The 115,343-nt window shown below is 38.1% G+C and carries 112 protein-coding genes and 1 tRNA gene (2 of these 113 running past the window's edge); 51 read left to right on the forward strand and 62 right to left on the reverse strand.

Annotation, left to right across the window (positions count from 1 at the left end):
• The 11 genes from CVS93_RS04870 to CVS93_RS04920 all read right to left on the reverse strand — a co-directional run.
• A protein-coding gene (locus CVS93_RS04870) for a DUF4198 domain-containing protein (protein WP_107686788.1) crosses the window boundary here: on the reverse strand, positions 1 to 516 show its 5' portion. 264 nt of this gene lie to the left of the window's left edge; 516 of the gene's 780 nt are visible here — the first part of the coding sequence; it begins with the start codon at positions 514 to 516; its stop codon lies off the left edge, out of view.
• 155 nt (positions 517 to 671) lie between these two features.
• Positions 672 to 1,403, reverse strand: coding sequence for a peptidoglycan editing factor PgeF (gene pgeF, locus CVS93_RS04875; protein WP_107686789.1), 732 nt, complete (start codon positions 1,401 to 1,403; stop codon positions 672 to 674).
• A gap of 10 nt (positions 1,404 to 1,413) precedes the next feature.
• Complete coding sequence (locus CVS93_RS04880; RefSeq protein WP_107686790.1) at positions 1,414 to 2,028, reverse strand: riboflavin synthase; 615 nt, start codon at positions 2,026 to 2,028, stop codon at positions 1,414 to 1,416.
• Between the two features lie 214 nt (positions 2,029 to 2,242).
• Positions 2,243 to 3,115, reverse strand: coding sequence for a YwqG family protein (locus tag CVS93_RS04885; protein ID WP_234400098.1), 873 nt, complete (start codon positions 3,113 to 3,115; stop codon positions 2,243 to 2,245).
• Positions 3,105 to 3,959: a CbrC family protein gene (locus tag CVS93_RS04890; RefSeq protein WP_107686792.1), complete on the reverse strand. Its 855-nt coding sequence runs from the start codon at positions 3,957 to 3,959 to the stop codon at positions 3,105 to 3,107. The genes CVS93_RS04885 and CVS93_RS04890 overlap by 11 nt, the downstream gene beginning before the upstream one ends.
• 191 nt (positions 3,960 to 4,150) lie before the next feature.
• Positions 4,151 to 5,086: an acetyl-CoA carboxylase carboxyl transferase subunit alpha gene (gene accA, locus CVS93_RS04895; protein ID WP_107686793.1), complete on the reverse strand. Its 936-nt coding sequence runs from the start codon at positions 5,084 to 5,086 to the stop codon at positions 4,151 to 4,153.
• Position 5,087: 1 nt separating this feature from the next.
• Positions 5,088 to 6,299 carry a beta-ketoacyl-ACP synthase II gene (locus tag CVS93_RS04900; RefSeq protein WP_084041941.1) on the reverse strand — a complete coding sequence of 404 codons (1,212 nt, stop codon included), beginning with the start codon at positions 6,297 to 6,299 and terminating at the stop codon, positions 5,088 to 5,090.
• A gap of 34 nt (positions 6,300 to 6,333) precedes the next feature.
• Complete coding sequence (acpP, locus tag CVS93_RS04905; RefSeq protein WP_021091725.1) at positions 6,334 to 6,567, reverse strand: acyl carrier protein; 234 nt, start codon at positions 6,565 to 6,567, stop codon at positions 6,334 to 6,336.
• 86 nt (positions 6,568 to 6,653) lie between these two features.
• Positions 6,654 to 7,397 carry a 3-oxoacyl-ACP reductase FabG gene (gene fabG / locus CVS93_RS04910; protein WP_107686794.1) on the reverse strand — a complete coding sequence of 248 codons (744 nt, stop codon included), beginning with the start codon at positions 7,395 to 7,397 and terminating at the stop codon, positions 6,654 to 6,656.
• A gap of 58 nt (positions 7,398 to 7,455) precedes the next feature.
• A complete protein-coding gene (locus CVS93_RS04915) occupies positions 7,456 to 7,875 on the reverse strand; it encodes a pyridoxamine 5'-phosphate oxidase family protein (protein WP_107686795.1) in 420 nt (139 codons plus the stop codon).
• Complete coding sequence (locus CVS93_RS04920; RefSeq protein WP_234400091.1) at positions 7,876 to 8,244, reverse strand: L-arabinose ABC transporter; 369 nt, start codon at positions 8,242 to 8,244, stop codon at positions 7,876 to 7,878.
• An 84-nt stretch (positions 8,245 to 8,328) separates the two neighbouring features.
• On the opposite strand from CVS93_RS04920, the gene CVS93_RS04925 reads away from it, so the two are divergent.
• Positions 8,329 to 8,850, forward strand: a complete 522-nt coding sequence (locus CVS93_RS04925; RefSeq protein WP_107686796.1) for an ATP/GTP-binding protein — start codon at positions 8,329 to 8,331, stop codon at positions 8,848 to 8,850.
• 18 nt (positions 8,851 to 8,868) lie between these two features.
• Here CVS93_RS04925 and CVS93_RS04930 read toward each other — a convergent pair whose 3' ends face one another.
• On the reverse strand, positions 8,869 to 9,609 hold the full coding sequence (locus CVS93_RS04930) for an EI24 domain-containing protein (protein ID WP_107686797.1): 741 nt from the start codon (positions 9,607 to 9,609) through the stop codon (positions 8,869 to 8,871).
• Positions 9,606 to 10,301 carry a dUTP diphosphatase gene (locus CVS93_RS04935; protein WP_087586115.1) on the reverse strand — a complete coding sequence of 232 codons (696 nt, stop codon included), beginning with the start codon at positions 10,299 to 10,301 and terminating at the stop codon, positions 9,606 to 9,608. Before CVS93_RS04935 ends, CVS93_RS04930 begins: the two co-directional genes overlap by 4 nt.
• A 129-nt stretch (positions 10,302 to 10,430) precedes the next feature.
• On the opposite strand from CVS93_RS04935, the gene CVS93_RS04940 reads away from it, so the two are divergent.
• Complete coding sequence (locus CVS93_RS04940) at positions 10,431 to 10,619, forward strand: hypothetical protein (protein ID WP_021091806.1); 189 nt, start codon at positions 10,431 to 10,433, stop codon at positions 10,617 to 10,619.
• On the opposite strand, the gene CVS93_RS04945 is transcribed toward CVS93_RS04940, so the two are convergent.
• On the reverse strand, positions 10,616 to 12,688 hold the full coding sequence (locus CVS93_RS04945) for a GGDEF domain-containing protein (RefSeq protein ID WP_234400092.1): 2,073 nt from the start codon (positions 12,686 to 12,688) through the stop codon (positions 10,616 to 10,618). The genes CVS93_RS04940 and CVS93_RS04945 overlap by 4 nt on opposite strands.
• 373 nt (positions 12,689 to 13,061) lie before the next feature.
• Between CVS93_RS04945 and CVS93_RS04950 the strand changes: the two genes are divergently transcribed.
• Positions 13,062 to 13,601 (forward strand): hypothetical protein, encoded by a 540-nt coding sequence (locus CVS93_RS04950; RefSeq protein WP_107686799.1) that lies wholly within the window; start codon positions 13,062 to 13,064, stop codon positions 13,599 to 13,601.
• Here the strand turns inward: CVS93_RS04950 and CVS93_RS04955 are convergent.
• Both CVS93_RS04955 and ciaB read right to left on the reverse strand, forming a co-directional pair.
• The gene (locus CVS93_RS04955) at positions 13,594 to 15,396 is read right to left on the reverse strand and encodes a putative bifunctional diguanylate cyclase/phosphodiesterase (RefSeq protein ID WP_234400093.1); all 1,803 of its coding nucleotides are present in this window, start codon (positions 15,394 to 15,396) and stop codon (positions 13,594 to 13,596) included. The two genes, CVS93_RS04950 and CVS93_RS04955, sit on opposite strands and share 8 nt — an antisense overlap.
• Positions 15,397 to 15,930: 534 nt before the next feature.
• Entirely contained in the window at positions 15,931 to 17,772 is a 1,842-nt protein-coding gene (ciaB, locus tag CVS93_RS04960; RefSeq protein ID WP_107686801.1) for an invasion protein CiaB, read from the reverse strand.
• Positions 17,773 to 17,862: 90 nt separating this feature from the next.
• Here ciaB and CVS93_RS04965 point away from each other — a divergent pair, with 90 nt between their 5' ends.
• A complete protein-coding gene (locus CVS93_RS04965) occupies positions 17,863 to 18,276 on the forward strand; it encodes an acyl-CoA thioesterase (protein WP_021091795.1) in 414 nt (137 codons plus the stop codon).
• A gap of 148 nt (positions 18,277 to 18,424) precedes the next feature.
• Entirely contained in the window at positions 18,425 to 19,063 is a 639-nt protein-coding gene (locus tag CVS93_RS04970; RefSeq protein ID WP_107686802.1) for a Crp/Fnr family transcriptional regulator, read from the forward strand.
• A gap of 80 nt (positions 19,064 to 19,143) precedes the next feature.
• On the opposite strand, the gene CVS93_RS04975 is transcribed toward CVS93_RS04970, so the two are convergent.
• The 11 genes from CVS93_RS04975 to CVS93_RS05025 all read right to left on the reverse strand — a co-directional run bounded on the left by CVS93_RS04975 (position 19,144) and on the right by CVS93_RS05025 (position 29,650).
• Positions 19,144 to 20,010, reverse strand: coding sequence for a formate/nitrite transporter family protein (locus CVS93_RS04975; RefSeq protein WP_107686803.1), 867 nt, complete (start codon positions 20,008 to 20,010; stop codon positions 19,144 to 19,146).
• A 164-nt stretch (positions 20,011 to 20,174) separates the two neighbouring features.
• Positions 20,175 to 20,621 carry a hydrogenase 3 maturation endopeptidase HyCI gene (locus CVS93_RS04980; RefSeq protein ID WP_021091859.1) on the reverse strand — a complete coding sequence of 149 codons (447 nt, stop codon included), beginning with the start codon at positions 20,619 to 20,621 and terminating at the stop codon, positions 20,175 to 20,177.
• Positions 20,621 to 20,965, reverse strand: coding sequence for a formate hydrogenlyase maturation HycH family protein (locus CVS93_RS04985; RefSeq protein WP_107686804.1), 345 nt, complete (start codon positions 20,963 to 20,965; stop codon positions 20,621 to 20,623). Before CVS93_RS04985 ends, CVS93_RS04980 begins: the two co-directional genes overlap by 1 nt.
• Entirely contained in the window at positions 20,962 to 21,786 is an 825-nt protein-coding gene (locus CVS93_RS04990; RefSeq protein ID WP_021091627.1) for an NADH-quinone oxidoreductase subunit B family protein, read from the reverse strand. Before CVS93_RS04990 ends, CVS93_RS04985 begins: the two co-directional genes overlap by 4 nt.
• The gene (locus tag CVS93_RS04995) at positions 21,783 to 22,322 is read right to left on the reverse strand and encodes a formate hydrogenlyase complex iron-sulfur subunit (protein ID WP_107686805.1); all 540 of its coding nucleotides are present in this window, start codon (positions 22,320 to 22,322) and stop codon (positions 21,783 to 21,785) included. Before CVS93_RS04995 ends, CVS93_RS04990 begins: the two co-directional genes overlap by 4 nt.
• Positions 22,319 to 24,055 (reverse strand): NADH-quinone oxidoreductase subunit C, encoded by a 1,737-nt coding sequence (locus CVS93_RS05000; RefSeq protein ID WP_107686806.1) that lies wholly within the window; start codon positions 24,053 to 24,055, stop codon positions 22,319 to 22,321. The genes CVS93_RS04995 and CVS93_RS05000 overlap by 4 nt, the downstream gene beginning before the upstream one ends.
• Complete coding sequence (locus CVS93_RS05005; RefSeq protein ID WP_107686807.1) at positions 24,052 to 25,533, reverse strand: hydrogenase 4 subunit F; 1,482 nt, start codon at positions 25,531 to 25,533, stop codon at positions 24,052 to 24,054. Before CVS93_RS05005 ends, CVS93_RS05000 begins: the two co-directional genes overlap by 4 nt.
• 2 nt (positions 25,534 to 25,535) lie before the next feature.
• Positions 25,536 to 26,180: a hydrogenase 4 membrane subunit gene (gene hyfE / locus CVS93_RS05010; RefSeq protein WP_107686808.1), complete on the reverse strand. Its 645-nt coding sequence runs from the start codon at positions 26,178 to 26,180 to the stop codon at positions 25,536 to 25,538.
• Position 26,181: 1 nt separating this feature from the next.
• A complete protein-coding gene (locus tag CVS93_RS05015) occupies positions 26,182 to 27,102 on the reverse strand; it encodes a respiratory chain complex I subunit 1 family protein (protein ID WP_072594545.1) in 921 nt (306 codons plus the stop codon).
• Between the two features lie 9 nt (positions 27,103 to 27,111).
• Complete coding sequence (locus tag CVS93_RS05020; protein WP_107686809.1) at positions 27,112 to 29,079, reverse strand: proton-conducting transporter membrane subunit; 1,968 nt, start codon at positions 29,077 to 29,079, stop codon at positions 27,112 to 27,114.
• A 1-nt stretch (position 29,080) separates the two neighbouring features.
• Positions 29,081 to 29,650: a 4Fe-4S dicluster domain-containing protein gene (locus CVS93_RS05025; protein WP_107686810.1), complete on the reverse strand. Its 570-nt coding sequence runs from the start codon at positions 29,648 to 29,650 to the stop codon at positions 29,081 to 29,083.
• Positions 29,651 to 30,064: 414 nt separating this feature from the next.
• Between CVS93_RS05025 and CVS93_RS05030 the strand changes: the two genes are divergently transcribed.
• The 3 genes from CVS93_RS05030 to CVS93_RS10000 all read left to right on the forward strand — a co-directional run bounded on the left by CVS93_RS05030 (position 30,065) and on the right by CVS93_RS10000 (position 32,168).
• Entirely contained in the window at positions 30,065 to 31,150 is a 1,086-nt protein-coding gene (locus CVS93_RS05030; RefSeq protein ID WP_107686811.1) for an MBL fold metallo-hydrolase, read from the forward strand.
• A 44-nt stretch (positions 31,151 to 31,194) separates the two neighbouring features.
• A complete protein-coding gene (locus CVS93_RS05035) occupies positions 31,195 to 31,482 on the forward strand; it encodes a hypothetical protein (protein WP_107686812.1) in 288 nt (95 codons plus the stop codon).
• A 551-nt stretch (positions 31,483 to 32,033) separates the two neighbouring features.
• Entirely contained in the window at positions 32,034 to 32,168 is a 135-nt protein-coding gene (locus CVS93_RS10000; protein ID WP_258033377.1) for a hypothetical protein, read from the forward strand.
• Positions 32,169 to 32,190: 22 nt separating this feature from the next.
• On the opposite strand, the gene CVS93_RS05040 is transcribed toward CVS93_RS10000, so the two are convergent.
• The 4 genes from CVS93_RS05040 to mnmG all read right to left on the reverse strand — a co-directional run bounded on the left by CVS93_RS05040 (position 32,191) and on the right by mnmG (position 37,035).
• Entirely contained in the window at positions 32,191 to 33,234 is a 1,044-nt protein-coding gene (locus tag CVS93_RS05040; protein ID WP_107686813.1) for a c-type cytochrome, read from the reverse strand.
• Positions 33,235 to 33,236: 2 nt separating this feature from the next.
• On the reverse strand, positions 33,237 to 34,481 hold the full coding sequence (locus tag CVS93_RS05045; RefSeq protein WP_054197164.1) for a cytochrome b: 1,245 nt from the start codon (positions 34,479 to 34,481) through the stop codon (positions 33,237 to 33,239).
• A gap of 10 nt (positions 34,482 to 34,491) precedes the next feature.
• Positions 34,492 to 34,995, reverse strand: a complete 504-nt coding sequence (gene petA / locus CVS93_RS05050) for a ubiquinol-cytochrome c reductase iron-sulfur subunit (protein WP_021091707.1) — start codon at positions 34,993 to 34,995, stop codon at positions 34,492 to 34,494.
• 174 nt (positions 34,996 to 35,169) lie between these two features.
• Positions 35,170 to 37,035, reverse strand: a complete 1,866-nt coding sequence (gene mnmG, locus CVS93_RS05055; RefSeq protein ID WP_107686814.1) for a tRNA uridine-5-carboxymethylaminomethyl(34) synthesis enzyme MnmG — start codon at positions 37,033 to 37,035, stop codon at positions 35,170 to 35,172.
• A 168-nt stretch (positions 37,036 to 37,203) separates the two neighbouring features.
• On the opposite strand from mnmG, the gene CVS93_RS05060 reads away from it, so the two are divergent.
• From CVS93_RS05060 to CVS93_RS05085, 6 genes are all read left to right on the forward strand, one after another.
• Positions 37,204 to 40,656: an acyl-[ACP]--phospholipid O-acyltransferase gene (locus CVS93_RS05060; protein WP_107686815.1), complete on the forward strand. Its 3,453-nt coding sequence runs from the start codon at positions 37,204 to 37,206 to the stop codon at positions 40,654 to 40,656.
• Positions 40,657 to 40,871: 215 nt separating this feature from the next.
• Positions 40,872 to 41,003, forward strand: a complete 132-nt coding sequence (locus tag CVS93_RS10005) for a hypothetical protein (RefSeq protein ID WP_265094356.1) — start codon at positions 40,872 to 40,874, stop codon at positions 41,001 to 41,003.
• Between the two features lie 9 nt (positions 41,004 to 41,012).
• Positions 41,013 to 41,765 carry an amino acid ABC transporter substrate-binding protein gene (locus CVS93_RS05070; RefSeq protein WP_103576606.1) on the forward strand — a complete coding sequence of 251 codons (753 nt, stop codon included), beginning with the start codon at positions 41,013 to 41,015 and terminating at the stop codon, positions 41,763 to 41,765.
• 9 nt (positions 41,766 to 41,774) lie between these two features.
• Complete coding sequence (locus tag CVS93_RS05075) at positions 41,775 to 42,527, forward strand: amino acid ABC transporter substrate-binding protein (protein ID WP_107686816.1); 753 nt, start codon at positions 41,775 to 41,777, stop codon at positions 42,525 to 42,527.
• Positions 42,528 to 42,550: 23 nt separating this feature from the next.
• Complete coding sequence (locus CVS93_RS05080) at positions 42,551 to 43,219, forward strand: amino acid ABC transporter permease (protein ID WP_107686817.1); 669 nt, start codon at positions 42,551 to 42,553, stop codon at positions 43,217 to 43,219.
• Positions 43,219 to 43,956 carry an amino acid ABC transporter ATP-binding protein gene (locus CVS93_RS05085; RefSeq protein ID WP_107686818.1) on the forward strand — a complete coding sequence of 246 codons (738 nt, stop codon included), beginning with the start codon at positions 43,219 to 43,221 and terminating at the stop codon, positions 43,954 to 43,956. Before CVS93_RS05080 ends, CVS93_RS05085 begins: the two co-directional genes overlap by 1 nt.
• 35 nt (positions 43,957 to 43,991) lie before the next feature.
• Here the strand turns inward: CVS93_RS05085 and fldA are convergent, their stop codons facing one another.
• From fldA to CVS93_RS05105, 4 genes are all read right to left on the reverse strand, one after another.
• Positions 43,992 to 44,483, reverse strand: a complete 492-nt coding sequence (gene fldA / locus CVS93_RS05090; RefSeq protein WP_107686819.1) for a flavodoxin FldA — start codon at positions 44,481 to 44,483, stop codon at positions 43,992 to 43,994.
• Between the two features lie 11 nt (positions 44,484 to 44,494).
• Positions 44,495 to 45,208 carry a UDP-N-acetylmuramate--alanine ligase gene (locus tag CVS93_RS05095; protein ID WP_107686820.1) on the reverse strand — a complete coding sequence of 238 codons (714 nt, stop codon included), beginning with the start codon at positions 45,206 to 45,208 and terminating at the stop codon, positions 44,495 to 44,497.
• 3 nt (positions 45,209 to 45,211) lie between these two features.
• Complete coding sequence (locus tag CVS93_RS05100) at positions 45,212 to 45,523, reverse strand: DUF2325 domain-containing protein (RefSeq protein ID WP_002939277.1); 312 nt, start codon at positions 45,521 to 45,523, stop codon at positions 45,212 to 45,214.
• A gap of 132 nt (positions 45,524 to 45,655) precedes the next feature.
• Positions 45,656 to 46,819: a sugar transporter gene (locus CVS93_RS05105; protein ID WP_107686821.1), complete on the reverse strand. Its 1,164-nt coding sequence runs from the start codon at positions 46,817 to 46,819 to the stop codon at positions 45,656 to 45,658.
• A gap of 173 nt (positions 46,820 to 46,992) precedes the next feature.
• On the opposite strand from CVS93_RS05105, the gene nifJ reads away from it, so the two are divergent.
• Positions 46,993 to 50,595: a pyruvate:ferredoxin (flavodoxin) oxidoreductase gene (nifJ, locus tag CVS93_RS05110; RefSeq protein ID WP_107686822.1), complete on the forward strand. Its 3,603-nt coding sequence runs from the start codon at positions 46,993 to 46,995 to the stop codon at positions 50,593 to 50,595.
• Between the two features lie 134 nt (positions 50,596 to 50,729).
• The gene (locus CVS93_RS05115) at positions 50,730 to 51,236 is read left to right on the forward strand and encodes a DNA-deoxyinosine glycosylase (RefSeq protein ID WP_107686823.1); all 507 of its coding nucleotides are present in this window, start codon (positions 50,730 to 50,732) and stop codon (positions 51,234 to 51,236) included.
• A gap of 158 nt (positions 51,237 to 51,394) precedes the next feature.
• Here CVS93_RS05115 and CVS93_RS05120 read toward each other — a convergent pair whose 3' ends face one another.
• Positions 51,395 to 53,959, reverse strand: coding sequence for a pentapeptide repeat-containing protein (locus CVS93_RS05120; RefSeq protein WP_107686824.1), 2,565 nt, complete (start codon positions 53,957 to 53,959; stop codon positions 51,395 to 51,397).
• Positions 53,960 to 54,636: 677 nt separating this feature from the next.
• Between CVS93_RS05120 and CVS93_RS09930 the strand changes: the two genes are divergently transcribed.
• The 3 genes from CVS93_RS09930 to CVS93_RS05135 all read left to right on the forward strand — a co-directional run bounded on the left by CVS93_RS09930 (position 54,637) and on the right by CVS93_RS05135 (position 58,740).
• Complete coding sequence (locus CVS93_RS09930) at positions 54,637 to 55,284, forward strand: toxin-antitoxin system YwqK family antitoxin (protein ID WP_234400094.1); 648 nt, start codon at positions 54,637 to 54,639, stop codon at positions 55,282 to 55,284.
• A 324-nt stretch (positions 55,285 to 55,608) separates the two neighbouring features.
• Complete coding sequence (gene dcuC / locus CVS93_RS05130; protein ID WP_107686826.1) at positions 55,609 to 57,003, forward strand: C4-dicarboxylate transporter DcuC; 1,395 nt, start codon at positions 55,609 to 55,611, stop codon at positions 57,001 to 57,003.
• Positions 57,004 to 57,012: 9 nt separating this feature from the next.
• Positions 57,013 to 58,740, forward strand: coding sequence for a peptidase M3 (locus CVS93_RS05135; protein ID WP_107686827.1), 1,728 nt, complete (start codon positions 57,013 to 57,015; stop codon positions 58,738 to 58,740).
• A 9-nt stretch (positions 58,741 to 58,749) separates the two neighbouring features.
• Here the strand turns inward: CVS93_RS05135 and CVS93_RS05140 are convergent, their stop codons facing one another.
• The 9 genes from CVS93_RS05140 to CVS93_RS05180 form a co-directional block, all read right to left on the reverse strand.
• Entirely contained in the window at positions 58,750 to 59,172 is a 423-nt protein-coding gene (locus CVS93_RS05140) for a Sua5 YciO YrdC YwlC family protein (RefSeq protein ID WP_107686828.1), read from the reverse strand.
• Complete coding sequence (locus CVS93_RS05145) at positions 59,169 to 60,056, reverse strand: DMT family transporter (RefSeq protein WP_107686829.1); 888 nt, start codon at positions 60,054 to 60,056, stop codon at positions 59,169 to 59,171. Before CVS93_RS05145 ends, CVS93_RS05140 begins: the two co-directional genes overlap by 4 nt.
• A gap of 5 nt (positions 60,057 to 60,061) precedes the next feature.
• A complete protein-coding gene (locus CVS93_RS05150) occupies positions 60,062 to 60,739 on the reverse strand; it encodes a DUF799 domain-containing protein (protein WP_103599904.1) in 678 nt (225 codons plus the stop codon).
• Positions 60,729 to 61,133 (reverse strand): DUF4810 domain-containing protein, encoded by a 405-nt coding sequence (locus tag CVS93_RS05155; protein ID WP_107686830.1) that lies wholly within the window; start codon positions 61,131 to 61,133, stop codon positions 60,729 to 60,731. The genes CVS93_RS05150 and CVS93_RS05155 overlap by 11 nt, the downstream gene beginning before the upstream one ends.
• Complete coding sequence (locus CVS93_RS05160; protein ID WP_084041904.1) at positions 61,118 to 61,786, reverse strand: CsgG/HfaB family protein; 669 nt, start codon at positions 61,784 to 61,786, stop codon at positions 61,118 to 61,120. The genes CVS93_RS05155 and CVS93_RS05160 overlap by 16 nt, the downstream gene beginning before the upstream one ends.
• 47 nt (positions 61,787 to 61,833) lie before the next feature.
• The gene (locus CVS93_RS05165; protein ID WP_107686831.1) at positions 61,834 to 63,192 is read right to left on the reverse strand and encodes an MATE family efflux transporter; all 1,359 of its coding nucleotides are present in this window, start codon (positions 63,190 to 63,192) and stop codon (positions 61,834 to 61,836) included.
• Between the two features lie 77 nt (positions 63,193 to 63,269).
• A complete protein-coding gene (locus CVS93_RS05170; protein ID WP_107686832.1) occupies positions 63,270 to 64,601 on the reverse strand; it encodes an acetyl-CoA carboxylase biotin carboxylase subunit in 1,332 nt (443 codons plus the stop codon).
• Entirely contained in the window at positions 64,601 to 65,047 is a 447-nt protein-coding gene (accB, locus tag CVS93_RS05175) for an acetyl-CoA carboxylase biotin carboxyl carrier protein (protein ID WP_107686833.1), read from the reverse strand. Before accB ends, CVS93_RS05170 begins: the two co-directional genes overlap by 1 nt.
• A 109-nt stretch (positions 65,048 to 65,156) precedes the next feature.
• On the reverse strand, positions 65,157 to 66,002 hold the full coding sequence (locus CVS93_RS05180) for a DUF3737 family protein (protein ID WP_107686834.1): 846 nt from the start codon (positions 66,000 to 66,002) through the stop codon (positions 65,157 to 65,159).
• 118 nt (positions 66,003 to 66,120) lie between these two features.
• Between CVS93_RS05180 and dcd the strand changes: the two genes are divergently transcribed.
• From dcd to CVS93_RS05235, 11 genes are all read left to right on the forward strand, one after another.
• Positions 66,121 to 66,681 (forward strand): dCTP deaminase, encoded by a 561-nt coding sequence (dcd, locus tag CVS93_RS05185; RefSeq protein ID WP_107686835.1) that lies wholly within the window; start codon positions 66,121 to 66,123, stop codon positions 66,679 to 66,681.
• A 196-nt stretch (positions 66,682 to 66,877) separates the two neighbouring features.
• Positions 66,878 to 68,839, forward strand: a complete 1,962-nt coding sequence (locus CVS93_RS05190) for a 6-hydroxymethylpterin diphosphokinase MptE-like protein (RefSeq protein ID WP_107686836.1) — start codon at positions 66,878 to 66,880, stop codon at positions 68,837 to 68,839.
• A gap of 2 nt (positions 68,840 to 68,841) precedes the next feature.
• Positions 68,842 to 70,029, forward strand: a complete 1,188-nt coding sequence (locus CVS93_RS05195; RefSeq protein WP_107686837.1) for a UDP-N-acetylglucosamine 4,6-dehydratase — start codon at positions 68,842 to 68,844, stop codon at positions 70,027 to 70,029.
• Positions 70,016 to 71,167 (forward strand): LegC family aminotransferase, encoded by a 1,152-nt coding sequence (locus CVS93_RS05200; RefSeq protein ID WP_107686838.1) that lies wholly within the window; start codon positions 70,016 to 70,018, stop codon positions 71,165 to 71,167. The genes CVS93_RS05195 and CVS93_RS05200 overlap by 14 nt, the downstream gene beginning before the upstream one ends.
• 2 nt (positions 71,168 to 71,169) lie before the next feature.
• A complete protein-coding gene (locus CVS93_RS05205) occupies positions 71,170 to 71,781 on the forward strand; it encodes a NeuD/PglB/VioB family sugar acetyltransferase (RefSeq protein ID WP_107686839.1) in 612 nt (203 codons plus the stop codon).
• Positions 71,782 to 71,805: 24 nt separating this feature from the next.
• Entirely contained in the window at positions 71,806 to 72,807 is a 1,002-nt protein-coding gene (gene neuB, locus CVS93_RS05210) for an N-acetylneuraminate synthase (protein WP_107686840.1), read from the forward strand.
• Positions 72,804 to 73,964: a UDP-N-acetylglucosamine 2-epimerase gene (gene neuC, locus CVS93_RS05215; protein WP_107686841.1), complete on the forward strand. Its 1,161-nt coding sequence runs from the start codon at positions 72,804 to 72,806 to the stop codon at positions 73,962 to 73,964. Before neuB ends, neuC begins: the two co-directional genes overlap by 4 nt.
• Positions 73,961 to 75,007, forward strand: coding sequence for a nucleotidyltransferase family protein (locus CVS93_RS05220; RefSeq protein ID WP_107686842.1), 1,047 nt, complete (start codon positions 73,961 to 73,963; stop codon positions 75,005 to 75,007). Before neuC ends, CVS93_RS05220 begins: the two co-directional genes overlap by 4 nt.
• A gap of 13 nt (positions 75,008 to 75,020) precedes the next feature.
• Complete coding sequence (locus CVS93_RS05225) at positions 75,021 to 75,923, forward strand: Gfo/Idh/MocA family protein (RefSeq protein WP_107686843.1); 903 nt, start codon at positions 75,021 to 75,023, stop codon at positions 75,921 to 75,923.
• Positions 75,916 to 76,623 carry a cytidylyltransferase domain-containing protein gene (locus tag CVS93_RS05230; protein WP_107686844.1) on the forward strand — a complete coding sequence of 236 codons (708 nt, stop codon included), beginning with the start codon at positions 75,916 to 75,918 and terminating at the stop codon, positions 76,621 to 76,623. The genes CVS93_RS05225 and CVS93_RS05230 overlap by 8 nt, the downstream gene beginning before the upstream one ends.
• Entirely contained in the window at positions 76,610 to 77,380 is a 771-nt protein-coding gene (locus CVS93_RS05235; RefSeq protein WP_107686845.1) for an oxidoreductase, read from the forward strand. Before CVS93_RS05230 ends, CVS93_RS05235 begins: the two co-directional genes overlap by 14 nt.
• Before the next feature lie 213 nt (positions 77,381 to 77,593).
• On the opposite strand, the gene CVS93_RS05240 is transcribed toward CVS93_RS05235, so the two are convergent.
• Positions 77,594 to 79,102: a flagellin B gene (locus CVS93_RS05240; protein ID WP_103599887.1), complete on the reverse strand. Its 1,509-nt coding sequence runs from the start codon at positions 79,100 to 79,102 to the stop codon at positions 77,594 to 77,596.
• Positions 79,103 to 79,292: 190 nt separating this feature from the next.
• Between CVS93_RS05240 and topA the strand changes: the two genes are divergently transcribed.
• From topA to crcB, 3 genes are all read left to right on the forward strand, one after another.
• Complete coding sequence (gene topA, locus CVS93_RS05245) at positions 79,293 to 81,407, forward strand: type I DNA topoisomerase (protein WP_107686846.1); 2,115 nt, start codon at positions 79,293 to 79,295, stop codon at positions 81,405 to 81,407.
• A 660-nt stretch (positions 81,408 to 82,067) separates the two neighbouring features.
• The gene (locus tag CVS93_RS05250; RefSeq protein ID WP_107686847.1) at positions 82,068 to 82,907 is read left to right on the forward strand and encodes a biotin synthase; all 840 of its coding nucleotides are present in this window, start codon (positions 82,068 to 82,070) and stop codon (positions 82,905 to 82,907) included.
• Complete coding sequence (crcB, locus tag CVS93_RS05255) at positions 82,907 to 83,260, forward strand: fluoride efflux transporter CrcB (protein ID WP_107686848.1); 354 nt, start codon at positions 82,907 to 82,909, stop codon at positions 83,258 to 83,260. The genes CVS93_RS05250 and crcB overlap by 1 nt, the downstream gene beginning before the upstream one ends.
• A gap of 419 nt (positions 83,261 to 83,679) precedes the next feature.
• Here the strand turns inward: crcB and CVS93_RS05260 are convergent, their stop codons facing one another.
• The gene (locus tag CVS93_RS05260) at positions 83,680 to 84,162 is read right to left on the reverse strand and encodes a hypothetical protein (RefSeq protein WP_084041959.1); all 483 of its coding nucleotides are present in this window, start codon (positions 84,160 to 84,162) and stop codon (positions 83,680 to 83,682) included.
• 117 nt (positions 84,163 to 84,279) lie between these two features.
• Between CVS93_RS05260 and CVS93_RS05265 the strand changes: the two genes are divergently transcribed.
• Genes CVS93_RS05265 through CVS93_RS05275 form a run of 3 tightly spaced genes read left to right on the forward strand, consistent with a single transcriptional unit; the run spans position 84,280 to position 87,526 of the window.
• On the forward strand, positions 84,280 to 85,443 hold the full coding sequence (locus CVS93_RS05265) for a cation:proton antiporter (protein ID WP_107686849.1): 1,164 nt from the start codon (positions 84,280 to 84,282) through the stop codon (positions 85,441 to 85,443).
• A gap of 2 nt (positions 85,444 to 85,445) precedes the next feature.
• The gene (locus CVS93_RS05270) at positions 85,446 to 86,723 is read left to right on the forward strand and encodes a citrate synthase (protein ID WP_085658676.1); all 1,278 of its coding nucleotides are present in this window, start codon (positions 85,446 to 85,448) and stop codon (positions 86,721 to 86,723) included.
• Positions 86,720 to 87,526 carry a 3'(2'),5'-bisphosphate nucleotidase CysQ gene (locus CVS93_RS05275; protein ID WP_107686850.1) on the forward strand — a complete coding sequence of 269 codons (807 nt, stop codon included), beginning with the start codon at positions 86,720 to 86,722 and terminating at the stop codon, positions 87,524 to 87,526. The genes CVS93_RS05270 and CVS93_RS05275 overlap by 4 nt, the downstream gene beginning before the upstream one ends.
• 3 nt (positions 87,527 to 87,529) lie before the next feature.
• On the opposite strand, the gene CVS93_RS05280 is transcribed toward CVS93_RS05275, so the two are convergent.
• From CVS93_RS05280 to CVS93_RS05310, 7 genes are read right to left on the reverse strand one after another with little or no spacing between them, the layout of a single operon-like run.
• The gene (locus tag CVS93_RS05280; RefSeq protein ID WP_107686851.1) at positions 87,530 to 89,086 is read right to left on the reverse strand and encodes a class I SAM-dependent methyltransferase; all 1,557 of its coding nucleotides are present in this window, start codon (positions 89,084 to 89,086) and stop codon (positions 87,530 to 87,532) included.
• Positions 89,087 to 89,094: 8 nt separating this feature from the next.
• Positions 89,095 to 89,592 carry a redoxin family protein gene (locus CVS93_RS05285; RefSeq protein WP_107686852.1) on the reverse strand — a complete coding sequence of 166 codons (498 nt, stop codon included), beginning with the start codon at positions 89,590 to 89,592 and terminating at the stop codon, positions 89,095 to 89,097.
• A gap of 47 nt (positions 89,593 to 89,639) precedes the next feature.
• Positions 89,640 to 90,317: a molybdate ABC transporter permease subunit gene (gene modB / locus CVS93_RS05290; protein WP_107686853.1), complete on the reverse strand. Its 678-nt coding sequence runs from the start codon at positions 90,315 to 90,317 to the stop codon at positions 89,640 to 89,642.
• Positions 90,314 to 91,171, reverse strand: coding sequence for a sulfate/molybdate ABC transporter ATP-binding protein (locus CVS93_RS05295; protein ID WP_103593703.1), 858 nt, complete (start codon positions 91,169 to 91,171; stop codon positions 90,314 to 90,316). The genes modB and CVS93_RS05295 overlap by 4 nt, the downstream gene beginning before the upstream one ends.
• On the reverse strand, positions 91,168 to 91,563 hold the full coding sequence (locus CVS93_RS05300; protein WP_103593704.1) for a TOBE domain-containing protein: 396 nt from the start codon (positions 91,561 to 91,563) through the stop codon (positions 91,168 to 91,170). Before CVS93_RS05300 ends, CVS93_RS05295 begins: the two co-directional genes overlap by 4 nt.
• Positions 91,560 to 92,315, reverse strand: coding sequence for a molybdate ABC transporter substrate-binding protein (modA, locus tag CVS93_RS05305; protein ID WP_103593705.1), 756 nt, complete (start codon positions 92,313 to 92,315; stop codon positions 91,560 to 91,562). The genes CVS93_RS05300 and modA (CVS93_RS05305) overlap by 4 nt, the downstream gene beginning before the upstream one ends.
• Complete coding sequence (locus CVS93_RS05310; protein WP_107686854.1) at positions 92,316 to 93,098, reverse strand: TOBE domain-containing protein; 783 nt, start codon at positions 93,096 to 93,098, stop codon at positions 92,316 to 92,318.
• A gap of 163 nt (positions 93,099 to 93,261) precedes the next feature.
• On the opposite strand from CVS93_RS05310, the gene CVS93_RS05315 reads away from it, so the two are divergent.
• The 3 genes from CVS93_RS05315 to CVS93_RS05325 are packed head-to-tail and all read left to right on the forward strand — an operon-like array spanning position 93,262 to position 97,021.
• Positions 93,262 to 93,972, forward strand: a complete 711-nt coding sequence (locus CVS93_RS05315; protein ID WP_103593707.1) for a VacJ family lipoprotein — start codon at positions 93,262 to 93,264, stop codon at positions 93,970 to 93,972.
• Between the two features lie 2 nt (positions 93,973 to 93,974).
• Entirely contained in the window at positions 93,975 to 94,577 is a 603-nt protein-coding gene (locus tag CVS93_RS05320) for an ABC transporter substrate-binding protein (RefSeq protein WP_054197215.1), read from the forward strand.
• A complete protein-coding gene (locus tag CVS93_RS05325; RefSeq protein ID WP_107686855.1) occupies positions 94,577 to 97,021 on the forward strand; it encodes an efflux RND transporter permease subunit in 2,445 nt (814 codons plus the stop codon). Before CVS93_RS05320 ends, CVS93_RS05325 begins: the two co-directional genes overlap by 1 nt.
• 7 nt (positions 97,022 to 97,028) lie before the next feature.
• Here CVS93_RS05325 and CVS93_RS05330 read toward each other — a convergent pair whose 3' ends face one another.
• Positions 97,029 to 97,604: a BON domain-containing protein gene (locus CVS93_RS05330; RefSeq protein WP_035167593.1), complete on the reverse strand. Its 576-nt coding sequence runs from the start codon at positions 97,602 to 97,604 to the stop codon at positions 97,029 to 97,031.
• A gap of 76 nt (positions 97,605 to 97,680) precedes the next feature.
• On the opposite strand from CVS93_RS05330, the gene CVS93_RS09750 reads away from it, so the two are divergent.
• Positions 97,681 to 97,778: transfer RNA gene (locus tag CVS93_RS09750), tRNA-Sec, on the forward strand.
• 6 nt (positions 97,779 to 97,784) lie between these two features.
• On the opposite strand, the gene CVS93_RS05335 is transcribed toward CVS93_RS09750, so the two are convergent.
• Positions 97,785 to 98,444: a molybdate ABC transporter permease subunit gene (locus CVS93_RS05335; protein WP_107686856.1), complete on the reverse strand. Its 660-nt coding sequence runs from the start codon at positions 98,442 to 98,444 to the stop codon at positions 97,785 to 97,787.
• A gap of 8 nt (positions 98,445 to 98,452) precedes the next feature.
• Positions 98,453 to 99,151 (reverse strand): molybdate ABC transporter substrate-binding protein, encoded by a 699-nt coding sequence (modA, locus tag CVS93_RS05340; protein ID WP_107686857.1) that lies wholly within the window; start codon positions 99,149 to 99,151, stop codon positions 98,453 to 98,455.
• A gap of 129 nt (positions 99,152 to 99,280) precedes the next feature.
• On the opposite strand from modA (CVS93_RS05340), the gene CVS93_RS05345 reads away from it, so the two are divergent.
• The 11 genes from CVS93_RS05345 to CVS93_RS05395 all read left to right on the forward strand — a co-directional run bounded on the left by CVS93_RS05345 (position 99,281) and on the right by CVS93_RS05395 (position 108,060).
• Positions 99,281 to 100,369 carry a nicotinate phosphoribosyltransferase gene (locus CVS93_RS05345; RefSeq protein ID WP_107686858.1) on the forward strand — a complete coding sequence of 363 codons (1,089 nt, stop codon included), beginning with the start codon at positions 99,281 to 99,283 and terminating at the stop codon, positions 100,367 to 100,369.
• A gap of 8 nt (positions 100,370 to 100,377) precedes the next feature.
• Complete coding sequence (locus CVS93_RS05350; RefSeq protein WP_107686859.1) at positions 100,378 to 100,875, forward strand: chemotaxis protein; 498 nt, start codon at positions 100,378 to 100,380, stop codon at positions 100,873 to 100,875.
• A 111-nt stretch (positions 100,876 to 100,986) separates the two neighbouring features.
• Positions 100,987 to 101,802, forward strand: a complete 816-nt coding sequence (locus tag CVS93_RS05355; protein WP_234400099.1) for an MqnA/MqnD/SBP family protein — start codon at positions 100,987 to 100,989, stop codon at positions 101,800 to 101,802.
• Positions 101,799 to 102,068 carry a flagellar biosynthesis protein FliQ gene (gene fliQ, locus CVS93_RS05360; RefSeq protein WP_223155459.1) on the forward strand — a complete coding sequence of 90 codons (270 nt, stop codon included), beginning with the start codon at positions 101,799 to 101,801 and terminating at the stop codon, positions 102,066 to 102,068. Before CVS93_RS05355 ends, fliQ begins: the two co-directional genes overlap by 4 nt.
• Positions 102,065 to 102,862 carry a UDP-N-acetylmuramate dehydrogenase gene (locus CVS93_RS05365; RefSeq protein WP_107686861.1) on the forward strand — a complete coding sequence of 266 codons (798 nt, stop codon included), beginning with the start codon at positions 102,065 to 102,067 and terminating at the stop codon, positions 102,860 to 102,862. Before fliQ ends, CVS93_RS05365 begins: the two co-directional genes overlap by 4 nt.
• Positions 102,863 to 102,870: 8 nt before the next feature.
• Positions 102,871 to 103,359: an addiction module antitoxin gene (locus tag CVS93_RS05370; protein WP_107686862.1), complete on the forward strand. Its 489-nt coding sequence runs from the start codon at positions 102,871 to 102,873 to the stop codon at positions 103,357 to 103,359.
• Positions 103,360 to 103,421: 62 nt separating this feature from the next.
• Positions 103,422 to 104,519 (forward strand): recombinase RecA, encoded by a 1,098-nt coding sequence (gene recA / locus CVS93_RS05375; protein WP_084109639.1) that lies wholly within the window; start codon positions 103,422 to 103,424, stop codon positions 104,517 to 104,519.
• Positions 104,519 to 105,769, forward strand: a complete 1,251-nt coding sequence (gene eno, locus CVS93_RS05380; RefSeq protein WP_107686863.1) for a phosphopyruvate hydratase — start codon at positions 104,519 to 104,521, stop codon at positions 105,767 to 105,769. Before recA ends, eno begins: the two co-directional genes overlap by 1 nt.
• 104 nt (positions 105,770 to 105,873) lie before the next feature.
• A complete protein-coding gene (locus CVS93_RS10035) occupies positions 105,874 to 106,056 on the forward strand; it encodes a hypothetical protein (RefSeq protein WP_180378667.1) in 183 nt (60 codons plus the stop codon).
• 5 nt (positions 106,057 to 106,061) lie between these two features.
• Complete coding sequence (locus CVS93_RS05390) at positions 106,062 to 106,922, forward strand: AMIN domain-containing protein (RefSeq protein WP_107686865.1); 861 nt, start codon at positions 106,062 to 106,064, stop codon at positions 106,920 to 106,922.
• Between the two features lie 76 nt (positions 106,923 to 106,998).
• Positions 106,999 to 108,060, forward strand: coding sequence for a tyrosine-type recombinase/integrase (locus CVS93_RS05395; RefSeq protein ID WP_107686866.1), 1,062 nt, complete (start codon positions 106,999 to 107,001; stop codon positions 108,058 to 108,060).
• Positions 108,061 to 108,282: 222 nt separating this feature from the next.
• Here CVS93_RS05395 and CVS93_RS05400 read toward each other — a convergent pair whose 3' ends face one another.
• The 5 genes from CVS93_RS05400 to CVS93_RS05420 form a co-directional block, all read right to left on the reverse strand.
• Positions 108,283 to 111,273, reverse strand: a complete 2,991-nt coding sequence (locus CVS93_RS05400) for a molybdopterin dinucleotide binding domain-containing protein (RefSeq protein WP_107686867.1) — start codon at positions 111,271 to 111,273, stop codon at positions 108,283 to 108,285.
• Positions 111,274 to 111,286: 13 nt separating this feature from the next.
• Positions 111,287 to 112,024 (reverse strand): 4Fe-4S dicluster domain-containing protein, encoded by a 738-nt coding sequence (locus tag CVS93_RS05405; protein ID WP_107686868.1) that lies wholly within the window; start codon positions 112,022 to 112,024, stop codon positions 111,287 to 111,289.
• A gap of 194 nt (positions 112,025 to 112,218) precedes the next feature.
• Positions 112,219 to 113,352 (reverse strand): glycerate kinase, encoded by a 1,134-nt coding sequence (locus CVS93_RS05410; RefSeq protein ID WP_107686869.1) that lies wholly within the window; start codon positions 113,350 to 113,352, stop codon positions 112,219 to 112,221.
• A complete protein-coding gene (locus CVS93_RS05415) occupies positions 113,349 to 114,743 on the reverse strand; it encodes a GntP family permease (protein ID WP_107686870.1) in 1,395 nt (464 codons plus the stop codon). Before CVS93_RS05415 ends, CVS93_RS05410 begins: the two co-directional genes overlap by 4 nt.
• A 166-nt stretch (positions 114,744 to 114,909) precedes the next feature.
• Positions 114,910 to 115,343, reverse strand: the end of a protein-coding gene (locus tag CVS93_RS05420) for a phospholipase A (RefSeq protein WP_234400095.1). It continues 535 nt past the right edge of the window; 434 of the gene's 969 nt are visible here — the last part of the coding sequence; its start codon lies beyond the right edge, outside the window; its stop codon occupies positions 114,910 to 114,912.

A 115,343-nucleotide genomic window follows, 5' to 3' on the forward strand; every position in this document is an offset into this window, starting at 1 on the left:
AAATTCCGCTGGGTTTTGTAGCGGTACGATCTCGATTTTAACTCCAACAGGTTTAGTTACGAAGCCATCTATTTCACCTAAATTTAAGACTCTCTTAGATGTTATCGTCATCAGCCGGCAAATCTGTATATCGCTTAGATCCTTTAGATCAAGCTTAGTTTTGTCTATTAACCACTTGCCATCACTACGCTTTTTAAGCGAATACATAGGATTTTGCTGTGCCAGTAAGATATATGTACCTTTGTCTAATCTTTCACCCTCGTAGCGGTAGTTCTCGCCACTTTGTGTAAGCTTCTTTTTACTACCATCTTTACTTATTACGGTAATTGGCGCAAAAAGATGGATGCGTTCGGCCATAATAGGCTCTAGCTTTGGAAAATCATCGCTATAACCCATATTTACGATAAATTTTCCTAGCTTTTCATCATTAGCTCCATCTACCCAAAACATGTGTGCTTGCGCCATATAAAAGGCTCCTGTTAACATAATGGCGGTCAAAATTTTACCTATTTTCATGATTTTCCTTGTTGTTATTTTTGAGATTCGATGTCAAATTGTAGCTAAAAATTATTATATTTAGCCATTTTTTAGATCAAATTAAATATCAAAACGTTCAATACAATTTAGCTGGCAAATTTTAACAGGCAAGTAATGAAGCTAAAAATTTGCTTTTATTTTTTAGTATTTATTGATGCAACTCTATTCATCACAAATCCGCAAAAACGCCCGGTCCTACTCTGTTTGCGGTATGAGAATAATTCATCTCTCTCAAAAGTACAACGAGGATCTATTGATATTTGCTCTACTCCAAGCTTAGTAAATTCGTCCAATAAAGCTGCGTTTATATCAAATTTTCCATCATTTTTATATCGGTTAAATTCACCAAGATCTAGCTTGCCTACTTCGTAATTTTGCACTTTGATATTTGCGCCTATAAATACGCGTAAATTATTAGCACAGCAGCCAAACTCACTCGTCATCAGTCCTACCGCATTTGTGCAAATTTTACTAGTAACACCTGCACGTCCTGCATGCACAGCTGCGACTACGCCAAGATGTTCATCTATTATCAAAACAGGCGCACAGTCCGCGACTAAGACGCAAAGCGCCACGCCTTTTAATGATGTTATCACACCATCGCATGGAGGTAGATCATCGTTAAAATCTTGCAAAATTTCCACTCGATTTGAGTGGATTTGGCTCATAAATTTTAAATTAATAGGCATAATGCCAAGCGCCGTTGTTAAAATTTCACGATTTTGTGCGACCTTTAGCGGATCATCGCCAACATGATCTGCTAGATTTAAGCTCTCAAAAGCTCTCTCACTCACACCACCAAATCTATTTGTAAAACCGGCTAATACGCCATTTTTATCAAAAACGATCTCTAAATTTTCACGCATCTTCGCTCGCTTAGTAGAGGCTTGAAATTCTCTCGACCTCGTCCCAGCTAAGGCCGCTATCTTGCTTGCAAAAAAGCTGCCTAGCTACGTATCGAGCCAAAAGATCACTTTCGATATTTACGCGCCTGCCGACCTTAAAAGTGCCAAAAAGGCTATCTCTAAATGTGATTGGTATGATTGTGAGTCTTATGCCTTTTGGCAAAATTTCATTTATGGTTAGACTCACGCCCTCGACGCCCACCGAGCCTTTATTTGGCATCAAGCTCATAGCATCGCGCGGCAGGTCGATATAAAAATCAACCCCGTTCTCATTCTTTTTGATATTTGAAATTTTACCGATAAAATCGATATGTCCTTGCATCAAATGACCATCTACTCGGTCTCCTAGCTTCATCGCTGGCTCAATATGCACTCTTTCTTTTAAATTTTCAACCGCGATATTTGCCCTACTCTCTGCGCTTAGCTCCACACTAAAGCCATCTTCATGTAGTTTTATTACGCTCAGGCAAGCGCCATTTACGGCAATGCTATCGCCTAAATTTGGACGAAAATTTGCCTTTAGCCTTAAAATATTTTGTGAATAACTAACAACCTGTGCGATCTCACGAATCAAGCCATTAAACATATTTTGCCTTTAAATTTTTTAAGGATTTTACTAAATTTTGCCTAAATTTGGACATTAGCATCTTTGGTTATTTTATATATTTAAGTAGATAGTGGCAGAAATGGCGGTGAATCTTTGGTAATCACACCAAGAATGCTGATAAAAATTTATTGGGTAACTCTAGTATAAATTCTCTACAAATTTTAGTTTTTTATTTTTTATAAATTTAGCAGTCTTAGCTCGTTTGCAAAATTAGCCACGTCTTGCTAAAATCTCGTGCTACCAGATCATCCCTCTTTATCCATAGATAAATTCTGCCCTCTCCGTCCCAGTCCATGTCGCCCTCATCATCACTATCTATCTGTAAAAGCAGTTGCCACTGGGCAGAATTTTTCTCAAATTCCGCTATTCTTGGGTGGTGATAAGCGCTACCATCACCACAACTAAGTCCATTTGCAACCAGCTCACACTCTAGCTCCATGCCATCTTGGACATTATCAGAGTGTCCAAGGAGCTTATTTGCTTTAGCCTGCCAGCTTGGCTCAATAACCTCACGATAGGCCTCCCACTCAGCTTCACTAATTTTACTAAATGGCACAATTGAGCTTTGTAAATTTGGCAAATTTATCTCATTTTCAAAGCTAAGCAAGCGTGCGTTAAATATAGAATTCTCTCCCTCTAAACTCTCCGCTCTCCTACGAGAAAGTGGCCCATGATTTACATCAGAAAAGATCACTGCAAAGCCGTTTTTATCGGCAGGATCATAGCCCCAAACACGCAAATTTCTATCATAAAAGAGATAGAGCATTCCGCTTTTTGGCAGTAGTGAGTCAATGTCAAATTTGCTAGCTTCAGCAAAATTTATCTGTGCCACAAAACTTAAAGCGCCATTTTCATTTAACGGCCACGATAAACCATCTGGCAGATCTGGCGAGCCGCCAAATTTAGACGCTCCAACGGCAATATCATCGTCATTTTTAGCTTGCGCATCTATCCTTATGGCATTTTTTGCTAGTGGCGATAAAAGTTTAAAAAGTTCATCCAGCCCACGCTCTTTACAACCTTTAGAAATTTTTGCAATATCCATATTTTCATCTTTAACAAGCATCAACGTATATATGATACTTCTTACAATGCAAACAACGAAATAAATATCCGGCAATATCGCCAGCTTTAACAAGATATTCGCGTAGCATTTTATCGTCATATTCGGCTCTTTTTACATAGTCCTCAAAGACCTCGTCTGCTATGCCCATTTCTTCGAGCTCTTTTGTGCCAACGTCACCTAAAAATTCGCAATAATCATCACAACAAACTATCCAATGCTCACCCTGCCAGCTCTCGTAGCCCGGGGTTCTTCTAAAGAGTTCGTCATCCTTTTTAATATCATTTGTAGATAGCTTATCAGCATCTTGCACAAACGTAGCATCAAATTTCTTAGCAGCCATACCGCTAGAAATACAAGTAGGACAAAGATACGAAATATCTTTCTCGCAATAAATGCTACCGTTATAATAAACTTCAGTATCTTTGCCGCAGCACTCACACACTATATTCATATCATCTTTAAATGCGCCAGTTTTTAAAGGATTGGGATGATAGATAAATTTTGGTAGTGTGGAGGCTTTATCTTCTTGAGCCAAAATTTGATCTCTACTTTTTGGGCGAGGCAGCGCCCATTTATCATTTTCGTCAATGAATTGCACTAGATAGCCAAGTGCCTTTAGCTGCTTTTTATCACTTTTGTCATGTATTTTTAAAAGTAAGTCGTAAGCACTCTTTCTCATAGATAAAAGCTGATAAACATCGACTAAAACATACTTTGCGCAAATGTCATCACAGTTTTCCAACTCTTCTTTAAACTCATAGAGTGCCTCAATACTAGAAGCATTGTCATTATTTTTATAATATTCTTTTGAAAGAGTGATATATTTTTCTTGAAATTTATTCATTAATACTCTTTATGTAGATTTGATATTAACAATTTTAGTGTTTAAATCTTAAAGATATAAAAGCTAGTATAAAATTATGGCTGTTAAAGCGATTAAATTTATATTGATTTTTAAATTGTTTTAGTATTTTAGTAGATGATGCCACAAACAAATTTGATAAGTATTCTTATAAAATTGTTGTGACTATAAATTTATTCTTCAAATGCTCCGATAGAGAGAATTTTTTCTATTCTTTTTGCTACAAGATCATTTATATCAAGCTTTTCAAGCTCAGCTAGCTCTGAGATAAAATAATTTGCAAGTGCTTTTGCAGCACCATCTTTATCTCTATGAGCTCCATTTATTGGCTCATCTATAACAGCATCAATCAGTGATAGACTTTTTAAATCATCAGCTGTTATTTTCATAGATTTTGTAGCTTGTTCTTGTTTAGCTGGATCATTCCAAAGTATTGCTGCACAGCCTTCTGGTGATATAACTGAAAATACAGAATTTTTCATCATGGCAAGTCTATCAGCCACACCAATAGCTAAAGCGCCACCACTTCCACCTTCGCCTATGACAACAGCAATTATTGGAGTTTTTAAATTTGCAAACTCAAACAAATTTCTAGCTATGGCTTCACTTTGCCCTCGCTCTTCAGCTCCAATACCTGGATATGCGCCTGGAGTGTCTATGAGAAATAAAATAGGTAGATTAAATTTCTCAGCCATTTTTGCAACTCTAAGAGCTTTGCGATAACCCTCAGGATGAGGCATACCAAAATTTCTTCTTAATTTGTTTTTAGTGCCACGGCCTTTTTGCTCGCCTATAACGACAGTCTTTTTGCCTCCGATATAGCCGATGTAGCAAACTATTGCTGGATCATCTCTAAATGCTCTATCTCCATGAATCTCATATCCATCAATCAAAAACGCATTAATATAATCAATAGAATATGGTCTATCTGGATGACGAGCAAGTTGTAAACGTTGATATTCGTTTAAATTTTTATATACTTTTGAGATTTCTTTAGATAGGTTTTTATTTAAAATTTCAACAGCATGTTCATCGCCTCTGATCTTAGCATTTGCTATGTCTTCATCAATTTGCTTTATGCTCTTTTCAAAATCTAAATAATTTGACATCTTAATCCAACTTTTTAAATATCACGACACCATTCGTGCCGCCAAAGCCAAATGAGTTACTCATAACAGCTTTTATATCAGCTTTTCTAGCTTTATTTGGAACGTAGTCTAGATCGCACTCTGGATCAGGAGTTTCGTAGTTTATTGTTGGAGGGATAATGCCGTCTCTCATTGCCATTATAGATATAACAGCCTCGATCGCACCAGCACCACCTAGACAGTGTCCGGTTTGACCTTTTGTTGAGCTAACTGGTGGACATTTATCACCAAAAACTGCTTTTAGTGCCGCAGTCTCATTCTTATCATTTACAGGTGTTGAAGTACCATGCGCATTTACATAATCTATCTTTACACCTTTTGCCATATCAAGTGCTTGTTTCATCGCACTTAATGGGCCTTCAAGTGTTGGTGATGTGATATGGTGTGCATCTCCGCTCTCACCAAATCCAACCACTTCAGCATAAATTTTAGCACCTCTTGCAATAGCTGACTCATACTCTTCAAGTACAAGCGCACCGGCTCCTTCACCCATTACAAAACCATCACGATTTGCGTCAAATGGCCTTGACGCCTTACTTGGTTCATCATTTCTAGTTGAGAGAGCTTTCATTGCTGCAAAGCCACCTATGCCTACACCACAAATAGTAGACTCAGCACCGATAACTAACATATTTGTCGCTTGACCGATCATAATGCATTTTGCAGCTTGCGATATCGCATGAGTGCTTGCTGCACATGCTGTTACGCTAGACAAATTTGGACCCTTAAGTCCGTGATTTATAGAAACTATGCCACCTAACATATTTACAAGTGCCGATGGAATAAAAAATGGTGAGATTCTCTTTACACCTTTTTCAAAATATGTAATCGAGTTTTTCTCAATATTTGGCAAACCACCTATGCCAGCTGCCGAGCTAACGCCAAATTTATGAGCATCAAACTCTTTAAAATTTGCATCAGCCATAGCTTCATTAGATGCTTTTATACCAAGCTGTATGAAACGATCTACTTTTTTCACCTCTTTGCCGTCTAAAATGCTATTTGGATCAAAATCAGTTATTTCGGCAGCAATTTTAACAGGAAAGTCACTTACATCAAAGCTTGTAATCTCTTTCACACCTGTTTTACCCTCACAAATAGCCTTAAAAGAGCTCTCTTTATCAAGACCAAGTGCGTTTATCATGCCTATACCAGTTACAACGACTCGTTTCAATACATCTCCTTAAATCAAACTGTGTAAATTTTAATTATTTACCTAGTTTTTCTATATAATTTACAACGTCTTGAATGCTTATTAATTTCTCTGCTTCGCTATCAGGAATTTCTACTTCAAATTTCTCTTCTAAAGCCATAACTAGCTCTACAACGTCAAGTGAATCAGCGCCTAAATCCTCAATGATTTTAGACTCTAATTTTACTGCTTGTGGATCTACGCTTAGTTGCTCTACAACTACGTCTCTTACGTCTTCAAATACTGCCATTTAAGGTCTCCTTATAAAAAATGTCTGTTATCTTATAATATTTACGCTTTTATTTATTTTAAATTTCAAAACTTGTTGAAATTTCATTACATATAAAGTCCGCCGTTTATTTTTAGCGTCTCGCCAGTTACGTAGCTTGCGTGATCACTTAGTAAAAACGCCACTGCCTCAGCCACCTCGCTAGCGCTACCAAAACGTTTTAGCGGAATGTTATCGCTATAAGTTTTCTTCACCTCATCGCTTAGTCCATGCGTCATATCAGTCTCAATAAAACCAGGAGTTACGCTATTAAAGCGGATATTTCTACTTGCGCCCTCTTTTGCAAAGCTCTTGCTCATGGCGATTAGTCCACCCTTGCTGGCTGAATAATTCACCTGTCCAGCATTTCCCATCTCGCCAACGATAGATGCGACGTTTACGACCGCTCCAAAGCGCTTTTTGCTCATCACTTTTAAAGCCTCCCTGCATCCTATGAAAGCTGAAGTTAAATTTGCATTTATCACATCTGTAAATTCGCTAGTTTTCATGCGAAGCGCTATCTTATCGTTTGTGATGCCAGCGTTATTTACAAGGTAGCTTAGCTCGCCGTCGCTATCAACTATCAAATTTATACCTTTTATAAACTCATCTTCGTCAGTTGCGTCAAATTTTATCACTGCAGCCTTGCCGCCATTTTGCTCGATCTCAGCCTGCAAAGCGTCTGCTATCTCAGGCTTTGAGCGGTAGTTTATCCACACTTTTAAGCCCATATTTGCAAGCGTCTTTGCGATTTGTGCACCAATACCTCTACTTGCGCCTGTTATTAGTACGTTTTTTCCGCTAAATTTCATAAATTCTCCTTATTTTTTTCTAATTTTTCACTGATTGTAGCTTATATAAGCTTAACGTCTAAATTTTATCGTTTCTTTCCCACTTTATCTTTTTGCCGAAACCAAGAACATTACTTGTAAATTTTAGTTTTTCAAGGCTTATACACCAAATTTTTGGATCCATTGCTTTTGCATAAAAAAATCTTTTAAAGTAAATTTCTCGCTCACTTGCGCTAGCCTCGCTCATCACTCCTTGAAACTGTACGCCCTCTATCTTGCCAACGATCTTTGTATCAAGAGCGACCGTACCAGCAACAAGCTTTGAGTTTTTTAAAAATTTAACATGTGAGCTATCATCAGAGCTAGCTAACAAAAGGCTAAAATTTAGCTCGTCAAAGGCGTAAAACGCGCTAAAAGCGTAAGGCTGACCATCATCATCAATGGCGCAGACACTTGCGAGATGCATCTTTTTTAGAAATTTAACTATCCTCTCATCCATCTAAATTCCCCTAAAAATATCAAGAATGGCTTGAAATTTAAAGATAACTATGGCGATTATTAGCACCCAAAGCGTAAAAATAATGAGCTCTATTAAAGTAAATTTATCTTTTGCAACCTTTTTAAAAGCAAGCATTGTTAAAAATACCCCGATAAAGCCACCAATTAGCGAAAAATAGTGGATCGCATTTACCTTTACGAAGCTTGGCAAAAGCCCTTTAAAAAATAGTGAAAACATAAAAATGGCAAGCAAATTTGCAAGTATCAAGTAGTAGCCAACGACCGGTAAAACAGGGTAAAGCTTAGCAAAAACGAAGCTTAAAACAGTGATAAGCATCAGCAAAAAGATCCTAGTCCCAAAACAACACATCGCCCGTCCTTTTTTGACGCATTTTACAAAATTTTGCTTTATGAAATTAAAAATTTGCCGATTTAGCCTCAAAAGGATTTAAAAATGCAAACAAATTTTTACTCTCAAGGAAGCTACAACAACATGAGCTTTTCGATGAAAACTAGCTCAGGCGATGAGATAAGCTTTTCGATGTATGACAACAAAAGTTTGGAATTTTCCAGCCAGAAAAATGGCACTTCTAGCCAAAGAAGTCTTACTCTCACGCACGAATACGGCTATGAGTTTTTATATAAAGGAAACGGCATAGACGAGCAAGATATGAAAGAGATCGAAGAGGCGATGAAGCAAATTCGCCCGCAAGTTGATGAATTTATGAAAAATGTCAAAGAGGGCGACAAGATCGCGGGTAGTAGCCAAAGCATAAGCGAGCTTTCAAACAAGATCAAGCAGATGCTTCCTGACGCAAAAGATCTGGATCATAAAAATTTCATAAATGATAATATGCTAAAAATGTTTGACGAACTTTTAGCTAAAAATGATGCAAATAAAAACCTACTAAGTGCGGCAAAAAGGCTATTTGACACCTTGCTTGATGAGAGCAAAAAAGTATCTTACTACGCATAAATTTAGAGCTTTTTGGCTCTAAATTTTTATAAGTGCCTCTCTCTCAAAAAAGAGATGCGACAAAACTATCACAAAATAAAGCTGAAAAAATAGCCCAACAAGCGGCACAAGCGAGATGAGATAAAACAAAAGTGTAAAAGCTATAAATTTTATCCCGCCACCTTCAAGCAGTGCTAGCTCAAATTTATCACTATCAAGAGTGTTTGAGCCAACGTCTATCAGTAAAAGTTTGTAGTAGATATAAAAAAACGGCACGTTGATGATGAAAAAATTTACAAACGGCACAAACAAAAGCGGTAGGCAGATGAGCAATATCCCAAAAAATTTCATGATCTCAATCATCATCACCTTTAGCACTCTAGCTGTGCTAGCCTCGCTTTTAAGCACGTAGTTGTAGTGCCTTTTGTTTATCTCTTTGGCCACAACTGGAGTTAAAAAGCCGGCTACGATTAGGGCGATTATTATGCTGATAATTATCGTTAAAAAGGTGCTTAAAACGTAAAAAAGTATGCTTATAATCCATTTTGTAGCGCTAAAGTTTAAAATTTTAACAGCATACGATGAGAGCGTTGAATTTGACTCTATAAATCCGTAGTCGCCGCTATTCGCCCCATCGCTTAAAAGGTCAAAGATCTCGCCACCTCCCCAAATCGTAAGCCAAGCAAGGCTAGCGATACTAAGAAAAAGTGGCAAGATGGATAGCGCTATAAATTTGGCTGTAAAAAAATCTTTAAAGCCAAGGCGAAGAAGATTTATCATTTCACCTTTTTATACTCGTGCTCAAGTGCTGCGTAAATTTCACCTATCTTACTAACGCCATTTGACAAAATTTCACTCATCACTTCATTATCTTCGCGTCCGTTCCAATTTTTCTTATAGCTGCCTTCTTTATAGCCATTATTTTGGCGGAAGCGATTTAGCACGTTTTTGGCGATGTAGCACTCATAAAGCGAGTATAAATTTACGCCACATTTTAAAGACATAGAGAAGTAAATTTTTAAAATATCAAATATATCGTAGTCAAACCCACTACACTCATGTATAAGCATCTCGACATCATTCATTATCTCATAAATGCTCTCGTCTTCGATCCTTAAGGGCTCTTTGCAAAACTCACTAAAACCACTTGATTGGCAAATATCATCAGCTAAAGTTTCTATATCTCCAAGCTGTTTTGATTTATAAATTTGCAAAGCCAGACTCATTATAAAGTGCCAGATATCAACAACTTCTATGCGCAAATTTTGTTCATCAGTCTTAGCATCGATGCTCTTCCAGTGTTTCCATGCAAAGCTATCGATTAGCTCAGCGCACTCCATATATATGCAGCGCTTCCAGCTAATTAATTTATTTTTATTAGTATAACCATTTTCCCAGCCAAGCCCATTTGTCTCATCATTTAGGCTTTGCTGCATCTTTAACATCTCTAAAATAATCGTTCTTTCATTCATTTTAGGCCTTTAAAAATTTTAAAGGATTATAACAAAAAATTATTAAATGCCACGAGACAAGCTTGACTTAAATCATTTTATGTATAAAATTTAGGAGCTAAAATAAGCAAAAATTTCAAAGGAGAAAAAATGAGAGAAAAAGATCTAGTGGTTTGCAATGTTTGCGGACTAAAAAGCAGCGATGATACAAATGCAGTTTTTATCCACGCTCATAAAAATGGCGAAGAAGTTGATATCTGCACCAGTTGTGTTCCAAGCGTGATCCATGGCTCAGGCATGGTCGTAAAATCAAACGAAGAGATAAAGGCTGAAATTTAAACTTTAGCTATCATTTGAGGATCTTGTCTTACAAGGTCTTCAAATTCTTCTGCACTCATAGGACGAGATAAGAAAAGTCCTTGCACTTCATTACAATCAAGCTCTTTTAAGAAATGAATATCTTCTTCTTTTTCTACGCCTTTTGCGCCAACTTTTATCTTCATTGCCTTTGCTAAATCTATAATTGCAGATACGATTTGTGCATCTATTTTGCTATTTGATGCTTGAGCAACAAATTCACTTGCTATTTTTATACGCTTAACACCGTATTTTCTAATATAAATAAATGAAGTATATCCAGAGCCAAAATTATCTATGCAAACATCTATATTATTTTCTTTAAGAATAGAAAAAATTTTATCGAGCGTTTTAGAATTATTTGTCCATATTTCTTCGCCAAATTCTATTTCAAAAAGCTCTGGATTTATATGGTGAGAGCGTAAGCTAGAAACAAAGTCTAAAACAAATTTTTCTGATTTACTTTGAGTCTGTGCAACATTTATACTTATTTTTGGTATCAAGAGTTTTTCTTTTTGCCATCTATCTACATACTCTATGGTCTTTGAAACTAAAAGTGAGCAAATATCATTTAAAATATCGCTATTTACATTGACCTCTTTCATAAATTTGCCTGCTTCCATCAAGCCAAATTTTTCTGATTTCCAATATAAAAAAACCTCTGCGTAGATCATTTTTTCAATTTTTAGATCAAATATTGGTTGAAAATATACATGAAGGTCTTCTTGCAAATTAGCTTTTTTAAGCGCGATCTCGATACTTGAGCTTAGGTGCATTTCATTGCTAATTTTATCGCTATAAACCATAGGATTTAAAGCTGGATTTTTCTTGGCATAATACATTGCCATATCTGCATTTTTTATAATATTTCTTGGATTTGCCGTGCTATTTTTTGTTGCTACGTCTATGCCTATTATGCACTTAAGTCCAAAGTGATATCTATCTATTTGAATTGGCTTTTCAATAGCATCTTTTAAGGCAATACCAAGATTTAAGCGTTTTGTATGACTATTTATCTCCATTTTTGCTAGTACGATAAATTCGTCCGCACTAATCCTTGCTATGGCCTCTTGTCTATTGCAAACTTCAAGTATCCTTTTTGCAACTAATTTTAAAATTCTATCGCCTATTTCGTGCCCGTAAGATGTATTTATGCTTTTAAAACGGCTTAAATTTATATAATAAACCGCGATTTCCTCATCTTCAGAGATGCTTTTGCACATTCTTTCAAGCTCATTTACTATAAAATTTCTATTGCCAAGATCTGTCAAATAGTCCTTCTCAGACATATCTTGAAGTCTTAAATTTGCGAGCATAAGTTCATTAGTTCGCTCATGCATCGACTTTTCCATCTCTCTATGAAGATTTCTCTCAAAATCTAATATTTTTCTACTTGCAATAGAGCTTTTAACGTAGTAATTAACAATAGCGTTTACAACCAAGATAAATAGTGAGATGAGTGTACTAAAAGATGTTAGATCTTCTTGTAATAGCAAAGGTAAAACTATTATTATTGGTAGCCATTTTGATCCTATTGAGATATCTTTATCGGTATTTGTAACATATTCGTTTTTGGCTTTTAAATGAAAAGCTCCTATCATCAAGAAAAAGAAAGGAACGATATATAAAAAATCTATTTTATGGCCAAAAATTACATTTGAGATCTGGCTATAAAAAATAAATAAATTTAGCATCGTAAATAAAATACTAGCCGATATAAGGTAAAAGCCGCTAATTTTTATATGAAGCAAACTGCTTGTAAAAATCTCACTTAAAGTAATAAAAAGTATAAGAAAATTTATGGCTACAATAGAGAGAAAAACAATATTTGATCTATTATTTATCATTGATGAAATATCTATTTCGTCAAAAATACCATATATTAAAATTACTATTAAAAAAAAGACACTTATGCTATCCATAATGATGGCTAGTTTCTCTTGACTGGCTGCAAATTTTGAATACAAAAATATACTAACGCCAGTTAAAATAGATATCATCGGCAACATAAAAAACACATCAAGATACGCGTAAGAACTATGAGCCCGCAATAGTACATCTTGATTTAACACCATTAATGCATCACAAATGGACCATAAAAAAACACCAAAACATATTGCAAGCCAATGCGTTATTTTGGTTTTTACTTTATCCATTGAAGTATAAATGCCAAAAGTTATCATAAAGAAACTAAGCAAAATAGATATTTTTCCAATTAGATTATAGTCTAGTAAAGATGCTAATAGTGCAAATACGAATAGTGCTACAACTGCAACTAAGATCCATTTTCGCATGCCAGTTATAGATGATTTTGATATTAAAAAAATAGTGTCCCTCTCCTAAGAAATAGTCCAAATTATACAAAAATTGACTTTGCTTTTGGTTATAATTTCCCAAAAATTTTAAAATTCACAAAGGTATCTTATGAAGTGCAATATCGTCATAAATGGACAAAATTTAATAGATTATAAATCTTTTATCTTATTTTTCTCAAAGGCGGCAAGAAAGCAGTATTTTATAAACACTTTTATGATATTTACTGAAGCCATCATAGCTGGTTTTGTTGCTGATATGCTATTAAAAAGTAAAATTTTTACTATTATCGGAGCTGTTTTTGCTATATTTTGGATCATTTTTTATCCTATTTTTTTAAAAAGAAGTCGTATAGCTGCATTAAAGAGAATTGAAATTTCAGGCGTTCAAAAGCAAATGAATTTTGAAGTAAATGAGAAATTTCTGGCTTATTATGAAAACGAACCCAAAGAAAATGAAAAATTTGACCTAAATGAAGTTAGTGAAATTTATGAACTCAAAAATATTTTTATCATTTTTTTAGAAGAAAAAATTCATCTAATAATCCCAAAAGATGAAGCTAGCTCAAAAATGATAAATGAGCTGGCCAAACTTTGTGATAAAGATATTTTGAAATTTGAAAATTTTAGCGCAAAGAGTGTGCTTAAATAGCGCTTATTATAAGTTTTTCAAAATCCTCTGCACTCATTGGCTTGCCCCAAAGATACCCTTGCACCTCATCGCATCCAAGCTCTCTTAAAATTTTAAGCTGGGTTTCATCTTCGACGCCTTCAGCAATAGTCTTTAGCTCCACATTTTTAGCCAAAGCTATAACGCTTTTTACCACGTCTTTATCTATATCATTTATAGCAATATTATCTATCAGCTCTTTAGCGATCTTTAGGCGACCCATAGGATATTTTTTGATATAACTCATCGATGAAAAACCGGTACCAAAATCATCTATGGATATGCAAATTCCTCTATTAGAAAGCTCAGATAATGCACTTTGCATCATCTCTTCGGCATTAATAAGGCTGGCTTCTGTGATCTCAACATCTACACAAGATGGATCGATGCCGTATCTATCTATATAGCTTAAAAATTTAGATGCAAAATTTATATTATCAATCTGTTTTGGAGAGATATTTATGCCTATTTTTAGGTTTGTATTATATTTCTCATTCCAAAAGGCCATTTGTTTTATAGCATTTTTTGCTACCCATTTTCCTATCGCATTGATAATAGAGCTTTGTTCGGCTATTGGGATAAATTTTGATTGATCCACCGGACCTTTTATAGGAGAGTTCCACCTAACAAGAGCCTCTGCTCCTACTATTTTTTTACCTTCTATTAGATACTGAGGCTGAAACTTTAGCTCAAATTCTTCATCAAAGCTTATGCTATTTAGCAATATTTCTATATAGTTTCTATCCTGAATTATGCTTTTTATATCACTATAAAAAACGTACTTTTCAGACGCATCTTTTTTTGCTGCTTCTAGTGCTGCTTCTGATTGCATGATAAAATCATCAGCCAAAATTTCACTAGTTTGTGTCGAGCTAATCCCTATTTTCGCATCAAGTACAATTTTATAATCATCTATAACGATTGGCTCTGAAATAGCTTTTAGTAGATAATGCAAAAATTCCCTGCAATGTACATTTTCGTTTTGCTTGATAACAACGATAAAGTCATCTCCGCCAGACCTTGTAAATAAAGAATCATTTGGTGGCAATATTGACTCAATATTTGAAGCAAACTTTGCTATTACATCATCGCCGATATAATGCCCATACGAGTCATTTATCGCTTTAAAATGGTTTATATCAATACTATAAATATCTATCTTCTCGCCAAGTGCCTTTGACTTTATCATCTCTTCAAGCCTTGCGATAAAATACTGGCGATTTAGAGCATTTGTCAAATAATCATATTTACTGATCCTTTGTAGGTGTTTATTTGTCTCTTCAAGCTCTTTTACTTTACTTTCTATCTGATTATTTAACACTTTTTTGATATGTATTTCACGTTTAATTAAAATATCCATCTTTCTAACATTAGAAAATGTATAAGATAATGCCCCGTATGCAAGCAAAGTAACTAAAATAGAAAATAACCATGTCAAATTTATCTTCCAAGAGTACAAGATCATGATCGTCAAAAATACGGCAAAAACAAATAGCTTTTGTATTAAAATTTTATCAAAATCGTTTCTGAGCGCCCTAAATTTTAGATTTGCCTCGCCCTCTCTTAAATGAAGCGTAGCAACAAACAACATAAAAAATGAACTCTTAAATACAATGTCGTATCCAGAAAAGGATATTTCATCTATCCAAAAATCTATTGTAGTGGTAAAAATGTCATAAGTGCTTATTACAATAAGCGCTATCAAGCATAAAAGTATAGATAGTCTTCTTTTTGAAAATTTAAGTGAAAAAAACGCAACAAATGAAGTACAAAACATAAATAAATCTATGGCAATGTAACTTAGATTAAAAAAATCTTTTTGACTTAAAACTTGAGTTAAATTTCTATTAAAAATCATAAACCACATAAAACTAAAATATATTGCGGAAATAGAGACTGAGTCCACAAATACTTGCATTAAAAATAAATTTTTCAAATTTTTAATCAAAATGTAAAAAGCAGAAAATGCAAACATAAAATATGAAACTACGTATGAGATTTGTATAAAATTGACTTTAGAAAGAAATTGTTTAAGAAAATCAACCTTATCATATAGCATCCACATAGTATCTGATGCTACCCAGCAAGTAAGGCCTAGTAATATATATATCCAATATGTTTTTAAATTTCTTGTCTCTTTTAGCTTTAAAAAGATAAATAATGTGATCATAAAATCAAATAGAGTAGTAATTATGTCTTCATAAAAACCACTAGCAATAAAATAACTAACAACATATACACAAAAAAGTATCAACATAAATACAAAAGATACTTGATTTTCGTTGCTTATTTTACTTATCATGTTCCGTCTTTATATATCTTTCTCTGCCTTTTTGGCTAAACTTTGCCATCTTTGCCACTCACCACTATCATCGACGTCGTTGCCGATAGCTTCGTATCTAGCGTAAAAATGCTCAACAAATTTCTTACACTCTTCATCTTTTGGCAAATAGCTTAGTTCATCTTTTTGGCAAAATTTCTCCAAAAATGTGCTCGCATCATCTTTTTTAGCGTATGTTTGCGCTAGATCGTAGTAGTTTTCTAAGCAAATTTCTTTAAATTTAGCGTAAGCTTGCTCGCTCATATCCACGCTTAGTTTGCCATCAAATTTAAGCACGCCAGCCCTAAAAAGCAAGCTAAGATGTATGAGTCCCTCGCAGTAATAAGCCCTCACCTCATCGACCTTTCGCCACGCGATAAGCCCAACAGCACGAGCTATTAGCTCATGAAAAACGGCCATTTTATACTCCGCCTCTTCGTGCAAGAAAAAATTTACTAACCCACCAGTCGTCGCCTTATACTCTTCTATAAATTTAAAGACGCCACTTTTATTCATCATCATCTCAGTATCAAGCCCGATAAAGAGGATGTGTCCAAACTCATGGCCGATCGTTGAGATTTCATAGACTTTTTTCCAAATTTTTGGCTTTAAAAATAAAATCTCTCTACCAAAATCTAAAAATTCCTTGCTAAAAATTTCAGCCCCAAGCTTCATAAAAGGCTTTGCCTTTGCTCCCTCATAGACGTGATTTACAAAGGCAAAAATTTTCTTACCACATTTTGCACTCACACTCTCATCGTTTGGCACGACTTGAGCGCTAAAAAGTCCGTTTAGCTCCGCTGCGTAATAGATCATCGGCACGCTTATATAAAGCTGCGTTCTAGCGATATTTTCACTAACTGCCTTATTTGTCTCGGCGTTATCAAATTTGACCTTTTCGCAAACGCTTTTATAAGTTTTTGCCACTTTTTCTTTAAATTTAAGCTCATCTATGCCCTCGCTATCAACAAGTCTGATGTCCCACTCAAGCGCGACTGCGTGCGTGTAGGCATCCTCGTAGTACTCTAGCGGATGGCCTGGCTGAAGCGCACCTTTTACATCCATCCACGCTATCTCAGCCTCTTGCCAAGCGTTTATCACCTTTGTATTATCTTCTTCACAAAAGGCATTTTGTAGCTTTTCAAGGTATTTGACATAAGATTTTTGCTCGTCATTTTTGGCTAAATTTCTTAAAATTTCAAGATTTTTAGCAAAGACGCTTTTAAGCTCTCTCACCTCATCTTTAAAAGCAAGTGCGTAAGGTAAAAAGCTAAATTTCTCGCCTTCTTTTACTACCACGCCATACGTTCTATCAGCCCTTACGCCGTTACTATCACACTGAAATAAAGCGTTTTTAGTGATAAACTCATTTGCCTGGCTTAAATCTTTAAATTTAGCCTCAAACTCTTTGTTTGTAGTGTCGATAATACGATCCTGCCATGAAATTTGCCACGCATTTAGACTAAGTCCAAGCTCGTGCATAGCCTGCACAAAGGCTTGATTAAACTGATCTAAAATTTTCTCTTCTTTGGCCTTTTCTAAAAGCTTGGCGTGCAGGTTTTCATATAAATTTCTAACGTAGCCATACATTAAATTTAGCACTCGTTTTTGCTCATCTTCGCCTAAATTTAGCTTTTTTAGCTCATTTTGAAGCGGATCAACTTTAAGATCTACTATCCTTCTTGCAAGGGCTAGTTTTTGGCTTGGTGTGCCAGCAAGAGCACAAATTTTAACAGCCTCGTTTATGATATCATCGTCTAAATTTTTATAAATAGCATTTAACTTCTTTTTTTGCTCTTTTGTAAGTTCGTTTAATCTTTTAAAATCGTTCATATTTTATCCCCTAAAGTTGCAGGATTTTAGCATAAAGCCATTAAAATTTGCTACAATCAACCAAAAATTTTAACATCTAAAAGGCAAAAAATGGATATTTTAAAAGATTTTGGTGAGCCGCGCATAAAACAAGTCATGCTACCAAAAGATACAAACTCGGCTGGAAATATTTTTGGTGGCTGGATAATGAGTCAGATCGACCTTGCAGGTGCTCAGGCTGCTAGAGAAATTTCTCCTGAACGCGTTGTGACCATTTCTATGAAAGAGATCATTTTCAAACAACCTGTCTTTGTTGGCGATGTGCTAAGCTGCTATGCTAAAATTATCTCTGTTGGTAAAACCTCGATAACAACGCAAATAGAAGTAACCGCTCTTAGGCTAAATCCGGGCGGATATAGAGAAACTATACACGTTACAAGCGCTACTGCAACTTACGTAAGCGTGACGAAAGATGGACTTAAAAAGCCAATCGATGAGAAGCTGAAACAGCTTCATGGATTTTAAAAATTTGGTTGCGATTTATGCAACCAAATTAAAAAATTAATACTACTTTTAAAAATTATTGAAATTCTTAAACTAAAAGCAATATTTTTCAACTTCTTTAAATGCTTTGTGAAGTAAAATCAGGCTCTATACATTTTTTGGGAGAAAAATGAAAAAATCACGTTTAGGTCTTTTGCAAACACAAATTTTAGATATCCTAACTCAATCCGAGCTTGATAAATTTGAGTACAAAAACCTTCCAAAAACAAGCATCATTTACGCAGAAGAGATCAAAATCATCATTTTAAAAAGCGGCTGTGCAAAGCTTTCGTTTTTTGAAGATGGGGAAGAATTTATTCTTTACCGTTTGGAAGCAAATAACATCGCTGTTCTTGATGATAATTGTGCTTTTGAAATTTTAGAAGACGCAAAAATTTACTCCATAAACTTAAGCGAAATAAGTGAAATTTTATCAAATGTAAATGTTGTAGATGAAATTTTAAAAGCGGCGTTAAACGCCATTATTGTGCAACGTCAGATCATAAAATCAATACTTTTTGAAGATGCAAAAGGCAGGATTGCAAATTTTTTAATCGAACTTGCACGCGAGCAAGATCTAAAGCAAAATGGCTATCATTACCTCTTTTTACCATTTTCTCTAAAAGTGCTCTCAAGCTTTGTGGGGCTTAAAAGGCAAAGTGCTTCAACTGCATTTAATGAGCTTATAAAAAACGACATCATAAGAAAAATAACGCCACATGAGTTTTTAATAATAGATTACGAAAAGCTCAAAAGTTACACAAACTAAAAATCAAAAATTTTTATAATGGCTAGCAAAAAGTAGCCTTAGAGGAATAGTCTTTGCCAAGAAGCAAAGACTAAAAATTTTTAAGCTTTTTTCTTCATATCGAATTTATTTGCCATAAAGCCAACTAAACCAACAAAGAAAAGTCCGCCGCAGATATTACCAAGTGTAACTGGAACTAAGTTTTTACCGATAAAATTTCCCCAGTTTAAAACTTCTAGTTTTTCAGCCGTAATGCCATGTCCTAAAGCTGCAGCCGCAGCAGCGATATCTCCGCCATTTGCTGATATATAGTGAGCTTTTGAGATGATGGCTTCAGTGATTATGAACATATTTGCCACGCAGTGCTCCATTGAGCAAGCCACAAATGCGCCGATCATCCACATAATGGCAAAGAATTTACCAGATAGATTGCTCTCACTTGTCGCAGTCCAAATAGACATACAAACAAAGACGTTACAAAAAATTCCGCGGATAAATAGCTCATGAAATGGTGCTGTGATCTTGCCAATACCAGCTGGTATAAAGTGCTGCAAGATGTAGCCATCATACTTTAGTGGCAAGCCTGAGTAGTAGTACATATACGCAATCAATGCGCCGCCAACAAAGTTAAATATCCAAACGATAGCCCAGTATCCGATAGTCTTACCTAGTTTTAGCTTTCCTTCATATGCGCTAACGCCGCTTAAAACAGAGCTTGTAAAAAGATGTCCGCCATAAAAGACAACCATCATAAGACCACAGCTAAATGTGATACCGCCGATAAAATTTGAAAGACCAATAGACTGATTTTCAGCCATACCAACTGTCGAGTGAGCCCAAAAAATATCACCCATAGCAATAGCAGCACCAGCCATGATAGCAAGAAAAATAATACTTGCAAGTGGCATATGAGCTTTATGCTCCATAGAGCTTGAGACCGCTTGTGCAGTTTCTGCCGGATTTAACATCACATTCTCCTTTTATTTTCAATCTCGCAAATGAGCCAAACTCGTTTTTGCGACCAAAGTTTAACACTTTGCAAAATCACTAAAAGCCAAGATTGCTGCTCACAATTAAAAGCAAAATTTTGCCTTTAGCAACCAAAAAGACTAAATTTAGCTATTTGCTAAATTTAACCAACTAAATTTTTATCAATCTCTACAATTCTCAAAAAAGCTTTTCTGGCACTTTTTTTGGCTTGCTCACTTAGACCTTCTTCAAAATTTAAGACATTTTCGAGCAAGACACTAATGCCTAAAAACAGCGTTTTAGGGCAAATTTTTCGCAAATAGCTTAAAAGCACTGGCGTTGGGAGATTGTGAGTTGAGTAGATGTAGTCTCTATCGTCACTTAGGTCAAAAAACTCTATCTTATCCTCATCAAAGCCGCTCATCGCATCAACCACTATCAAGATATCAGGTGCAAATTCTCTAATAGCTGAGAATTCATTCTCAGGCACATCTTGCCCAAAAAAGACCTTCCACTCTTTTAGCTCAGCTTCTACGATGCGGCCTACTTCATTACCCACATCATCATCGCCACGCATAGGATTACCGATGCAAAGGATGGCTTTTTTCATCAAAAATCCTTCCTAAGCACGATATATCCCTCTTTTAAATTTGCCAAAATTTCTTTAAGCTTACACTCACAAAGCTGTGGCAAGAGTTTAGCGATATGCTCAGCAAAAATTTCAACTTCAAAATATTTGCTTAAATTTCCGATCTTAAATTTCACGTATTCGCCTGAGTTCTTGATCATCTCGTCAAATTCCTCATCGCTTAGCTCTAAAATTTTCTCACTAAAATCTATCGTGCCAACGCCATGTCCCACGCAAGTGGAGAAAATTTTTATCTCCTTTAGCTCGCTTGGAAGCTTGTCGTTGTCGTCCATATGCCTTTTTGTAAGCTTATAAACTTGTATCATCTTTTACTCCAAACCTCGCTATCAACGTCTATCGCAAAGCTTTTATCAGCTTTTGCATATTTTAGATAGACATCATTATGCAAAAGCCCCATGCACTCAGCATATCTAGGATCTTCCTCTTTTTTGATAGCTGTAAGCACAGCCTCTCTTGAAATGCTTGGGTCATGGACATCTTTTGAACATTTGATAGCATTCATATATTTTTCAAAAAGGATTCTACCAAAGATATAGCTCATTAGCCTTCTGCTTTCAGCTTGCAAGTCACGCTCGAACAAAATATCGCCTATGACTGACTTCTCAACTGAAGGTGGCAATGTGTTATCTTCCTCATAGCTTTTTTTATGAAGTTTTTGATCGATGATACCAAGAGCCATGCCAAGGCCGTAAATAATGCTTGCTGGGTGTGGAGGACAGCCTGGGATATAGACATCGACTGGGATTATCTTATCGATGCCGCCCCAAACGCTATAAGCGTCGTGGAAAATTCCGCCACTGCTTCCGCACGCACCAAGAGCAACTACGATCTTAGGATCTGGGGTCGCCTCATAAGCACGAAGAAGCGGATAATACATCTGTCTTGTTACAGGACCGGTGCAAAGCAAAATATCAGCGTGTCTTGGGTTTGCTACAAGTTTAAAACCAAAACGCTCAGGATCCCACATCGGCGTAATAGCTGCAAAAATTTCTATCTCACAGCCGTTACAGCTTCCGCAGTCGATCCTATAAACGCTAAAGCTTCTTTTGATATTTTTTAGATGCTCTAGCTTTGCAGTTAGATCATTTGCTGTTTTTATGTCCTCTGGGACTTGATATAGACTCATTTTATAGCCTCCTCAATGCCTTTTGTTAGCCTTTCAGCAGATTGATTTTTCTTGCACTCTGGGCAGATATAAAGGTAGTCTTTTGCCTCTTCAAGTCTGCCTGAGAGTAAATTTGCTGTGCCAAGCTTTTCAAGGGTGAAATTTATAAGCCTTTTTGGCGTAAATGGCTTGCCACAGCATTTGCAAGTTTGCATCTCGAGCTCGCCCCTTTGTATAAGAGCGCTCTTGTCAAATTTAACCGCAAGCTCAAAGCTATCGCTAAGTCTTACAGCTCCGGTTGGGCAAACCTCATCGCAGCGACCGCAAAATATACAGCGACCACAGTCAAATTCCCAAACAAGCTTTGTTTGCTCATCGTTCATCTTAAGCTCGATGGCATTACTAGGACAAGCAATACCGCAAGCGGCACAACCTACACAAAGATCATATGTGTAGTTTGGCTGACCGCGGAAATTTTCAGGTACAATGTATGGCTCAAATGGATAGGCGTATGTCGCCTTTCCATATTTTTCTGTTATGTCAAATAACTTCATCATCTTAAATCCTTCTTACTAACCCCGCCATCTTGACAGAATTTTTTAAGGTCTTTTTCTGTTAAAATTTTGCTCTTTTTAGTTCTTACATCGACTAATGTAACACGCTCAGTGCATGAGTAGCAAGGGTCAAGCGAGCAAACGATAAGTGCTGCGTCACTTATGTTGTTGCCTCTGAATTGATATCTTAGGCTTGGCCAGTTGTTATAAGTAGCCGCTCTACATCTCCAGCGATACACTTTTTGAGCGCTGCCCTGCATGATCCAGTGAACATTCTCGCCACGTGGTGCTTCATCATGACCAAGTGCAAAATTTTCAGGCTTGATCATAGTCACAGGATCAATCATGATCGGAGTTTGTGGCATTAGCTCAAAGCATTGGCGGATGATGTGGATAGAGCTTTTTAGCTCTTTATATCTAACCATCTCACGAGCAAAAACGTCGCAACCATGCTCAACTGCTACTTCAAATTCTATCTGTTTAAAAAAGTCGTATGGGTGATCGTAGCGGTTATCACGTTTAAAGCCAGAGCCTCTCATATTTGGACCAACTGGGCTAAAGTCACGTGCTATTTGGCGATCTAGGATTCCTACACCTTTCCAGCGACCGATTTGGCGTTTATCCTCCATAACTGCGTCCCAAATTTCTGAAATTTGAACGTCAAGTTTGTTAATGATCTCTAAGCCTTTTTTGATCTCTTGGTTTGTCATATCACGTCTTAAGCCGCCCATAACGACGTTACCGTATGTTTTACGTCCGCCAGTTACTAGTTGAGCTAGCTCCATAGAGTACTCACGAACCCTAAAGATGTGCATAAACGCATTATAGTTACCAGTGACCTCACAAGCTAGACCGATATTTAAAAGGTGGCTGTGAAGACGCTCGATCTCAAGACAGATGACGCGTATAGCTTGAGCTCTTAGTGGAATTTCAAGCTTGATAGCTTTTTCTGCTGCTTCGATACAAGCAATGGCGTGAGCATAACCACAAATTCCACAAACACGCTCTGCAAGATAGCCCATTTGATCATAGTTCATTCTGTTTTCAGCTAGCTTTTCCATACCGCGGTGCTGATAAAATAGACGGTAGTCAGCGTCTATGATCTCGTCACCGTCGCAGAAAAGTCTAAAGTGACCTGGCTCATCTGAAGTAATATGTAGTGGTCCAAGTGGCACATCAACTACTGCATCACCTGTTGGAAACAAAAACTCAGAATCAGGCTCATCTCTATGATCTACTGGATCAGGGCGATAGCGATAATCCATCGCATCTTTTCTAAGTGGGTGAAGTCCGTCTGGCCAGTCATCACTTAAAACTAAACGTCTTTTATCAGGCAAACCTTCGGCTACAAGGCCAAACATATCATAAGCTTCTCTTTCATACCAAACACAAGCTGGTACTAGCGGAGTAACAGATGGAAATGTCGGATCACTTCCCGGAATAAGCGTTTTAACAGTGATGAAGCACTTATCCTCAGCCGCAAAGTCGTCAGCCTCAGTCATCTTGCTACCTTCCATTGAGATAGCGTAGTAAAGTGCATAGCTGCCATTTATCTGGCGCTCGTCGTTTGGTATCATAGTGCTTATAAAGCCGCCAATATCATAATAAAGCGTTTTAACAGCTAGTGGAAGATCATTTCTATCAACCAAAACTGTGATCTGATCGTCTGCTTGACGAGTTACTTCTAAAATTTTTACCTTGGTTTTTAGGATTTCTATAAATTTATCGCCTCTCATTTTAAAGCTCCCATCATTATATTAACACCGTTATCTACTAGCGTATAAAAGCTATCTACGTGCCATACGCCAAAGATTATGATAAGGGCACAAAGTGCTATAAGAGGTAAATTCTCTAACAAACTCATCTCTTTATTATGAACAACCACACCTTTTGGCTCGCCAAAGCTTGCCATGTTAAAGTGCGCAAAGTCAGCTATGAAAATAACTGCAAGTGCAATAGCAAATAGCGCAACTGCGATGTATTGACCACTTGTGATAGCTCCAACAAAAACGTTATATTCACTAACAAATATAGCAAATGCTGGAACACCAACTAGTGAGCAAACAGCCGCGCCAAACATTATAGTGGTGATCGGTGCGATCTTAACCATACCGCCCATCTTACTCATATCTTTGTGGCCGTAAATTCTTGCGATATTGCCTGTTGAGCAAAATGCCAAAGCTTTTGTGAAGCTGTGAGCCAAGCAGTGAAATATCGCTGCAAATAAGCCGTATTTACCGCCAACACCAAGTGCAAATGCGATAACACCCATGTGAACGATTGAGTGGTACGCAAACATTCTTTTTACATTGTGTTGTCTGATTAGGAAAAATCCTGCTACAAAAAGAGTGATAGTTCCTGAAACGATCATTATGCCCTCAACAAAGCTAAATCCAACAGCTTGAGCTGTGATAGCGTAGTATCTTAAGAGTGCTAGCATCGCACATTTTAAAAGTACGCCTGAAAGCAAGGCAGAGATAGGTGCTGGACCTTCAGCGTGAACGTCTGGTAACCAAGTGTGAGTTGGAGCAAGACCAGCTTTTGTACCAAAACCAATTAGAGCAAATACAAAGATAAGTTTTGCCGCATCTGGGTTTAAATTTTTAGCGTTTGCCATTATTCCAGAAAATAGCATAGAAGCTTCGCCATCTCCTAGAGTACTAAATGTGGCTGAATATAAAAGAACAGTCGCATAAAGTGCAAATGCTAGGCCGATTGAGCAAAGAACGATGTATTTATAGCCACTCTCTGTTGATTTTTGATCTTTGTGGATAGCGACAAGAAATACTGAAGCTAGTGTTGTAGCCTCAATAGCAGCCCACATAAACGCAACGTTGTTACAAATAACGCTTAAAGTCATTGTAAAGATAAATACATGGCTTAGTGCATAATATTTTTTAAGATCGCTTAGATGAATGTGTCCATCTTCAAGCTCCCATCTCATGTAGTGGATAGAGTAGAAATTTACTATAAATCCAGTTACAGCGATAAGCACCAAGAAAACACAGCCTAAGCTATCTAAAAACAAAAATTTATCAAAACTATAAAAAGTTCCGCTACTTAAGACTTTAAGAACATTGTTAAGTAAAGCCACCGATGTCGCAGCAGAAAACAAAACGTGAAGTCCGCTTAATACCGCATAATTTTTAGGACTCAAAAACAAGACCAAAGCACCAAGGAGCGGTAAGATAAGTATTAAAGCTAAACTATCCATCTCTAACCCCTTAAATTTGAAGCTTTAGAAGTATCTAAACTATCATAAGCTTTATAAAATCTAATCGCTAGAACGCTCATTATGATAACGGCAAATATCGCATCTGTTAAAATTCCAAGCTCGACTAACTCATGTGAGTTATAAGCCATTAGAGCAAGGCTTAAGTGGATACCGTTTTCAAATAAGCAGTAAGCTAGAATTTGTTTTATAAATGAGTTTCTTAGCATAAAGCCAAAAATTCCCATCATAAAGACTGTTCCAGCTGCGATTAGCATGATCTCTTCTTTGATAAGAGAGAATTTTAAAAATATAGGGTGGATACTCATTGAAAGAGCTAGAGAAAATCCCATAGCAATAACAGGGCTTACAAAAAATCCACCAACTGGCTCATCTTCGCTAACTACACCTAGCTTTTTAACAAGCCAAAATAAGATAGCTGGTACAAAAATAACTTTGGTAAAGAACGCAACGATCGCCCAAGTTGTGAGCTGTTCGGCATTAAATTTCTCAGATAGCAAGAAAAATATGCTAACTAAAAGCAATGTCTCAATCGCATAAGCGATGATAGATAGCTTTAAATTTCTAAGACCAAAAACCGCAAGCGAAGTTACGATCATGCAAATGGCTAAAATATCAAGTGTTTGCATCTCACACTCCTACTACATAAAGTGTTAGTGCAACAAACGAGATAGCAAGTGCACCAAGCGCATTTTTGCGTAAAGATGAAGTCATTTTAAAGCGTGGACCAAAGTTGTCTATAAAGACAGCCGCTACGTAAAATACTCCGGTTTTTATCACAAAAATGATGATAGCTAAGAAAGGATTGCTAAAATTCCATGGCTCAAATATAGTCAGAAAAAGTCCGATCATAGCAAACTGTTTTAATATAAGTGATGCTTGAACTAAACCAAGGTCGCTACCTGCGTACTCGCCAAGCAAGCCTTCTTGAAGCTCTTGTTCTGCTTCAGCTACGTCAAATGGTTTTCTACCAGTTTCAACATACATGCACCATAAAAATGCGATAGAAGCTACGGCAAAACTTGGGATTTGATATCCGATAACACCAGTTTTTACCATCTCTTGGATCTCAATTAAATTTGATGTTTTAGCTGCGAGCATTACGACGATTAGACACATAATCATAACTGGCTCAACATATACGCCCAGCATTTGCTCCCTGCCGCCGCCTGTTGCTGCAAATGGGTTGCCGCTATCCATTGAAGCTGCGCCAAACACAAATCTAAGCAATGCACCAAGATAAAGGATCACAAATATATCTGAATATGCTCCAAATACAGTATCTTTGCTATATGTTATAGGTATAGCAGCTAGAACTGCAGCTGAAGTTGCAAAAAGGAAAAATGGAGCCCATCTAAATACCCAGTGAGAGCACTCAGGGACGGTTCTTCCTCTTCTAAAGAGTTTTATAATATCTCGATATGTTTGAAAGAAATCGCTACCTTGTTTTGATTGAAGTCTAGCTCTTAGTTTTCTTGCCATACCATCAAACAAAGGAGCTACCAAAACGATAACGACTACTTGAAATATCATTAAAAGTATAGTTTGCATTTTCGTCTCCTAAACTAAAAAGTAGCCCACAGCAAGTATGGCACAAAGATAAATTAGGATATAAAGCGTATAGACGTTTGTATATCCGCTTTGAACGATGCCAAGTTTATCAGCAAATTTCATACACCATTTGATGACTGGCTCATAAAACATTCCCCACCAGATATCTTTTGGGTGGTTGTGATATTCAACCGCGTCAAAATAATTTCTAGTAACGATCTTTTTATCAGCTCTAAATAGCCATTGCATGATCTTTCTAAGGTCGCCTGTAAATGGGCCACCTGTCATTTGCATACGTGAGCTATATTTAAAGCCACATGCCCAAGGATCAGTCTCGCGTGGTTTATCTCTGTTTGCTTTCATAACAGCAAGGATGATAAATGGCAAAATCATAGTCGAACATAAAACTAAAGCGATAAGCGGAGTTGAGATCATACTGCCTATTGGTGAAGTTACATTTATAGCACCAAGGCTAGCTTTATAGTCGCTTATAGCGATAGAATTTACAGCTTGCATGATGTAATCAACTATGTAGTTTGCGCCAAGACCAAAGCCAACGCAGCCTATCATTAGGATGATCATACCAAGAACCATGCCTATTGGACTCTCTTTAGCATTTTCCCAAATTTTTTGATCTCTTGGAGTACCTGCAAAGATAACAGCGTAAAGTTTGAGGTGCATGCCGACCAAAACGCCTGTTAGCGCAAGAGCTACGACGCCAAGCGTAAATGCATATCTAACTAATGTTCCCTCGCCCATCGCGCCTTGAAGCATACCTTGATATGTAAACCACTCTGAAACAAAGCCATTTACTGGAGGTAAAGCTGCAATACCCATGATACCTATAAACATACCAAGGCTTGTCCATGGCATCTTTTTAGCAAGACCGCCAAGGATGTCCATATTTTGTGTGTGAGTAGCGTGGATAACTGAACCTGCGCAAAGGAAAAGTAGACCTTTAAATATAGCGTGGTTAACTACGTGGTAGCAACCTGCTAGAAAACCTACTGCTGCAAGTGTTAAATTTCCAGCTGCAACGCCATAAATACCAGTACCAAGACCTAGTAAGATGATGCCTATGTTCTCAACTGAGTGATAAGCAAGCAAAGCCTTGAAGTCGTGTTGGCAAAGAGCGTATAAAACACCAAATAGTGAGCTAGCTGCACCAAGAGCGAGTATCGTAAGGCCAAAATATGTGCTAAGTGGTAAGTAAAGTGTAAATTTAACTAGTGTAAATAGAGCAACTTTGATCATAACGCCTGACATAAGGGCTGAAACGTTTGATGGTGCTGCTGGGTGAGCTTGTGGAAGCCAAACGTGAAATGGCCACATACCAGCTTTGCTACCAAATCCAACCAAAAATAGTGCAAATACAGCAGCAGAAGCACCAAATGGCATCTTAACGCCCATAAATGCGCTAAAGTCTGTGCTTCCTGCATAGTAAGCTGTGATAAGCAAGCCACAGGTGATACAAAATGCACCGATTTGTGCGATACCAAGATATACCATAACCGCTTTAAGTGTATTTTTACCATCATTGACGATGATAAGAAATGATGAAATAAGAGTCATAAGCTCCCATAAAACAACAAAGCAAAATACATTATCAGCGCTAATTACTAGAAGCATTGAAAGGATAAATGTATTAAACAAACATGCAAATACGCCAACGTTTGCTTTTTTGATGTACTCATCTGCATAGCTCATACCATAAACACTACTTGCAAATCCGATGAAAACAACGACAAAGCTAAAGAAATTTCCAAGTGGATTTAGCGCAAATTTTGGCGAATACAAAAAGCCATCCATAAGAGCAAAGCTATCGCTTACTCCCATATTTGCAACAAAGTGACACATCGCGTAAAAACAGCTTAAAGCGCCTAGTCCAAAACCAACCTTTACAGCGGCCTTTGGAGCACAATAAAGCAAGATGCTAACGACGGCACTTACAAGAAATAGCATATAAACCGTAGTCATCTTATGCTCCTTGTCCGTTTAAAATTTTAGTAGCAAATTTATTCGCTGCTTCATAGTCTATCCTCTTGCCAAGTTTATGTTTGCCCTCTTCAGGATCGATCATAATAAGAGCACTTGTCGGACAGACATCAACACAGGCTGGTCCATTTTCACGACCAAAGCACATATCGCATTTAACAGCGATATTTTTTGCGCCTGATTGTGACTCTATCTCAAGGTTGTACTTTGGCTCGACAGCGTAATTTACTGAAGGCATAAGCTCTGCACTTGAGCTTATCGCACCGTAAGGACAAGCGATCGTGCACATCTTACAGCCTATACAAATTTCCTCGTGAAGCTCGATGCAATTATCATTAAATCGCAATGCTCCAGTTGGACACACATTCGCACAAGGACCATCGTCGCATTGTCTACACTGAGTTGGCATAACGCCAGTAGCTTCTCTTAGCACACTTAGCCTTGCACGTGACAGCTTGCCGCGTTCATAAGCGCTCTTAAAACATGCAGCCATGCAGGTTGCACATCCTATACAGCGTTTATAATCGGCAATCACAAATTTATGTTTTTTCATAAATTCCTCCCATTAAACAAGGCTAAACTGCCCTGCTCACTTTTAAAGTGATGGTTAGTCACCAAAATAGAGATAGTTAAATTTTTATTTAACATCTCAAACGCTCCTTCCTAATTTTTGTAATAATTCTATAACTTACAATGAATAAATTCCGTCATCTATCTGACAAATTTTGTATTTTTAAAATTAAATTTTTATTTTATATATCTTTAAGATTATCTACTTAATATCGACTTTTAGGTATATTTATTTGCTAAAGGATAATATTTATTAATAAAATTTTCCTATAAAGAGTAAAAATATCTTAATTAAGTTTAAATTTACAAGTTAATTATTTAAGCTCGGGTTAATTAAATAAAGCTGAAATTTAAAAATCTAAAATATAATCCGACCTTTAAATTTAAAAGGCTTTTTATGGGAATTTTTATAGTCATAGTTTTGTTTATTGTTGCAGTTTTTGTATTTATGAGATTTGCCCCAGTTTTTGGTGGCGTGCCAGACGCCAAGAGCCAAAAGCTGATAGAGGCTTCGCCAAATTTTAACGGCAAAGTTTTTATAAATTTAGAGCCAACGATTGATATGGTAAAAAATAATCCGCAAGCATCTATGCTAAATTACATTCCGCAAGCACTCTTTCCTCCAAAAGATAAGCTACCAACTAAGCCTTTGCCAAATTTAAAATTTGATGCAAAAGCCCTCAAAAATGGCGAGTTTATCTGGCTTGGACACGTTAGCCTCATATGCAAGCTTGATGATAAAACTATCATCACTGACCCAGTTTTGCACCGAGCATTTCCACTGCCAATTGGCGGTAAGCCCTTTGCCTACGAGCATGCTATCACCACTAGTGACTACCCAGATGTGATTGATATCGCTCTCATCTCGCACGATCACTACGATCATCTTGATTACAAAACAATACTCGAGCTAAAGGATAGAATTTGCAAATTTCTAGTGCCACTTGGTGTAAAAGCTCATCTTGTAAAATGGGGCATTGATGAAGACAAAATTTATGAGTTTGACTGGTTTGGTGAGCAAAAAATAGGAAATTTAAACTTCACGTTTTGTCCTTCAAGGCACTTTAGTGGGCGCACATTTAAAAGAAACACGACGCTTTGGGGTGGCTGGGCGGTTGAAGAGGCTGGCTTTAGCTTTTATTTTAGCGGAGATGGCGGATACGGCAAGCATTTTAAGATGATAAATGAGAAATTTGGTGCCTTTGATCTAGTTTTTATCGAAAATGGTGCTTACGGCGATGGCTGGCCTTACGTGCATATGAAGCCAGAGGAGTCAGCGCAAGCGCTAAAAGATCTTGGTGCAAAGCTTGGTGTACCGGTGCACTGGGGCAAATTTGATCTATCTTATCACGCTTGGGATGAGCCAATCAAGCGTTTTGAAAAGGCAGCGATAAAACTTGAGCTAAACTACGCAACGCCGATGATCAGAGAAGTTTTCACCGCACAAAATCCGCCTAGAAAAAAGTGGTGGGAGGAAATTTAGGAATAAAATTTGCTCTAAATTTTAAAATCCAAAAGGAAGCGTAGATGAAAATTTCTGAAAATTTAGCAAATCTAAAAAATGTCATCGATAAAGCTGCAAAAAACGATCTTGATATGAGCGTAACTGGAAGCTTTTTACAAAATTTAGAAAAAGCAAATAAAGAGACTGAAAAAATTTATAAACAGCTAGAAAAAGAGCTAAAAAGCGATGCGCAAATGTTTAAACAATTTGACTTCATGCAGATGATAACAAAGCTTCAATACGGCAACCTAAAGCCAAATGAACGTGAAAAACTACTCAATAAAATGAGCGAGATCGCCAAAGAAATTTAATTTTAAACAGGATTGATGGCAGGGCTAAATTTTGCAGTTTCTGTGAATTTTAGTGGGTTTTAGTGATTGATTTGCTTAAAATAAATTTATTTAAATAGCGACCGTTAAAACTCAGATATATTTCTATTTTATGCCGAAATGCTTATATATTCATAGCTCACATGGTAGTATAGGCATACTACCGCTTTTAGGCTTTTAGGTAAATTTTTAAATTTCATAAATGAGTAATTTCGGCTCCGATTTTAGTGGCAAGCCTTGCGAGACCTAAAATCAATAGTCAATTCTTACGAGAGAATGAAAGTTTAAAATTCGTAAAGCATATAGACCATATAACTCCTATTCTTTTATTAAGGGAGAAGGGAGCTTAAATTACGGTCTGCTTGCAGTTGCGAGCTAGCAAAGCAAAAGAACTCCCTTCACCCTTAACAATCCCTCTTCCCTGACACGTTCAAAAGGGCATGCTCTAGTGCTAAAGCACTGCATGCAGTTTTGTTAATTTCAATCAAACTTTAATGAGTAATTTCGGTTCTAAAATTTGAGTTAAGCGGTAAGTGAAGCTAGATTTTAGTAGTCAGCTCTTACGAGTGAATGAAATTTTAAAATTTATAAGAGTATTTGATCAAATTTACAAAAACGAATTTAAAGAATACCTATTTATATATGTAAATTTACCAGAGAGGATTTAAGAGCCAAAGAGGCTCTTAAATTTTAGTGTAGTTCGCTCCAAACTTTGCGTTTCCAAAGCCAAGCAAAAATTCCTAAGATAAAGAAGTAGATCATGACATAAAGCCCTGTGCTCTCGCGCTCAGCCTTCTTCTTGTCACCTACTTTTTGGATATAAGCTACCACATCGTCTTCAGCGGCTTTATTTAAACCAACTCTTGGCATTGCAGTACCTGGTAGCATCTTTTGAGTATCGTTTATAAATTTATGTAAATACTCATCGCCTTTTGAACGGATCATCATCGATAGATCAGGTGGGTTTGAGCCCATATAAGCAACAAGGCTTACTTTGTTGCTAAATGCATATTTTTTGTCATATTTTATATCATGACATCTTTGACATGCATCAGCGAAAACCTTTTCTTCGGTGATCTTATTATTTGCCTTTTCATAATCAGCAGATACCTTTTTCAAATAAGCTACTATATCGGCAGTCTCAGCATTTATATCGCCACCAGCACCCATAAATGCGGTCATCGGAAATGGATGCTCGTCATTAAATTTATGAGTTAGCTTTAAAGCCATAGTTGGGTTTTTAATAAGCGCAGCCAAGAATTTATCATCATAAATTTTACCAGCGGTACTAAGATCTGGTGGCACTACACCAAAGCTTTGACTAGCTGTCTCAGCATCCATACCAGCTGGCATACCTGCTGCTTCTATACCGTGGCATCCTGTACATCCTGCTGCTACAAAAGTATCAGCACCCTTTGTAGCGTCACCTTTTGTAAGATCGATAGAGTTAATGTCATTCCAAAATGCTGTATAGTCATCAAGAATTTTTTGTGCTACTTCTACATCTTTTGTAGCCGCGTCTATACTTGCCTTATTTCCACTAGCCTTAGCAGTCTCAAGTGCTGTCTTTTTTTGCTCTAAAAAGTGCTTTGCATAGTCAGTATCTTCTTTTGAGAAGTTATACTCAGCATTTGCAGTATGAGGGTGAAGCTTTGTGTGAGCATAAGGCTCGATACCCCAATATAAAACACCTGAAAGAATAACAACAATGGCAAAAATTTTAAACTCTTTCATGATTAGTCCCTTTTTCTTTCAAGTATTGTTATAACTGGCAACGCAATTATAAATAAGAACAAGAATAGTAATGATGAATAAAATCCTATCCAGTCATTATAACCACCTGTTGGGAGTTTGCCATATATCGATAAAACGATAAGATCGACAACTAAGACCCAAAACCATATAAAAAATAGTGGTCTTTTGTGAGCTGGAGCTACAAGGTCGCTTCTATCAAGAAGAGGTATAAGCATAAATGCAACACCCGCAAACGCAAATGCAATAAGACCGATATTATAAGCAGAAATTCCAGCTATATCAAAGAAGAAACCACGTAAAATTTCATATTGCCACAAGAAATACCACTCTGGATAGATATGTGGTGGGGTTTTTAGTGGATTTGCTGGCTCAAAGTTGATAGGGTCCATTGCAAAGTTGAAGTGATAGCAAACAAGATAGATGACAAATATCATAAAGAATGATACATACATAAAGTCTTTTGCCAAAAATCCTGGCCAAAATGGTATAACTTTAGATTTCGCTCTATCGCCGTGTAGATACTCTTGTGCCTCTACTTCAAAGTCTATATCTTCGCTTGTTAGGTTATTAACGTGTGGAACTCTTAAAGAGTAGAAGTGAATAACCAAAACAGCTATCGTTACAAGTGGCAATAAACAAACATGAAGCATAAAAAATCTAGTAAGTGTTGAGTCGCCAACTGCGTAATCACCTCTAATCCACTCAACTAAAGCATCGCCGATAACTGGTACACCGCCAAAAAGCTGAGTGATAACAGTTGCCGCCCAGTAGCTCATCTGTCCCCATGGGAGCATATAACCACTAAATGCCTCTGCTGAAAAACAGATAAATAGCACCATACCACTTATCCAAATGACCTCTCTGCCTCTTTTATATGAACCATAGTAAAGTCCAGTAAGCAAGTGAATATACATGATAAGAAATATCGTAGAAGCTGAAACTGCGTGAATGTGACGCCAAAGCCAGCCATACTCGACCTCTTGCATGATAGTATAATTTACACTATCAAATGCTAAATTTACATCTGGCTTGTAATACATTAAAAGTAAAAAACCAGTAACAATTAAGAGCATAAAAAGCGTTGTTAAAATAACGCCCATTGCCCAAAGGAAATTTATATTTTTTGGAATCCAGTATTCGCTAACTAGAACCTTCATAAGTTTTGTAAAAGCTAGGCGTTGATCAAGCCAGTCAATAACGCCAGTTGATTTATGAGCTAAAGACATTGCTATCCTCCTAAGCTTTTGCTACTAATTTTTCGTATTCTGGGCTTGTTTCGCCTAGAACTAGCTTGGTTCCATCGATCTTAAATGGTGGTATATCAAGTGGTCTTGGAGGAGGTCCGTATGTTTGCATTCCGTCGGCATTAAATTCGCCGCCATGACAGGCACATACAAACATTTGTTTACTTGCTTTATACTCAGGTATACAGCCAAGATGCGTGCAAAGTCCGATAAGAACTACGTATCTAGCATCCCCTACGACAACATCTCTTTTGTCATTTTTAGCCATATCAGGACTTTTTTTGAGGATGAAAATAGGCTTTTTACGCCATTCAACCTGCCTCATTTCTCCATCTTTGATCGGACTTAGATCAACTGTTGTAAAACCAGCAGCTTTTACGCTTGGAAGCGGATCCCAAGTCTTTTTAACAGCCACTAGTGACATAGCGCCGCCGACAGCTGCCACAGCACCAAACGCAAGGCCGATAAAGCTACGTCTTTCTTGCTTTACTGACATTAAATTCCTTTCTATAAATAAATTCTTAACGATTATACTCTCAAAAAATTAAAAAAGTATAATTTCTAAATATAATCTGCAAAAATAATGTTAATTTTAGCTTAAACGTAAATCTTGATTTTAAGATAAAAATTTTAAGCTTTATGGCTTTTTGAAATAAATCTAAAATCAAAATCAGCCAAGCCTTTTCTCATTCATCTTTATATAAATATGTAAGATATCAATCGCAGCTGGCGTGATACCTGAAATTTCACTCGCAGCAAAGAGCGTCGGCGGAGCAAATTTCTCAAGCTTTTCGACCACTTCATTACTAAGGCCACTAACACTTCTAAAGTCAAAATTTTCAGGAATTTTTACATCCATCATATCTTTCATTTTTTCTATCTGATTTTTTTGCTCATTTATGTAGTGCTGATATTTACACTCGGTTAAAATTTGATCCACACTCGCATCATCTAAATTTGCAAATTTCTGATCAAGCTTTCTTAGTTTCTCAGCTGTAAAGCTCTTGCGTGCGACAATCTTTTGAAGGCTCACATTTTGGCTTATTGGCTCTTCATCAAGGCTGGCTAAAAGCTCTAAATTTTGCTTGCTCGGCGTAATTTGCGTATTGTTAAGGTAAGCAAGGCCATCTTTTAAATTTTGCCTGATAGCTTCAATTTCATTAAAAGTCTCATCATCAAGAAGCCCAAGCTCATGGCCATATCCGCCAAGCCTTAAAATGGCATTTTCCTCACGCAAAAGCAAGCGGTACTCTGCCCTACTCGTAAACATTCTATATGGCTCTTTTGTCCCTTTTGTGACAAGATCGTCGATCAAAACGCCGATATACGCCTCATCACGGCGCAAGATAAGCGGCTCTTTATTATCCAGTGAAAGAGCTGCATTTATGCCTGCCATTAGCCCTTGAGCACCGGCCTCCTCGTATCCAGTCGTGCCGTTTATCTGCCCAGCCAGATAAAGCCCTTTTACTTTTTTGGTCTCCAAACTATGTTTTAGCTGTGTTGGCTCGATGTAGTCATATTCGATAGCGTATCCATGCCTTACGATTTTTGCATTTTCAAAGCCCTTTACAGAGCGTAGCATTTGCACTTGCACTTCATAAGGCAGGCTCGTTGAAAAGCCGTTTATGTAGTACTCTGTCGCTTCAAGTGTCTGAGGCTCGATGAAAAGGTGGTGTCTATCGCGGTCGCCAAAGCGGTTTATCTTATCCTCTATACTTGGGCAATATCTTGGTCCTATACCCTCAATCTGGCCTGTAAAAAGTGGCGCTTTGTCGAAATTTGAGCGAATTATCTCATGCGTAGTTTCGTTTGTATAGGCGATATAGCATGGCAGCTGCGTTGGGGAGAAATTTTTAGTTCTAAAGCTAAATGCAACTGGCTTTGCGTCGCCATCTTGCTTTTCTAAAATTTTAAAATTTATCGTTTTTGCATCGATCCTTGGGCATGTTCCAGTCTTTAGCCTACCTAAATTTAGCCCAAGCTCTCTTAAACTGCCACTAAGATCCTTTGCGCTTAGCTCGCCCACACGGCCAGCTTCAAGTTTGTTAAATCCAACATGAATTAATCCATTTAAAAAAGTGCCAGTTGTGATTATCACCTTTTTTGCATTATAGATGTTATTTAGGTGGGTTTTAACGCCCGTTACTTCGCCATTTTCGCTTAAAATTTCAGTGGCGATCTCTTGAGAAATTTCTAAATTTGGCGTGTTTAAAAGCAAATTTCTCATATAAACTCTATATCTATCCATATCGATCTGAGCGCGACTACCACGTACTGCTGGGCCCTTGCTCTCATTTAGCACGCGAAACTGGATGCCAACAGCATCGGTTGTAAGTCCCATTTGGCCACCAAGCGCGTCTATCTCTTTTACAAGATGTCCCTTTGCAAGACCACCGATAGCTGGATTACAGCTTGCAGCGCCTATTTGCTCGGCCAAGATCGTGATAAGTAAAGTTTGCTTGCCCATTCTAGCAGCTGCAAGACTAGCCTCAATACCTGCATGTCCGCCGCCAACGACGATTATTTCATAGTTCATGATAAAATTTTCCTATTTTTTGATTGCGTGATTTTATCCAAAAGCATATAAAATTTAAATTTTTTAAAAATTCTTATTGCCAAATTTAATGTAGAGTTTTTTATTAATAATATTTTAAATATTTTGCTGTTAGATTTACAAAATTTTTAAAATCACAAAGGTCTTTCTATGATGAGTTTATTAAAAGTTGCTGGCTTTTTGCCCTACCTTGCGATCGCATTTTTAAATGCAAGCGTCGATCTAGCACACAAAATCACCATACAAAATGTTCTTTTAAAAACATACGATGGCGATATACTTTTTATCCTAACAGCCGTCATAAACGCAATGATCTTGCTGCCATTTATATTTTTATTTTCGCCCTCAAGCTTTATAAATGATAAATTCTCAAAGACAAAAGTCATAAGAATTTGTGCTATTTTTGGCCTTGTCATTAGTGTCGCGGTACTTTTTAGCTATCTTGCAGGTGCTTTTGGCGTAGCTTTTGCACTCACACTCATACTAGCCGCTCAAAGTGCGATCTACTCGCCAGCAAAATACGGCATCATCAAAGCCCTGGTCGGCCCTGAGCGCCTTGGCACAGCAAACGGCATCATCCAAGCGCTCACCATTGTTGCGATACTTTTTAGCTCATTTTTGTTTTCATTTATATTTGAAAATTTATACATCCAAGGCGAAAATTCAGAAGAAATTTTAAAAAGCGTCTATCCTATTGGCGTCTTTTTGGTTGTTTTTAGCGCACTTGAAGCGTATTTTGCTTATAAGTTACCTTGCATTGATGAAAAAGACGAAACAAGCGAAAATTTTGATATTAAAAAATATATTAGCCTTAGCTATTTAAGAGAAAATTTAAAAGAAGTAAGGTCAGATAAAAATATCTGGCTAAGCATCGCTGGACTTAGTATATTTTGGGGAATTTCTCAGATCATCATCGCAGCTTTCCCAGCTCATTACAAAGCCGTTTTTAACGACGACAGCTCGCTAGCGGTGCAAGCAATTCTAGCAGCAAGCGCCATAGGTATAGCATTTGGCTCATACGTGGCTGGCTCTATGTCAAAGCTACATATCGAGCTTGGTATCGTGCCGATGGGTGCTATTGGTATATTTTTCTCGCTTTTATTTTTCGCATTTGGCTCAAGCATCGGCGTAGTGAGCCTTAGCTCATTTGCATTTGGCTTTTTTGGTGGAATTTTTATAGTGCCACTAAATGCGATGATCCAGTACTTTGCCCCGCAAAAGACCACCGGCAAGATAATGGCGGCAAACAACTTCTTACAAAACGTCTCAATGTTGCTATTTTTAGCCATTGGCATAGGTTTAGTGTATTTTGAAATTTCAACCACTGGGCTCTTTGTCTTTACAGCGCTTGTTTGCTTAATTGGCAGTTTTTACGCCATTTTGCAGCTTCCACACCTTTTTACAAGGCTACTTTTACTGCCATTTTTAAAGACAAAGTACCGCTTTTTTGTAGAAGGCCTTCAAAATTTACCACAAAGTGGCGGCGCACTACTTCTTGGCAATCACATCAGTTGGATCGACTGGCTCGTGCTTCAAGCTGCAAGCCCAAGGGGCATAAGATTTGTCATGTATAGAACGATCTATAACAAATGGTATCTCAAGCAAATTTTTAAATTTTTTAAAGTGATCCCAATAGGCGCAGGGGCAAGCAAAGAGTCCATAGAGCTAGTTAGGGAGTGCCTAAAAAATGGCGAAGTGGTCGCACTTTTTCCGGAAGGCCACATCAGCTACAACGGTCAGATAAATGAGTTTCAAAAGGGCTTTGAGCTTATCATCAGAGATCTAGAAGAAATTTGCATCGTGCCATTTTACCTTCGTGGCCTTTGGGGCTCGAGCTTTTCAAGAGCTAGTAAATTTTACAAAGACCTCACTTCTAAAAACGGCAGACGCGACATCATCGTCGCCTTTGGCAAGCCGATAACCACATTTATAAACGCTGCAAAGATGAAGCAAAAGGTGCTTGAGCTTAGCTTTTCATCGTGGGAGAGCTTTATCTCAAGGCAAAAACCACTAGCCGAGGAGTGGCTAAACAACGCAAAAGAGGATAAATTTAAAGAGTGCGTGAGCGACAGCACTGGGCTAAATTTAAGCAACTTGAAATTTATAACAGCCGTTTTAGTCTTTATCAAAATTTTCAAACGAGAGCTAAAAGATGAGAAAAATATAGGCATCTTGCTACCTAGTTCAAGTATCGCAGCAATAGTAAATATGGCGCTTCTTGCGATGGGTAAAGTAAGTGTAAATTTAAACTATACGCTTAATGTTACCTCGCTAAATCACGCCCTAAAAAAAGCAAATATAAATACGGTGATCACATCTAGCAAATTTCTTGAAAAACTTGTACTTAAGGGCTTTGATCTAAAAGATGCGATGAGTAACAAGGCCAAATTTGCAGAAGATCTCTCAGCTAGCGTCTCAAAAAGAGAGAAATTTTTAGCGCTTTTAACTGCATTTTTTGCCCCAGTTTGGCTTATTAAGCTTTGCTATTTTAAGCGTGTAAGCTTAGAGGATACGGCTACCATTTTATTTAGTAGTGGCAGTGAAGGCGAGCCAAAAGGCATCGAGCTAAGCCACAAAAATTTACTTGCAAACATTAAGCAAATAAGCGAACTTTTAAATTTCAAAAAAGATGACGTGATCTTAAACTCACTCCCTGTTTTTCACTCATTTGGACTAACGGTCACCACGCTCATGCCACTTTGCGAGGGCATAAAAATGGTAAGTGTGCCTGATCCAACAGATGGAGCGACTATCGGCAAAATGGCTGCAAGACACAGCGCTAGCATCATCTTTGGCACCTCAACATTCTTTAGGCTCTACACAAGAAATAAAAAGCTTCATCCACTGATGTTTCAAAGTGCCAGAATGGTCGTAGCTGGGGCTGAAAAGCTAAAACCTGAGATAAAAGATGAGTTTAGGCTCAAATTTGGCATAGAAATTTATGAAGGTTATGGCGCGACCGAAACGGCGCCGGTGGCGGCTGTAAATATGCCAAATATCCTAGAAAAAGAGAGCCTAAAAGAGCTTACATTTAATAGACCTGGCAGCGTTGGCATGCCTCTGCCTGGCACGATCATCAAGATAATCGACCCAGAAACGCTTGAAGAGCTAGAAACTGGCACCGACGGACTCATCGTCATTGGCGGATCGCAGGTGATGAAGGGCTATCTAAACGACGAAGCCAAGACAAGCGAGGTAATCACGCAAATTGACGGCGTAAGATACTATAAAACCGGCGATAAAGGCCACATAGACGAAAACGGCTTTGTATTTATCGTCGATAGATACTCAAGATTTGCCAAGATAGGCGGCGAGATGATAAGCCTTGGAAGCGTCGAAGAAGAGCTTGCAAAGGTGCTTGGAAGCGACGTTGTCTTTAGCAGTGCAAATGTACCAGATAGCAAAAAGGGCGAAGCGATCGCGCTTTTAGTAAAAAGTGGCACAGAGCCTGAGAATATCGAGCAAATTTTAAAAGAAAGTAGCCTAGCTCCGATAATGATGCCAAGCTATATCTTTATCGTTGATGATATCCCAACACTTGCAAGCGGCAAGGTTGATTTTAAGGGCGTAAAAGCTCTAGCGGTCTCACTTTTAGCGGAGTGAGGCACCGCCCTCTTTCTTTGTAACAAAATACTACCCAGGTTGCAGTTGCGACTGATATTTGCATAAATCTTAAAAATTTTTTGCAAAGAGTTTTATATAAAAATTTCTATTGCTTTTTAAATTTGGTGCAATTCGTGCGATTGTTTGCTAAATTCTGCCTTTACAAAATTTTACTGGCAGATCATAAAAGATGATGCTATACAAATAGTGAACAAATGGGCTATAACGTAGAAAAAGGTAACAAAGTGCTGCTAATTAAGATAAATTTTGCCCTAAATGAGCTTAGCAAGGAAGGAGCTTTAAGCGAAATTTCGCTTAAATACTTCGGCAAAGATATTTCTAAATAAGGAGAATTAATGAATTTTAAGCCCATTTTTGGCTTGATCGCAGGTGCTTTTTTAGCTTTAAATTTAAATGCTTCAACTATTAAAAAAGGCGAACTTACCGTCGCAACTGAAGGCACTTACTCACCTTACTCATTTTACGATGAAAAGGGCGAGCTAGTAGGATATGACGTAGATATTGCAAGAGCCGTAGCGCAAAAGCTAAATTTAAAAGTTGAGTTTCTAACAGCTCCTTGGGATGCGATGCTTGCGGCTTTTGATGCTGGTAAGGCCGATGTTGTATTTAATCAAGTAAGTATAAACGAAGATAGAAAGAAAAAGTATGGTATGAGCGTACCTTACACTATGCCATATCCGGTAATTGTCGTGCATAAAGATAATAACGACATCAAAAGTTTTGCTGATCTAAAAGGCAAAAAGAGCGTGCACTCTGCGACTAGCAACTGGGCAGCGATAGCCGAGAAAAACGGTGCAACAGTGGTTGTGGCTGATGGCTTTAGCAAAGGCGTGGAGCTTATCATTTCAAAAAGAGCTGATGATACGATAAACGATAACGTTACATTTTTTGACTACATCAAACAACGCCCAAATGCGCCGCTAAAAATCGCATACACAAGCAACGAGCCGATGCCAACAGCTGCAATCGTTAAAAAAGGCAACACTGAGCTATTAGAGGCGATAAACAAAGCACTTGACGAGCTAAAAGCCGAGGGCAAGATAAGTGAAATTTCGATGAAATATTTTGGAAAAGATATTTCAAAATAAAGGATTAAAATGAAATTTACAAATTTATTAAAAGTAGTAGCCGTGCTTGCAATGGCTTTAAATTTACAAGCAAAAACTATAAAAGATGGCGTGCTAACAGTAGCAACTGAAGGCACTTACGCGCCTTTTACATTTTATAATGACAAAAATGAGCTAGTAGGATACGACGTAGATATCGCAAAAGCAGTAGCACAAAAGCTAAATTTAAAAGTTGAGTTTCTAACAGCTCCATGGGACGCGATGCTAGCTGCATTTGACGCTGGCAAGGCAGACGTTGTGTTTAATCAAGTTAGCATAACTGATGAGAGAAAGAAAAAATATGCTTTTTCAGTGCCTTATACCGTGACATTTGGCGCTATCATCACTAGAAAAGACAATAACGATATAAAAAGTTTTGCTGATCTAAAAGGTAAAAAAGATGCCGACTCAGCGACTAGTAACTGGGCGAAAGTCGCTGTAAAATACGGTGCTGAACACGTCGTAACAGATAGTTTTGCTAAAAGTATGGAGCTTCTTATATCAAGACGTGTAGATGCTGTTGTAAGAGATAACATCGTATTTTACGACTTTATAAAAGAGCGTCCAAACGCACCTGTGAAGATAGCTGCCTCACTTGACGAGAAAGACTACACAGCAGCAGCTGTTAAGAAAGACAACGCCGAACTTGCAGAGCAAATTTCAAATGCACTAAACGAACTTTCAAAAGATGGAAAACTAGAAGCCATCTCAAAAAGCTACTTTGGCAAAGACGTCTCAAAATAAATTTATAAACCAACAAGGCAAAAATGGAAAATTTAGATAGAGTGATCGAGCTTGTTTCAAGCTCGACGCTACCGATGATCATCGCACTTTTAAAAGTGACGATCCCACTTACTTTGCTCTCGTTTTCGCTAGGGCTTGTCATCGCCATTATCACAGCAGTAGCAAGGCTTTCAAATATAAAAATTTTAAAATTGATATTTGCCACCTACGTTTGGATATTTCGCGGCACGCCACTTCTTGTGCAGCTTTTCATCGTATTTTACGGGCTTCCTAGCATCGGCGTCACACTTGATACTTGGAGTGCGGCGACTATTGCATTTAGTCTAAACGTGGGTGCTTATGCGTCTGAGTCCGTAAGGGCTGCCATTCTTTCTGTGCCAAAAGGTCAGTGGGAGGCTGCCACATCGCTTGGCATGACGCACTATCAAATTTTAAAGCGTATCATCGCACCTCAAGCAGTGAGGATCTCGTTGCCACCGCTTTCAAACACATTTATAGGCCTTGTTAAAGACACTTCACTAGCAGCTTCTATAACGATGGTTGATATGTTTATGGTCGCTCAAAGGATCGCAGCAAGGACCTTTGAGCCACTCATCCTCTACATCCTAGCAGCACTTATCTATCTAGTGGTTTGCACACTTTTAACCTATCTTCAATCAAGGCTTGAAAAAGCTGTCTCAAGGTATGTCTAATGGCTATAAATTTTAAAAATATAAGCAAATCTTACGGCGATCATTTGGTGCTAGATAACATAAACACAAGCTTCAAAGAGGGACAAACGACCGTGATCGTTGGCTCATCTGGTTGTGGTAAATCAACACTTCTTAGATGCATAAATTTACTTGAGATTCCACAAAGTGGCATTTTAGAAGTAGATGACAGAGCTGTAAATTTTAAAGAGAAACTTAGCTCAAAAAAGCTTTTAGAAATTCGCAAAAAAACAGGCATGGTTTTTCAAAGCTTTAACCTTTTCCCACACCTAACAGCGCTTCAAAATGTCACCGAAGCTCCGATCTATGTTCAAAAAAAGGATAAAAACGAAGCAATAAAAGAGGCAAAAGAGCTTTTAGCTAAAGTGGGGCTTAGCCACAAAGAAGATACCTATCCAAACAGGCTCTCAGGCGGACAAGCACAGCGCGTGGCCATCGCTAGAGCCTTAGCTGTAAATCCATACTTTTTACTACTTGACGAGCCTACAAGCGCGCTTGATCCAGAGCTTGAGGCTGAAGTTTTAAAGGTCATCTTATCTCTTGCAAAAGAGAAAAAGTCTATGGTCATCGTCACTCATAATATGAATTTTGCTAGAAAGATAGCTGATAGAATTTTGTTTTTAGATAAAGGCGTGATCGCATTTGATGGCTTGGTAGATGAGTTTTTTAATAGCCAAAACGAAAGAATAAAAAGCTTCATCTCCGCTATGGATATATGAAAATTTTAGCTAGAGTTTTTCTAGCTAAAATTACATTAAGCAAAATGAGGCTTTATCTGCTCGATCCAAGCTGAAATTCTACCCTCAGTTTTGTCGCTCTCGTTATCAGCGTCAAGTGCTAAGCCTACAAATTTTCCATTTCTTACAGCATCAGAGCCATCAAATGTATATCCATTGGTGCTAACCTCACCAACTACCTTTGCGCCAGCTTTTACAACCTCATCATAAAGCTTTGCCATGCCGTTACAGTACTCATCAGAGTAGCTCTCGCTATCGCCCATGCCAAAAACAGCGACTGTTTTTCCGCTTAAATTTAACGCTTTAAAGTCAAACGCATCCCAGTCATCTTGAAGATCACCACTACCCCAGGTTGATGTACCAAGGATGAGCTTATCAAAGCTATTTATCTTCGCTGCGTCTACATCAGCAACGTTTAAAAGCTCATTTTCAAGGCCTAGACCCTCACTTATAAGTTTTGCTGCATCTTCGGTATTTCCCATGCTGCTTCCATAAACTATACCTATCATTTTTATCCTTTTTAAAAAATTTTACTAATAATCGTATAAGGCACAAGCTTGATCAAACCTCTCGCATAACAGTGCCTAACCTCAACGTGTCGCCTAAATTCCTCATTTCTAGGAAAAACGATATAAACCATCTCGCACTCGTGACCAAGCACACCGACAGCTCTATCTATATCGTCGTTTAAATTTCTCATATCATCAAAGCTCACTTTTTTAAAGCTTGGCATGATGCTGAGCAAATTTTTACCATCTTTTTTAACCGAAATGACACCGCTATTTAGCATGACCTCTTTATCTTGATGGCGGAGGCGTATTTTATCATAAACAAATTGACAAAACATCTGTGCCGCATCGATGCAAAACTCAAATTTTCCACTTGCATAAAGCATTTTTATCATCTTTGCAGCCGCCATTTTTGGCTCTTTTGCTATAAATTTTATCTTTGAAAAGTCACCTTTTAAATAAGCATTTATGATGATATTTGATGAAATACAAAAGCGGTCTGCTGGCTTAAAATTTAGACATTTCTCACGAAGCAGGAAATTTATCCTGGCCTCAAAAATTTCTTTGAAATTTAGAAATTTAGCGTAAGAAAGTGGTATTTTTAGCTCACTTTCTACACCAGAATTATAAAGTGCAATAAAAATTTTTGCACGCGAAAGCCTATCAAGCTTTGCAAAAATATTTGGAGTTATTTCGCCAATATCTGATAAAAGCCCGAATCTCATTGATTATTCTTTGCATCCAAATTCCTTATCTAGCCCAAAGACCTTGCAATACTCGCAAAATACGCAGCTAACACTTCTTTTTGCACAAACAATTGGAATATTTCTCTTTTTTGCTTGAGTTTTAATAGTCTTCATAGTGTTGTGGTTTAAAAAACTAGTTAGCATCACCACACACTCGGTATCTTGAGGAATTGGCTTGCGATTTACACGGTTTTCATTTCTAGCATCCCAGTGTTCTATCTTCTCAGCTCCCAAATCATGTAAAACTGCCTTGATAGGCGTTATCTCATCTGCACCGATAACTAAAACTGACATAATAAGCTCCTAAAATTTATTCATTTTCTGATAATGATTATAAGGAAGCTTAACTAAAATTTTTCTTAGTTATGATATTTATTATCACTTATATGTAGAAATTTGTAACGTTTTGCTTAGATATTTAAACATCTAAACTCTTTTAATCTTAGATACCGTAAATAAAAATATGATAAGTCCGCTTGCGGCAAAAAAACTACCAACATTACCGATATTTTGCTCGCCTAAATGAACTATCGTTTGATGCCCTATTAGCGCCCCTGCTCCGATGCCTATGTTATAAATAGCCGAAAATATCGCCATTGCAGCATCAGTTGCATTTGAGGCAAGATTTAGCACTTTTATTTGAAAGCTCATATTTACACCAGCTATGCCAAGCCCCCAAATAAAGGCCAAGACTAGCATTAAAACTTCATTTTTAGCAATAAAATTTAACAAAAGCAAGCAACATAAAATAAGCATGATAGAAATTGCTGAAAATGCATTTGGAATGAGCTTATAAAATTTAGAGAAAAGCAGGCTTGCAACTACGCCAGCAACGCCAAATATAAGCAAGAATATTGTGATAAATTTTCCATCAAAGCCACTGATATCTTTTGCAAATGGCTCAATGTAACTATAGGTGCTAAAATGCGCACTTATGATAATTGCCGTTAGTAAAAATATGACCATTAAAAGACCATTTCTTGCAAGCTCTGGCAAGCTTTTAAGTGAGCCTGAGTTTTTACTTGGCAGAAGTGGCAAAATTTTATATAGCCAAGCTCCAACACCAACAGCAAAAATTCCGATCAGCCCAAAAGTCACACGCCAACCAAGTGCGTCACCTAAAATTCTTCCAAGTGGTAGACCAAGTATCGTCGCTAGTGATGTGCCAAGAGCTAGCAATCCAAGAGCTTGCGAGCTTTTATTTATCGGTGCTAGCCTAACAGCAAGTGAAGCAGTGATAGCCCAAAAAATGGCATGGGCAATAGCTATCATCAACCGAGCAACAATTAAAATTTTAAAATTCCAAGCAAAGGCGCAAAGCGTATGAGCTACAACAAATACGATAAAAACTTTTAAAAGAAGAGATCTTCGCTCTAAATTTGCAGTTAAAAGCATAAGCGGTAAAGAGAGTATAGTGACGCTCCACGCATAAATCGTGATGATAAGACCGGTATCAGCCGTGCTCATATCAAAGTCTTTTGCAATATCACTTAAAAGTGGCACTGGGACAAACTCAGTAGTGTTAAATATAAAAGCACAAAAAGCAAGAGCTATAACCCTTAAATAGGCTACCCTATGAACACTTATCAAATTTTATCCTTAATTTTATTTTTTCATTACGGTAATGGAATTTTGCTTAAAGTTAGTAATTTAAAAGGCAAAATTCTCAGAATTTATTAATGACATAGATTAATAGTAGATTTTGGAAACTAGCTCTATAATAAAAGATTTTTAAAAATCGTAAGAAAATTTAAGGCGGAAAAATGGCTAAAATAATGAAAACTATGGACGGAAACGAGGCTGCGGCGCACGCGGCTTACGCATTTACGGAGGTTGCAGGCATCTACCCGATCACTCCTAGCTCGCCGATGGCAGACTACACCGATATGTGGGCGGCTCAGGGCAAGAAAAATCTATTCGGTATGCCCGTTAAAGTCGTCGAAATGCAAAGCGAGGGCGGGGCTGCGGGCACCGTGCACGGCTCGCTGCAAGTAGGCGCTCTGACTACCACATACACGGCTTCGCAAGGGCTTTTGCTAAAAATCCCGAATATGTACAAAATCGCAGGCCAGCTGCTACCGGGCGTCATCCACGTGAGCGCGCGCTCTATCGCGGCCCAGGCGCTTTCTATCTTTGGTGACCATCAGGACATTTATGCCTGTCGCCAAACGGGCTTTGCGATGCTAGCAAGCGGCTCCGTGCAAGAGGTCATGGATATCGCCGGTGTCTCGCATTTAGCGGCGATCAAAGGTCGCGTGCCGTTTTTGCATTTTTTTGACGGATTTCGTACGAGCCACGAGATACAAAAGGTCGAGGTGCTTGACTACGCGCACTTTGATAGGCTTCTTGACCGCGAGGCGCTGCAAAAATTTAGAGACGAGGCGCTAAGCCCCGAGAGCCCGAAAACTCGCGGCACGGCTCAAAACGACGACATCTACTTCCAGACGCGCGAGCTAGCTAACCGCTACTACGACGCGGTGCCTGATATCGTGGCCGAGTATCTAAAAGAAATTTCAAAAATCACGGGACGCGATTATAGACCGTTTAATTATTACGGCGATCCGCACGCTACGCGCATCGTGGTCGCGATGGGTTCGGTAACGCAAACTCTAGAAGAAGTCGTCGATTACCTACGCGCAAAGGGCGAAAAAGTAGGCGTGCTAAAAGTGCATCTATACCGTCCGTTTAGCCTAAAATACCTCTTTGACGTGATGCCTGAGACGGTAGAAAAGATCGCCGTGCTAGACCGCACGAAAGAGCCCGGAAGCCTCGGCGAGCCGCTATATCTGGACGTCAAGGCTGCGTTTTACGGACGCAAAAATCAGCCCGTGATCGTAGGCGGCCGCTACGGCCTAAGCTCAAAAGACGTCGATCCTGCTCAGATGCTAGCTGTATTTGAAAACCTAAATTTAGAGGGGCCCAAGAACGGCTTTACCGTCGGTATCGAGGACGACGTGACCTTCACCTCGCTAAAAGTCGGCGAGAAAATTTCGCTAAGCGACGCAAGCGTGAAAGAGTGCTTATTTTACGGTCTTGGCGCGGACGGCACGGTGGGGGCGAATAAAAACTCCATCAAAATCATCGGCGACAAAACCGAGCTTTACGCGCAGGCGTATTTTGCCTACGACAGCAAAAAATCAGGCGGCTATACGCGCTCGCATCTGCGTTTCGGTAAAAACCCGATCCGCTCGACCTACCTCGTCTCAAATCCGCACTTCGTAGCCTGCTCGGTCGCGGCATATCTTGAAATTTACGACGTCATAGACGGTATCCGCGAGGGCGGGACGTTCCTGCTAAACTCGATCTGGGACGCCGAGCAGACGGTCGCTAAACTACCGAATAAAGTAAAGAAAATTTTGGCCGTTAAAAAGGTAAATTTCTACATCATCAACGCCACTAAGCTAGCTCGCGAGATCGGGCTAAAAAACCGCACGAACACCATTATGCAGTCGGCGTTTTTTAAACTTGCGGACATCATCCCGTTTGCCGACGCGCAAAAATACATGAAAGAATACGCGCACAAAGCCTACGCCAAAAAGGGCGAAGCGATCGTGGAGATGAACTACAAGGCTATCGACATGGGCGCTGACGGACTGGTTAAGGTCGCGGTTGATTCTAGCTGGGCAAATTTGACGGATGACGCCGCTAACGAGGAAAAATACGTCGGCGACGAATTTATAGAAAAAATCGTCAAGCCTATCAACGCCGCCAGAGGCGACAGCCTGCCGGTTTCGGCGTTTGTGGGCTTTGAGGACGGACACTTTAAATCAGGCACGACGCAATACGAAAAACGCGGCATCGGCGTCATGGTGCCGAAGTGGATCGAGAGCAACTGTATCCAATGCAACCAGTGCGCCTTCGTTTGCCCGCATGCGGTCATCAGACCGTTTCTCATCGATGAAAACGAGCTCGTCGCCGCGCCGCAAACCGTACAAGATCACGTCCTAGACGCCAAAGGCAAAGAGGTAAAAGGGCTAAAATATAAAATCCAAGTTAGTCCGCTTGACTGCACGGGCTGCGAGCTGTGCGCTCAAATTTGCCCGAGCAAGGAAAAATCGCTCGTCATGGTGCCGCTAGCCGAGGAGATGGAGCGGCACGAGCAGGAAAACGCCGATTATTTATTTAAAAAAGTAACTTACAAAGACGATCTGATGAGCAAAGATAGCGTCAAGGGCGTGGGATTTGCTCAGCCGCTATTTGAGTTTCACGGCGCGTGCCCCGGATGCGGCGAGACGCCTTATATCGGGCTTGTTACGAGACTGTTCGGCGACCGTATGATCGTGGCAAACGCCACCGGTTGTAGCTCGATCTACGGCGGTAGCGCGCCTTCGACGCCTTATACGACGAACAAAGAGGGTAAGGGCGTAGCGTGGGCAAATTCGCTATTTGAGGATAACGCGGAGTTTGGCATGGGTATGAACGTCGCGGTAGAGACGCTGCGCCACCGCATCGAAGACGTCATGCTACGCACCAAAGATACCGCGCCAAATGCCCTAGCCGCGCTATACTCCGACTGGATCGCGCACAAAAACGACGGCGAGAAAACGACGCAAATCGCTAAAATTTTAACGCCGATTTTGGAGCAAAATTTAAGCGTAGAGGGCGTAAAAGAAATTTTAGAGTTAAAAAGATACCTCGTCAAAAAATCCCAGTGGATCATCGGCGGCGACGGCTGGGCGTACGACATCGGCTTTGGCGGGCTTGACCACGTGCTAGCTAGCGGCGAGAACGTAAACGTGCTCGTACTTGACACCGAGGTCTACTCAAACACCGGCGGTCAAAGCTCAAAATCCAGCCGCGCGGGCTCCATAGCGCAATTTACGGCCTCTGGCAAGCCGATGCAAAAAAAAGATCTAGGCTACATCGCGATGACCTACGGAAATATCTTCGTCGCTCAAATCAACTCAAACGCGAGTCAAGCAAACACGATAAAAGCCATCGCCGCAGCCGAGGCATACGACGGACCTAGCCTCGTGATTGCGTATTCGCCTTGTATCGCGCACGGTATAAAAGGCGGCATGGCTTACTCCGGCGGTCAAGGCGAGCTAGCGACTAAATGCGGCTACTGGCCGACCTACGTCTACGATCCGCGCCTAATCAAAGAGGGCAAAAATCCGCTCAAAATGACCTCAAAAGAGCCTGATTGGTCGCTTTACGAGGAGTTTTTGCTAAACGAAGTTCGCTACAACTCGCTTAAGAAAACCAACCCGCAGCACGCGGACGAGCTGCTGGCTAAAAACAAGGCCGACGCGCAAAGACGCTACCGCCAGCTAAAACGCCTAAGCTTGGCTGATTTTAGCGATGAGATCGATCCTGGTGCGCCTGAAAGCGCCGAGGATGCCTCTGCCGATACCGTAGCCGAGTAGGGCACGAATTTCTCTCGCTCAAATTTGACGGGCGATGGAAAATATCTGTAAATTTAGCCGCTCGTTTGGGCGGTTAAATTTGCTTCCAAATTTGAAAATATCAAATTTAACGCGACAAATTTAAAAGGCGCAAAATGAGTCAAACCCATCCTTTTAAACCGATTTTCGATAAAAACTCTAAAATTTTAATCCTCGGATCCTTCCCTTCCGTCGTTTCTCGCAAATTTGGCTTTTACTACGCAAATCCGCAAAATCGCTTTTGGCGTGTGCTGGCCGGGATTTTAAACACTCCGTTACCCAAAAGCATGGATGAGAAGATAAATTTTCTGCTCGCTCACCGCATCGCTATCTACGACGCTGCGATCTCGTGCGAGATAAAGGGCTCGAGCGACGCCAAAATGACCGCCGTCAAGCCAGCAAATTTAGAGCCGATTTTTAACAGCGCGTGCATAGCGCAGGTATTTTCAAACGGCGGTAAGGCGCATGAAATCTGCGAAAAATACCTAAAAAATCAAATTTTAAACGCAACTAGCAAACCGCCCGTCAAGCTACCCTCGACTAGCTCCGCAAACGCAAATTTTGGCTTCGAAAAGCTCGTGCAAGAGTGGACGGTCGTAGCAGATACATTAAGAGATGGCTAAATTCATCTATCCAAACTTAGCTAATTTACTTGTTTGTTATCGCAAACGGTAAAATCTAAAACGAAGTCGCCGCCAAATTTCGCGAACATTAATTTAAGAAGCGAGCAAAATTTAAAAAGACTTGTTCGCTTCATTGCCGCAAATAGCGGCATAACCCGCTAGCTAGGCACTACAGAATTTCTACGTGCGGTTTTTGTAAGAGAGTAGATGACGAGCAGCATAATAAAGATGTAAAGCAAATTTGCACTTTTTTGTATTGATTGCATTGCTTCATCGTATTTTAGAGCATTTAGAGCCTTTTCATACGATTTTTTAGTGGTTTCATTTAAATTTTTGTAGCTGGCATTATTATCCATGGGTTCCTTTGAATATTTTATATATTTTTTCACAAAATCAATTAAAGGAGTGTTTGTTCTACTATTATCCAATCTTTCTAAAATTATTTTTCTATTTTTAACTATAAAATTGATCTTATGTTCTGCTTTTATATTAGTAAAATTTGCATCCAGAAGCATATCGTCCAAGCCATTATTATTGTATTTTATTATGTATTCTTCAAATTTGCTTTCAGCTATTTTCTCCGATGTAAAAATACCAATAAACGGCGTTATTAATACAGGTTTATCCAAAAAAATAGCCATAAAAATTAAATATGTCATAAAACGCACAAAACTAAATCTAAATAAATAAAACGACAAAGCATATAATGTCACATATAGAAGTATAAAAACAACAACATAAACAGAATAGTCAAAAGCATTAACTAAGCCTGGTGTAATGAAAATGATATATGCAAAAATTCCTATCGGCGCAGTTGCCCACAGTATTTTATACTCCACTACAAAATATAATAAACATGTTAGTAGTCCAATTAAAAAAATAAACAGCAACAATAGCACCAATATTTTAGGACTATCAATCATTGCTTTCAACAAAAAATCATCTAAAACCCAAAAAGACAATCCATACACAGCAATACTTAGAATAGTAAAGTTTATTATCTTAAATAAATTTGTGTGATGATCACTGGTATTTCTATATAATTTTAGCGTTATCAAATCTAAAAAAAGCTCGATACGACTTTTGCTTTTGGGCTTAGCTTCTACTTCATCGACAGATTTTACTTCTTTACTATTTTCGCTATTTTTAGCCTTTGCATTTTCAAGAGTAAATTCTAATTCTAGCTCTTTGCAGTATAGTTCCAGGCGGTGAAACAAGCTTGCGTCTAGCGCATTACCTTTGTTATTTAAAGCGTGTTTCATGAGTCTAAACCCGTCCCTAAAATCATTTATATTCTTTATATTATCGGTATTTACATCAGTTGCATTTTGAGTCTTGACAAGTTCTTTTAGATTTTCGTAAGTAAAATCCGTTTTTGCATTTACGAAATTTAAAGCGCCATTAAAAATAATTGATGAGAAATTAACCGGTTTTTTAAAAGTTACGCTATAAAAGCAAGCGACTTTTTTAAAATCAGCCTCATGAAAATCGACAAAATCCTCAAAAACTCTATTATTAAAATAAGCATTATCCAGAAAAATCGTATTTTTAAACTTTACATCTTTTCCAAAAGTAAGATTACTATCTGTTTTGAAGTCTGCTTCTTTTTGAAATTTGGTATTTTCAAAAATTGCCGTGCCTTTAAAGTCTGCATTAAAAAACCGTGCTTCATCGTCGAAAGTGGCAGAGTTAAAGTCTGTATCCGCTTCAAAAACGGCATTTGTAAAATCTGCTTTATTATTGAATACTACATTTAAAAAGTCGGCTTTATTTTTAAAAGTTGTTTCTGTCAGTATTGCTTCGCTAAATTTAGTTCCATAAAATTGCGCTTCCCCTTTAATAATTGCTTTATCTAAAATTACTTCATTATTAAAACGAGTTCTTATAAGGATTAAGTTATTCTCAAAACAAGCTTCGTCAAAAAATATTCTACAGTCAATTGTTTTTCGATAAAAACTTACTTTTTGTTTAAACTTAGCATTGGTAAAATTTACCTCTTTTCCATTAATCTGTTCAGATTGTAATTTAAATTCGCAATTAAAAATGGTATGCGAAAAATTTAAAGAATCAAATTCTCTAATATCCACAGTAAATTTTTGATTAAAATACGTTCCTTCACAATTTATATCTTGTAATTTATTTCTTGTAGTCAATTCAAAAGATTTATTAAAAATACAACCTATAAAGTCTATATCTTCTCTAGCGTTTTTGGATATAAAATCGCCGTTAAACGTGCATGTCTGAAAAAACGCATATCCATCTGCGTAAACTTCTTTTACAAATTCGCATCCGCCAAACGTGCTGTTATTGCTGATATCGCATAAAAATACTTTGTTTTCAAATTCGCAAGAGCTGATATTGGGAAATTCAGAGCCGGTAACTATAATAGCTTGCTTGATTTTGCTTAAATTTTTTATATCTTTTTGATTTCCTATAAGGCAGTTTTGTAGGATTATATTTGGTTCATCGCTTTGTAGATATTTTTCTAAATTTATATGATTTTTTAGACCTGGATCCAAGCTAAAGAAAAAATAATTAAAAATGAAAAAAGATTGACCGTCATATTCGCATTTTTTAACCCAATACTGTTTTTTGGGCCGCTCTAGTGTATCAAAAAGATATATATTTTCGCTAATAATTCCAAACTCTTTAAGTCTTTTAAGATCATTTTGCTCAATCTCTTCTCTTGGCGCTTGCAAAATTTTATCTATATCTAAACCCATTTTTAAACCTCGCTATCATGCACATTCTAAAAATTTACGTTATGCGAAATACTATCAAAAACCAACTTGTAAATTAATTATCAATAAATAAAAACAAACAATGGATTTTAGCCTCATCTTCACCTTAAATTTAGTTTCAAATTTTAAAATTACCCAAGTCAAACAAAGTAGGGAAAACCATGAAAATCCTAAAATTTCTATTTTTACTTCCGCTTCTAGCCATCGGCGGGCAGGCGCTGGAGCCAAAAATCGTAATGAAGCCCGAAGCAAGCCTAAAAAACGGGCTTTACTACGTAAAAGGCAAGCTCTACGACGGCACGTTAAAGATGCTGCGCTACAGCGTCGAGGACCTATATGACGTAAATGCGATGGGCATGATCTATCCGAGGCTAAAACCTCTGCCGCCCACTCTTATACGCGAGATAGACGTGCAGGGCGGCACGGCGGTGCGATATCGAGACTATTTTGACGGCAGGGACAAACCCTCAAACGAATACCCCCTAAAAAACGGCGTCCGCGAGGGCACGGCTAAGCACTACCATGCAGATAGCGGCGCGCTGATGGGCGAGAGCGAATACAAAAATGACGTCCGCGACGGGCGTTATCGCCGCTACTATTTTGACGAGGGCGGCGCGTTAAAGCAGGATGGTGTTTTCAAGGCGGACAAGCGAGAGGGCGTGTTTACCGACTATTACGTTAGCGGCGAGGTTAGCGCACGCAGCCCCTATGTCGGCGGGCTACGAAACGGCGAGGATATCGACTACTACAAAAGCGGTAAAATCCGCGGCGTGCGAACCTACAAAAATGACAAGCGAGAGGGCGCGGAAAAATGGTACTACGAAAGCGGCGCCGTGGAGGAGACGGGCGAATACAAAAACGACCTCAAAAACGGCGTTTGGAAGCGATTTTACGAAAACGGCAAAACGCGCGTGGTAGAAAATTACAAAGGCGGCGAAAAGGACGGCGTCGCGCGCGAATACTATCCAAGCGGCAAGCTCAGAGGCGAATACGAGTATAAAGACGGCCGCCAAACAGGCGCTGGGCTGGACTACTACGAGAGCGGGGCGCTGGCTGCAAAGGTAATGTTTAAAAACGGACGCTATCACGGACTATATGAGGAGTATCACGAAAACGGCGCGCTAAAAGCCAGAGTGACGTTTGAGGACGGGCTGGAGGTCGGCACGGCGAAACACTACTACGCAAACGGCAAACTAGAGGCCGAAGGGGAGTTTGTGCGCGGCAGGCTCATCCGCGCCAAAAAATACGACGAATCGGGTAAGTTAATCAGTGATAAGTCTGATAAAAACGGACTTCCGCGGGAATAAATACTAAAATAAGTTGCTACTGGCATCATTTGAATTTTTACCAAACCAAACATTTACGTCCTTTTATATTTTGCATATTTTAATTGGCTTTAAATAACACTACAATAGTCGTACTTAATATTAAAATTTTTATATTTATCTTTTGCATCTTAGTCATAAAAGTAGCAATCTCATTTATAAAATCGATAATATTTTTATAAATAAAAGCGAAATTTCAATATAACAAGTAGTATAATTGCAAGTATATAAATATTATTTTTTATATTTTAAGTGTATTTTTGATTTTTGTATTCTGGTTTTTAAATATCTTAATAAGGAGCAAAAATGCATACTCTTGGTCTAATCATAGCTCTACTTACGCTTTTTGTTGTAGGCTGGGCGATTTTAAAAGGCAAATACGCCACTTTCGTTCTTTTACTATCTGGTGTTATCATGCTTGTCTCTTCAGTCATTCTTGATACGGGAAAATTTTTACCAGAAAAGGTAAAGAGCACTGGAAATTCCTTGCTAGATGTAGTTGAGTTTATACGCTATATGCTCTCAAATAATTTTTCACAACTTGGACTTTTAATCATGTTAATGGTCGGTTTTGCAAGTTATATGACTCATATCGGAGCAAATCAAGCCTTTGTGGGCATCGCCACAAAAAGGTTTAAAGCCATAAAAAGCCCATATTTTATGATATTCATAGCTTTTTGCGTAGCAAAACTTATAAGCATGGTAATAACCAGCGCAGTTGGACTTGGCGTGCTTTGTCTTGCACTTCTTGGACCAGTTCTTATATCACTAGGACTAAATAAACTAAGCGTTGGTAGTATTTGTGCGATGAGTGGAGCTAGCTCAATGGTACTTCTTGGCTCATCGACAGCCGCTGCTGCAAAAGCAACTGAACTTGAGGTGCTTGATTATGTTTTTATCTATAAAATTCCAGCGGCTCTTCCAACTGTGCTCGTGATCGGCATTGCATTAGTTATTTGGAATAGATACTTAGACAAAAAAGAAGGTTGGGTTTGTAGCGAGCATGTAGGAGAGAGCATTAGTTTTGACGATAAGGTAGATGTTCCAAAAGAGCAAGCACCTATGATCTATGCTCTTTTACCATTTTTACCGATGATTTTAGTAGTAGTCTTTTCGCCATATTGTTTAAAAACTATAAAACTAAACATATCAAGCGTCATAATCCTTTCTATGATAATTGCTATGGTTTTTGAAGCATTTAGGCATAAATTTAGCTTTGAAAAGCTTGGTGAAGGGCTAAAAGTATTTTTTAATGCCATGGCAAAAAGCTTAAGCGGTGTTGTTATGCTAGTTGTGGCAGCTGGTATATTTGCTGAAGGTTTTAAAGCTCTTGGTATGCTTGATGCTATTGTAAATTTGGCAAAAAGCATAGGTTTTGGAGGGCTTGGCATGTCTATACTTTTTGTATTTATAACAACCATCGTTACAATCATAGCTGGCTCAAATGGTGCAAGCTTTTATCCGCTTTTAAATATGGTGCCAAATATAGCTAAGAGTTTAAACATCAACTCTGTTATGCTCGTGCTTCCTATGCATCAAGCCTCCACAATAGCTAGACCACTTTCACCTGTCTCTGGCGTAGTGGTAGCCATTTCAGGCATGCTTCACATTAGCCCGCTTTCGCTAATTAAAAGATGTAGCGTGCCAGCTATTTTAGGTCTTATAAGCCACCATATATTTGTATTTTTACTATCATTTTAAGGAGAAAATATGAGATGGAGCTTTGATGATTCTTACGTAGATTTTGATAACGAAATTTTTACCTCATCATTTGAAAATCTAAAAGCACAAAATGAAAATTTGGTTAAATTTTTAAACAATAGCGAGCTTACTAAAGCTATCATCTCATACGAAGAAGCATACAAAGAAACAACTAGCCTACTCGCATTTTGTCGTTGTAAAAGTAGCGATAATACAAAAGATGAGCTAGCTACTAAATTTGAGTTAAAAATAAAAGAGCAAAAAGCTAAACTTGATACGGCAAAGGAGCTACTTTTTGATAAATTTGATAGCCTAAAAAGTGATGATAAAATTTTTCAAAGCACTCAATTTAAACATATAAAATTTCTATATTTAGAGCATAAAAATAGTAAGAGCAAAATACAAAAAAAGAGCGAAAGAGAGTTTTTTACAAATTTAGCGCTCACAAATTTTTTTCCACTTTTTACAAATTTTAGACATCTAAATAATTTAATAAATATCTCTGCTGCCAATAAAAATGCAAAAACACAAAGCTATAATCTTGCAAAATGTATGGGTATATTAAAAGGATCAGATGATGAAATTTTACGCAAAAATGTGTTTGATGCTCTGAGTTCTCACTATGATAAATTTGCCGATCTTTATCTTGATATCTTAAATATGCTTCATGGATTTAGACTGGCTAAATTTAAGGCAGCAAAAGTTGATTTTTTAACGCCAAGCCTTGAAGAAAATAAAATGAGCCTTGACACTTTAAACGCTATGCAAGAAGCCATTAGCAAAAGAGTGGAAAAAATAAGAGAGTGTGTAAAAGTAAGAGCTAACTTTTTAGGTAGTAAAAGTATAAGAAGTTGCGATCTTTTGGCGCCTTATCCACTTAGCAAGCACAGTGAAATTTCTTATGACGAGGCTATTAGAATCATCAAAAAAGCATTAAAGCCACTGGGCGAAGATAGTTTTATCAAGCTTATGATAGATAAACACTGGATAGAAAGCGATGTGCGAGAAAATAAAGCTGGCGGAGCATTTTTTGTAAGTTTGCCAAAATTTAAGCAACCAAGAATTTTTACCACCTACATGAATACTCTTTCACACTTAATCCAGCAAGCACATGAGCTTGGGCATGCTTGGCACTACTACTTGATGCGTGATCTTCCTGTTTTAAGCGCAAATTTTCCAATGAGCTTAGCTGAGAGTGCGAGTACATTCAATGAAACTCTTTTACGAAATGAACTAAAAAAAGATGACTCACTTAGAGTAGAAATTTTATGGCAGGAGCTAAAAAGCGCTGCAAATTTTTTACTTCATATAAGCGTTAGATACGAGTTTGAGACTGGTTTTATAAAGCTCCGACAAAAAGGTCAAGTCAGCAAAAAAGATGCAAGCGATATTTTAAAACAAGCTTGGGATAAATTTTATAAAGACAGCACGAGCGATGTTGAAGAATTTTTGCCATATTTTAAGCCACATTTTTATAAAACAGATAATTATATCTACAACTATCCTTATAGCGTCGGCTATCTGCTATCACAATTCTTTCTAAGTGAGTTTAAAAAAGATGAAGCAAAATTTTGCAAAATTTATAAACAATTTTTAATAGAGTGTGGCACAAAAAGCGTGGAAGAGCTAATGAAAAAACACTTTAAAAAAGATACGACAAAGTGCGAATTTTGGCTGATTGGCATAGATGAAGCGCTAAAAAATTTAGATGAGTTTAAAAAGATAATGGCTGTATAAATTTACTAGTTATCTTAAACGTTTTATCTTTTTTCGAGAAATTTTATAAATTTTTGATGGAACATCTTCGAAAAAATGATCATCTACTATTTCATCAGCCACGCTCATAGCCCAAGTTTTATTAAAATTTTGTCCATTCTTGTTTGCACTGCTTGAATAAAACCAGTCAAATTTAGCTAAAAATTTTTCGTGCTCACACTCTTTTACGACTCTAATAGCCTTTAAATTTGGATACAAAAATGTAGCTTTTCTTGAATGGCGTATAAAATTTTTATATTTTTTTGGCACTCTAACAAGCTCATTTAAAACGCTAAATTTTGCCGTTGTGATAAGGCAAGGTTTATTTTCATCACGCATTTTGGCCTTATTTATCTCTTTATAATCTTTACTCAAAAAGCCAGCTGTCGTATCGGTTTGTGCTAGAAATATCATAGTTTTTCTCTTTTTGATAGTAAAAATATACAAGAGATTATTAGAGCAAATCCTAAAAAATCCCAAAATACAAATTTTGTTCCAAGCCAAAAGTAGCCAAAAAATGCTGCACTTAGTGGTTCTATGCAGGCTAATAAACTAGCTTTTGCTGCGCCTATTAGCTTAACACCTATCATATAAAAGCTAAATGCAAAAATGGTGCCAAGCGCAATAACAGTAATAAATGTAAGCCATTGATTTATCCCATTAAGCCCAGCGAAATCCCAAACTCTCATATAACAAGCAAGCACTACTCCGCCCATAACCATTCCCCAGCCAAGCGTGAGAGTGACTGAATATTTAGCATTCAGCCTTGCTGGAGCAAGATTATAAACACAAACGCAAATAGCGCTAACTAAGCACCAAAACAAGGCCTTTGGCGAAATGACAAGAGATGAAATTTGAGCATGTGTGCTTAGGAAAAATACGCCAAGCATGGCTAAAAATAGAGCTAAAATTTCAAGTTTTCTTGGGACGCGTTTTTCTTTTATGCAAATGACCATTAAAATTAAAGTAGGAGCAGTGTATTGAATAACAGTCGCTACTGCGGCATTTGAAAGCTCAATGGAGTAAAAGTAGGCATACTGCGTCATCATAAGCCCAAGCAGGGCATAGACTAAAAACTCACCAAGAAGCTTTATATCTTTAATCGGAGCAAAAACGGCACTTGGTTCTTTAAAAGCATAAAAAATCACAATAACAATGCCAGCTAGCATCAGTCTATATGGCACCAAAAAATCAGAACTTATACCAAGTGAAAATAGATATTGCCCACAAACCCCGCTAAACCCCCAAAGGATACCGCCAACTAAAGTAAGGAGTATCCCAAGACGATGAGTATTCATTAAATTTATCTATCTTTATGAAGCTGTGCATCTTTGCCGTAATACGGCGAATATGGTCCATAAAGTATGCAGTTATGGCAATCTCTTGAAAATAAATAAGCATCTGCCATCACTGCTAGATCATACGATCTATCTGAGATGGTATTTGCCACCTGTGAGATGACGGCTGAGACTAACATGCCAAGTAGACTGCTTTGGCCACTACTGCTATCTTCTGCTGCCATAGCACTGCCTTGCCAAAGAGTAGCGCCGCTTTTTATATCGATAAGCTTTGCTTCAAGGACAACCTTTGTTGAGCTTGAGATGACCGCATAGCTCGTACCATAATCTTTTATATTTATATAAAGCACACTATCAGCATGGAAAATTTTATCAAGCTTATTTAGTGGTACGGCTGCGATCTCGCTTGGCTCGGTTATACCATTTAGCTTAAAGGTATCATTTACAAGAGCCACTGGAAATACATAGTATCCTGCCTCACTTAGTGGTGCGACTGCATTTGCTAAAACAGCTGCTGGACCTGAAATTTCTGTACTATCGTTTGTTGGCATAAGCACTAAAATAGAGTGAGGTCTTTTTTGTAAAAATTCTGAGTAGTCGTATGGCTCAGGCTCTTTTATAGAGCAACCCGTAAAAAATACTGCTAAAAATACAAAGGCTATAAATTTCAGGCTATTTTTCATTATTTGCCCCCTCTTTTTGCTCCACTTTTTTTGGAGTTAAATTTTTAGAGCCTTTGATGAAATTTATATACTCCCTTGACTCTGGGAAATTCTCTACTTCTTTGTCAAAATTTGTATTTGCAGCGCCTAAATTTCCATTATTTAGATACAAAAGTCCAAGGTGTGCGTATACGCCAGGAGCGATCTTGTAGCCCTTTTGTATTGATATCTGCACCAAATTTTCTAAGCGTGAAATTTGCTCGTTTGTATCGCCCTCTTCATTTAGGTAGCTATATAGCGAGCTACTATATGATCCGTCCCAATAATAAATCGACCTTGGAGCGTTTGAATGACCGCAACCCGCTAAAAATAGCACAAAAAGCACGAGGCCGGCAAGCTTTATTTTACTTGCCATGCTCCACTTTCTATGCCATTTACTAGATTATTTACCGCTTCAATAATAGCTAGGCTTAAAACCTTGCCATTTAGCGTAGAGTCATATCCTGCTGTGCCGCCAAAACCGATGATCTCTCTGTTTGAAAGGGTGTATTCGCCAGCACCGCTAACCGAATAGACAACCTCGGCTGTTTTGGTATCAACGATATTTAAATTTACCTTTGAATAGGCAGTTTGTTGCTTGCCTTTGCCAAGTATGCCAAATAGCTGATGATCACCCGTAGTTTTTCGTCCAAACTCGGTCACATCACCGGTTATCACGTATCTTGCGCCTTTTAGATTTTGAGCGGTTTTACTTAGCTCGCTCTCTTGTTTGATTACTTTCATATTTGATCTATCAAGCACCAAAAATCTACCACTTTGCTGTAAATTTGTGATCAAAATGCTTTGAGCTTGGTTACCAAGCCTATCCTCGCCATCAGCAAATACACCATTTTGGTAAGCTGATTGATTATTAAATCGACCTATCGAAACTGAAATTTTTTGACCATTGTAAACTGTGCCGTAGCTTGCTACTTTTGGAGTCTCAACAACCCTTGAACTCTCACTCGCACATCCAGCAAAAAGAGCTGCCGTAAGCAAAACTGCACCAACTTTAAATACATTTTTCATTTTTTATCCTTTGCGACAAAATCGCTTGTATATTACTAAATTTATTTTTAAATAGCTTTAAAATTCATCCATGTGCCTTTTAGGTATCTAATCGTAAAAAGCACCGCCTTCACAGCCCAGTCAGCAAACATTGCAAACCAAGTACCTATCATACCAAGATCAAATGTGAGCGCAAAGACATAGGCCAAGATGACTCTACAAGCAAACATACAAACTAAATTTACAATCATCGGATATTTAGCGTCCCCTGCAGCACGAAAAACGGTCGGATATGTGTAGGCAAGTGGCCAAATAAGACACATAGCGATACCGTGATACCAGACGATCTGCCTTGTTAAATTTATGGCTTCGCTTGAGAGATTATAAACAAGAAGCAATGGCTCAAGTAAAAGCAAAATTACTACTGTGCTAAAAAGCTGCACGATATAGATACTTATCATCGACTTTCTTACGTAAAATTTAGCCTGAGCAAAGTCGTTTGCGCCGATGCATCTAGACACTACTACGCTTAGGCCTGTGCCTATCGCCATGCCAGGGAGTACTTGAAACATCACGATCGTCCCGCCCACGGCATTTGCAGCGATACTTGCTGTGCCAAAGAGTGAAACAAGACTCAAAACGATGATGCGACCCACATAAAACATCGAATTTTCAAAGCCATAAGGCACTCCGATATTTAAAATTTTCTTGATGATCTCGTAGTCAAATTTATAGATAAAGCTATTTCTTATGTGAAGTTTTAGCCTTATATCAAGAAGCAAATAGACTATAACAAAGCAAGCAAGCATCTTGGCTATAAGCGTACTGATGGCAATACCTAAAATACCAGTATGAAATGTATAAATACTAATGGCAGTTAGAAGTACATTTAATAAATTTGCAGCCGCCATAATATACATAGGAAGCTTTGCGTTTGACATCGTGCGAAAGATCGCCACAGCTGCTGCATAGACAGCCAAAAATGGCGCGGAAATGGCCGAGAAAACAAGATATTGGCTAGCATCATGCCTTACTTGCTCTCCAATATCGCCAAAGACATAATCTAGGATAATATCTTTTAAAACTATGATGACCGCTGCGATAAAAAGGGCAAAGATAAAACTAAACCAAACGAGCTGATTTGCTGTGATTTTGGCGTTGCCACTTTGTTTACTACCAAGATACTGGCTAGCAACCACTGAGCCGCCAGTAGCGATAGCAGTAAATATGCTAATAAATAGCGCCATGACAAATTCCACAAGACTAATCGCACTTACAGCGCTTTCACTAACACTTGCTGCCATTAGCGAGTTTGCAAGCCCTAGGCTATACTCTAAAAACTGCTCAACCGCAATAGGGAAAAATAGCTTCGCAAGATCAGCATTTGAGAAAAATTTTGTATTTTGATCTTTGATTTTGTTTACCATGCTTCCCCTAAGATAAACTTAAAAATTTTAATATATTTAAGCCAAGATCTGCTTTTTGCAAATCCTGACTTAAAAATTTAGTGTCTCGAAAGATAATTTGTATCGTAGTTATTGCTTAAAAAGTCTTTGTTTTCCATCATAGCGATGTGAAAATCTTTTGTTGTTTTTATGCCATTTATTATGAGCTGATCAAGAGCTACTTTCATCTTGTGGATCGCCCTGTTTCTATCAGTGTCCCAAACTACGAGCTTACCGATCATACTATCGTAATACGGTGGTATAGAGTAGTCTTGATAGATATGACTATCCATTCTAACATTGCGGCCACCTGGACAGACATATTTTGTGATCTTGCCAGGACACGGCGTAAATGTATTTGGATCTTCAGCTGTTATCCTGCACTCGATCGCATGACCTTTTAGCTCGATGCTCTCTTGTGATGGTAGCACTTCGCCTTCAGCCACTTTTATCATAAGCTCGATGATATCAAGTCCGCTTACCATTTCGCTAACTGTGTGCTCAACTTGAAGTCTTGTATTCATCTCGATGAAGTAAAAGTCCAAATTTTTATCAACCAAAAACTCAAACGTACCAGCTCCCTCGTAGCCGATTGCTTTTGCCGCTTTTATGGCTGTTTCGTGAAGTCTCTCTCTTGTCTTTTCGTCAAGCAGAATAGCTGGACTCTCTTCGATTAGTTTTTGGTGGCGACGCTGCATAGAGCAGTCACGCTCGCCGATATGAAGCACATTGCCATGGCTATCGCCAATTACTTGAACTTCGATGTGGCGTGGGTTTAGGATATATTTTTCCATATACATTGTGCCATCACCAAATGCGCTCATAGCTTCGCTCTCAGCAGACCAAAACGCTTTTTCTAAATCAGCCTCTTTTTCAACCACGCGCATACCGCGTCCGCCACCACCTGCAGCAGCTTTTAAGATGACAGGATAGCCGATCTTTTTAGCTAGCTCTTTTGCAGCTTTTGTGTCAGCCACAGCGCCGTCTGAGCCAGGGATGACTGGCACGCCGGCTCTTTGCATGACCTGCTTTGCCTTACTTTTATCGCTCATCAAAGCCATCGCAGCAACACTTGGTCCAATAAATTTGATCTTATGATGTGAGCAAATTTCAACAAAATTTTGATTTTCACTTAAAAAGCCATAACCTGGGAAGATAGCATCTGCTTCGCTAATCTCAGCTGCGCTTATGATAGCTGGGATATTTAGGTAGCTGTCGCTTGAGCGCTCTTTACCGATGCAAATAGCTACGTCAGCATATTTTACATAAAGCGCGTCTTTATCGGCGGTTGAATAGACTACAACGGCTTCTTTACCCATCTCCTTTATCGTTCGCAAAGCACGAAGAGCGATTTCACCTCGGTTTGCGATTAAAATTCTTTTTAATTCCATTAATTTTTCTCCACACCAAATAACGGCAATCCAAACTCAACTGGCTGTCCGTCAGAGACTAGCATTTCAGTGATCTGGCAGTCAAACTCAGCCTCGATCTCGTTCATTATCTTCATTGCCTCGATGATACCTACTACATCGCCTTTTCTCACTCTTTGACCTACTTTTACAAATGGAGCAGCACCTGGGCTTGGAGCAGCGTAAAAAGTGCCTACCATAGGAGATTTTATGCTATCTTTTGGCGTATTTGATGCTGGTTTTACCTCTGAATTAACGACTACATTTACAGGTGCTGGAGCTGGCGCTTGTGCTGCTGGTTTAGCAGGCGCGCAATAATCTGAAAATTTTTCAAGCTCTACCTCAAAATCACCACTTTTTATTTTGATATGATTCATCTCCATATCATTAAAAAATTCGATAAGCTCTTTTATATCTTCTTTTTTCATAGAAATTTCTCCTAAATTTTTATATAAGCGTCTAATTGTAGCGAAAATTAGATAAAAAATTTTTTTATGAAGCAAAAAAGGGAACTCAAAGTTACTCTTTTTTGCTAAGTTATTTTTCAGTAATAATTATCTTAATACCTTTAGTATCAACTAAACTTTCATCGATGATGATCTCATCTATTATCTTTGCTGCCCTTATCATACCACTTTTTGGATTTTTTATGCTTTTTATCGCCCCGCTTGTGCTTACATCGATACTTGAATATTCAAATGCAAGGCTCGTATCCATAAAAATGCAATCTTTTACAACCAAATTTTCCACATAGCAAAGCGCTTGCAAGCTCTTTATCGTGCAGTTTATAAGCGTCACATTTTTTGAGTTCCAAGCTAGATATTCGCCTGAGATGAGGCAATTTTGTGCGGTCACGTTTTCGCAGTTCCAAAATGCATCTTTTGAAATGAGCTTTGAGTTTGTGATATGGACATTTTTACAACAATCAAAGCAGTAGTTTCCGTCTAAATTTAGCCCATCGATCTCTAAATTTTCACTATTTGCTCCGAAATAATCGCCCCTAGCAAAGACATTTTTTATCCTAACGCCCGCGCATCCCCAAAGTGTTTCACTAGCATCTGAGAAATTTACATTTTCTAGCGAAATTTGCGAGCTTTTTCTAAAGCTTTTTGGAGCGTTGATGACCACGTCTTTGAAGCTTAAATTTGTGCTGTACCACATGCCAGCTCTTGCTAGAGGCTCCAAGTATCCGCCATTTAGCGTGACATCGCTTGCGTACCAAAGTGGGTATTTGTAGGCAAAAACGCACTCATTTAGCTTTAAATTTGAACTATGCTTTAGTGGTGACTCGCCATCTTCAAAGATACAGTTTGTAAAATTTACACTTTTTGCCCCAAACATCGCACGCTCACCAGTAAAAATTTCTGCATTTTTCTCTTGCATTTTTGTCCTTTATTAATTTTTGCTGTTAAAATTATACTAATTTTCATCTAATTTATTCGCTTTATTAAATTTACTTTAAAGACGCAAAGCGTTATAATCGCCCAAAAAAGGAGCAAAAATGGGTTTAAAGTCAGACTCTTGGATAAGAAAAATGTCGGTTGAGAAAAATATGATAGTGCCGTTTGCTGAGGAGCAGGTCGGACGCGGCGTCGTTAGTTACGGCGTTTCTAGCTACGGCTACGATATCCGCGTTGGTGATGAGTTTAAAATTTTTACAAACATCGGCGGAACCGTAGTCGATCCTAAAAATTTTGACGAGAAAAACGTAGTAGATTTTAAGGGCGATGTCTGCATCGTACCGCCGAATTCATTCGCTCTAGCACGCACGATCGAGTACTTTAACATGCCAGATGACGTGCTAGCCATCTGCCTTGGCAAAAGCACCTACGCAAGGTGCGGCATCATCGTAAATGTGACACCATTTGAGCCGGGATTTAAGGGGCATATCACGATAGAAATTTCAAACACGACGCCACTACCGGCCAAAATCTACGCAAATGAGGGCATCGCGCAGGTGCTATTTATCGAGGGCGATGAACCTTGCGAGGTGACTTATGCTGATAAAAATGGCAAATACCAAGCTCAAGAAGGTATCACACTGCCAAGAATTTTGAAATAATTTTTAGCCTTTGCGACCTTGCAAAGGCTAAATTTAAACGCTGCTTTTACAATTTCCTCTAAACATTAATTAAAATTTGACGAAATAGAAACTAGAAAGATAAAACTTTTGTAATAAATTTTAAAATTTTGGCATAACTTTTGCTTAAATTTTCAGTGTTTTAATACTATACTTAGCATATTTTTTAAGGATATTCATGTCGGATAAAAAAAAGACAATAGAAAGAAATTTAAGTGGGATAACAAACCCTATTTTTGAAAAAAACCTTCAAGCACTATTTCAACAAGATGAGGTCTTGGCTGCTAGACTTTTTGGTATGAATATACAAACTAAATACGAAATCGTTCTAGATAAAAGTGATCCAATACACATAAATATCATCAATAAAGAATCTAATGAAACAATATATAAAGATCCGGTTGAAGAAATTAGTAAAATGCTTGATGATATAGAAAAAAAATATAAAAGATATCCAGGGCTTTTCTTTTATGGCTTAGGAACTGGTATATTTTATAAAGCTTTGGCAAAAAATAAGACTCATAAAAAAATTGTTATCATAGAACCAGAACTTGAGATCATACATCTTGTTTTAAATATTATTGATATATCAGATGAGCTTAAAGATGAACAAATTGTTCTTTTTTATTCTGAATTTGCTACATATGCTCAGTTTTACTATCTCGTGTCGCATAGCGATTTAGATATATATGCTAAAACTTATAGCTTATTAATCCACTCTAACTATTATGATAATTTTGCAGATGACTATATCAAAATAAATAAAGATATAACAAGAGCCTTTTCTCAAAATGTCGTTTCCCATGGGAATAGCATAGATGATCTTCTAATAGGCACAAAACAGCATATCGAGAATCTACCTCATATGCTTACTAACTACTGCTATACAAATTTAGTTAAAAAAAGACACGGTCTTATGGATACAGCGATCATTGTTTCAACAGGTCCAAGCCTAGATAAACAGTTAGAAACACTTAAAAAATTTGCACCTTATGTAAGCATTATAAGTGTCGATGCATCCTATCCAATACTCGCAAGAAATGGCATAAAGCCAGATTATGTAACATCAATTGAACGAATGATACCTACTTCTACATTTTTTGAAAAAAAGTACCCTGGATTTGATGATGATATAAATTTTATTGTGGCTTCAGTGACACACAGCCAAACTGTAAAAAATATATTACCTAGACGTTTAGTGCTTACGATGAGGCCTCAACAAGAAGAAAAAATGTTTAGACTCAACAAATATGGATATCTTGGCGTCGGACACAGCTGTGCAAATATGGCCTACCAGCTAGCGTATGTCTTAGGACATAAAAATATTATCTTTATAGGTCAAGATCTTGCTTTTGGTAAAGATGGTGCAAGTCATGCCAAAGGTCACACTATCGCCCAGCCGGACGAAAATTTATATACTATTGCCTATGGTGGCGAAGGAGAAGTAAGAACAACTTATGTATGGACGCTCTTTAAAAATCAATTTGAAAATGATATTGAGCAAGCTAAATTAGAAGATATAAAATCATATAACTGCACTGAAGGTGGAGCTAGAATAAATGGTGCTATAGAGAAACCTTTTTTAGAAGTTATGAATGAGCTTTGCAAAGGTAAAAAAGTTAAAAATTTACCAAATATCAAAAAAGATAGCGATAAAGTAGCTAACAAAAATTTGTTAAAAGCCTATGAAGTAATACAAAACAAAATAAGAGTTCAAACACAAGCTAAAGAAAAAATAGAAAAAGTATTTTTAGAACTAACTCCAAAAATTGATAATTTTATGCTTTTAAGAGATAAGAATGAAATAAATACAAAGCATTTTAAACAGCTTGTAGGGATATCAAACAAGATAGATAAACTTAAAAATTGTATATCTCATAAGAAGTATATGAGATATATAGAAAATATTTTTGCTATCTCGACTTATTATCAAGAACTAGAGCTTGCTAAAGTATCAGTAGCACCAAGTGATACAGACGAAGAAAAAACTAATAAATTAGTTGAGTGGATAGAATTTCATAAATACTGGCTATTTTCAGCAGCTGGCGGTATAAATGCGGATATAGAAACAACAAAAGAAGCCTCAAAACCTCTTATAAAAGAGCTTAAAAAACGTGGCATCTTTCCAAAAGAAGACTAAAAATGGATATCTTAAGCTTAATAGGACGCACTAAAAATCTCTTTGAAGATGACATAAAGGCGCTTGGTAAAAATTTAAAAGAGATAGTTTCAAGTTCGAGCTTTCTGGTTATTGGTGGTGCCGGTTCTATCGGTTCAGCCGTGACAAAAGAAATTTTTATAAGAGATCCAAAAAAACTCTACATCGTTGATATCTCTGAAAACAACCTTGTCGAACTAGTACGTGACATAAGAAGCGAATTTGGATATATAAATGGCGACTTTAAAACTTTTGCTATAGATGTTGCAAGTGCTGAGTTCAACGCACTCTTGGCACAAAGTGGTGGATTTGACTACGTATTAAATTTATCAGCACTAAAGCATGTTAGAAGCGAAAAAGATCCATTTACGCTTATGAGGATGCTCGAAACAAATATCTTTAACACCGACAAAACGCTAGCGCAAGCTCTCTACATGAAGTCAAAAAAATATTTCTGCGTTAGCACCGATAAGGCTGCAAATCCTGTAAATTTAATGGGAGCTAGCAAGCGCATCATGGAGATGTTTGCGTTTAGACACTCCTTAAATATCGACGTCTCAATGGCTAGATTTGCAAACGTGGCATTTAGCGACGGCTCACTTCTTTTTGGATTTCAAAAGCGCATAGAAAAATTTCAGCCTATAGTTGCCCCAAACGACGTCAGGCGCTACTTCCTAACACCAAAAGAGAGCGGTGAGCTCTGCCTTTTAAGTACCATTTTTGGAGAAAACAGAGATATATTTTTTCCAAAACTAGATGAAAATTTAGACCTTATAACATTTAGCGAGATAGCCAAGCGCTACTTAGAAAATTTAGGCTACGAGCCATTCTTGTGTGAAAATGAGGAGGAGGCTAGAAAGCTTGCAAAAGTGCTTCCAAAAGATGGACTTTACCCTTGCCTTTTTACGCCTAGTGATACGACTGGAGAAAAGGACTACGAGGAGTTTTTCGTTGACAGCGAGAGACTTGACATGCAAAGGCTTCAAAATATCGGTATCGTCAAAAATGATGCAAATTTTGACAGCAAAAAGCTAGAAATTTTTAAAAACAATATTTTAAATTTAAAATCAAGCTTGACATGGAGCAAAGAGGACGTTTTACGCGAAGTTTTCGAGCTCATACCAAATTTTATGCATAAAGAAACAGGAAAATATCTCGATGAAAAAATGTGATTTTGACGAGGTTTTGAAATTTATAAAAAGCACCTTTGGCAAGGATAAAGTCCCGCTTCACGAGCCTAAATTTATAGGCAATGAGAAAAAATATCTACTTGAGTGCATCGACTCTAGTTTCGTCTCAAGTGTCGGTAAATTTGTAGATGAGTTTGAGAGCAAGCTAGCTCAAATGGTCGGTGCTAAATTTGCAGTTGCCACGACAAATGGCACCTCAGCGCTTCACATCTGCCTAAAAATAGCTGGTGTTGGGCAAAATGACGAAGTGATCACGCAGCCAGTTACTTTTATAGCCACTTGCAACGCCATTAGCTACCTTTTTGCAAAGCCGGTTTTCGTGGATGTTGATCTTGATACGCTTGGCATGTCGCCAGCGTCGCTTAGTGCGTTTTTGGAGAAAAACTGCGAGCTAAAAGAGGGCAACTGCGTAAATAAAACTAGCGGCAGGATAGTGCGAGCCTGCGTGCCTATGCACACTTTTGGACTGCCTTGCAAGATAGATGAGATAGCTGAAATTTGCAAGTGTTGGAATATCGTTTTGGTAGAAGATGGCGCCGAGAGCCTTGGCAGCTACTACAAAGGCACTCATACAGGGAATTTTGGCAAGCTTGCAGCGATGAGCTTTAATGGCAATAAGATCGTCACAAGCGGAGGCGGTGGAGCTATCGTCACAAATGACGAGAAGATAGCAAAGCACGCCAAATTTATCACCACAACGGCCAAGGTGCCACATCCCTTTGAGTATCGTCACAGCGAGATCGGCTACAACTACCGCTTGCCAAATTTAAATGCAGCTCTGCTTGTGGCGCAGCTTGAAAATTTGGAGCTATTTTTAAAGAGCAAACGCGAGCTTGCTATGCTCTATAAAGAGTATTTTTCTAAATTTGATGATGTGAAATTTATAGATGAGCCAGTGGATGCTAGGTCAAATTTTTGGCTAAATGCGGTGCTATTTGAAAGCCGTGAAAAGCGAGATGAGTTTTTGAAATTTAGCAATGAAAATGGCGTTTTTACGCGCCCTATCTGGCAGCTCATGAACGAGCTTGATATGTTTAAAGACTGCCAAAGAGATGAGCTAAAAAATGCTAAATTTCTAAGTGATAGGATAGTAAATATCCCAAGTAGCGCAAGGGTGTAGCCGTGCAAGATATAGTTTTAATAGGTGGCGGCGGGCACTGCAAAAGTGTGATAGATGTCATCGAGAGCGAGGCTAAATTTAATATAATTGGTATTATAGATGCGGCAGAAAATATTGGCAAAAAGGTGCTTGGCTATGAGATTATAGGTAGCGATGATGATCTGGCTGAGGTTTTTAAATCATGCAAAAATGCTGTGGTGACGGTTGGGCAGATAAAAAGTAGTGAGCCTAGAAAAAGACTGTTTGCACTGCTAAAAGAAATAGGTTTCATACTTCCAACCATAGTCTCGCCACTTGCGTATATCTCAAAGCATGCATGTGTAGGTGAGGGAAGCGTGGTGATGCATCATGCCTTGATCAACGCTGGCGCATGTGTCGGTAAAAACTGTATCATAAACACAAAAGCACTTGTGGAGCATGACGCAACTATCGGCGATCACTGCCATATCTCAACAGCAAGTGTGGTAAATGGTGGCGTTGTCGTGCAAGATGAGACATTCTTTGGTAGTAATGCAACCAGCAAAGAGTATATCGTGATAGGTGAAAATTCTATCATAGGTGGCGGAACTAGCGTGACGAGAAGCTTGGAGAAAAACGCTTTTATAAAGGCGTAAAACTAGAATTTTAAAGGAAATTTGATGTCAAATAGGGTTTTTATCATAGCCGAGGCCGGGGTTAATCACAATGGCGATATAAATTTAGCTAAAAAACTGATTGACGTGGCAGCCAAAGCTGGCGCTGATGCAGTGAAATTTCAGACCTTTAAAGCTCAAAATCTTGTTTCAACAAACGCACAAAAGGCTAGCTATCAAAAAGAAACTACCGATAAAAATGAAAGTCAGTTTGAGATGATAAAAAAGCTTGAACTAGATGAGAATAAACATAAAGAGCTCATAGCCTACTGCAAACAAAAAAATATCACTTTTCTCTCAACTCCTTTTGATAGCGACAGCATAAAGCTTCTTGATGAGTTGGGGCTTAGCACATTTAAGATCCCAAGTGGCGAGATAACGAATTTGCCTTATCTTAGGCAAATAGGTGGGCTTAATAAAAAGATCATTCTCTCAACCGGCATGGCAAATTTAGGCGAGGTGGAAGCTGCTATAGAAGCACTTGTAAAAAGTGGCACGAAACGTGAAAATATAAGCCTTCTTCATGCAAATACGCAGTATCCAACGCCAATGGAGGATGTAAATTTAAAGGCGATGATAACTCTTAAAAATGCCTTTGGTCTTGAGGTCGGATATAGCGATCATACGCTTGGTATCGAGGTCGATATCGCAGCGGTTGCCATGGGCGCAAAGATCATAGAAAAGCACTTTACGCTTGATAAGAGCTTGCCTGGACCTGATCACAAGGCTAGCCTTGAGCCAGATGAGCTAGCGACTATGGTTAGTGGCATTAGAAATATCGAGCTAGCGCTTGGAGACGGACTAAAGCACTTTAGCAAAAGCGAGAGTGAAAATATCAAAATAGCTAGAAAGTCTATCGTGGCAAAACGAGATATAAAAAAGGGTGAAATTTTTAGCGAGCAAAATATCTGCGTAAAACGCCCAGGAGATGGCATAAATCCTATGAGGTGGGATGAGGTGATCGGACAAATTTCACAAAAAGACTATAAACAAGATGAGTTGATATGAGAAAAATTTGTGTAGTGACAAGCACTAGAGCTGAATATGGCCTGCTTTACTGGCTCTTAAAAGAGATAAAAGCAGATAGCGAGCTTAAGCTTCAGCTTATTGTCACTGGTATGCACCTAAGCCCTGAGTTTGGACTAACATACAAAGAGATAGAAAAAGAATTTAAGATAGATAAAAAGATAGAAATTTTAAGTAGCTCGCATACAAGTCTTGATATTTGCGCTGAGATGTCAAGAGTTTATGAGAAATTTGCTCCGGCACTAGCTGAGCTTAAGCCTGATATATTAGTGCTTCTTGGCGATAGATATGAGATATTTGGTGTAGCAGGTGTCGCTAGTATCATGCAGATACCAATAGCACATATTCACGGCGGCGAGACCACACAAGGAGCATTTGACGAGGCTTTTAGGCACAGTATAACAAAGATGAGCCATATACATTTTGCAGCCACAAATGAGTATGCAAACCGCATAATCCAGCTTGGCGAAGAGCCTAGTAGAGTTTTTAATGTCGGCGGCCCTGGCATAGAAAATATAAAAAAGCTAAATTTATTAAACAAAGATGAGTTTGAAAAATCTATAAATTTTAAGCTCACTAAAAAAAATATACTAATTACATTTCATCCAGTAACGCTTGAAAATAGTAGTGTAAAAGAGCAATTCAGCGAGCTTTTAGAAGCAATAGACAAGCTAAAAGATACAAATTTTATCTTTACAAAAGCAAATAGTGACATAGATGGTGATGTGATAAATAAAATGATAGATGAGTATGTTAGTATAAATCCACAAAAAGCTGTGGCGTTTACTTCACTTGGGCAGCTAAGATACCTAAGTGCGATAAAATTTGTTGATATAGTCCTAGGAAATAGCTCGAGTGGCCTTTCAGAAGTCCCAAGCTTTAAAAAGGCCACCATAAATATAGGCGATCGCCAAAAAGGACGTGCAAGAGCTAGCAGTGTGATAGACGTTAGGCCCGTTAAAAAAGAAATTTTAGCCGCTATAAAAAAAGTATATTCAAAAGAATTTGAGCAAGTTTTAAAAGATACCACCAATCCATATGATGGCGGTAATCCAAGTAAAAAAATGGTTAAAATTTTAAAAGAGATCGAGTTTGATGATATTTTGAAAAAGAAATTTTATGATATAGGTTTGAAATGAGAATAGTAAACGATATAAAGCTAAGCGTAAATTCAACCATAAAAGACGCCCTACAAACAATCAATAATGGTGGGCTCCAAATAGCTATCGTCGTGGATGAAAACGATAGCCTTGTAGGTACAGTAACAGATGGAGATATCAGACGCGGACTATTAAATGGTCTTGATCTAAATAGCAATATAAATCTTATAGTGCACAAGAGTCCAAGTATTGCAAATGTTGGCGACACAAAAGAGTCAATACTAAAAATAGCACTTGCAAAAAAGCTTCATAAAATCCCACTAATAGATGAACTTGGAAAGCTAGTTGGTATAGAAGATATCGAAGACATTATAAAACCGGTCAGCAAAACAAACAAAGTCATTTTAATGGTAGGAGGCCTTGGTACTAGGCTTAGACCGCTTACGCAAGATACTCCAAAGCCAATGTTAAAGGTCGGAAACAAGCCAATACTTCAAACGATAGTTGAGAAATTTGCAGAGTATGGCTTTGTAAATATCACGATGTGTGTAAATTTTAATGCAGACATCATCAAGGACTATTTTGGTGACGGCAAAGAATTTGGAGTAAACATCGACTACATTTTAGAGCAAAAAAGAATGGGTACGGCAGGTGCATTAAGCCTACTTAAAGAGCGACCAAACGAACCATTTTTTGTAATGAACGGTGATCTTCTTACAAATGTAAATTTCGAGCATATTTTTAACTACCACACGCTAAATAAAGCGACGGCTACAATGTGTGTAAGAGAGTATGACTACGAAGTTCCTTATGGCGTTGTAAAAATGAACGACAACAAGATAGTAGATATCTCAGAAAAACCAGTGCAGAAATTTTTCGTAAGTGCTGGAATATATATGCTCTCGCCGGAAATTTTAGATCTAATACCAAAAAATGAGTTTTATGATATGCCAACTCTTTTTGAAAAAGCGATAAGCAAAGAAAAAAACGTCATCTCGTTTCCTATACATGAGTACTGGATCGATATAGGTCGCTTAGAAGAGTATCAAAAAGCAAATGAAGAATATGCAAAAATATTTTGATTGGATATTTTAAATGAAAGCTCTTATCTTAGGCTATGGTTCGATTGGTAAAAGGCATTGCGAAGTATTAGAAGCTTTACCACAGATAGATGAGATCTGCCTCGTCACTAGCCAAGATATAGTTGGAAAAACTTGTTACAAAAGTTTAGAAGAAGTCTCAAATTTAGACAAGTTTGACTACTTTGTTATAGCAACTCCCACATTTTTACATCTGCAAAATTTAAAATTTCTAGACGAGAAAGTAAAAAATAAAATAATACTTTGTGAAAAGCCTTTGTTTGAGAAATTTTACGATTTTACACCAAAAAACAACAAAATTTTTATAGGCTACGTGCTTAGATTTCATCCACTTTTACAAAAATTAAAAGAGCTTTTGAAGAGTGAAAAAATTTTGTACATAAACGCTAGTTGTGGACAGTATCTACCAAGCTGGAGAAATGGGGACTATACAAAATGTTATAGTGCTAGCAAAGAAAAAGGCGGTGGGGTTTTGCTAGATCTTAGTCATGAGTTAGACTATGCCATGTGGCTATGCGGTAAATTTAAGAGCGTAAAAAGCTTTCAAGATAAAATTTCAAATTTGCAGATAACAAGTGATGATTTATGTTTGATCTTTGGCAAAACAAACAATAATGTAGTAGCCAATATAAGTATTGATTATCTGAGCCGCATGACGCATAGAAACGTGCGAGTGGAGTGCGAAGGCTCAACTTATGAGCTTGATTTCATAAAAGGTACTCTCATAAAACAAGATATCAATAGGCAAATTTTTAACATGCCAAATTTGGCAAGAAATGAGATGTTTTTAGCTATGCATAAAGATGTCTTGGGTGAACAAAGATACGTTTGTGGCTTTATTGAGGGACAAGATGCTATGGACATAATAGATCAAATTCAAAGGCAAAATAATGAGTAATGTTTTATGTACAATATGTGCAAGAGGCGGTAGTAAGGGTGTAAAAGGGAAAAATGTACGTGAGCTTTGTGGAAAACCCCTTATCGCTTACACCATAGAGCAAGCCAGAGAGTCAAATTTATTTGAACATATAGTAATTAGTACTGATAGCGATTTGATCGCAGAAACGGCAGTAAAATACGGCGCAGAAGTCTTTTTTAAAAGAGATGCTGCTATGGCCAGCGATACAGCTGGAAAGCTTGATGTGATAAAAGATGCTTTTTTAAAAAGCGAACAACATTACGCACAAAAATTTGATTATGAGATCGATCTTGATGCAACAGCTCCACTTCGTGATGTGAGCGATATCATAAACGCTTACAATCAGTTTCTGCGCGATGAAAATGACAATCTAATAACTGCAATGCCAAGCAGAAGAAGTCCGTACTTTAACTTGGTTGAAATTTATCCTGATGGACGTGTGGGGCTTGCAAAAACTTTAGCAAAAGCCATTGTAAGACGACAAGATGCACCAAAGACTTATGATATGAACGCTTCTATCTATATCTGGAAACGTGAAGCCTTACTAAATAACGATACATTGTTTTTGCCAAAAACTGGGCTTTATGTGATGAGTGAAGACAGATCAATCGATATAGATTGTGAACTGGATTTTAAATTTGTAGAGTTTTTAATGAAGGAAAAAAATGCTAACAGATAAAGTCATAGTAGTAACGGGAGGGGCTGGTAGGATAGGAAGTGCTTTCATAAGAGCCATCGCTAGTCAAAACGGAGTTGGAGTAATAGCAGAAGTCGACACAAAAAGAGCAAATTTACTAAAAGATGAGATAAAAACCTCAAACAAAGATGCGAAAATCGAAGTTTTACAAATTGACATCAGTGACGTAAATTCTGTTAATGAAGCCATAAATTTCTTACACTCAAAATATGGCCACATAGATGCACTGGTAAATAACGCCTATCCAAAAAATAAAAATTACGGTAAGAAATTTTTTGAGATAGATATGAATGATTTCAATGCCTTCTTAAATTTACACCTTGGCGGATACTTTAATATCTCGCAAAATTTTATAAAATACTTTTTAGAGCAAGGTCACGGTAATATCATAAATATCTCATCTATACAAGGTATCGGAGCTCCTGCTTTTGAGACCTACGAGGGAACAAATATGCACTCTCCTGTCGAATATACAGTAGTAAAACATAGCCTTCTTGGCATGACAAAATACATGGCAAAGATGTTCAAAAAAGACAATATTCGAGTAAACGCTATAAGTCCTGGAGGAATTTTAGATGGGCAGCCTGAGCCATTTTTAAGCCAATATAAAAAAAGATGTGGCATGAAGGGAATGCTCAATGCAAATGATATTTGCGGTGCTTTGATCTATTTACTAAGCGATGTATCAAAATATGTAAATGGGCAAAATATTGTAGTTGATGATGGATTTAGTTTATAATTTAAAGCCTTAGTTTATTGCTAAGGCTTTAAGCATCAAATTTAGTATGAGTATTTTAAAATCTCATATACAAAGTTTAAGATATTTTATTGATTGCAAAAGTATAAAACCCCAAAGCTAAGCTTTGGGGCGTGGGTTTGCGTATTGTAAAAGCATTAACACTCTTAAGGCTTTGTTACTACGACAAAGCCTCTATCTAAAACCTTAATGAAACTATTGTAGAAGCTTCATTACGTTTTGTTGTACGCTATTTGCTTGACTCATAGCATAAGCACCTGATTGAGCTAGGATGTTATGTTTTGAGAAGTTAGCAGACTCGCTAGCAAAATCAACATCTCTGATTTGAGATTCTGCTGATTTTACGTTAACTTGAGTTACAGTGATGTTATTAACTGTAGCTTGAAGTTGGTTTTGAACTGAACCAAGGTCTGAACGAACTTGATCAAGTGTTTTTTGAGCAGACTCAGCGATACTCATAACAGCCATCGCACCGCGAAGTGTCATAACACCAGCAGATTGAGCTACTGATAAAGCTGCACTCATTCTTTGGAAGCCCATAGCAGTTGCTAGGTTTTTATCTATTTGACCTCTTACATCTCTTAGAGATACTGATTGTTGAGCACCACCACCAGCAGAGAATGCTATTGATAGCTTAGTATTACCACCACCTACTAGTTTAATATCTCTACCATCAAGACGAACTAGATTTAGTCTACCTACAAAGCCAGCTGTTAAAGATGTACCAGCTGCTGCTTTACCTTTACCACCAAGACCTTTTGAGATATCTTTACCTGTTGCAACAATAGCACGGCCATCACGGCTTGTTAATACCATTTTGCCTGTTTCAGCATCAACAGAAGCTTCAACACCAGTTTGGTCTTTTACAGAGTTGATAGCATTTACAAGTGCACCGTTTGCGTCATTTGCTTTAACATCTAGGTCGCCAATTTTAACACCGTTGATTGTTAAAGACTGAATTAAACCGCCACCAATAGCAGCACTAGCCTTCCAAGTAACATCAGCTGTAGCTCTAACGCCAGTTTTATCAGCAACTTTGTTGATATTCTCAGCTAGAGCACCAAGACCTTTACCGATACCTGTTGAGATAGTAGCACCTGTAACGCCAACATCATTTACACCATCAACGTTTAAGAATTTAAGATTTACCGCACCCATACCTGTAAGTAGTTTTGAACTCTCAAAACGTGTAAGGCCGATCTTATCAGATGTAGTCGCACCAATACTCGCTTTAACAGTTTGGTTTGAGTAAGCACCTATTTGGAATTCTTTATTAGAGAATGTTCCGTTTAGTAGTTGCTGACCGTTAAATGAAGTAGTGTTACCGATATTGTCAAGCTCTTCCATTAGACGAACGATATCAGCTTGCAATGCTTGGCGTGATTGAGTTGTTTGGCCGTCTTGAGCTGATTGAGTAGCTTTTGTCTTGATAGTATCAAGAATTTTTAGCTGCTCGTCCATAGCTTTATCGGCAACTTGAATGATACCAATAGCATCATTACCATTTGCAATAGCTTGACCTAAAGCTGAAGCTTGACTTCTTAAACTATCTGCAATAGATAGACCTGAAGCATCGTCTGCAGCTGTTTGAATCCTAAGACCTGAGCTAAGTTTGTTAAGTGACTTAGATAGGTCAGTGTTGTTGCTAACTGCGTTAGCGTGTGTGTTAAGTGCGTTTACGTTTGTGTTAATACGAAAACTCATTGTAAATCCTTTTAATTTTTTAGTTACGACTTCTTGTCGCACAAAAACTATATCGTGAAATTTTCTAAAAACTTTATAGGCATGAATGAAAAAATTTTTAAAGATTAACATGGATTTGATTTTTATGCCTTGATACTTTAAAAATTATTTCTGCTACAATTACGCCAAAAAATTCAAAGGCTATATATAAATGAAAAGCTTAATCATCGTGGAATCTCCCGCAAAAGCAAAGACTATCAAAAATTTCTTAGACAAAAGCTACAACGTCATCGCCTCAAAAGGTCACATCAGAGATCTGCCAAAAACTAGCTTTGGCATCAAGATAGAGGATAATAAATTTACCCCAGAGTACCGCGTCAGCAGCGATCACTCTGCCATCGTAAAAGAGATAAAAGAGCTAGCTAAGGTTGCAGATGAAATTTACCTCGCGACCGATGAGGATAGAGAGGGTGAGGCCATAGCGTTTCACATCGCAAATGCCATCGGCAAAGAACCAACAAGCCTGCCTCGCATCGTCTTTCACGAGATCACCAAAAGTGCCATACAAAACGCTCTAAAAAGCCCAAGACACGTCGATATGAACAGTGTCAATGCTCAGCAAACAAGGCGCTTACTTGACCGCATCGTTGGTTACAAGTTAAGCCCACTTTTAAATTTAAAGATACAAAAAGGCTTAAGCGCTGGCCGTGTGCAAAGTGCAGCTCTAAAGATAATAGTTGAGCGTGAGCGTGAAATCCAGGCGTTTAAACCAGTCGAATACTATACTATCGACACCATTTTCAAAAAAGACCTAGACGCTGAGCTAGTTAAATTTGAAAACCAAAAGATCGAAAAGCTCACCATCCAAAATCCAGACCGTGCAAAATACATCATTGAAAATTTACAAAATGAGAAATTTAGCGTCCGAGAGATCGAGAGCAAGGATAGAAAGATCCAGCCAAGCCCACCATTTATGACCTCAACTCTTCAGCAAAGTGCAAGCAACCGCCTTGGCTTTAGCCCTAAAAAGACCATGATGATCGCACAAAGCCTCTATGAGGGTGTACAAACAAACGAAGGCTTCATGGGTGCGATCACCTACATGAGAACAGATAGCTTAAATTTAGCCAAAGAGGCTGTCGCGGCCGCTAGAGAGCATATATTGCAAAACTACGGCAAAGAGTATCTACCGGCCAAAGCGATAAGCTACACGACAAGCTCAAAAGGCGCGCAAGAAGCCCACGAAGCGATCCGCCCTACAAATTTAAACTTCACGCCACAAATAGCGGCTAAATTTTTAGAAAAAGACGCGCTCAAACTCTACACGCTCATCTATAATAGATTTTTAGCCTGCCAAATGAGTGCATGCGTGAGCCAAACGCAAAATGTCTATGTCGCAAGCGAAAAAGGCGAGTTTAAGATAAGCGGCAGAAAGGTAATATTTGACGGCTTTTACAAGGTTTATGGCGAGCTTGATAAGGATAAAATTTTGCCAAATTTAAAAAAGGGTGACGAGATGAGCTTGCAAAGCATAAAAAGCACGCAAAATTTCACCGAGCCGCCAGCCAGGTACTCAGAAGCTGGACTTGTTAAAAAGCTAGAAAGCCTTGGCATCGGCCGCCCAAGTACCTACGCACCGACTATCACACTGCTAACTTCAAGAGACTACGTGAGAGTCGAGAAAAAGCAGCTCATACCAAACGAGATCGCATTTAGTATGATAGGCGTTTTAGAGGAGCACTTTAGCAATATAGTTGATAGCGAATTTACCTCACATCTTGAAGAAAAGCTCGATGAAATCGCACTTGATAAGGCCGACTGGCAAAAGGTGCTAAGCGACTTTTACTATCCATTTATGGAAAAAATTAGTGCTGGAAAAACTGGCATAAAAAGCCTAAAAACAGCCACTCCGATCGGCGAGAAGTGCCCAGAGTGTGGAAGCGAGCTAGTGCTTAGAAAGGGTAGATACGGCGAGTTTATCGCTTGCTCAAATTTCCCAAAATGCAAATACTCAAGAAATATCGCAAAAGATAATGAAAAGAGCGCAGAAACTGACACTGCAACGGCTGCTAAGCCAAAACGTGAGTTTAAAAAGCTTGATGTGCCATGTCCAAAATGCGGCGGCGAGATCGTCGAGAGATTTAGTAGGCGCGGTAAATTTTATGGTTGTGCTAACTATCCAAAGTGCGACTTCATCTCAAGCTATGAGCCAGTGGCTCAAAAGTGTGACGAGTGTGGTGGAGATATGATCAAAAAAGAGCTTAAAAAAGGCACATTTCACGAGTGCGCAAAGTGCAAGAAAAAGACGCTTATTTCTGAAAACTAAAAAATTCTAGCCAAATTTGAGTCCTTGAGCCTAAATTTGGCTTTTATAAATTTGGAATTTAAATGCCTGACACCACCGCTAAGCTTAGCTAGCATAAAGGGCAAAAACCTCGTCACCAACTACACTCAGTTAGAGGGCAGCTTCAAATCGTAGCACCCACTTTTTGGGCTTTTTGGCGAGCTTAGACCCTACTAATTTTAAAAACTATCTTTTTATAAGAGAAAGTAATGTCATAAAATTTAAGCTTTTTGTATAGTTTTTAATAAATTCATATCTTGGAGCAAATTTTAAATTCCATTCACTCGCAAGAATTGACTGCTAAAATTTGGATTCGCTTATAGCTTAACTCAAATTTTAGAGCAGAAATTACTTGTTCTTGAAATTTTAAAATTTACTTGACACTTGCCATATATACGAACGCATGCGGTGCAAAATCGCTATCACATGCACTTCTAACGTGCGAGGGGATTGAGGGATCTAAAGGGAGATAAGGGGACGGCTTCGTAATTCAAGTCCCCTTGTCTCCCTTTTGAATAAAAGAGTTTTTAAATTTAAGGTCTGTATTTTTTAAAATTTGTCCATTTTCTCGTAAATTCAAGACGACCATACTTAAATTTTAAACCTATCAAAGCTATAATACGCCCCAAAAAAGGATGAAAAATGAAAACAATTATGCTCTGTGCGATATGCTCAGTCACTCAAGGAAACTGCGCCGAGGACTGCGCTTACTGCACACAAAGTGCCAAAGCTGGTGCCGATATCTCAAAATTTAAAGAAAAAAGCGTGCAGCAGGTGGTAGACGAAGCCAAAATGGCTTATAAAAACCACGCCCTTGGCTTTTGTTTGGTCACAAGCGGTGCTAGGCTGAATGACAAAAAGACCGACTATATCGCATCTTTAGCAAGAGCCGTGAGCAAAGAAGTGCCAAATTTGATGCTCATCGCATGTAACGGCATGGCAACTTACGAGCAGCTTAGCGAGCTTAAAAAAGCTGGCGTTTTTAGCTACAACCACAACCTTGAAACAAGCCGAGAATTTTTCCCAAAAATTTGCAAAACTCACACTTGGGACGAGAGATATCAGACAAATTTAGATGCAAAAAGAGCTGGACTCATGCTTTGCACTGGTGGCATTTACGGCGTTGGCGAGAGCGAGGCTGATAGGGTGAGCTTTAGAGCTAGTCTAAAAGAGCTTGAGCCGTTTTCGTCACCAATAAATTTTTTCATTAAAAATGAAGCGCTGAGTCTTGATCTGCCTCCTCTTAGTGCGGATGAAGCCCTAAAAATAGTGCGTGAGACCAAAAGAGATCTACCAGAAACTAGAGTCATGATAGCTGGTGGTAGGGAGAAAATTTTGGGCGAGAGGCAGTACGAGATCTTTGAAAATGGCGCCGATGCGATCGTGATAGGTGACTATCTCACCGCAAAAGGTGAGAAAGCTAGCAAGGATATCGAGGAGCTTACAAAGCGCGGTTTTAGCTTCGCTAGCATCTGCCATTAATGCTTGCAAATTTACTTTTAGCAGGGCTTGGAGGCTTTATCGGGGCTGGATGCAGGTTCTTAGCTGGTGAGCTGTTAAAATTTAGCCACTTTCCGCTAGCTACGCTTGGTGTAAATGTGCTTGGCAGCTTTATTATCGGCGTTTTGTTTTGTCTAAATTTAAGCCAAAACGTGAGGATGTTCTTGGTCGTTGGTATACTTGGTGGATTTACGACATTTTCAAGCTTTAGCCTTGATAGTGTGAAATTTTTACTAGAAGGCGAGCTAGTAAAAGGCTTTTTAAATATCTTTTTAAACCTTGTTTTTTGCCTACTTGCAAGCTATCTTGGTATTTTGCTTGGTAAGAGTTTATGAGAGTTTGCAAATTTAATAGAGTTTAAATTTTGCTAGATTTTCTTAATCGCATGCAGTGCTTTAGCACCATTGCATGTACTTTGAACGTGCGAGGGGATTGGGGGATTTAAAAAGGGGGATAAGGGGACGGCTTCGTAACTCGAGTCCCCTTGTCTCCCTTTTGAATAAAAGAACCTAAAAACAAAAAAGTCTGTATTTTTAAAAATAGAATTTTACTATCGCGAAAATTTTAAAATTCTATTCACTCGCAAGAATTGACTACTGATTTTAGGTCTCGCAAAGCTTGCCACTAAAATCAGAGCCGAAATTACTCGTTCATGAAATTTTAAAATTTACTTGACGCTTATCTGACTTGATAAATAAAAATTTGTCGTAGTTTTTAATCGCATGCAGTGCAAAATACCACCACATCCACCTTTCTATCTAGCTTCTACCTTTGGCATCTGAAGCATAAAATTTCTAGCCTCACTTAAAAGTACAGGCTTAAGCCCATCTACCAGAGTTTTTGGATCATAAATTCTTTCATATGAAAGTATTAAGACTCCATCTTTTTTAAGTAAAAAGTGGATTATTTCTATATTTTTACTGCTAGTTTCATCTTTTATGAGAGCTAAAATTTGATCATTCTCTTCACTATAAAGCACCTCTTTAGCCTCTTTTATCTTTCTTTTTAGCTCAGCAAGCATACTTTCACTTTTTATATTTTTGTCAAATTTCACTCTAAATCCTACAAAATGCTCATCAAAATTTTCATTTTTTAAAAAGTAAAAACTCTCATCTTTGGCTGTATTTTTCTTATAAAAAACGCTTCCATCAAATTTAAAACTTTGAACCAAACTTAGCTCGTCTGCAAAGCCAAAAATTCCAAAAAACATCAAGACAAAAAATAGAAATTTACGCATAAATTTGCACTCCAAATTTTTAAAAATTTGTCGCCATTTTGCCCAAAAATCGCTTAGCTTAATCAAAAAATAACAAAGCTTTTTATACAATCAAACATTTTTAATTTAAGGATCTTTTTGCAGTTACATCAAGCTAGCGAGCTTAGTATTCTTGTCGTTTTGGCATTTATCGTCTTTGCTTCGCCTTATATTTCTAAAATTTTACGCATTCCTGTCGCTCCTGCTGAGATAATACTTGGAGCACTGGCTAGCTACATCGGGCTTGTCGGCGAGAATGAGATGTTTAAGCTAATTAGCGAAGTTGGCTTTTTCTTTTTGATGTTTCTAGCCGGCATGGAGATCGATCTTAGAATGCTTATAAATATCGACCGCAAAATTTTACGTCTGGGGCTTATCTATCTTGTGCTCATTTACACGCTAGCAACTGCACTTACATTTAGTTTTGATCTTAGTTTGCTCTATATTATCATTATCCCGATAATGGCCGTTGGTATGATATTTACGCTATTTAAAGAGTATGGCAGAGATGTAAAATGGCTAAATTTAAGCATGCTTATTGCAACTATTGGTGAGCTTATAAGCATTACGCTTTTGACATTTATAGCAGCCTATTTGCAGTTTGGAGCTAGCATAAATTTATGGCTAACGATTGGCTATTTGATCTTATTTTTAGCCATCAGCGTACTTAGCTTTAAAATTTTAGATGTGCTTTTTTGGTGGTATCCTGGGCTTAAAGTGATCCTTATGCCACACTACGATAAGGACGAAAAAGATATTAGATTAAGCATTGCTGTATTTTTTTCGATGATTGCGCTTATGCTTTATTTAAATTTAGAAGTTGCCTTTGGTGCGTTTATCGCAGGTATGTTTATAGCTACATTTTTTGATCATAAAAAGGACTTACCGCACAAGCTTTCAAGCTTTGGATTTGGTTTTTTGGTACCGATATTTTTTATACACATAGGCTCAACCTTCAAGCTCTCAAGCCTAAGCTCAAATGAAGTGATAAAAGATGCTATTTTTATATTTTGTGCAATGCTTACCACAAGGCTTTTTTCAAGTGTGTTATTTGTAGGGAAATTAGGATTTAAGGGGATATTTTTGTTTTCTCTCTCACAATCCATGCCACTAACGCTTCTAGTAGCAGTTGCTACTATCGCACACAGATCAGGTGAGATAAGTGACTATTCTTACTCATCTTTTATCCTAGCAAGCCTAGCTCAAGCTATAATAGGGACAATAATTATAAAATTTCTAATGCAATCAAGAAGTAAGGAGTAAAAATGTCATCAAATACAGCTACGCTAACTGATAACAGAACCGGTAAGAGTTACGAGTTTCCTATACTAAAAGGGACTATGGGACCTGATGTGATAGACATCTCGACATTTTTTAGTGATACTGGAATGTTTACTTTTGACAGAGGTTATACTTCAACTGCGATGTGTCGCTCAGCGATAACTTATATAGACGGCTTAAAAGGCGAGCTAATGTATAGAGGTTACGATATCGCGTATTTGGCTGAAAATAAGACATTTTTAGACGTGGCATATTTACTCTTAAACAAAGAGCTTCCAACAAATGATCAGTATATAAATTTTAAAACCGAGCTTAAAAAAAGAAGCTTTATACATGAGGGCATGATGAAGCTATTTGACGCATTTCCAGACAAAGCTCACCCTATGGCGATCTTGCAGGCAGCAGTATCAGCGTTAAGTGCCTTTTACTCAGATCATCTAAATATGGATAAGCCTGAAGAGTATCACGAAATGGCCATGCGTATAATCGCTAAAATTCCAACGATCGCGGCCTTTAGCTACCGCTACTCACGCGGTCTTCCTATCATATATCCGAATTTAGATCGTGGCTTTACTGAAAATTTCCTCTACATGATGAGAGGCTATCCATACGAGCACGTCGATCTTAAGCCTATCGAGATCAAGGCACTTGACACAGTCTTTATGCTGCATGCAGATCACGAGCAAAATGCTTCAACAACGACTGTTAGAACCGTTGGCTCTACGCACGCGCACCCATACGCATGTATAAGTGCAGGTATTGGAGCACTTTGGGGCTGGGCTCATGGCGGCGCAAACGAGGGTGTCATCCGTCAGCTTGAAGAGATCGGCTCGGTCGCAAACGTCGATAAATACATCGCTAGAGCAAAGGATAAAAACGATCCATTTAGGCTAATGGGCTTTGGTCACAGGGTCTATAAAAATTTTGATCCTCGCGCAAAAGTGCTCAAAAAAATGAGAGATCAACTTATGGATGAGATAGGCATCAACTCAGAGCTTATCAAGATCGCCAACCGCATCGAGGAGATCGCGCTAAATGATGACTACTTTGTTAGCAGAAATTTATATCCAAACGTTGATTTTCACTCAGGGCTCATCCTAAAGGCACTTGGCATACCAAATAATATGTTTGCCGTCATCTTCGTCATCGGCAGGACTCCAGGCTGGATCAGCCAGTGGATCGAGCTAAAAGAGCAAGATACGATAAAGATCGTCCGCCCAAGACAGCTTTATGTTGGAGAGACAAACAGAACACCAAAATGAGCGAGCTTTTAAATTTAGCTAAAAAAGCAGCCGTTAATGCTGGAGTGCAAATAATGAAATTTTACTCTGCAGATAATACGGCTCTTAAAGTCTGCCTAAAAGATGACAGCTCACCACTAACTAGTGCTGATCTAGCCGCAAATGAAGTGATACTAAAAGAGCTAAGCAAAAGCGGGATAAAAATTTGCTCTGAAGAGAGTATCTTGCAAGAAAGCGACAAAGATGAGTTTTGGCTCGTAGATCCACTTGATGGCACGAAAGAATTTCTAGCTAGAAACGGCGAATTTTGCGTTTGCATAGCGCTTATAAAAAAAGCTAGGCCGGTGCTTGGCGTGATATTTATCCCAGTTAGCAAAGAGCTTTTTTATGCTGATGAAAATGGCGCCTTTAAAGAAATTTTAGATGATAAAGATGAAATCATAAAGAGAGTTGATCTAAACAAAAAAGATAAAAATTTAGACAATCTAATCTTTTCAAGCAGAAGAGGCGATGCCAAAGAGATAGAACTTATAGGGCAGAGCTTAAATTTTGAGCAAAGGTGCATCGGCTCAGCCATAAAATTTTGCCGTTTGGTTGAATTTGGCGGAGCTTATTTGAGATTTGCCCCAAGCTACCTTTGGGACAATGCAGCAGGAGAAGCGCTCGTAAATTTTTGTGGCGGAAAAGTATTTGACGCTAATAGCAGCAAAGAGATGAGCTACGAGCTTGCTGATTTAAAAAGTCCATTTTTCATAGCTCTCTCAAAAAACACACTAAATCTAAAAGATAAAATCACACAACTATATAAGCAAAGTAAAATTTAAACCTTAAATTTCTTCTAGTAGATAAAGCATACTAGCTATTTTTGCTGTGCCTAGCACGTAGCTCATTATATTTGCTGCAACCTTATCTTTTTTAAGCACTTTGCCATTTATATCAAATATATCTTCGTTGTTCTCTTTGATAAATTTTAAGGTTTTTGCTGCGATATCTTCTAAACTATTTTTGCCGTCAAGCAATAAAAGTATGTAATAATCGATATTGTTAAGCTTTCTTGAAATGCTAAATTTATTAGCAAAAACAACATCGGCATTATTTTTATGATTTAAAAAATATCTTACATAATTTATTAAATTTTGACTAAGCCTTGAGTGTCCAGGCCTATACTCGATATTTTTTTGCTCATCTTTTAAGATCATTGCATCAGACGAGTTTGTTAAAATCCTTACAAAAGCGCTATAAACCATGAGCTTATCTTCTGGCAAAATTTCTAAAATCTGAGAAAGGTTTATGCTAGCTGGATACATCTTATAAAAGACCTCGCAAAGCCATGATATATCTTGTGGCATAGCACCATAACTATCTTGCCACTGGTTATCTTTCTTTATAAAATCTGCCACAACGTGAATTTTGTTAATATCGCTTGGACCTATTTGTTTATTGGCTATGCTCTCATAAGTTTTGCTATGGACTATTAGGCTTTGTCTAAAGACTTTGTTGCTAATCATATCCATGAATTGCTCTAGATCGATTCTGTCCTTAAACTTGTTATTTTTGTATTCATCTACTATGGCTGTGCCAACATCCGGGGTAAAAATATCATCAATCGTATACTCACAAAGATAAGTAAGCTCATTTTTAGCGAGCATGGCATTAAAATCTTTAAAATAAAATGGATTATTTGTATCTTCTAAAAACTCATGAGCTATGTAAAAGTCATCTTTTGAAAGTACATCTTCTGTTATAAAAAGAAGCATACTAAGTGGCATTTTCTTTTCATAAATTTCTTTATCTCTTGTTAGCAAATATTCTTTATAGACTAAAAGTGCTTCTTTAGCTGCTTTTAGCTTATCTTGCATAGTCTCTTTATCTTTTGCGGCAAGTAGCATTATGTCTCTTATAATATCTTTTACTTTCCAACCAGGATAAACATTATAAGAGATAAATGCCACGCCATTTGCACTTAAATTCTCTCTTACGACTTTTAATATAGCTTCTTTTACAAAGTCAGGCACCCAGCTAAAAACGCCATGAGCGATGATATAGTCAAATTTCTCATCACTCTTAAACTCACAAATATCGCCATGGATAAGCTCTAAATTTGTAAGCCCCATCTCTTTAACGATCTCTTGCCCACGCCTTATCTGCTCGCCGCTAAGATCTATGCCAACTACTTTTGCATTTTTGTTATTTACTGCAAATGGGATCAAATTTCCGCCAAAGCTACATCCTATCTCTAAAACTCTTGCATTTTCGCATGGCGGTGGAGTTATGCCAAGAAGTGTAGCACAAGCTTCAAGCCTATATGGCGACGATTGGGCAAAAGCTATTGATTTATAAGTTAGCTCATCATAAGACTTTTCGATTTTGCTATTTTGGCTCATTTTAGCTCCTAGTAGTCTTTTTCTTTGATTTTTTCTAGCATATTTTTAGCATCATTCTCAGGATCATCCACTATATATGCGCGCCTTATCTTGCCATCTTTAATGATAAGTGTTTGCCTAAAGTAGAATTTATGTCCATTTGATGCAGAAAAAACTGGAAGTTCAAGCGCCCTCTCAAGCATAAACTCACTATCATTTAAAAACATGACTCCAGCCGAAGTCTCTTCTTGAAATTTCTTTTGAGCTGCGATATCTTGTGAGCTAATGGCCACTACCATGAAACCAAGATCGTTAAAATCTTTTAAAAATTTCTTGTAGTTTATAGCTTGTTTGGTGCAGCCCTTCATGCCCGCAGTATTTTGCAGCTGCTCACTTAAAAGATCAAAGTCCTCACCTATCTTTGGATAGATGAAAATAACGCAGTCGTGTGTCCTTGCAAAGGCAGAAAAATCAAATTCCTTACCATCTAAGGTATTTAAATATATACTCGTAGGCACTTTTATCATACTTCATCCTTTAAAATTTTTACTATTATATCTTTATAAGCTTTGTCTTAAGCTTTTTTAGAATTTAAAAGATAAACTATAAAAAGGACAAAAAAGCTAATTATTAACATCAAAAGTGCATAGACATGAGCCTTGGTATAATCAAGCATTTCAACCGCTTCAAATATCGCAATGCTAGCGACCTTGCTCTCTCCAGCTACGCTACCGCCTATCATTAAAACAACGCCAAACTCGCCCATAGTGTGAGCAAAGCTAACGACAGTAGCTGTTAATAAATTTGATCTGATGCTTGGCAAAATTACCCTAAAAATAGTCGTGAGTTTGTTTTTACCAAGACTATAGCTCGCTTCAAAAAGGCTCTTTTTTAGGCTATTTAGTCCAGCATAAATCGGCCCAAACATAAATGGCAATGAATAAATACAACTTGCCACAACAAGACCTGTGAAGTTAAAAACAAGCCTAACTCTAAAAATTTCTTCGATAAATTTACCAAAAGTGGAATAAGGCGAAAGAAAAATGAGCAGATAAAAGCCAAGAACACTTGGCGGCAAGACCAGAGGTAGTGAGATTACCGACTCTAAAAACGACTTGCCAAAAAATTTCTTTTGAGACATAAAATAGGCAAGTGCGATGCAGACAAAAAATAAAATAAAAGTTGTTATAAAAGATAATTTTAGTGATAGCCAAAACGGCTCGTAATCGATACTTTTTAACTCGTCTATCATGCTTTTTCCAAATTTACACCAAATGCTTTTGTGCTAACTACTACCATATCGCCTGCTTTTAGATTCATTGCTTCGCTGCTACTTAGCACCACTTCACAAATTTGGCGGTTTATTAATACATTTGCTACGAAGATCGCATCATGTTTTTTTATCTCTAAAATTTTAGCATTAAAGGCAAATTTCTGCGATCCTGCACTCTTTAAAAATATCTCACTTGCGCTACCTGATCTTGAAATTTTTCCATTCTCAAGGACAAAGACTTTATTGCAAAGCTTATAAATTTCAGCGATATCATGACTTACTAAAATAATGCTCATCTTAAACTCATCATGAAGTGCTAGTAAATAGTCTTGAAGTTTCTCACGCATGGCATTATCAAGCGCACTTAACGGCTCATCAAGTAGTAAAATTTCAGGCTTTCTCATAACCGCACGAGCCAAAGCAACACGTTGCTTTTGACCGCCAGAAAGAGTGCTAATCTTTGCGTTTTTTAGACTTATTAGGCCGCAAATATCAAGAAGCTTGTTCGCTAGAGCTAGATCATTTTTTGCAAAGAGCAAATTTTTAAAGACATTCATATTTTCAAAAAGTGCATAGTCTTGAAATAAAAAGCCGATATTTCGCTTTTGTGGAGCCAAATTTGTCTTTTCATCAAAGAAAACTTTATCTCCGACCTTTATAGAGCCACTTTGTGGCGTTTCAAAACCAGCAATCAATCTTAAAATAGTAGTCTTTCCGCCGCCGCTTGCTCCATAAAGTGCGACAAAATCACCACTTTCAAAGCTAAGGTCTGCCTCAAGCATAAATTTGCCGTCGCCACCATTTAGCTCTTTTTTGCAAGAAATTTCTATCATTTTTGAGTACTTATATGAATACTAGTAGATTTTATATAGGCAAAAACACTATCATTTTTACTCAAATTTAGCGCTCTTAAAGCGTGATTTGAGATAATAGCTTCGAAGTAAATTTCGCCACATTTTAAGCTAACAACACTTAAAATTTCACCAAAATTTATAGCTTCAATCACGCACTTTAGCTCGTTTTCAAGCGAGCTATTACTTAGTTTGTCTTTTGCCAAGATAACATCGGAGCTTTTAAAACCTAAGCCAATCTCATCATCTAAGGTGAATTTGCTAGCCTCATTTAAAACTAGCATAAATAAATTTGCCTCTAAATTTAGACCCTTTAGCTCAAATAAGCTAACGTCATCTTTAGTTAAAATTCCAACGATCTTTGCTCTTATCATTTAGCTGGAACGTTGTAACCAAATTTCTTGAAAATTTCTCTTGATTTATCACCTAAGATAAACTCATAAAATGCCTTCGCATCATCATTTTTTTCAGCATGTTTTAGAAGAACTATGCCTTGATCGATCGGAGTGTATAGCTCTTGTGGAACAAAGATGTAATTAACGCCCTCTTTGTATTTTGACATTTTCTCATCAAAAAGTGCGCTAGCAGCGATAAAACCTACATCAGAAGCACTTAATGCTTGAGATAGAGTTTCAGAAATTTTTTGAGCATAGACGATATTTTTTTCTACTTCGTCATAAAGTTTTGCGTTTTTAAGAGCCTCTATACTAGCTTTGCCGTATGGTGCAGTTTGTGGATTTGCGATAGAAATCGCCTTTAAGCTACGAACAACTTCGATACCTTTTTTGAAATCAACATTTCTAATAGAGAAAATAGCAACAGCACCTTGTGCATAAACTTTTGGAGCAGCTACTGCAAAGCCTGTGTCATAAGCTTTTTGAGCAAAGCCCATATCAGCAGCCATGAATATATCAGCTGGAGCCGAGTTTTGTATCTGCGTAACAAGACCGCCACTTGCACCAAGGGTTAAGTTGATCTTTGTATTTGGATAAAGCTTATTAAACTCTTTTATAAGCTCTGGAAATGCATATGTCGTATTTGCAGCAGCATATACATTTACTTCAGTACCAAATGCGTTTATGGCAAGCAAAGCCGCCACACATAAAAATTTAAAAGCTTTTCTCATTTAAACTCCTATAATAATTTGAGATGATTTTACTATTGCCAAAAGTGTATCGCCAACACCTATTTTCATCTGGATAGCACTATCTTTTGTGATGATAGCAGTTAAAGTCTGTTCATCGCTTAGTTTTAAAGTGATTTCAGCATTTACAGCTCCTATCTTTGCTTCGATCACTTCGCCTTTTAATTGATTTTTTGTGCTTATTTTTATATCTAGATCCTTAGCCAAAATGACAGCTGGAGCTTTAAAAATATAAATAACTTTTTGTCCAACTTTTAGGCCTAAATTTTTCTCACTTTCAACCGTGATGTTTGACTCAAGCGTGCAGCCATTACTTAGTTTTGCAATTATTTGAGAATTTACCGCACCGCGGTTTATGCTAATAATCTCACATGAGAGCTGATTTCTAGCACTTAAGTTCATATTCATTCTTTGAAGATTTATAATATCTACATCCTCAAAATCTACTTTTTGACAAATTTTTTGCAAAAAATCCTTTTGAGTCTCAAGAATGACATCATAAATTTTTATCAGTTTATTGGCATACTCGCTTAGCTCGGAGCCACTATTTTTTTTATTTCCATCAGCTCTAATAATAAGGGGCTTACTACTTTTATTATTTATCGTATCAAGACAGTCCCAAGCATTTTTATATGATATACCAACCAATTCTGCTGCTTTTGTGATACTTTTTGTCTTTTTTATGGCCTTTAATAATGTAATATGTTTAGCTAAAACCTGTGTATCTTCGCCTAAAAATAGTTCTAAATTTATATCTGCTTTCAAAATTTTTACCTTTACTATATTGGAGAATAATTTGTGAAGTATATCTAATTATATTAATCCTTAAGCTTAAAGTTAAGTTGATCTATAAATTTTTCTTAATTTCTTATAAAGTTTTTAAAAGATAAAATCGAGCTACATTTTATAAATAAAAATAAGGCTTAGTATGAAATTTTTGCTTTCTATCTTTTTTAGTTTGCTTTTAGCCTGTGCTAATACGGATATAAATACGAATAGCGAAAGCGATGAATTTGATGTTGAATTTGAAGCAAGAAAAGATGTTTTCGACCCGCTTAGTGGCTACAATAGAATGATGACACATGCAAATGACTTTATCTATGTAAATATGCTAACTCCGGTGGCAAAAGGCTATGCCTATGTTGTGCCAAAAACAGCTAGAACAATGGTTTCAAATTTCTTTGACAACCTTCTTTTCCCAGTTCGCTTTGTAAACAATCTACTTCAGCTTAAATTTCAAAATGCTGGCGAAGAGACATTGAGATTTTTAGCAAATACGATAATAGGTTTTGGCGGACTAACAGACGGAGCAAAATACTACGATCTAAAACCTCACGATGAAGATTTTGGACAAACGCTTGGATATTGGGGGCTTGGCAGCGGTTTTCATATAGTTTGGCCACTTATTGGACCATCAAATTTAAGAGATACTGGTGGCATGGTTGGAGATTATTTTGCTGATCCTATTAGCTACGTTGATCCTATACTTTTATCAACTGGCATAAAGTCATATAGAGCGTTTAATAGCTTTTCACAAGATCCAACTGCTTATGAAAAACTAAGAAAAGATGCTATTGATCTTTATCCATTTTTACGCGATGCTTACGAGCAAAGACGTGACAAGCTTATCAAGGAGTAAATATGAAAATTTTAAAAATTTTAACTATGATTTTACTTTTTACAACTAGCCTTTTTGCTATTTCAAAAGAGCAGATCAAGCCTGAAGTAGAGATGAAAACAACAAAGGTTATTGAAATTTTAAAAGATACAAATTTAGACAATAACGCAAAGACAAAAGAAATTTTTGCTCTTCTTGATCCATTTTTTGACTATAAACAAATGGCAAAGATAAGCCTTGGCAAACGTTACAACAGTCTAAGTAGCGATGAACAGGCTAAATTTGACGCAGCATTTGAGCAAAAACTAAAAGGCTCATACATAGATAAACTTTTAGGATACAAAGATCAAGAGATACATATAACTGGCGAGAGCGAACCTCAAAAAAATAGATACTGGCTAACATCTGAGCTTATAAATGATGGCAAGAGCTACGAATTTGTCTATAAATTTTATGACGCTAAAGAGCGTGGTTGGCTCATTTACGATCTTGATATCGTTGGCGTAAGCATCATTCAAACATACAGAAGTCAGTTTGGCGATGTGCTAAATAACGCTGATTTCAATACTCTTTTACAAAAGCTAAACGAAGCTGTTTTGCCTGATCAAAATAAAACTAACCCTTAATGCGACAAATTTTTAAATTTATCATTGCTAAAAACAAGCTTATTATTGCTCTAATTTTAGCTTTAAGCGTAGTTTTTGGCTATCTTAGCACCAAGCTTAGCGTTGATGCGTCAGCTGAAACGCTACTGCTTGAGCATGATCCTGACTTAAAAGCTTATAGAGAGATAGCCAAACGCTACGACTCACCCGGATTTTTAGTGGTTGCTTTTACTCCAAAAGATGACCTTTTTTCACCTAAAAATTTAGAACTTATCAAAAATTTAGGCGATGAACTAGCTAAAAACGATATGGTAAATAGCGTCATCTCCATAATAAATATTCCGCTTTTAAATAGTGTAAAAGGCGGGATTACTGGTATCTTAGATCATACTCCAACACTGCAAGATAAAGATATAAATATTTCAAAAGCAAAGCTCGAGTTTGCAAAAAGTCCGATTTACAGCGGAAATTTGATAAGCAAAGATCTAAAAACCACAGCAATTGCTCTAAATTTAAAACAAGATGAGAAATTTAATGAGCTTGTAAATGAGAGAAATTTGCTTAGTCAAAAAGAGTCAAACGGCACTATCACACAAGCTGAGCGACTTAAGCTAGAGGCTCTTGCCTATGAGTTTAAAGCCTACCGAGATGAGCTTAGAAAAAGTGATCACGAAAACCTTGAGTCCATAAAAGCAACCATAGCTAAATTTAACGCAAATGACGAGCTATTTTTAGGCGGTGCAAATATGATCGCCGATGATATGATAGGCTTTATAAAAAGTGATCTTTTGGTCTATGGATTAAGTGTACTTGCTCTTCTTAGCTTTAGTTTATGGCTATTTTTCAGGCAGATTAGATGGATAGTTTTGCCGATGTTTATATGTGCCGTAAGTGCCATTTTTACGACCGGAATTTTTGGTATATTTGACTGGGAAGTGACGGTCATTAGCTCAAACTACATCGCACTTCAGCTTATCATTACTATTTCAACTGTGATTCACCTTGTCGTTAGCTACCGAGAATTTTACGTAAAGCATCCAAAATATAGCCAAAATCAGCTAATTTATCTAACGCTTCGTGATAAATTCTCTCCATCTTTTTGGGCGATATTTACAACAGTTATTGGCTTTAGCTCGCTTATGAGTGCTGACATAAAGCCAGTTATCATGCTTGGCATTATGATGAGCACTGGCATTAGCGTTTCGCTTGTGCTTGCGTTTTTGCTATTTGGCGCGATAAATGTAAATTTAGAAAAATTAGCTCCTATTAGAACCTTTGAAAATAGCTTTAAATTTACAAAATACTGCGCAAATTTAGCTCTAAACTCAAGAAAGATTATCTACGTAGTTTGCGCTCTAGTTGTCTGTTTTGGCGTTTATGGTATCAGCAAGATAAAGGTTGAGAATAGCTTCATTGGCTACTTTAAAGAAAGCACAGAAATTCGCCAAGGAATGCAAGTTATTGATACCAAGCTTGGCGGCACGATACCAGTTGATGTGATAGTGAAATTTAAAGAGCAAAAACAAGATAAAAATGCTGAGCAAGATGAGTTTGAAAATGAGTTTGAAAGCAATGCAAAGGATGCGAAATACTGGTTTAATAGCTATCACACAAGGGTTGCTGAGAAAATTCACGACTATTTAAAAGAGCAAAAATTCGTTGGACATGTAAGCTCGCTAGCAACCCTTATAAAAGCCATAAAAGAGCTAAATAACGGCGCGAGTGATGATTTTTTATTAGCTGCAATGTATGAGAAATTGCCACAAAATTATAAAAATATCTTATTAAGTCCTTATGTAAGCGTTGAAAATGATGAGCTTAGATTTAGTATAAGGATCGTTGATAGCGACTCCGAGCTTAGACGAAATTTATTTCTAAAGGAGCTTAGAGAAGGGCTAGCACAGCTTACTAAAAATGACAATGTAAGCATAGAAGTTGCCGGCATGATGGTGCTTTATAATAATATGCTTCAAAATTTACTTAGCTCGCAAGTTGATACTTTTGGGCTAACTGTCGCTATACTTTTTGTCATATTTTGCTTTATCTTTAGGAGTATAAAGCTAGCAACCATTGCAATAGTTTCAAATTTAATCCCGCTTTGCACACTCTTTGGTGTGATGGGATTTTTCGGTATTCCGCTTGATGTGATGAGTATCACAATCGCAGCCATTAGTATTGGTATCGGTGTTGATGATATCATTCACTACATACACCGCTTTAAAGAAGAAATGCTTACAAAAAGTGTTTTTGAGAGTATTAAAGCTGCTCATGCAAGCATCGGATATGCGATGTATTACACATCGTTCACTATTTTTCTTGGCTTTAGCGTGATGATAACCAGTAACTTTATCCCGACCATATATTTTGGCTTACTAACCGATCTTGTTATGGTATTTATGCTTCTTGGCGCACTAATCATCTTACCAAGCCTCATTGCAAGCTTTGTAAAAAAGCGCGATATTTAAGCTAAATTTATTTGATAACTTTGATAAATGAGTAGACATCGGCCACGCCGTCAATGTGCTTAGCATACCAAATAGCATGTTTTTCTTGTTCAATGCTATCAACTACGCCGCTAAATACAACATCGCAGCCAACTATGCTAACACGCACATTTGTGCCCTCAACTATACTATCTTTAAAAAGATTTTGCTTTAAGTTTGCGAGAATTTTTAGACTATCGCATGGATATTCTGGCTTTTTGATACGAAGATAGGTATAAATTTTTCGCACGCCATCTGTACTTTTGGCTAGTTCTACTAGCTTATCTTCAAGCTCTTTACTATCAACAAGTCCGATCAGATAAGCATCTCCGTAAAAAACCTCTATCTCGATATCAATATTACTAAGCCCTTTTGAAAATAAAATTTTGCTTTGTAGCTTGCTTTGTATAAATTTATCTCTTGTGATCGAGTAAATACCACGTTTATCGCGTGAAATAGAGTACGCATCATAGACATTTAGTGGCGCGGTTGCTGGGGTTAGTACTGAAGAGCAAGAGCAAAAAAATAGAGCCAAAAATGCAAAAACGCTAAATTTTAAAATCAGAAATCCTTTTATAATTTCAAAAAAGTTTATATAAAATGGACTAAAATTTATCTAAATCTGCTAAAATAACGCGCACGGAGGATAAAGTAATCTGGTGATGCTCACGGGCTTCAAACCCGATGACTGGGCGGTTGACCGTCTGGTGGGGAGTTCGATTCTCTCATCCTCTCGCCACTCACTTTAAATTTTACTTTTATCAAGCAAATTTATAATCCCAAACAAAATAAAGCTTAATACAACCAAAATAAGGCTTAAAACTAGTGCTTCATCGCTTTTACCATCGTATACGGCATTATAAATGGCAAGCGAAATAGTGTCTGTTTTGCCTATGATATTGCCACCCAAAATTAGTGTTATGCCAACCTCACCAAGCCCACGCGAGATCGCTAAGATAAAAGCCGCTGCTACGCTTTTCGCAACGCATGGAAAGAGCACGAAAATAGCTGTTTGAAATTTATCTTTCCCAAGGCTATATGCTGCTTCACTTAGGCTTTTTGAAAGTGAGCCAAGAGCAGAAGCGACAGGCTTTACAAAAAGTGGCAAAGAGGCTATAAAAGCAGCTAACACAAGAGCCTTAAAACTAAAAATAATTTCTAAATTTAAAGCCTTACCGACGATGCCATTTTTACCAAGCAGATAAAGCAGTAAAAATCCAGTTGCAATAGGTGGAAAGATGAGTGGAAAAGTTACGATCATCTCTAAAATAGCTTTAAATTTGACCTTACCAAAAGCTAAATAATAAGCCAAAGCCAGCCCAAAAATGATAAGCAAAGCCACTTGGCACAAAATGACCTTTATGCTTAAAACCAGAGGATCAAATAGCCAAGAGAGCTCTTGCAAATTTAGCCTTATCTTATGCCAAATTTGGTGTAAATTTCTTTTGATCTCTCGCTTTTTAGCTCATCCAGAAATTTAACGCAATCAGCCTTTTTATCGCATTCTTCAACCTTTGCAGCTACGATGTTTGCTGGAGCGTAAAGCGATTTGTCTATCAAGATAAAACTACCAAATTCGTCTTTGTGCGCATTTAGTTCGGTCTGGTTGATGAACCCAGCATCAACTTCACCGTTTAATATATATGTAACGACTTGTGGTACGCCGGCAACTGCTAAAATTTTATCCTTTAGTTCGCCACTTAAATTTGCTTTTTGCATAAATTCATTCGCTCTTTTACCATAAACAGTCTTTGTTGCGTCTGGCATAGCGATCTTAGAAAGCGCTTTTAGCTCTTCAACTTTTTCAATTTTCACACCTTTTTTAGTAGCTAGCACCAAAGCGCCTGAGCCTAAATTTACATATTCAGTGATTTTTAGATCAGATTTTTTCAAAAAGTCCTCGTCGCCTACGATCACGTCAGTTTTGCCCTCTTTTGCCTGAGCCATGATAGCTGTGATGTTTGCAAAAGAAGTGTCGATATTTACGCCATCTTTTTTGAGGTTTTGTGCGACTGCCTCAACTATCTTTTTATATCCGCCACCAGCACTTACTAGCAAATTTTCATTGCCAAATGCAAAAATTGCGGCCATTAGAAGTAAAAACTTTTTCATATTTTTCCTTTAAAAGTAAAATTTCACGATTTTATAAAATATACTCTTATATACTCTTAAAATATATTTTTATAACTTATTTGGCTTTTTGCCAAAATGGTATAATCCCAACAAAACAAAAGGATAGGCATGAACGAACTTGAGCTAAAGATGCAAGGTAAGATAGATAGGCTAACGGATAATACTTTTAAGCTAGATCCAAGGATCGGCGAGGGCTACTTTACTGCGAAATATTTTCTAAAAGTAAATAAGATAATTAAGCAAAACCTGCCAGATCAGCATGTGACAATGCAGTTCTTTCAAAGGCGCGATGATATCGTGCTTTGTGGCATTGACGAAGTTTTAGCCGTCATCAATAAATTTGCCAAAGACCCAAACGAGCTTGAAATTTACGCGCTTAATGATGGCGATATCATAAACGCAAACGAGCCAGTTTTAAAAATAAGCGGCAAGTATGAAAATTTTGGCTTTTTAGAAAATGTGATAGATGCGACGCTTACTAGAAGAAGCTGCGTAGCGACAAACTCAAGAGACGTGATAAGAGCGGCAAACGGCAAAGACGTCTTTAGCATGGCGGATAGGCAAGACGACATCTGCACGCAACCAGGCGATGGATACGCCTCGTTTATCGGTGGGATCAAAAAGGTCGCCACAGACGCTCAGGGCGAGCTTACAGGGCTAAAAGGTGGTGGCACCATGCCTCATGCGCTTATTCAAATGTGCGGTGGAGATATAGTAAAAGCCTCAGAAATTTATGCTAAAACCTTTGAAAATGAAAAGATCACGGCATTAGTTGATTATAACAACGACGTGATTACAGACGCATTAAAGGCTGCAAATGCCTTAAAAGAGAGGCTTGGCGCGGTTAGGGTTGATACTAGTAAAAATTTGATAGATAAATATTTTGAGGACAAAGACACGAGTAAATTTGACCCGCACGGTGTTTGCAAGGAGCTTATATTTGCTCTAAGAGAGGCACTTGATAAAGCTGGCTTTAAGCACGTTAAGATCGTCGTTAGCTCAGGTTTTAGTCCTAAGATTATAGAATATTTTGAAGCTTATAACACGCCGGTTGATACTTATGGCGTGGGAAGTTATCTTGTTAAAAATGACATTTGTGGCTTTACTGGCGATTTAGTCGAGCTAAACGGCAAAGATGAGGCTAAATTTGGCAGGAAAAATTTCGCTTCAGATAGGCTAAAAAGAGTAAAATTTTAAGAGAAAAGATGAAATTTATAAAAATTTTAATATTTCTAGCGCTTTTTCTAACCGTTTGCACTGCCGCAAACTACGCTAATGCCTTTGAAAAGATTGGCATCCTTGAAGACGGAGTTTATCGCTTTAGCAAAAATGGACTTGGCGTCAAAAAAGACCTGCTTGTAAAGGTGATCTCGGTTCAAAACGCGGACAGCACACGCAAAAAGATCATCTCCATGCTAAATATCCCTAAAAATTCTAAAATTACGGACTTTAAAACAAGCGATGCAGGCGTAATAGTGTGGCCATTTTACGAGATTGAGGGCAAATTTTTAACGACAATAATCGTTGAAAATATAAAAAAAGAAGATAGCGATCAAAAACTGCTTAAGATGCTTGAACTTAAACATCCGTTTTACTCGATAATCTTCGCACGAAGAAAGGGTGCCAAAGACGCCATAGACGTGAAATACATGCTAAATTTCAAAGAGGCAAAGCTGGTAAAATCGTTTAAAAACCGTCCTTAAAACTTTATTTTAAATAAATTTCATTAAAATGGCGTAATCAAAAAAGGATCATCTTTGCAAAATTTCAAGAATATAAACGTTGCTCACTCGCCTGATGCTGACGATATTTTCATGTATGCCGCGGTCAAATTTGGCTGGGTTAGCAGTAAAAATTTAGCCTTCACATCAAAGGCGCTTGATATAGAAACACTAAACGAGGAGGCGCTAAAAGGCACTTATGAGGCCACAGCAATCAGCTTTGCACTCTATCCAAAAATTTGCGATGAATTTGCACTTTTGCGCTGTGCGGTGAGCTTTGGCAATGGATATGGCCCAAAGCTTATCAAGCTAAAAGATAAACAGCTAAAGCGAAATTTTAAGGTCGCACTCTCTGGCAAAAACACGACAAATGCCCTGCTCTTTCGCATAGCCTACCCAGAGGCAAGGATCGTTTATAAAAATTTCTTAGAGATCGAAAATGCTGTGCTTAGCGGCGAGGTCGATGCTGGTGTGCTCATACATGAAAGTATCTTAAATTTCTCAGACCAGCTCTGCGTAGAGCGTGAGATTTGGGACATTTGGAGCGAGCTAAACGGCGAAAATTTACCGCTTCCACTTGGTGGCATGGCGCTTAGACGAAGCCTACCCATAACCGATGCGATCGAGTGTGAGAGAGTGCTTAGCGAGGCCGTTAGGATTGCCACTTCGCACAAGCCATTTTTATCTCACATGCTAATGGAGCGAAATCTTATCAGAGTTGGCAAAGAAGAGCTAAAAACGTATCTAAATTTATACGCAAATGACGAGTCTATAAGCATGAACGAAACTCAGTTAAAAGCGCTAAATAAACTCTATCAAATAGGCTATGACAAAGGTTTTTTTGAAAAGCCAATCGACGTAAACGACTACCTAATCCCAACTGAATATAACGAAGTAAGGTTTAGCTGATGCAAAGTACGCTTGTCTCACTTGGAGTTGAAACCTTTAAGATCGCCCTTTACATCAGCCTTCCGATGCTACTAAGCGGACTAATCGCTGGTCTTATCATCTCCATTTTCCAAGCGACTACGCAGATAAACGAAACTACACTAAGTTTCGTGCCAAAAATTTTGCTAGTCGTCGTTGTCATCATATTTTTAATGCCCTGGATGATCTCGATGATGGTTGAATTTACCACTCGTATGTTTGACTTTATACCGGAATTTATCCAGTGACGAGGCTTGTTGATTTTTCTAAATTTACCTCGGTTAGGATAGGCGGCGTGCATGAAATTTTTGAGGTTAATTGCCTTGATGATCTAAATTCGCCTGAATTTTTAGGTGCTGTGATGATAGGTGGGGGTAACAACCTACTTATCTCGCCAAATCCCCCAAAAATAGCGATGCTCGGCAAGAGCTTTGACTATATAAATTTAGAACGCATCGGCGAGAAAATTTACCTTGAGATAGGTGCTGCGACAAAATCAGCTAAAATTTATAACTTCTCAAAACAAAACAACATAGCTCACCTTGAGCTTTTAAAAAATATCCCTGGCACGCTTGGCGGACTTATCAAGATGAACGCTGGCTTGCTTAAATTTAGCATAAGTGACAACCTCACGCATGTGCGTCTGGCTCGTGGCTGGGTGAGCAAAGATGAGATAAGCTTTAGCTACCGCCACAGCGGCATAGATGAGGCTATTTTGGGAGCTAAATTTGAGCTTCGTAGCGGCTTTGACGCGGGCATATCTGATGCCATAAGCGCAAAAAGGGCAAATCAACCAAAAGGAGCTAGCTTTGGCAGCTGCTTTGTAAATCCAGAAGGGCACTTTGCAGGGGCATTGCTCGAGGCTGTTGGACTAAAGGGATACGCTATCGGCGGAGCGAAATTTAGCGAGGAGCACGCAAATTTTTTGATAAATTTTAACCACGCAAGCTTTGAGGACGCCACTAGCCTTATAAATTTGGCAAAGGCTAGAGTTTTAGAGAAATTTGGCGTAGAGCTTAAGACTGAAGTTTGCATTTTATAAGGACGATGATGAGTGAGTTTTTGAGCGAAGTTTTTACCCTTTCACTTTTGTTTATAGCTATCGGATTTTACGCCGTTTATAGGGCTAAAAAGGCACAAAGCGAGCATGAGAAAAATGTGGCTGATTATGATAAAAACTTGCTAAATTTTGCCAGAATTTTAGGTGTAAAAGATCACATCGATCTAGTTAAATTTGATGAAATTTTGGCTGAGGCCTTAAAAGAAAAACTAATTTTTAAATTTAATAAATCTACCTCGCAAGAGAAATTTATCTCTTTTATAAAAGATGAAAATTTCAAAACCAAACCCCAAATTTCACAAAATTATATCGATGAAGCTTTTTTAAACCTTTGCGCCAGCTCGCTTGTAGAGCCATTTAAGCTAGCGATACTAAAAAACGAAGATCAAATTTATGGATTTTTGTTTGAAAAAGAGCATCTTTTTGCTCTTATTGATAGCGCTGCGCCGCTTGGCGAAAATATTATAATTTGCGAGTAAATCAAGTAAAATTCATCTCTTTTTAGATAAAATCAAGCCAAATTTCAACTATAAGGTAAAAAATGGCAAAAGAAAAAGATAGTGATAAAAAGATAGCTATCCCAGAGAGCGAAGCGGACAAGAAAAAGGCGCTTGAGCTTGCGCTAAAGCAGATAGATAAAGCTTTTGGCAAAGGCACGCTTTTAAGACTTGGCGACAAAGAGGTTGAGGCTATCGAGTCGATACCGACTGGCTCGCTAGGGCTTGATCTGGCTCTTGGCATAGGCGGCGTTCCAAAAGGCAGAATCATCGAGATCTATGGACCAGAGAGCTCTGGTAAGACTACGCTCACGCTTCACATCATAGCTGAAGCGCAAAAAGCTGGCGGAATTTGTGCATTTGTCGATGCAGAGCACGCACTAGACGTAAAATACGCTTCAAATTTAGGCGTAAATACAGACAACCTTTACGTCTCTCAGCCAGACTTTGGCGAGCAGGCACTTGAGATCGTTGAGACGCTTGCAAGAAGTGGTGCGATCGATCTTATTGTAGTTGATAGCGTCGCTGCTCTTACTCCAAAGAGCGAGATAGACGGCGACATGGGCGATCAGCACGTTGGTTTGCAGGCAAGACTAATGAGTCAGGCGCTTAGAAAGCTAACTGGAATTTTAAGCAAGATGAAGACAACTGTTATCTTCATCAACCAAATTCGTATGAAGATCGGTATGATGGGATATGGTACGCCAGAGACCACAACTGGCGGTAATGCACTTAAATTTTACTCATCTGTAAGGATAGATGTTAGAAAGATAGCCACGCTTAAACAAAACGACGAGCCTATCGGCAACCGCACAAAAGCAAAAGTGGTTAAAAATAAGGTCGCGCCTCCATTTAAAGTGGCTGAATTTGACATCATGTTTGGCGAGGGTGTGAGCAAAGAGGGCGAGATCATAGACTATGGCGTAAAGCTCGACATCATCGACAAATCAGGTGCGTGGTTTAGCTACAAGGCCGAAAAACTAGGTCAAGGTAGAGAAAACGCCAAAGCCTACCTAAAAGAGCATCCAGAAATTTCTGATGAGATAGTAGCGGCGATAAAAGGCTCAATGGGGATCGATCACCTAATAAGCAGCGGCGCAAAAGACGAAGACGACGACACAAACGAAGTAGGAGATGAATAATGGTATTTATTGAAGATGTAGAAGCTCACGAGGTTTTAGACAGCAGAGGCAACCCAACAGTTCGTGCGACAGTTAGACTAAGCGACGGAACCGAGGCAAGTGCGATCGTACCAAGCGGCGCAAGCACAGGCAAGCGTGAGGCGCTCGAGCTTCGCGATAAAGACGAGAGATACGCTGGCAAAGGCGTTTTAAAAGCTGTTTCAAACGTAAATGAAAAGATCGCTGAGGCGATAATCGGCCTTGACGCTTACAACCAAAGAGCAGTTGATGATGAGATGCTTGAGCTTGATGGCACGCACAACTACTCAAATTTAGGCGCAAACGCAGTCCTTGGCGTATCTATGGCAGTAGCTCGCGCAGCTGCAAAGAGCCTAAATATCCCACTTTATCGCTACCTTGGCGGTGCAAACGCTAGTATCTTGCCAGTGCCGATGTTTAACATCATAAACGGCGGCGCACACGCAAATAATAGCGTTGATTTTCAAGAATTTATGATCATGCCATTTGGCTTTAGCACATTTAGCGAGGCGCTTAGAGCTGCGACTGAAATTTACCACAAACTAAAATCTATCCTAAACACAGCTGGACACAGTACAGCTGTCGGCGACGAGGGCGGTTTTGCTCCAAATTTAAAAGATAACGAAGAGCCACTAAAGTTGATCTCACAAGCTGTAAAAGAGGCTGGATATGAGCTAGGCAGCCAAATAAAACTTGCCCTTGACGTCGCTTCAAGCGAGCTTTATAAAGACGGCAAATACGAACTTGAGGGCAAGAAATTTAGCAGCGACGAGCTCATTAGCTACTATGAAAAACTTTGCGAAAAATATCCGATATTTTCTATCGAAGATGGCCTTAGCGAGGACGACTGGAGCGGCTGGGCTGAGCTTACAAAAAGGCTTGGCAGCAAAGTGCAGCTAGTTGGCGACGATCTTTTTGTCACAAATGAGAAAATTTTACGCGAAGGTATCGAGAAAAACATCGCAAATGCAATCTTAATCAAGCCAAATCAAATAGGCTCAGTCACACAAACTATGCAAACTGTCCGCCTTGCTCAAAGAAACGGATATCGCTGCATAATGAGTCATAGAAGCGGCGAGAGCGAAGATGCGTTCATCGCTGACTTTGCGGTCGCACTAAACACTGGCGAGATAAAGACAGGTGCTACTTCAAGAAGCGAGCGCAACGCAAAATACAACCGTTTGCTCGAGATCGAACTTGAGGCTGGAGAGTTTTTGGGGGATAATATTTGAGCGAAATTTTAGATGAATATGGCAACACTGATGGCATATTTCATAAAATTTTAAAATACATTAGACCAACATTACGCTACATTATAGCCACCATTTGTGTGGCTATGTTTGCTTTTTATGTAGGCAATATGATGTTTGGCAAACGCTCACTTGATGTTATGCTAAGCCTTCAAAGTAAAAAAGAGAGGCTTAGCGAAGACGTGGAAATTTTAAAAAAAATGAACGCGCGTCTGCAAAAAGATTATTTTGAATTACAAGGCCTTGAGCCAGACTTTAATAAAAAGTAGGAATGATGAAAAAATTTTGGTTAGTTTTATCTATATTTGCAGCAAGCGTCTTTGCTAGAGAGAACCCATTTATGCCTATTAGCGAGCTAAATACAAGCGTTATGACAACAAATATCATAGAAAAATTTGATAGCTTTGATTCTCTTTCGTTTAAATTTCCAAGTGATGCGGCACTTTTACTAGATGTCACCATAAAATATAGAGCAAATGACGGCACCATAAAGGAAAAAAGGCTAGCTGATATAAATAAAACTATCGATTACAGCGATGAATTTGCTTTAAATAAGGTGAAAAATCCAGAACCAGTTGTGGCAAAAAAGCTAGATGTTTCGGTCACAATGGCAAATATGCCTAGCCAAAAAGTAAGCACTCCTGTGATAATAGAAAAAAATGAAACTAAAATTTCAAATAAAGATAGAAATAAAACTTCAGATATGCCAACTCCAAATGTTGTAGTGATCGATCTTAGCACAGACAAAACAAAAGAAACTACCACAAAGCCTGAACAAAAGGTGGTCGAAATAAAGATTGAGCCTAGTACAAAACCAGTTGATAGTGTCAAAAATAAAAAGGATGTTAAATTTTTAGGTTTTATAAGCTTTCTAGCCAACGACAAAGAGCTAAAAATCGCTACAAAAGCTAAAAATTTAAAGCATTTTGCTTATGAGAAAAATAAGATCGTTCTTGACTTAGCAAAGCCGCCAAGAAGCTTTAAAACTAAGAGCTTAAAACTTGAAAATGAATATTTTAAAAATGTGATCATAGGCTGGCATGATAGATATTTCAGAGTGGTTTTAGAACTTGATAAGATGCATAAATATAAGCTTGAAGCCGCTGAAAATGGATATTTGCTTAAGCTTTTATAGTTAAATTTTAAAAAGAGTAGATTTTATAAAATTTCAAATATAATACTTTTCAAAATAAAAATTTAAGGTTATTGGTTTGAAATACCCGCTTGATTGTAAAGATAATTTTGAAAACTCATTTATATTTTGGCTCACTCGCTACGTCAAATTTAAACTTAGCTCACTTTCGAATAAAGAGCTTCGAGATCCAAAGGTACTTGCAAGTGTGAATTACGCTCTAGGCCGTGAGGTAAAGAACATTGATCAGCTTGATGGTTTGGTAAAAAGTGCGAGAAATGCAGGGCTTACTGGTATAAATACCTACTTTAATCCACTTAAAAAAATATATGAAACGATGAAATTTTACGAGCTTAGCAGCCTAAAGCAGATCGATGAAGAGCTACTAAGCGAAATACTAGCTAGCACGACTGGCGGACTAAGCGATGCTAGTAAGAAAAATTACCGCATCTCGGTGATAAATTTCTTTGCATTTTTAGACAAACAAAACGAAGAGGACGGCAAGGCCCATGTTTTTGATATAAATTTAAAAAACTGGGGCGGAGTTAGTGGCAACAAAGGGCAAAAGCTGCCTGAGTTTATGGGCGAAGATGAGGTCAAAAAATTTCTTGATGCGATCGAGGAGAGTGATTTTAAGCAAAACTCAAATCGCAATAAGCTCATAATAAAAACGATAATTTTTACTGGCATTCGTGTGAGCGAGGCTCTAAATTTAAAGAGAAAAGACATCACTGAAGATGGCGATCTTTTTATCATTAGGATCCGAGGCAAAGGCAACAAATACCGCATCGTTATGATAAAACGACACTTAATAGAAGCTCATCTAAACGCGATCGCAATAAACTACATAAACAAAGAAGGCTATCTTTTCATCAATAAAAAAGGCACCAGGCTGACGCAGGCTTATGTTAGCCGCATAGTTGAGCAAATTTTATTTAAAGCCGGTATCAGAAAAGAGAAAAATGGTGCCCACATGCTGCGCCACACCTTTGCAACGATGCTTTACAAAAAGCAAAAGGACCTTGTTTTGGTGCAAGAAGCTCTAGGTCATGCAAGCTTAAATACCTCGCGAATTTACACACACTTTGATAGTGACAAGCTAAAACTCGCTGCAAAAGTAGCTGAGGATCTAGCAAACTAGAGCGCTTAAAGCCAAAGCAAACTAGCAATACTAAATTTAACTCATACAAAATTTAAAACATTATTTAACTATGAAACCCTATAAATATATGAGGAAATTTTGGCTTGCAAGCAGCCCAAAAGTTTGCTCTGTATCTAAATTTACAATCCGCAAGGCAAAAACTCTTACAAAAAGTGAAATTTGGCAAGCAAATTTTACTCTACTCGCCAAATTTATATCAAACTAGCCGATCTTTCTTATATTTGCAGGAAGTGCTTGTCTAGCGCAAGTACCAACCAACCAGTCATTTAAACTAAATTCGCCATTTCTTTTTGGATCAAGAAGTCCAAGCTTATTATGATTGACCCCTTTTTCTAAATTTGCGATCCCAAAAGCTGGCTTTCCATCGACGATGTGCGTTCTTATACCAAACTCATCATGACCAAATCCATGCTCGATACTAATAACTCCGCTAGCAACGCCATCCGTCACAAACGCCTCGCCAACTTGTGCTCCATAAGGAGTAGTCACTTTGACCTTATCGCCTGAGCGAATGCCCTGCTCACTTGCGATATCTGGTGCTATCCTTATGAAGTTGCTAGGATGAACAGCTCTTAGCCTTGGGCTAACAAAGGTGTAGAAGTGTTGGATATTTGACTTTCTTGAGCTTACTGTGTATTTCCACTCAGAGCGTGGGAAAAATTTCTCAAGCGGCGTGCCGTCACTTGCTACTGGCAGCATCAGAGTTGGCACTCCTGGCATATATTCGCCTGTTATTGAGTGTCTATGCCCACCGAGTGGCTCATAGTAGATCGAAGCTGGCGTAGGCGCTGGCACTTTTATGGTTGTTTTATCGCCCTTGTATGCGCTCTCGTAGCTATCATATCTGCCGCCTTTTGCTAGCACGTGCGCCACTTTTGGCTTCTCTTCGTCTTTTAGATAAGGATCGAGTTTGTCCATGATCTTTGAAATTTTACTAAGCTTTTTATCTTCGTTGCTTATATCTTTTACACCCTCGCCGTCAAAGGCTAAATTTGCCAAAGCAGCCGCGTAATACTGCTCTTTTACGTCAAGGTCCATGAAATTTCCGTCTTTGTCTTTGAAGGCATTTTTGCCAAAGCCTTTTAGTCCAAGCCTCTTTGCCACGGCTATATAAAATGCCTCAACGTCGATCACGCCGCCGTTTTTATCCTTTGCCTGCTTTGAGCTAACGGCTGGATAGCGCACGACTGAAGTTTTAGCAATCGTTCCCCAAAGAGAGTTTGGAAGTGCCCAGTTTTCTAAATTTACCCCATCTGGCACGATGTAGTCAGCATAGGCGTTTGTCTCGTTCATAAAGGCGTCGATGCCCACAAAAAGTGGTAAATTTTTACTATCTTTTAGCACATCTAAGACCGCTCTTTCAAGTCCTGCTTGTCCGTAAAGTACGTTTGTCATGTAGTTTATGAAAACTTTTACTTTGTATGGATAGCCGGCCTTGTGACTCGTAAGCGTTTCGTTTACAAGTGGCATAGAGATAGGATACCATGGCTGAGTTGATGGATAGCCGCTGCCGCCAGCTACTACTTTACGCTTATACTCCGAGCTTGTTTCGTAGTATTTGCCTGATCTTGATAAATTTAGACCATTTGGTTTATAAGCGCCCTCAAAGCCCTCAAGGTCATATCTGCCCTTTAAAAACTCGTGTGTGCCGGCACTTGCATTGACGTTGCCGCCTTTGTAGCCATAAGTGCCCATGAGTGTGTTTAGACAAAGTATCGCAAAAGTAGTCATACCAGCTTGCGTATGCATCATACCGCCATGCACGTTTGTGCTCACCTGTCTGCCGTTTTTAGTGAAATTTTCACAAAGCCAGATGATATCTTCAACACTTACACCGCAAATTTTTGAGTACTCCTCTAAGCTATGCTTATAAGCTGACTCTTTTAAAAGCTGCATTGAGCTTTTTACCTCGACTTTTTTGCCGTCTATTAAAATTTTGCCTTTGTAGTAGAGCTTGGCTGGTTCATTTACCTTGTAGCTTTGTATCTTGCCATCTTGCGAGCAGACCTGCCACTCGTTATTTATAAGTGCAAATTTGCCGTAGTCTTTGTGACCTTTTTCAGTGACGACTAGGTGTGTGGCATTGCACCAGTGTATCTCGCCTGCTAGCTTTGCTTGGTCTAAATTTGGCTGGATAAGGTAGTTTGTGGCGTATTTTTCATTTTCTATGATCCAGCGTATCATCGCCATGGCTAGAGCTGAGTCGGTGCCTGGCTTTATCGCTATCCAGCGGCCTTTGTCTGATGATGCGTATTTTACAGCGTTTGTAACACTTGGGTCGACTACCGCGTAGCTAAAATCATCTCTCATACCCCTTGTATAAGAGAGCATTTTTGCTTGTTTTTGGAAAGGGTTGCCACCATTTGACGGCGAAGTGCCCCAGTAGATAACAAATTTAGAGTTTTCATAGTCTGGTTTTGTGTGTGCAAAGCCCTTTGCGTTGTGTGCGATCTTACCACCGACCCTAAAGCCGCCACCGCAAATTCCGCCGTGTGAGTAGTGATTTATGGTGCCAAATGACTTTTTGACAAAGCGATCAACGATATCAGAGCGTCCGTCATATAGGTAAAAGCTTAAAAATTGATTACGTTTGGTGCCGTATTCTGGGTTTTCGCTGTCGATTAGCTCGTCGCTATATATTGCTCTTAGCCCATCAACATGCCCCTCACCAAAGAGATCTCCGCCCTCCACTACCTCTTCTACTAGCTGCTCAAAGCTTATGCTCTTCCACTTGCCCTCACCTCTTTTGCCAACTCTCTTTAGCGGTGTTAGTATCCTTGCTGGCGAGTCTATCATCTCAGGCAATATCGCTCCTCTAGCGCAAACTGTGGCTCGCTTTTCGTCTTCACCACTTAGTGTTGTGGCAAGAAGTGCGTCATTTATCGATGTGTCAAAATTTGCCCAGTGTACGTTTGAAAGTGGGTGGTATGGGTTGCCACTACATCTTACAACTTTGTCGTTTTTATCATCTACGTGAAGCCTTATACCACACTTCGTCGTACAGCCATGGCACATCGAAAAGATAACACTATGTCCATCACTAAGTGAAATTTTGCCGTCCTTTACTCGAAATTCAGGCTCTAGCGAGTTTGACTGCGGTTTATAGTCGTCCTTATCTTCATCTGCCAGTATAGCACTCGTGGTTAGTGTTGAGAGCACGGCTGATCTTTTTAAAAATTCTCTTCTTTGCATTATTTATTTCCTTTTACTGTGCTATCTCTTCGCTCCAGCTGATAACCTTTTTATATCCATTATCAAGCTCGAGTTTCTTATCGTTTTTAGCCAAAATTTCGCTAACGCCGTGGTAGAACACCTGTGGATTTGTATTTTTAGGGCTATCTATAACCATAGTCTCATGTGTGGCTAGAAATTTTCTAATATTTGAGTTAGGATCATTAAGATCGCCTATTATACGACTACCGCCCACACAGCTCTCTACACATGCTGGCTGAAGCCCTGCTCTTAGTCTGTGGTCACAAAAGGTGCATTTATCGGCCTTGTAGGTATGTAGGCTAAGATATCTTGCGTGATATGGACAGGCCTCTACGCAAAGCGCGCAGCCTATGCACTCTTTTGTATCAATCTTTACTATACCATTACTTCTTTGATGGCTAGCACCAGTTGGACAAACACTAATACAGGCTGGATTGTTGCAGTGGTTGCAAAGCCTTGGAAGTGACGCAATGACTGCCATTTTACCGCTTTTATCTCTTGCCTCGTACTCGGAAACAATGGTTCTAAAAGCGCCTGGCTGAACGTCGTTTTCCAACATACAGCTCATAGTACATGACTGACAGCCAACACATCTTGTTAGATCTATCGCCATGCCGTAGCGAACGCCACTACCACTAAAGTCCTTTGGTGATGCCTTTAGCGCGGTCGTAGCAAAAAATAATCCTGCAGCTGCAATGAAGCTGCGACGAGAATTTAAGGTCTGTTGCATAAAAAATTCTCCTTTCTTTTTAGAATTTTTCCTTATTTTAACATAGTAAATATTTTTTCTAAAGTTTATTTTATATTTTTGCAAAATGTATTAAATTTTGAGAATTTTTGTAGCACTTAAAAGATAGAATTTGGATAGTAAAATTTAGAAAGAAGTGGGAAAAAGATAGAAAATAATTTTCTATCTTCTTGAATTTATGCTTTGTAGTTTAGCATATAAAGGCGAATGACTTGCTCCGCTGTCATCTTTAAATTTCTAATCGCGACATCTTTTCTCATCGCTTCTTCAAGACTCACTGGCTCATTTAATATACAAAAATAGGCATCAATCCCATTTTTGTGGCAATCTTTGGCACATTTTTGCACGCTTCCAGCAAATGCGATCACTGGCTTATGATACTTTTTTGCTAGTTTTGCAACCCCAGTTGGTGTCTTGCCCATTGAGCTTTGAAAGTCCATACGGCCTTCGCCAGTGATGACTAGATCAGCCTTTTTGATCTCATCCTCAAGCGCGATAGTCTGCGTAATGATCTCAATACCTGGGCGAAGTTTCGCTCCCAAAAATGCCACGAATGCAAAACCAAGTCCGCCAGCTGCGCCAGCACCTTTTTGTGTGTGAAATTTACTATTAGTCTTTTCCTTTACAAGAGCTGCAAAGTGCTTTAGCCCATCATCAAGCTCTTTTACCATACGGCCATTTGCACCCTTTTGAGGGGCATAAACATGGGCTGCTCCATTCATGCCATAAAGAGGATTGTCTACATCGCAGGCGACTAAAAACTCGCAATCCTTTAGCTCTTTTAAAGCATCTTCATCTGTAAACTCATAAATTTTGGCTAGATTCTCGCCTTTTCCTTCAAGCAAAGTACCATCTTTATCATAAAATTTAAAGCCAAGTGCACTAAGCATGCCTGTACCAGCGTCATTTGTCGCACTTCCGCCGATGCCAATGATAAATTTTCTGGCACCTTTAGCAATGGCATCTTTTATCATCTGACCAAAGCCAAATGTGCTAGTTTTTAGTGGATTTCTCTCGTCCGGATTTATGAGTGTAAGGCCAGAAGCACTTGACATTTCAAGTATTGCAAGGTTATCTTTTAGTGCATATCTAGCTAAAATTTCAATTCCAAGTGGATTTTTTACTATCGTATCTATAAATTTTGCACCAAGTGCATCAGTCATCGCCTCTACACTACCCTCGCCACCATCTGCGATAGGCTTGACAACGACCTCGCAGCCAATCTCTTCTAGTCCTTCTTTTACAGCAAGGCCCGCCTCAAGCGAGCTAAGCGAGCCTTTTAATGAATCAATCGCAACTAAAATTCTCATAAAAGCACCAAAGATAATATGTAAACGCTAATTATACCAACGATACCCATTATAAACGTCATAGCTGTTTGCGTGCGATATCCTTGTTCTGCGCTCATCTTGCTAAAATTTGTCACAACCCAGAAGTAGCTGTCATTTGCGTGAGATACGCACATCGCACCAGATGCTATTGCCATGACGCAAAGTGCAGCTGAAATTTCACTCGTAAAGCCAAGTGTATGCATGAGAGAGTTGTCGGCACTAAATGCACCCATGATAGATGCTGTCGTGATGATAGCCACGGTCGAGCTTCCTTGAGCGGTTTTTAGTACGGCTGAGATAATGAATGGGAAGAAAATTCCTATTGCTTTTATGGCGGTTGCATTTTCTTTTATGAAATTTACAAAGCCGGCCTCAGTGATGACATTGCCCAAAACACCGCCAGCTGCTGTGATAAAGAGTATCGGTCCAGCGATCTTTAAAGATTCGTTCGTGATGTGGTCAAATTCTCTTATCTTTCTGGCTTCTACTAATAAAAATACGCAAAAGATCACGCCGATTGCAAGAGCAATGATAGGGTTTCCTAAAAATAAAAGTATCTTTGGCAAGAGAGCCGTTTTATCAAACATGCCTTGTTTTGCTAAAACATCGACAATAGAACCAATCGCCATAAAAATGATAGGCATGATGATAGGAGCAAGGCTCAAAAATCCACTAGGTAGCGTGCCAAATTTCTTTAAAAGCTCTTCGTAGCTAGCTGTGATAGCAGTGTCAGCATCTTTGTCGCTGATAGTCACGCTTTTGCCAACACTCTTTGAAAAGAAATAAACAGCTATCAAAACAGGCACTGAAACGACTGTTCCCATGATGATGACAAGGAGCAGATTTCCGCCAAGACCAAGTGTTCCTGCAGCTGCTATTGGACCAGGAGTTGGCGGGATAAAGACGTGAGATGCGTATAAGCCGCCACTTAGAGCGACTGACATCGCGACTGGGCTTGCTGAAATTTTCTTATAAAGTGCCTCGCGAATAGAGTTTAAAACGACAAATCCACTATCACAAAATACCGGAATGCCAACAACCCAGCCCATGATGAGCATAGCAAGCTCTGGACGCTTTTGTCCAACTAGCTTTACAACCATATCAGCTAGCTTTAAAGCAGCTCCCGTTTTTTCAAGCACGGTGCCGATGATCGTTCCAAAGATAATAACGATACCGATACTCTTAAATGTGCCACTAAAGCCGACACCTATCATCGCTGGGATCTTGGATAGATCGATGCCCGCGACGATCGCAAGAACCAAAGAAATGCTCATAAGTGCCAAGAATGGATGCACTTTTAGCTTAGAGATCATAACGATCATAAGTATGATGGCTACAACAAAACAGACAATTAGTGAGATTCCGCTCATAAAAACTCCTTTGCTCTGAGATTTTGCTTAAGATTTTAGCAAAATTTGCTTGTATTTTTTCTAATATTTTTAAGTTTTTTGATTAATTAAATTTTTTTGACATATTTGAGTAAATTTATGACTATTTGCCTAAATTTAGCCATTTTATAAGTTTAAAATTTTTAGCTTATTTTAAAATAACAAAACCAAGACCAAATTTATCAGTATGCCTATTATAATCAATCAAACTCTCGCCATATCCCGTAAAATACTGCAAATAGCCATAAACTCCGGTTGAGAAGATAGGAAACATATATGAAATTTCAGCAGCACCTTTATTTGTTTTATCAAAATGTAAGTTATTTCTTAGCATTAGGCTAAAAATGTGATCATTAAGGTTGTAGCTAAGCCTTACATCGCCATGCCCGATGTATTTTAATATATCTTTATTATCGCCCTTATTGCCCACTACCATCCAAGCTCTTGGCGAAATGCTAAGCTTGCCAAAAACAAAATCACTTTGCAAATAAGCTCTATTCCAGCTTCTTGAATTGCTACCATCTCGTCCATTTGACTCATGCAAAAGTCCAAATTTTAGGTTTTTTACACCTATTTGCTCCA

The sequence above is a fragment of the Campylobacter concisus genome, from assembly GCF_003048535.1.
In the GTDB taxonomy this organism is placed as follows: Bacteria; Campylobacterota; Campylobacteria; order Campylobacterales; family Campylobacteraceae; genus Campylobacter_A; species Campylobacter_A concisus_S.

Excerpts from the sequence above, each read along its gene's own strand:
- pgeF (WP_107686789.1), bottom strand. The coding sequence starts at position 1,403 with ATGCGTGAAAATTTAGAGATCGTTTTTGATAAAAATGGCGTATTAGCC.
- CVS93_RS04880 (WP_107686790.1), bottom strand. The coding sequence starts at position 2,028 with ATGTTTAATGGCTTGATTCGTGAGATCGCACAGGTTGTTAGTTATTCA.
- CVS93_RS04885 (WP_234400098.1), bottom strand. The coding sequence starts at position 3,115 with ATGCTTGTTAAAGATGAAAATATGGATATTGCAAAAATTTCTAAAGGT.
- CVS93_RS04890 (WP_107686792.1), bottom strand. The coding sequence starts at position 3,959 with ATGAATAAATTTCAAGAAAAATATATCACTCTTTCAAAAGAATATTAT.
- accA (WP_107686793.1), bottom strand. The coding sequence starts at position 5,086 with ATGTCAAATTATTTAGATTTTGAAAAGAGCATAAAGCAAATTGATGAA.
- acpP (WP_021091725.1), bottom strand. The coding sequence starts at position 6,567 with ATGGCAGTATTTGAAGACGTAAGAGACGTAGTTGTAGAGCAACTAAGC.
- fabG (WP_107686794.1), bottom strand. The coding sequence starts at position 7,397 with ATGAAATTTAGCGGAAAAAACGTACTAATAACAGGCGCAAGTAGAGGT.
- CVS93_RS04915 (WP_107686795.1), bottom strand. The coding sequence starts at position 7,875 with ATGGATGAGAGGATAGTTAAATTTCTAAAAAAGATGCATCTCGCAAGT.
- CVS93_RS04920 (WP_234400091.1), bottom strand. The coding sequence starts at position 8,244 with ATGTGTTGTTTTGGGACTAGGATCTTTTTGCTGATGCTTATCACTGTT.
- CVS93_RS04925 (WP_107686796.1), top strand. The coding sequence starts at position 8,329 with ATGCAAACAAATTTTTACTCTCAAGGAAGCTACAACAACATGAGCTTT.
- CVS93_RS04930 (WP_107686797.1), bottom strand. The coding sequence starts at position 9,609 with ATGATAAATCTTCTTCGCCTTGGCTTTAAAGATTTTTTTACAGCCAAA.
- CVS93_RS04935 (WP_087586115.1), bottom strand. The coding sequence starts at position 10,301 with ATGAATGAAAGAACGATTATTTTAGAGATGTTAAAGATGCAGCAAAGC.
- CVS93_RS04940 (WP_021091806.1), top strand. The coding sequence starts at position 10,431 with ATGAGAGAAAAAGATCTAGTGGTTTGCAATGTTTGCGGACTAAAAAGC.
- CVS93_RS04950 (WP_107686799.1), top strand. The coding sequence starts at position 13,062 with ATGAAGTGCAATATCGTCATAAATGGACAAAATTTAATAGATTATAAA.
- CVS93_RS04955 (WP_234400093.1), bottom strand. The coding sequence starts at position 15,396 with ATGTTTTGTACTTCATTTGTTGCGTTTTTTTCACTTAAATTTTCAAAA.
- ciaB (WP_107686801.1), bottom strand. The coding sequence starts at position 17,772 with ATGAACGATTTTAAAAGATTAAACGAACTTACAAAAGAGCAAAAAAAG.
- CVS93_RS04965 (WP_021091795.1), top strand. The coding sequence starts at position 17,863 with ATGGATATTTTAAAAGATTTTGGTGAGCCGCGCATAAAACAAGTCATG.
- CVS93_RS04970 (WP_107686802.1), top strand. The coding sequence starts at position 18,425 with ATGAAAAAATCACGTTTAGGTCTTTTGCAAACACAAATTTTAGATATC.
- CVS93_RS04975 (WP_107686803.1), bottom strand. The coding sequence starts at position 20,010 with ATGTTAAATCCGGCAGAAACTGCACAAGCGGTCTCAAGCTCTATGGAG.
- CVS93_RS04980 (WP_021091859.1), bottom strand. The coding sequence starts at position 20,621 with ATGAAAAAAGCCATCCTTTGCATCGGTAATCCTATGCGTGGCGATGAT.
- CVS93_RS04985 (WP_107686804.1), bottom strand. The coding sequence starts at position 20,965 with ATGATACAAGTTTATAAGCTTACAAAAAGGCATATGGACGACAACGAC.
- CVS93_RS04990 (WP_021091627.1), bottom strand. The coding sequence starts at position 21,786 with ATGAGTCTATATCAAGTCCCAGAGGACATAAAAACAGCAAATGATCTA.
- CVS93_RS04995 (WP_107686805.1), bottom strand. The coding sequence starts at position 22,322 with ATGATGAAGTTATTTGACATAACAGAAAAATATGGAAAGGCGACATAC.
- CVS93_RS05000 (WP_107686806.1), bottom strand. The coding sequence starts at position 24,055 with ATGAGAGGCGATAAATTTATAGAAATCCTAAAAACCAAGGTAAAAATT.
- CVS93_RS05005 (WP_107686807.1), bottom strand. The coding sequence starts at position 25,533 with ATGGATAGTTTAGCTTTAATACTTATCTTACCGCTCCTTGGTGCTTTG.
- hyfE (WP_107686808.1), bottom strand. The coding sequence starts at position 26,180 with ATGCAAACACTTGATATTTTAGCCATTTGCATGATCGTAACTTCGCTT.
- CVS93_RS05015 (WP_072594545.1), bottom strand. The coding sequence starts at position 27,102 with ATGCAAACTATACTTTTAATGATATTTCAAGTAGTCGTTATCGTTTTG.
- CVS93_RS05020 (WP_107686809.1), bottom strand. The coding sequence starts at position 29,079 with ATGACTACGGTTTATATGCTATTTCTTGTAAGTGCCGTCGTTAGCATC.
- CVS93_RS05025 (WP_107686810.1), bottom strand. The coding sequence starts at position 29,650 with ATGAAAAAACATAAATTTGTGATTGCCGATTATAAACGCTGTATAGGA.
- CVS93_RS05030 (WP_107686811.1), top strand. The coding sequence starts at position 30,065 with ATGGGAATTTTTATAGTCATAGTTTTGTTTATTGTTGCAGTTTTTGTA.
- CVS93_RS05035 (WP_107686812.1), top strand. The coding sequence starts at position 31,195 with ATGAAAATTTCTGAAAATTTAGCAAATCTAAAAAATGTCATCGATAAA.
- CVS93_RS05040 (WP_107686813.1), bottom strand. The coding sequence starts at position 33,234 with ATGAAAGAGTTTAAAATTTTTGCCATTGTTGTTATTCTTTCAGGTGTT.
- CVS93_RS05045 (WP_054197164.1), bottom strand. The coding sequence starts at position 34,481 with ATGTCTTTAGCTCATAAATCAACTGGCGTTATTGACTGGCTTGATCAA.
- petA (WP_021091707.1), bottom strand. The coding sequence starts at position 34,995 with ATGTCAGTAAAGCAAGAAAGACGTAGCTTTATCGGCCTTGCGTTTGGT.
- mnmG (WP_107686814.1), bottom strand. The coding sequence starts at position 37,035 with ATGAACTATGAAATAATCGTCGTTGGCGGCGGACATGCAGGTATTGAG.
- CVS93_RS05060 (WP_107686815.1), top strand. The coding sequence starts at position 37,204 with ATGATGAGTTTATTAAAAGTTGCTGGCTTTTTGCCCTACCTTGCGATC.
- CVS93_RS10005 (WP_265094356.1), top strand. The coding sequence starts at position 40,872 with ATGGGCTATAACGTAGAAAAAGGTAACAAAGTGCTGCTAATTAAGATA.
- CVS93_RS05070 (WP_103576606.1), top strand. The coding sequence starts at position 41,013 with ATGAATTTTAAGCCCATTTTTGGCTTGATCGCAGGTGCTTTTTTAGCT.
- CVS93_RS05075 (WP_107686816.1), top strand. The coding sequence starts at position 41,775 with ATGAAATTTACAAATTTATTAAAAGTAGTAGCCGTGCTTGCAATGGCT.
- CVS93_RS05080 (WP_107686817.1), top strand. The coding sequence starts at position 42,551 with ATGGAAAATTTAGATAGAGTGATCGAGCTTGTTTCAAGCTCGACGCTA.
- CVS93_RS05085 (WP_107686818.1), top strand. The coding sequence starts at position 43,219 with ATGGCTATAAATTTTAAAAATATAAGCAAATCTTACGGCGATCATTTG.
- fldA (WP_107686819.1), bottom strand. The coding sequence starts at position 44,483 with ATGATAGGTATAGTTTATGGAAGCAGCATGGGAAATACCGAAGATGCA.
- CVS93_RS05095 (WP_107686820.1), bottom strand. The coding sequence starts at position 45,208 with ATGAGATTCGGGCTTTTATCAGATATTGGCGAAATAACTCCAAATATT.
- CVS93_RS05100 (WP_002939277.1), bottom strand. The coding sequence starts at position 45,523 with ATGTCAGTTTTAGTTATCGGTGCAGATGAGATAACGCCTATCAAGGCA.
- nifJ (WP_107686822.1), top strand. The coding sequence starts at position 46,993 with ATGGCTAAAATAATGAAAACTATGGACGGAAACGAGGCTGCGGCGCAC.
- CVS93_RS05115 (WP_107686823.1), top strand. The coding sequence starts at position 50,730 with ATGAGTCAAACCCATCCTTTTAAACCGATTTTCGATAAAAACTCTAAA.
- CVS93_RS05120 (WP_107686824.1), bottom strand. The coding sequence starts at position 53,959 with ATGGGTTTAGATATAGATAAAATTTTGCAAGCGCCAAGAGAAGAGATT.
- dcuC (WP_107686826.1), top strand. The coding sequence starts at position 55,609 with ATGCATACTCTTGGTCTAATCATAGCTCTACTTACGCTTTTTGTTGTA.
- CVS93_RS05135 (WP_107686827.1), top strand. The coding sequence starts at position 57,013 with ATGAGATGGAGCTTTGATGATTCTTACGTAGATTTTGATAACGAAATT.
- CVS93_RS05140 (WP_107686828.1), bottom strand. The coding sequence starts at position 59,172 with ATGATATTTCTAGCACAAACCGATACGACAGCTGGCTTTTTGAGTAAA.
- CVS93_RS05145 (WP_107686829.1), bottom strand. The coding sequence starts at position 60,056 with ATGAATACTCATCGTCTTGGGATACTCCTTACTTTAGTTGGCGGTATC.
- CVS93_RS05150 (WP_103599904.1), bottom strand. The coding sequence starts at position 60,739 with ATGAAAAATAGCCTGAAATTTATAGCCTTTGTATTTTTAGCAGTATTT.
- CVS93_RS05155 (WP_107686830.1), bottom strand. The coding sequence starts at position 61,133 with ATGGCAAGTAAAATAAAGCTTGCCGGCCTCGTGCTTTTTGTGCTATTT.
- CVS93_RS05160 (WP_084041904.1), bottom strand. The coding sequence starts at position 61,786 with ATGAAAAATGTATTTAAAGTTGGTGCAGTTTTGCTTACGGCAGCTCTT.
- CVS93_RS05165 (WP_107686831.1), bottom strand. The coding sequence starts at position 63,192 with ATGGTAAACAAAATCAAAGATCAAAATACAAAATTTTTCTCAAATGCT.
- CVS93_RS05170 (WP_107686832.1), bottom strand. The coding sequence starts at position 64,601 with ATGGAATTAAAAAGAATTTTAATCGCAAACCGAGGTGAAATCGCTCTT.
- accB (WP_107686833.1), bottom strand. The coding sequence starts at position 65,047 with ATGAAAAAAGAAGATATAAAAGAGCTTATCGAATTTTTTAATGATATG.
- CVS93_RS05180 (WP_107686834.1), bottom strand. The coding sequence starts at position 66,002 with ATGCAAGAGAAAAATGCAGAAATTTTTACTGGTGAGCGTGCGATGTTT.
- dcd (WP_107686835.1), top strand. The coding sequence starts at position 66,121 with ATGGGTTTAAAGTCAGACTCTTGGATAAGAAAAATGTCGGTTGAGAAA.
- CVS93_RS05190 (WP_107686836.1), top strand. The coding sequence starts at position 66,878 with ATGTCGGATAAAAAAAAGACAATAGAAAGAAATTTAAGTGGGATAACA.
- CVS93_RS05195 (WP_107686837.1), top strand. The coding sequence starts at position 68,842 with ATGGATATCTTAAGCTTAATAGGACGCACTAAAAATCTCTTTGAAGAT.
- CVS93_RS05200 (WP_107686838.1), top strand. The coding sequence starts at position 70,016 with ATGAAAAAATGTGATTTTGACGAGGTTTTGAAATTTATAAAAAGCACC.
- neuB (WP_107686840.1), top strand. The coding sequence starts at position 71,806 with ATGTCAAATAGGGTTTTTATCATAGCCGAGGCCGGGGTTAATCACAAT.
- neuC (WP_107686841.1), top strand. The coding sequence starts at position 72,804 with ATGAGAAAAATTTGTGTAGTGACAAGCACTAGAGCTGAATATGGCCTG.
- CVS93_RS05220 (WP_107686842.1), top strand. The coding sequence starts at position 73,961 with ATGAGAATAGTAAACGATATAAAGCTAAGCGTAAATTCAACCATAAAA.
- CVS93_RS05225 (WP_107686843.1), top strand. The coding sequence starts at position 75,021 with ATGAAAGCTCTTATCTTAGGCTATGGTTCGATTGGTAAAAGGCATTGC.
- CVS93_RS05230 (WP_107686844.1), top strand. The coding sequence starts at position 75,916 with ATGAGTAATGTTTTATGTACAATATGTGCAAGAGGCGGTAGTAAGGGT.
- CVS93_RS05235 (WP_107686845.1), top strand. The coding sequence starts at position 76,610 with ATGCTAACAGATAAAGTCATAGTAGTAACGGGAGGGGCTGGTAGGATA.
- CVS93_RS05240 (WP_103599887.1), bottom strand. The coding sequence starts at position 79,102 with ATGAGTTTTCGTATTAACACAAACGTAAACGCACTTAACACACACGCT.
- topA (WP_107686846.1), top strand. The coding sequence starts at position 79,293 with ATGAAAAGCTTAATCATCGTGGAATCTCCCGCAAAAGCAAAGACTATC.
- CVS93_RS05250 (WP_107686847.1), top strand. The coding sequence starts at position 82,068 with ATGAAAACAATTATGCTCTGTGCGATATGCTCAGTCACTCAAGGAAAC.
- crcB (WP_107686848.1), top strand. The coding sequence starts at position 82,907 with ATGCTTGCAAATTTACTTTTAGCAGGGCTTGGAGGCTTTATCGGGGCT.
- CVS93_RS05260 (WP_084041959.1), bottom strand. The coding sequence starts at position 84,162 with ATGCGTAAATTTCTATTTTTTGTCTTGATGTTTTTTGGAATTTTTGGC.
- CVS93_RS05270 (WP_085658676.1), top strand. The coding sequence starts at position 85,446 with ATGTCATCAAATACAGCTACGCTAACTGATAACAGAACCGGTAAGAGT.
- CVS93_RS05275 (WP_107686850.1), top strand. The coding sequence starts at position 86,720 with ATGAGCGAGCTTTTAAATTTAGCTAAAAAAGCAGCCGTTAATGCTGGA.
- CVS93_RS05280 (WP_107686851.1), bottom strand. The coding sequence starts at position 89,086 with ATGAGCCAAAATAGCAAAATCGAAAAGTCTTATGATGAGCTAACTTAT.
- CVS93_RS05285 (WP_107686852.1), bottom strand. The coding sequence starts at position 89,592 with ATGATAAAAGTGCCTACGAGTATATATTTAAATACCTTAGATGGTAAG.
- modB (WP_107686853.1), bottom strand. The coding sequence starts at position 90,317 with ATGATAGACGAGTTAAAAAGTATCGATTACGAGCCGTTTTGGCTATCA.
- CVS93_RS05295 (WP_103593703.1), bottom strand. The coding sequence starts at position 91,171 with ATGATAGAAATTTCTTGCAAAAAAGAGCTAAATGGTGGCGACGGCAAA.
- CVS93_RS05300 (WP_103593704.1), bottom strand. The coding sequence starts at position 91,563 with ATGATAAGAGCAAAGATCGTTGGAATTTTAACTAAAGATGACGTTAGC.
- modA (WP_103593705.1), bottom strand. The coding sequence starts at position 92,315 with ATGAGAAAAGCTTTTAAATTTTTATGTGTGGCGGCTTTGCTTGCCATA.
- CVS93_RS05315 (WP_103593707.1), top strand. The coding sequence starts at position 93,262 with ATGAAATTTTTGCTTTCTATCTTTTTTAGTTTGCTTTTAGCCTGTGCT.
- CVS93_RS05320 (WP_054197215.1), top strand. The coding sequence starts at position 93,975 with ATGAAAATTTTAAAAATTTTAACTATGATTTTACTTTTTACAACTAGC.
- CVS93_RS05325 (WP_107686855.1), top strand. The coding sequence starts at position 94,577 with ATGCGACAAATTTTTAAATTTATCATTGCTAAAAACAAGCTTATTATT.
- modA (WP_107686857.1), bottom strand. The coding sequence starts at position 99,151 with ATGAAAAAGTTTTTACTTCTAATGGCCGCAATTTTTGCATTTGGCAAT.
- CVS93_RS05345 (WP_107686858.1), top strand. The coding sequence starts at position 99,281 with ATGAACGAACTTGAGCTAAAGATGCAAGGTAAGATAGATAGGCTAACG.
- CVS93_RS05350 (WP_107686859.1), top strand. The coding sequence starts at position 100,378 with ATGAAATTTATAAAAATTTTAATATTTCTAGCGCTTTTTCTAACCGTT.
- CVS93_RS05355 (WP_234400099.1), top strand. The coding sequence starts at position 100,987 with ATGTATGCCGCGGTCAAATTTGGCTGGGTTAGCAGTAAAAATTTAGCC.
- CVS93_RS05370 (WP_107686862.1), top strand. The coding sequence starts at position 102,871 with ATGAGTGAGTTTTTGAGCGAAGTTTTTACCCTTTCACTTTTGTTTATA.
- recA (WP_084109639.1), top strand. The coding sequence starts at position 103,422 with ATGGCAAAAGAAAAAGATAGTGATAAAAAGATAGCTATCCCAGAGAGC.
- eno (WP_107686863.1), top strand. The coding sequence starts at position 104,519 with ATGGTATTTATTGAAGATGTAGAAGCTCACGAGGTTTTAGACAGCAGA.
- CVS93_RS10035 (WP_180378667.1), top strand. The coding sequence starts at position 105,874 with ATGTTTGCTTTTTATGTAGGCAATATGATGTTTGGCAAACGCTCACTT.
- CVS93_RS05390 (WP_107686865.1), top strand. The coding sequence starts at position 106,062 with ATGAAAAAATTTTGGTTAGTTTTATCTATATTTGCAGCAAGCGTCTTT.
- CVS93_RS05400 (WP_107686867.1), bottom strand. The coding sequence starts at position 111,273 with ATGCAAAGAAGAGAATTTTTAAAAAGATCAGCCGTGCTCTCAACACTA.
- CVS93_RS05405 (WP_107686868.1), bottom strand. The coding sequence starts at position 112,024 with ATGCAACAGACCTTAAATTCTCGTCGCAGCTTCATTGCAGCTGCAGGA.
- CVS93_RS05410 (WP_107686869.1), bottom strand. The coding sequence starts at position 113,352 with ATGAGAATTTTAGTTGCGATTGATTCATTAAAAGGCTCGCTTAGCTCG.
- CVS93_RS05415 (WP_107686870.1), bottom strand. The coding sequence starts at position 114,743 with ATGAGCGGAATCTCACTAATTGTCTGTTTTGTTGTAGCCATCATACTT.